Source organism: Streptomyces sp. NPDC002888, assembly GCF_042888465.1.
Lineage (GTDB): Bacteria > Actinomycetota > Actinomycetes > Streptomycetales > Streptomycetaceae > Streptomyces.
In genome coordinates this window covers 1-112744 of the sequence record NZ_JBIAPU010000029.1, presented here as the reverse complement: position 1 = coordinate 112744, position 112744 = coordinate 1, and the positions used below count along the sequence as shown (strand labels likewise).

The window sequence follows — 112744 nt, the reverse complement described above, 5'->3', positions numbered from 1 at the left end:
GCGGCCGTGCGCCGGTTGCGCTCGTACAACTCCGCAGCCGAGATCACCGGCGCGTCCCTCGACATCGATGCGCCGGCCACCCTGCGCACGCTCGCGGCGGACTTCGACGTGGTGTTGCTCGCCGCGGACACGCCACGGGAGATCCGGTCGTGGACGAACCGGGTCTGCCGGGAGACAGGCACTCCATGGGTGCACGGCGGCTACCACGGGCCCCTGGTCAGCGTAGGGCTGTACCGACCTGGGGACGGGCCCTGTGCCGACTGCGGTCCGGCGGAGGAACGAGCCCGTCTCGCTGCTTTGCCCGAACGGACCGAGTGGCCGCCCGGAGTCGATACGACCGTCCCGCAGGCGGCCGGCGCGGTCGGCGCGGGCTGCGCGGGAAATCTCGCGGCGCACGCGGTGATCAGCCTGATCACCGGAGTCCCCGCCCTGCCCGCCAACCGTCAGTTCGGCCTCAACCTGCTGACGCTGGAGGAGGTCTCTGTCCCCGTGCCGGCCGCGCCCAGCCCATGGTGCGTGTCATGCGGACCGGGGGCGTGAGGTGCCCCGTCGTCCGTACCCGACCCCGGCGAAACGTCCGTACCCGCCCGTTCGCGGACGGCGTCGGCCCGGGGGTCGCCGAGTTCGGCGAGGATCGTCGCCGCCTCCCGGAGGCACCGCGAGGCACTGGCTCTCGCTCCCGTCCGGGCGTGGGAGAGCGCCGCGGTTTCCAGGGCATGAGCCAGATAGCGCTCGGTCGCGACCGCGGCTCTTAACAGCACGATGGCGCGCTCCGCGAACTCGACGGCGGAACGGTCGTCTCCCAGGGCCTGATATGCCACCGCCATGTCGTGCAACGCGTAGCCCTCACCCGCCACGTCGCCGCTGCCGCGGCGCAGCTCCAGTTCGCGCCGCGCGTGTTCAAGTGCCTCGTGGTAGCGGCCGAGCCCGACGGCGATCTGACTCAGGTTGCACTCGACGACGGCCTCCACATGCTCGCTGCCCCGCACCAACGGCAAGGCCCGGAGATAGTGGTCCCAGGCTTCGTGGAGCCGATTCTGCAGCTTTCGGCTGCGTCCCAGTCCACTCAATGCCATGCCCAGCAGGAGCCGGTCGCCACTCTCGGCCGCCCGGGCGGCGTGCTCCTCCAGGTCGGCGTCGGACTCCTCCCAACGCCCCAACATCTGGTACGTGTCGGCCCGCCTGCGCAGGAAGGTCATCTCGGCCCCCGAGTCGTGGTCCGCGCGGGCCGCGAGCAGGCCGAGGGACTCCGCATCCAGGCGGATCGGCCACAGGGCGCGCGGCTGAAACGCCAGGTAACGCATCGAGCCTGCTATCGCGACGACGACCTTGTGCAGGTCGCGGTCGACCGCCAGCTTCAGAGCGGCCAGGAGTGTGATGCGCTCCGTGTCGAGCCACGCCCATGCCTGGGACCGATCGGCCACGGGAAGCTCACTGCCCGGGTGGCCCACTTCGACCGTCAGGGACGGGTGTCCGGGGAAGAGCAGACGGTCAGCGGCGAGCGCGGCCCGCGCATACCAGGTGAGCCCGTCACACAGCGCCGCGGCTCGGCCGTCCGCCGGCTCGTCCGTCTCGGCGCGCCGGGCGGCGTACGCGTGCAGCAGGTCGTGCAGGCGATAACGGCGGTGGCCGACGGGTTCGACGAGATTCGCGTCGACCAGCTCCTCGACCTGTCGGTACGCGCCGGTCATGTCGAGGCCGCCGAACGAGGCCGCCGCGTGCAGACCGAACTCGGGAGTCGGGTGCAGGCCGAGTCGGCGGAACAGCCGGGTCAGCTCCTCGGGCAACTGTGTGTAGGACCAGTCGAAGACGGTGGACACGGCACTGCGATCATCACTCGCGCTGCTCAGAGCCAGCAGCTGAGCACGGTCCCGTCCCATCTCGTCGACCAGTTCGGCGATGCTCCTTCGGCGGCGAGCGGCCAGGCGACTCGCGGCGACCCGAAGCGCCAGAGGCAGGCGCGCACACCGATCGATGAGGTGCGCCACAGCCTCCGGTTCCCCTCCGACTCGATCCTCGCCGACCACATCACGTATCAACTGTTCCGCTTCGTGGGGGGTGAACAGATCCAGTGGCACCGAGCGAGCGGCGTCGGTGACGGCGAGTCCGGTCAAGCTCCGCCGACTGGTCACGAGCACGAAACACCCCTCGGAGCCGGGCAGTAACGGCCGGACCTGCTCCGCGCTTCCGGCGTTGTCCAGCACCATCAACACCCGCCGCCCGGCGAGCACCGACCGCAACATGCCCGCCTGGGCGTCGAGTCCGATGGGGATGCGCTCCTCAAGGACTCCGAACGCCTGGAGGAACGACGTGAGCGCCAGCGACGGGGCCAACGGTTGTTCGCGGTCGAAGCCGCGCAGGTTCACGAACAACGTTCCGCCGGGGAAGCGGCGTTGCACACGGTGCGCCCACCACAGTGCGAGCGTCGTCTTCCCCGCACCAGCCGTGCCTTCCACCACACAGGTGGTCGCCGCGTTCTCCGGTGCGGTGGCGAGCAGCGAGTCCAGCGTCACCACGTAGTCCGCACGCCCGACGAAATCCCGGGGCGCTCCTGGCAGTTGCCTCGGCACGGGGAGGGCCTCACCGGTCTGCTCCCGCAGGACCACCTGGTGGATGGTCCTTGCCTGTACCACGTTCCCCGTGATCGCCGACGAGATCTCGTTGTGGGTACTCGGTTCGTCCGCCACAGGGGCGAGTATCCCCGTCGGATCGCCGCCTCGGGACCCCATGAAGTCGAGTAGCCGAGGCGGCGAGGTCACATCACGCGACGGCGGTCCCCTCCAGCTCGACCATCTGGCCGGGGATCGCCAGTCGCGTCACCCCGAGCATCGTGGTGGTCGGCGCCACCCCGGCGGCGCCCAACCGCGCCGCCAGCACGCCGTAGTGCTGGAAAAGCAGATCGACGTCGGTCGTGTAGACGTTGAGCCGGACGAGGTTCGCGACAGTCATGCCGGCCTCGCCGAGCACGGCCTCCAGGTTGTCGATGCTCAGCGTCAACTGCGCCGCCATGTCACCGCCATGCTGGGGCGTGCCGTCGTCGCTCATCGCGGTCTGCCCGGAGATGTACAGGGTCCGTGTGTGCCCGGAGACGACCTCACCCTGGTTGAATCCCATCTCCACCGACCACGTCACCGGGTTGACCGCCGTTCGTTCCACTGCCACATCAAGCTCCATTCATTCATCGCGAGTACGTACGTCCATCGGCTCGGTAACCGCCGGCTTTGACGTCGCGTCGACGAGCCTCCCAACAAATCACGACACCCTCAGTCATGTATTCCGTTAACGTTCTCGCATGCGCGCCGACCGGTTGGTCTCACTGGTGCTACTGCTGCGCCAGCGCGGTCGGCTGACAGCGGACACGCTGGCCCGCGAGCTGGAGGTATCCACCCGCACCGTGCTGCGCGACATCGAGGCGCTGTCCGCGGCCGGTGTCCCGGTCTACGCCGAACGCGGCCGGCACGGCGGGTTCGCGCTGTTGCCCGGTTTCCGGACCGAGCTCACCGGACTGAACCACGACGAGGCCCTTGCCCTGCTGACCGCCGGATCGGGGCGCGGCGAGCAGGTATTCGGCCTCGGCTCGGCGCTCGCATCGGCCATGCGGAAGGTGGTCGACGCGCTGCCCGAAAGCCACCGGGCCACCGCGAGCGACGCGGCCCAGCGATTTCTCGTCGACCCGGAGACCGACCTGCTCTCACGCCGCCTGGTCACTGATGAGGTACCCGGCACCACCATGATCGAGGTCCGGCGCGCGGTGCTCGCCGGACACAAGCTGCGCATCCACTACGCGGCCCCGGGCCAGACACCACAGTGGCGCACGGTGGACCCGATCGGCCTGGTCACCGTACGCGACCGGAGCTATCTGCTGGCCACGAGATCCGGCGCGGACCGCACCTACCGGCTGTCGCGGGTGTCGGCCGCCGAGGAACTCCCCGAAACGGCACAGCGGCCGAACCGGGTCGATCTGGACCGGATCTGGCGGGAACGCTCCGCGCAGTTTCTCTCCGGCGGCGACCACATCACCGTGCGGGTACGGGTGAACCCGGCGCGGCGGGAGGACCTGCTGGACACCGCGCTGGCCGTCCGCGCAGAAGAACCCGACGCAGACGGCTGGCTGCGGCTGGAAGTGACCTTCCAAGATTCACGACACGCCGAATGGGCGCTGTGGCAGCTCAACACGGACGCGGAAGCCCTGACCCCGCAGTCGTTGCGCACCGCCCTGCGCAATCGCGCCGCCGCGATTGCCACCCGCTACGGAGACTCATCCTGAGCGGCTGGTGCCGGGCGAGTTGTGGAAGCTGTTCCAGCCGGTCCCACCTGCGGCGAGCGCTTACGTAACTCCCCAGAGGTCGGCTCATGCATGGGGACCAGCCGGGGGCTGTCCGGGCCAGGTCTGCTGGGCGGTCGAGGTAAAGGTGTCGCGTGTTGTTACGCGTGTCGCGATACTGCGTCGGTGACCGGTTCCGCGCTGCCTCAACTGCTTCGACCTCGTGCCCTGAGGCCCGGAGATCTCGTCGTTATCGCATCGCTGTCCGGGCCGCTCCCCGCCAAGCGTCGTATGTGTGGAACTATCTGCAGGTACTGCGGCACGCCGGCATCCTCGATCGAATCGCCGGCATGGTCGTGGGCATCCCGACCGCGATCGACGGACTCGACTCGCCCGACGCGTCCCCGACCCTGCAAGAGATCGTCCTCGACGTCCTCGGCGACCGTGCGTCGAGTTCGGACATGCCGGCCCGAATCTGCCGATGCCGGTCGGTATCCGTGTCGGTCTGGATGCGCGGCAGCGGACATTGTCGCTGCTCGAACCGGCGGTACGGCCGCACGCGATGACGGGACCGGTCGGCTGAGCAACGCGGATCAGTGAGCCGACGGCCTCAGCAGTAGCGCAAGTAAGGGGCGATCAGGTTCTGTCGTGTCTCGGCGTCGTTGGGCCCTCAGTGTGTCGGGGAGTCTGGCGATGTCGACTTGCTTGTCGATGCGGGTGATGCCGTCGCCGATCCAGAGGCGGTGACGGAGGCAGATGTTGCGATCATGGGTGGTCCAGCAGGTCACGGGCGATGCGATGCCTGCGGCATGGGTTCAGCGGCAGGCGGGACGCTGGACAGCGGGGTGCTTCGGGGGCGGCCGATGGTGCCGGCACTGCCTGGGGCGTCTGGATCGAGGAATTCGGGGCCGGTCTCGTTGTGAAACGGGAATCGGCGCGGGGAAGCGGTTGCCGCCGGGGCATCAGGCGCCGAGTTCTCGCGAAGGACCGAAAGCGGGACGCGCTCAGAGGCGCTCGCGATCGGCCGCATCGCGGCAACGGTATGACCACCACAGACAGAAGCCCGAACGACTCGGTCCGCTGAGCGACGACTCGATTGAGTGAGGCGGGACAAGTGCTGTCCTGTCTCAACGAAGTGAGTCGTCCGCGTGACGCTGACCTGCGTGGACTGAGTTGGATGAGACGGGTCGACTCGGTTCGTTGAGACGAAAGGCCGGTGTCCCGTCTCAAGTGATCTGGTCCGAAGCCGCCACTGTCACCTGGGGCGACCAGAACGGTTGAGACACCTGGGTGGGCGAAAATTTCAGTTGATCTGGACCCTGGCGTATGAATACTGGCTGTCGTCTCAGTTGATCTGGTCTGCTTCCGGCGTTTCGAATTGGACTAGTGGAAGGGCCTGCGAGAATGACTATGCACGATGACCAGGTGGACCTGACCACCGACATCGTTGCGACCTTGATCCAAGAACAGTTCCCTCAGTGGAGCGGCAAGCCGATCCGACCCCTGTCGTCGACCGGGACGGTCCACGCCATCTTCCGCATCGGGAACGACCTCTCCGCGCGTTTCCCACTGCGTCTGGTCGATGCCGCCGAGGCGCTGGCTGTTCTGGAGCAGGAAGCCCAGGCGAGCGCGGAGCTGGCACAGGTGTCCCGGTTCCCCGCCCCGGAACCCGTCGCCTTGGGAAAGCCCGGAGCGGGTTACCCCATGCCGTGGTCGGTCCAGACATGGCTGCCGGGAACGGTCGCCTTTGATGCCGACCCGAGTGGGTCGGACGCTTTTGCCGAGGACCTTGCAGCCTTCATCGCCGCCCTGCGGGACGCCGAGACGCGGGGGCGGCTTTTCAGCGGCGAAAATCGTGGCGGCGTTCTCACCGACCACGACGATTGGATGGCGAAGTGCTTCGAGGAGAGTGAGGGGCTGCTCGACGTGCCCCGGCTGCGCCAGGTGTGGAGCCACTTTCGGGTGTTGCCGCGCACGGGTGCCGACGTGATGAGCCATGGTGACTTGATTCCCGGCAATGTACTGGTCGCGGGAGACCGGCTCAGCGGCGTACTCGACACCGGCGGCTTCGGCCCGGCCGACCCCGCGCTGGATCTGGTCAGTGCCTGGCACCTGTTGCAGCCAGGCCCGCGGGAAGTGCTCCGACGGACACTGGCCTGTGACGATCTGGAGTGGGAGCGCGGCAAGGCATGGGCGTTCGAACAGGCGATGGGTGTTATCTGGTACTACGCCGAGAGCAATCCGACGATGAGCAGCATGGGGCGCCGGACACTCGACCGCATTCTGGAGTCGATGGAGTGATGTCGCCCCGGTCGTAGGCCGTGACAGAGACGATCGCTTGCCGCCCTCACCGACAGCAGCACCAACGGGAACAGATCATCTGAGACGACGAGCGAATCGGGCCAGATCATTTGAGACGGGGATCAGATCGGCTGAGACGGAACAGCCGGCGCTGGCCCGGTGGGGCTCAGTAGAGCAGGTAGGGGGCAACAAGGCTCCGTCGTGTCTCGGGATCGGTGTCCCGGGGAGCGCGTGGTCGAGGGATGGTCTCGCGCGGGAAGAACGCGTCATCGATTCGTTTGCTGCGGTGGAAAGCAATGAACTTGTGGAGGGAGAAGTACTGCTCAACCCACTGGATCAGGGGGTCTGAGCGCTCTTTGGGGACGTAGCCGAGGAGGATGTTCCGGGCTGTGATCTGCTCGACAAGCCAGATGACGTGGCCGGTGGAGACGGCGTGACGTTCCCACTGCTGGCCCGCCAGAAGTCCGGTGAGTGCCACGACTTGGGGGTGAAAGACCATGGAGAAGGTCAGCTCGCTGGAAGGTGGTTGCCCTGCGCCATCGGGGAGGATGCGGCGGGCTGTGTCGAGCAACTCGAATGGATCGGCGGTCTCCTGCATCCAGCTGAAGTAGATCTTGCGTGCATTGTGGTAGGCGTTGCGGACCCGGCGACGGCCATGACGGGTAATCAAGTTCCGATGGCGCCGTTGGGCCTTCAACGTGTCGGGGAGCCTGGAGATGTCGACTTGCTCGTCGATGCGGGTGACGCCGTCGCCGATCCAGAGGCGATGACGAACACAGACGTTGCGGTCGTGGGTGGTCCAGCAGGTCACGGGTGAAGTGATGCCCGCGGCGCTGGTGCAGCGGCGGCAGGCGGGACGCTGGATGGCAGTATGCAAGGTGCTTCGCGGGCGGCCGATGGTGCCGGAACTGTCCGTGGCGTCTGGATCGAGGAATTCGGGGAGAGCCAGTTTCAAGGTCCTGCTGGGGACGCCGACCGCACTGGCGAGGGCCTCCAGGAGCGTGCTGACGGGCGTCTTCTTGGTGCGGCGGATTTCCAGGAGAGGCAGCAGCTGGTCGGCGGGAAGATGGTTTGCGCTGGCGAGTCGGCTGAGGAAGGAAGCCACGGTCTCGTCGTGGAACGGTGAGACGGCCCGGGGAAGCGGCTGCTGCCGAGGCATCAGGCCCCGTGTTCTTGTGAAGGACCGGAAGCCGGACACGTTCTGAGGCGTTCGCGATCGGCGACAGCGCGGCAGAAGTGCGAGCACCACACCGGCGTGTTCTCACCCTCGCGAGCCGGGTCTGCCTTTTGCTGCTGCCCGCACTGCCCGCACTGCCCGCACTGGTTCCTCGACCAGCGCTCCGCAAAGGAGGCCTGCCTGCAAGGTTCGGAGCACCAGCGGAAGGGGCGGTTGCGTCCGACAACAGTGCCGCACTGGGCGCAGGGCGCGGTACGCAGTGTGTGCCGGAGGACGCCCGCTCGAACGACTCGGTCGCTGAGAAAACGACTCGATTGAGTGAGACAGGACAAAGTGCGCATATTTCCGGTGCTTGTCACGCGAGCTATTCCGATATATCGTTGAGGTATCGCGACAGATCAACGATGGAATGGAGTGATGGCGATGCGCAGCCACGGATTCGAGCGTGGACACGGAGAGGGTGGCCCCTCCCGGCGCGGCCGGGGCGGCTTCGACGGGCGCCGTGCCGCTTTCGGGCCCTTCGGGCCGGGCGGTCCCGGGCCCTTCGGTCCTGGAGGGCCGGGCTTCGGCCCGGGCGGACCCTGGGGCGGGCGAGGGCGCGGCGGGCCCAGGGGAAGGGCGCGGCGTGGAGATGTGCGGGCGTCGATCCTGGCCCTGTTGAGGGACCGGCCGATGCACGGTTACGAGATGATCCAGGAGATCGCCGAGCGCAGCGGCGGGGCGTGGAAGCCCAGTCCCGGCTCGGTGTACCCCACCCTCCAACTGCTGGAGGACGAGGGGCTGATCACCAGTGAGAGTGAGGGCGGCAAGAAGCTGTTCTCCCTCACCGAGGCGGGCCGCGCCGCGGCCGACGAGGGTCCCGACGCGCCCTGGGAAGAGGCCGGGCGCGGGGTCGACTGGGAGGCCCTCGGTGAGATCCGGCAGGCCGGGTTCGGTCTGATGGAGGCCTTCGGTCAGGTCTGGAAGACCGGCAGCAAGGAGCAGCGCGAGAAGGCGCTGGCCGTGATCAACGAAGCCCGCAAGAAGCTGTACCTGATCCTCGCCGACGAGGACTGACCACCCGGTGGTCGTGGCAGGCGCCCCGCGGAGACCTCCGCGGGGCGCCTTCATGCGCCCGGCCTTCGGGCCGCCGGGCCGCCCAGGTTCTCAGGCCACCAGCCCGCCCAGCTTGCGCAGCGACTCGTTGAGCGCCGCCGTTGCCGAGTCCTTCAGTTTGCCCGCCATGAGCGACACGGCCGCGCCCGTGAACTCGCCGTCGATACGCACCGTCGTGGCGTCGCCGTCGGGGGTCAGCGTGTAGCGCGTCGCGACGGTCACCGCCATCGGGCCCTTGCCCCGGATGGCGAGCACCCGGGCCGGCTCCAGCTCCTCGACGGTCCAGTCGACCTCGGCCGGGAAGCCCATCAGCTTCATGTTCTCCTGGAAGGTCGCGCCCAGTTCGAGGGCCTCGGGACCTCCCTGGGGGAAGCTCGTGTGCGTCGCGTTCCACTCCCCGTACGCCGGCCAGTCCGTGAGCTGCGTCCAGACCTTCTCGGCCGGTGCCCCGATGCGTGCCTCCGCGCTGACTTCGGCCATGCGACCACCTCTTCGTGACGGGCTACGGTGTCGCGGAACGTAGCCGCAGACCCCGCAACATTCAATACTGATGAACCGTCAGAACATCCTGATCTCCTCCGTAAGGAGGAGATGCCGCCGGGCGTTGTCCACTTCCCGTCGGACGGGAAAATGCTTCCCACCGGGGATGCCCCGCACCTGCCGGGACTGATGAGGTGGGGGGTGTGCAACCCCGTATCCCCCGGCAGTCGGCCCACGACCACGGCCTTCGCCCCCAGGGCCCCGGTGACCAGGGCCCCGATGACCTGGGCCCCGGTGACCAGGGCCCTCGCGGCGCGGACTTCGGTACCGGGCTCGGTGATGAGCTGGCGGCGGTGCTCGGTGCCGCCCGCCGACGTGCCGTCCGGGACGGGGACCGGCAGATCGACACCGCTCATCTGCTCCACTCGCTCCTGGAGTACGACCCCGAGACGCGCGCCGTCATCGACGACGACGGTGCGCAGATCGCCCGGCTCCTCGGTTACCTCGTGCAGCGCAGCATCGGCTACGGCCTGCGCTGGCAGGGCAGCGTCGAGGACTCCGGCGGCGTACCCGTCGTGACCGAGGTCGAAGGCTTCTCGCCGCTGGCCGCCGCCGCGCTGGCGGACGCCCGCACCCGCGCCGCGCACCGCGGTGACGCGCCCGTGGGTGGCCTCGACCTGCTCGCGGCCCTCGTCGCGGATCCGCAGGCACGGGCCGTCGAGGTGCTGGCGCGAGCCGGAGTCGACGCCCGCCGGCTGTCCGCCCGCATCGAGCGCCGGCCCCAGGAGTACGCCGCGGGCGGCGAATCGGGGCACTGAGGTGCCGTCCACCCGGTGAGACAGGTGTCATTGAGGGTGACGCTCATGTCGTCGGCTGTCATCATGCGTACCGTGCATACGTCTGGGAGCAGTCAGGCCGGCCGCGGCAAGGGTGTCGGACTCGGTCTCGCGGTCGCATCGGCTTTCGCCTTCGGGGGATCCGGTATCGCGGCCAAGCCGCTGATCGAGGCGGGACTCGACCCGCTGCACGTGGTGTGGCTGCGGGTGACGGGCGCCGCCCTGGTGATGCTGCCGGTCGCTGTGCGGCACCGCGCGCTCGTGCGCCGTCGGCCCGCGCTGCTGCTGGCGTTCGGGATCGCCGCGGCCAGTGTCCAGGCCTGCTACTTCGCCGCGATCTCCCGCATTCCCGTCGGTGTCGCGCTGCTCGTCGAGTACCTCGGGCCCGCCCTCGTTCTGCTCTGGGTGCGATTCGTGCAGCGCAGGCCGGTGACGCGGGCCGCGGCGCTCGGTGTGGTCCTCGCCGTCGGCGGGCTCGCCTGCGTCGTCGAGGTCTGGTCGGGGCTGCGCTTCGACGCCTTCGGACTCCTCCTCGCGCTCGGCGCCGCCGGCTGCCAGGCCGGCTACTTCATCCTGTCCGACCAGGGCAGCGACTTGGGCGAAGACACCCCCGACCCCCTTGGCATCGTCGCCTACGGGCTGCTCGTCGGCGCCGTCCTGCTGACCGTCACCGTGCGCCCCTGGGCCATGGACGGGTCCGTACTCGCGCACTCCGCGGACGTGAGCGGCGTCTCGGTCCCCGCCTGGCTGCTCCTCGCCTGGGTCGTGCTCGTCGCCACGGTCATCGCCTTCGTCACCGGCGTGGTCGCCGTCCGCCGGCTCTCCCCGCAGGTCGCGGGCGTCGTCGCCTTCCTGGAGGCGGTCGTCGCGACCGTCCTGGCCTGGATCCTCCTCGGCGAACACCTCTCGGCCCCCCAGGTCGCGGGCGGGGTGCTGGTCCTGGCCGGAGCGTTCATCGCCCAGTCGTCGACGCCCGCGAAGGCATCCGCGGACCCGGTGGCGACGGGCGGCCCGGAACGGGAGGCGTCCGCCCGGGAGACGGCCTCATAGAGATCCGCTCGGGAGAGTGGTATCAGAAGGTTCGTTCAGGAGGCGCCCTCATGGAGATCCGCCCGGGAGGGTGGTCTCAGGAGGTTCGCTCGGGAGGCGGCCTCATGGAGATCCGCCCGGGCAACGGCCTCATGGACACCGGGGATAATCCGCTCCCGGACCCGCGTCACGGGGCCGTCAGGTAGGCGGGCACCTCCGTCCCCGGTGCCAGTTCGGGGTCGGCCACCGGGGTGCCGTAGCCCTTGTTCAGCGGGACCACGCCGGCCCAGTGGGGGAGGGCGAGGTCCTCGGGCTCGTCGTTCACCCCGCCCGTGCGCATCTTGGCGGAGACCTCGTTCAGGTCGAGGCGGATCACCGCGGTCGCAGCCAGCTCCTTCTTGTTGGCGGGCCGGGAGTCCGCGGCACGCCCCGGTACGACGTGGTCGACCAGGGCGTCCAGCGCCGCCCGCTTCTCCTCGGGGTCCGTCACGTCGTAAGCCGTGCCGTGTACCACGACCGAGCGGTAGTTCATCGAGTGGTGGAAGGCGGAGCGGGCCAGGATCAGCGCGTCGACATGGGTGACGGTGAGGCACACCGGAAGGCCGGGGTCGGCCTGGCCGGTCATGCGCAGCGGGCGTGAACCCGTCGAGCCGTGCACGTACAGCCGCTCGCCGACCCGGCCGTACAGCGTCGGCAGCACGACCGGCGCGCCGTCGCGGACGAAGCCGAGGTGGCAGACGTGGCCCTCGTCGAGGATCGCGTGCACCAACTCCTTGTCGTACGACGCCCGGTCGGGGGAGCGGGTGGGGACGGTGCGGTCGGACGGGGTGTAGGCGGCGGGTGTCGTCGTCTCCGGCTCTGCCTCCGGGGTCCCCTGCATGGCGCTCTCCATTGCACTAGTGCATAATTGGCTTTGTGCTAGGAGACTATCCGATCAAAGGTCGGCGCGCAGCAGAGATTTCCGCGAGCATCGAGAGCGCGGTGGGGGCGGGTGAGCTGAATCCCGGCCAACTGCTGCCACCCATGCGTGAGTTGGCTGACCGGCTCGGGGTGAATCCCAACACCGTCGCGGCCGCGTATCGCACGTTGCGGGAGCGCGGGGTCATCGAGACCGCCGGGCGGCGAGGCAGCCGGGTGCGGTCTGCGCCGGCCACGACGAGCCGTGAGTTCATCCGGCTGGACGTGCCGGAGGGCGTGCGTGACGTGGCGAGCGGCAACCCGGATCCGGCGCTGCTGCCGCCGCTGGCCCCGGCGTTCGCCGCGGCCGCCGCACAGAGCGACCGGCGGCCGGTCCTCTACGGAGACGCCCCCGTGGAGCCCGAGCTGGCCCGCGCCGCCCGGGCCGAGCTGGACGCCGACGGGGTGCCGGCGGGGCCGGTGGCCGTCACCTCCGGCGCGCTGGACGCCGTCGAGCGGGTCCTCACCGCACACCTCAGGCCCGGGGACACCGTCGCCGTCGAGGACCCCGGATGGGGCAGCCTGGTGGACCTCGTGCCGGCGCTCGGGCTGCGCACGGTCCCCGTCGGCCTCGACGACGACGGACCGCTTCCCGAGGACGTGCGCCGCGCCCTGGCGGACGGAGCGCGCGCCCTGATCGTCACCGACCGGGCGCAGAACCCCACCGGCGCCGCGGTGAGCGCCCCACGCGCGCGTGCCCTGCGTTCCGTGCTCGAGCAGTACCCCGCGACCCTGCTGGTCGAGGACGACCACGGCCACGGAATCGTCGACCTGCCGCTGCATCCCCTCGCGGGTGTCACGCACCACTGGGCCTTCGTGCGTTCGGTCGCCAAGGCGTACGGGCCCGACCTGCGGCTCGCCGTCCTCACCGGAGACGCCGTCACGCTCGACCGCGTCGGTGGACGCCAGCGGCTCGGGCCGGGCTGGTTGAGCTGGATCACCCAGCGAGCGGTGCTGCGATTGTGGGCCGACGGGGCGGTGGACGCGCGGGCCGTGGCGCGCTCGTACGGCCGGCGCCGTGACGGGCTCATCGAGGCGCTGGCCCGGCGGGGGATCGTGGCGCACGGGCGCAGCGGCATGAACGTCTGGGTGCCCGTCCGGGACGAGACCGGCGCCGTCGCCCGCCTGCTGCACGCCGGCTGGGCGGTCGCCCCCGGCGCCCGCTTCCGGATGAGCGCACCGCCCGGCGTCCGGATCACCGTCTCGACCCTGACCGCGGACGAGATCGAGCTCCTGGCGGACACGGTCGCCGCGGCGGTGGGCCCGGCGCCGGTGCGCCGATATGTCTGAGCGTCCAGGCCGGTACTACGTCTGGGCCGCTCAGCGCCGGGCGCGGGCCTGCGTCAGCGCCGCGCCCGCCAGCACGATCACCGCGCCGACCGGCGTCGACCAGCTCAGCGACTCGCCGAGGATCGCGACGCCCGCGGCCGTGGCGATGACCGGGGTGAAGTACGTGACCATCTGGGCCGTGGTCGGTCCGACCTCGGAGACCAGGCCGTACTGGAGGAGGACGGCGAGGCCGGTGCCGAGCGCGCCCAGTGCCGCGACCGCCAGCAGGGGGACGACGGGGAAACTCGTGGGCAGGGTGGTGAACAGCGGCGTGACCACCGCCAGTTGGAGTGCGGCCAGCAGCAACTGCGCGCCCGTCAAGGACAGGTGCGACTCGCGGGACCCGGCAAGCGTGCGGCGGACGTAGATCCAGCCGATCGGGTAGCTGAGCGAGGCCAGCAGGGCCATCGCGGTGCCCGTGACGTCCAGACCGTTGAAGCCCTGCCAGGCACCGAGCACCGTCAGCACGCCGAGGAACCCGAGGCCGAGCCCGGCGACCCGCAGGCGCGTGGGCCGGTCCTCGGAGAGGGCCACCAGGGACAGGGCCATGCCCCACAGCGGTGAGGTCGCGTTGCAGATGCCCGCGAGCGTGGACGGGATCGTCAGCTCCGCGTACGCGAACAGGGAGAACGGCAGCGCGTTGAGCAGGAGGGCGGCGACCGTCAGATGCGCCCAGGTCCGCGCACCGCGCGGAAGCCGCTCCCGCTTCGCCACCAGCACGGCCGCCAGCACCGCCGTGCCGAACACGAGACGGCCGAGGGTGACCTGGAAGGGCGCGTAGGCCTGGGTGCCGACCTTGATCAGGAGGAAGCTGAAGCCCCAGATCAGCGACAGGGCTCCGAAGCGCAGGCGCCAGTCGAGGGTGCGGCGGGGAGGGACGGTGGTGGTACGGGCCCGGGCGGTGGGAGTGGTGGCGGTGGTCATGCAGCCAACGATGCTGGAGCGGATCGCGTAGCACAATCGAGATTTCGCACGCTGTATCTCGTAGCAATGCTTACGTGTTGCGTAGCATCGGGACCATGCTGAACCTCGAACGTCTGCGCACCCTCGACGCCCTCGCCCGGCACGGCTCCGTCAGTGGTGCGGCCGCGGGGCTGCACATCACGACGTCGGCCGTGTCGCAGCAGTTGGCCAAGCTGGAGCGGGAGGTCGGGCAGCAGCTCCTCGCCAAGCACGGACGAGGCGTGCGGCTGACGGACGCGGGCCGGCTGCTCGCGGAGCACGCGGGGCGCATCCTGTCGCAGGTGCAGCTCGCCCAGTCCGACCTGGAGGAACAGCGCGGCCAGGTCGTCGGCGAGCTCAGACTCTCGGCGTTCCCGACCGCCGCACGCGGACTGTTCCCCGCCGCGCTGGCCGGGCTGCGCGTGGATCACCCCGCATTGCGGGTGCGTTCCTGCGAGCTGGAGCCGGAGGACGGCATCGCCGCCGTCGTCCGCGGTGACCTGGACCTGGCCGTCGTCCTCGACTGGTACAACAAGCCGATGGCGCTGCCCGACGGCCTGGTGAAGGCGTCCCTCCTGGACGACCCCGCCGACGTGGCGATGCCGGCCGGGCATCCGCTCGCCGACCGCGACGAGGTGGACCTCGCGGAGTTCGCCGAGGACGAGTGGATCACCTGGGGCGAGGGCGAGTTCTGCCACGAGTGGCTGATGTTCACCCTGCGCTCCCGGGGCGTCGAGCCGATCATCGGCCACCGCGCGGGCGAGACGCACACCCAGTTGCAGCTGGTGGCCGCCGGGCTCGGTGTGTGCATCGCCCCGCTGCTCGGCCGCCATCCGACGCCCCCCGGAGTGGTCACCGTCCCGCTCCGCCAGCACGTGCGCCGCCATGTGTACGTCGTCTGGCGGGCCGAAGCCGACCGCCGCCCCTCGATCCGCGCGGCGGTCGAGTCCCTTCAGACGGCGGCACGACAGGTCGGCTGAGTGGCCGTTACGCCCCGACCGGCTACGCCCCGCCCAGCTTGCGGAAGTCCCACGAGACGACCTTCTCCGGCGTCAGCCGTATCCACGCGTGCCGGCCGTCGTGCGGCATCTCCTCCAGGTTGAAGTTCTTGCGCGCGAACAGCGTCTCCGGAACGTCGAGTTCCGCGCACAGCTCCCCGATACGCGGGTGCTCGCCCACGAAGTCCACGGTCCCTGACAGCTCGACGCCCTGAAGTTCGTCGTACTCCTCGCCCGTGTCGACCACGATCGCGACTCTGGGGTCGCGGCGCAGGTCGGTCCAGCGCTTGCTGCGCACCACCGAGTACAGCCACAGCGAGACGCCGTCCCACGCGTACCACAAGGTGCTCACGTGCGGGGCACCGTCGGCCGAGACGGTGGCCACCCGGCAGGTGCGCTGGGTGGTCAGGAAATCGTCCAGCTCACCCGGTGTCATCATGATCTTGCGGCCCCGGCGCTGAGTGGCGGTCATGCGGCCCCCTCTTCCTTCTCCCACGTCGTGCCAGAGGAGATCCTCTGACATCACGTCAGAAAAGGATGGGTCGTCTTCCCTCAACATGCAATGGTGACTACGCTCACCCGCCCCACACCGCAGGCGACCAGGGGGAATCATGCCCTCGTACGAACAGCTCGGTGAACTCCTCGACCAGGCGACCACGGCCCTGCTCACCGTCGAGTGCCAGCAGGGCGTCGTCGGCCCCGACAGCGCCCTGCCCGAACTGGCCCGCGAGGCGCGTGCGTCGGGTGCCCTCACCAATGTCGCCCGACTGGTGGCGGCCGCGCACGACAGCGGGATCCAGGTGATCCACGCCATCGCCGAACGCCGTCCCGACGGCCGCGGCGCCGGCCGCAACGCACGGCTCTTCCGCGCGGCGGAACGGCTGCCCGTCCAGCAGCTGGCCGGAACCACGGCGGTACGCGTGGCGGCCCCGATCGAGGTCGCCGAGGAGGACTTCGTCGTACGAAGGCTGCACGGCCTGTCGCCCCTCGCGGGCACCGACGTCGACGCGCTGCTGCGCAATGTGGGCTGCCGTACGCTGATCGTCACCGGCGTCTCCGCCAACGTGGCGATCCCCAATGCCGTCTTCGACGCGGTGAACCGCGGATACACCGCCGTCGTGCCCGCGGACGCCATCGCGGGGGTGCCCTCCGAGTACACCCCCGCGATGATCCGCCACACCCTCGCGTTGGTCGCCACGGTCGCGACCACGGACGAGGTGCTGGCCTGCTTCGAGCGGCAGCGCGGTGGTGTCAGGCGAGGGTGATCTGGTCCCCGCTCACGGTGATCTGGACGGGGGGCAGCGGCTTCTTCGCGGGGCCGCTCTTCACGCTGCCGTCGGTGACGGAGAAGTTGGTGTTGTGGCAGGGGCAGTTGATCACTCCGTCGGCGATGCTCTTCACCGCACAGCCCTGGTGGGTGCAGACGGCCGAGAACGCCTTGAACTCGCCGGCCGTGGGCTGCACGACGACCACCTTCTGGTCCGCGAAGACCTTGCCGCCACCCTCGGGGATCTCGGCGGTCGTCGTGAGCGCCGTTCCGCCGCCCGCGCCGCTCGATGCCGCAGCGCTCGGGCTGCTGCCCGCGTCGGTGCCGCCGGTCGAGCCGGTCGAACCCGCCGAACCGGCGGAGGAGGACGTGTCGGTCGAGCTGGAGGAGCTGTCGTCAGAGCTTCCGCACGCGGTCAGCGCTGCGGTGAGTCCCGCGGCTCCGGCCGCCGCCACCACGGTTCGACGGGCAGGTCCCGATGCGGGCTTGAACGATGCGCTGGTCATTGCAGACGTTCCCTTCCGGGGAGGTTCATGATCTGTGCACAGGTACGGGCCGACGGCCCGGGCTGTTCAGACTGTGTCGAGATCTAAACCTGTTCGACGTGTGCTGTGGGTAAATCACAGCTGTCGGTGTGCTGTCACCCGGCCCCACCACCCAGCCGGGACTCGGTATGCGTCGTGTCCACCTCCAGGTCGTAGAACACCCCCTGGCGCTTCCCGCACGGCACGAAACCGGCCGGCTAACGGGGTTGGAGATGTACGGGAAGGGTCTGGTGGCCGTTGCTGATGAGGGAGGGCACTGGGCGCAGCTCTGAGTCGGGCACGGCGAGCCGGATGTGGGGGAAGCGGTCGAAGAGGCCCTCCAGGGCGGTGGCGACTTCGAGGCGGGCCAGGGGTGCGCCGAGGCAGTAGTGGACGCCGTGGCCGAAGGCCAGGTGCTCCTTGAGGGAGCGAGCGGCGTCGAAGGTGTCGGCGTTGTCGCCGTGCCAGTCGGGGTGGCGGTTGGCGGCCGCGTAGGAGGCGAGGAGGGCTTCGCCGCGGGCGATCGTCTGCCCGTCGGGCAGAGGGATGTCGTTGACGGCGTAGCGCAGGGGGAGATGCTTGACGGCCGGCTCGTGGCGCAGGGTCTCTTCGACGACGTCGTTCCAGCCGATTGCCCCGGTGCGTACCAGGTCCAGCTGGTCGGGGCGCGTGAGCAGGGTGTAGATGCTCTGGTCGATGACGTTGACGGTGGTCTCGTATCCGGCACTGACCATGAGCAGCAGCGTGTCGCGCAGCTCCGAGTGCGTCATGCCGGTGCCGTCGGTCTCGTCGTCCCGTGCGGCGATCAGCAGGGACGTCATGTCGTCGCCGGGGTCGCGGCGCTTGGCGTCGATGAGCTGGTCCAGCTGCTCGTACAGGGCGGCGGCGTTGGCCTGGGTCTCGGTGGGGGTGAGCGTGGTGTCGAAGACGCCGTCGACGACCCGTCGGAACCCGTCGCGCCGGCTCTCGGGTACGCCCATCATGTGGCCGATCACCGCGATGGGCAGCGGGTAGGCCAGGTGCTCGCGCAGGTCCACCGGTTCCTGTCCGGGCAGCGCGGCCAGTCGGTCAAGGAGGGTGGTCACCACGCGGTCGACGGCGTCCTTCAGGGTGGCGATGCGCCGGGCGCTGAAGGCGGGGGCGACCATGCGGCGCAGGCGCCGGTGGTCGGGACCGTAGGCGGTGAACATGCTCTCCACCGCGATCCAGAGCGCGAGCGGCCAGCGGCCGACCGTCTCGGCGAAGGCGGGCCAGTGGGCGCGGCCGTCCTTGGACACGTCGGGGCTGGTCAGCAGGTGCTTGAGGAGGGCCGGGTCGGTGACGGCCCACGCCTGGACGCCGAGGATGTCGACCCGTGCCGCCGAGCCTTGGGCGCGTAAGGCCTTGTGTTCGCCGTGGCGGTCGAATCCGGTGGGGTCGAGGACGAGTATCTGCTGCTCGGGCACGAGTATGGGCTCCTCGAGGTGGGGGCAGGAAGAGGGCCGGAAGGGCTTCCACGACGCGGTGGAAGGGGCCGGGCCGCCAGCCCAGGTCAGCGGCGGGAAGATCGTCGAGGAGGCAGCTGATCTGCTCGTATGGAGTCATTTCCGGTAGCCGAGGACGGTCATCATGCCGGACTCGGAGTGGTACTGGTTGTGGCAGTGGAGCATCCACAGGCCCGGGTTGTCGGCGTAGAAGTCGACGACGAGTTTGCGGTGCGGCAGTACCAGGGCGGTGTCCTTGCGGGCTCCGGCCGCGTCGATGCCGGTGAGCGCGAAGGTGTGGCCGTGCAGATGCATGGGGTGCCACATGTCGGTGGCGTTGATGAGGGTCAGGCGGACCCTTTCCCCCTCTCGGACAGGGTGGCGCTGTTCGATGGAGTAGGGCCTGCGGTCGAAGCTCCAGTTGAATTTCCTCATGCTGCCGGTCAGCTTGAAGCGCAGCTCGCGGTCGGGGTCGTCCTCTCCCAGGGCCACGGATTCGTCCGGAACGAGCCGTCTGGCCGGCACGATCCGGCCATCGAGCTCCTCAGGATGCACGGAGCGTCCGGGGAGGCTTCCGCTGCTGGTGCGCAGTACTGCCAGGGCCCTGGCGTTCTTGCCCTCGGCGAGCGCGACCAGCGGGAACATCCCGTCCTTGGCGGTGATCAGCACGTCGTAGCGTTCGGCCATGCCCAGCAGCAGTGCGTCCGTCTGCTTGTGCTCGACCGGGTAGCCGTCCGTGTGCGTCACCGTCATCTTGTGGCCGCCCAGTGCCACCCGGAAGGCCGTGTCGCCCCCGGCGTTGATGATCCGCAGCCGGATCCGGTCCCCAGGGCGGGCCCGGAACACGGAAGGGGTGTCCGGCAGGCGGCCGTTGACCAGGTAGTACGGGTAGTCGACATGGCCGCCCTCGCTGTGCAGCACGCGGCTGTGCGAGTTCCGCAGGACGCGAGAGGGGTCGCGCTTGCCCGAGGCCGATGCGTGCGCGCGGGTGGACATGTCGTGGCTGGAACCGTCGTGTGCGGTGCCCTCACCCATGTCCATCGGCACGCCGCCCTTGCCGTGGCGCAACTGCGCGAGCACGGCGTCCGGGGTGGAGCCGTCCACGCCGTCCACCCAGTCGTCCAGGACGACGACCCACTCCTTGTCGTAGGACAACGGCTCCTTGGGGTCCTCGACGATCAGCGGGGCGTACAGACCGCGGTCGAGCTGCATTCCCGAGTGTGAATGCAGCCAGTACGTGCCCGGGTGCGACACGGCGAAGCGGTAGATGAAGTCCGCGCCCGGCTTGATGGAATTCTGGGTCAGGCCCGGTACGCCGTCCATGTCGCAGCGCAGACGGACACCGTGCGAATGCAGCGTCGTCGCGACGGGCAGGTGGTTGGCGAGCGTGAGATGGAGAATGTCACCCGCGGTGACCCGGACCTCCTTGCCGGGCAGCGTGTCACCGTACGCCCATGACCTGACGGTCCGCCCGCCCAGGTCGAGGGACGTCTCGGTGGCGGTCAACGTGAACCTGCGGAGAGGGCCGGACCCGCGTTCTCTCTCGGTGGCGTCGACCTTGGTGTCGGACGGGTTCACGTATCCCGTGGGGCCCTTGGGTACGAAACTGCTGCCGCTGCGGCCCCCGGCTGCCGGGTGAGTGCCGGTTCCGGAGTGCGAACCGGACGCGGAGCGGGGGCCGGGCCCGGAGTGCGAGCCGGACCCGGAACAGGCGGCCAGGACTCCCGAGCCGGCGACCGCGATCGAGGCACCGAGCAAGGTGCGCCGCGTACGTGTGTGCATGACCAAATAACACATGTCTTATGGCCATATTTGCGAGAACTGAGGCGGCGCGTCTCGTGAATCGCGTGCAGAAGCGGGTCACGATGGCTCCCGTACCGCACGCTCCGGCCTCCCCGACGGCGCGCTGCGCCAGCGGCGGCGCACCGCACCGGCGTGTCCGTCCGAAACGGCCCGGTCCGAGCCGAGTCCAGTCACCGGCCTCCCGCTTCGGCGGGCGCGGGCACCGCGGCCTTACGGCCCAGCAGGCCGCGGCAGGCGAAGGCGACGAGGGCGGCGACCAGCGCCATGCCGAAGGCGGCGGCGAAGACGCCGCGCGGACCGGCCGGTTCCATGAGCAGGCCGCCCGCCTGCTGACCGAGCGCGTCGCCCACGACGGTGGCCACGGACGCCCAGGTGAACGCCTCGGTCAGGGACCGGCCGTCCGCCACCGTACTGACCAGGGTCATCTCGCTCGCGGCCATGAGCGCGATGGGCACGCTGCCCACCGCCAGCGCGAGCCCCAGTGCCAGAGGGGTCGTCGCGAGCAGCGGCAGGGCCGTGCCGAGGGCGAAGGCGAGCACCAGGCGCGGGAAGCGCAGATGCACGGCGACCTGCGACTGGGAGTGGCCCAGCCACAGGGCGCCCACGGCACTGCCCACGCCCCAGCAGGCATACACCAGGCCGGTGCTGCCCCGCGAACCGTGTGCGTCGACGAAGGCGGGAATGGCCAGCGTCATCAGCCCGATGGGAACGGCGCCGAGCACCATGACGCCGGCCAGCGCGAGCATCGGCTGCGACCGCAGTGGGCCCAGCAGGCTGCCCCGGCTGGTCTCGTCATCCGCATCGCCGGCTGCCTCGGCTCCTGCCGCGCCGTCCGTGTCCTCGTCCTCCGGCACCCGGACGAAGGCCAGCCCGATCGCGCCGACACCGCCGATCGCCGCGACCATGGTCAGCGCCCTCCCGGCGGAGCCCGTCAGCATCAGCGCCGCCAGCATCAATGGCGCCCCGATCACCAGCACTTCGGTGAGCAGCGCTTCCCACAGGTAGGCGGTGTCCCGCTCGTCGTCCCGGAGCCGCAGGCGTGCCCACAACGACCGCATGCAGGCGTTCGCCGGGGGCAGCACGACACCGGCGAGCACAGCCAGCAGTGGCTGCGCCCAGTCGCCCGGTCCGGTCGTCCACACCAGTGCGGCCAGTGCCGTCGGGTAGAGGACACCGGTCGCCAGCAGCACGGTCCGTTGCCCCCGCCGGTCGGCCCAGCGCGCGATGAGCGGGCTGCCCAGCGCCATGCCTACGGTGTAGAGCCCCGAGACCAGACCGGCCTGCGCGTAACTGCCGCCCTGCTCACGCACGACGAGCACCATGGCGAGGGACATCAGATAGACCGGCAGCCGGGAGACCACGCTCCACCAGGCGGGGCCCGCGACGTGACGGCGCGTGAGCAGGGCGGCGAGACGACGGGCCAGCCCGTTCGACTTGGCTTCCATATTTCCTGTTCCGTGGTGGCCCGGTGCGGGCCTGCGAGTGCTGACGCGGGGCATGCCCCGTGGCAGGGCCCGCGCGGGGGCAGGACGGGCCAGAGGGCGGGCGGTTCGGCCCGGGACTGTTCCGGTCGCCGGGGCCGGGTCGCCGACGCGATCGGTCGTGCGGGCACCGAGTACGCCGCGCAGGTGGTTCTCCGCTCGGCAACTGATCCTCCGGTCAGTGAACGTAGCCCGACGCACGGTGCCGGGCGCGGCGCGTGGCCACGGCGTCCTCGGCGCGGCCCCCAGACCGCTGTGCGCGACGCGTGGAAGGCGCGGCAATGCCTCCCGGGAGGTGACCTGCCGTACGCATACCCGTGGTGGGCGGTGAACGTGCATACGGGGGACCGGTACCGCCGTGTACGGTGATCAAAAGTGGCCGCACGCGTTGCCGCGCGATTTTAACCCGCGAGACCGCGATCTCCAGCCGGGACACGGGTATCTGCGCCTGGAACTCATGAGAGCGAGAAACGCCGCCTATGGGGCATGTGGAAGTAGCACACCTTGAGTACTACCTGTCCGACGGGCGAATACTCTTCGGGGACGCTTCGTTCAAGGTTGCCGAGGGTGCCGTCGTCGCGCTCGTCGGTGCCAACGGCGCCGGTAAGACCACTCTGCAACGGTTGATCGCCGGGGAGTTGAAGCCCCACGGGGGCACTGTGACCGTCAGCGGTGGTCTCGGGGTGATGCCGCAGTTCATCGGGAGTGTCTCGGACGAGCACACCGTTCGGGACCTGCTCCTGTCGGTGTCGCAGGCACGCTTACGGGAGGCCGCCGCGGCCGTGGACGCGGCGGAGCTCCGGCTGATGGAGCGGGACGACGAGTCGGCACAGCTCAGTTACGCGCAGGCGCTGAGCGACTGGGCCGAAGCCCGCGGCTACGAGGCGGAGAACCTGTGGGACATGTGCACCACCGCGGCGCTCGGTGTCCCCTATGAACGAGCGCGCTGGCGTGAGGTGCGCACCCTGTCGGGCGGTGAGCAGAAGCGTCTGTGTCTTGAGGCTCTGTTGCGTGGACCCGAGGAAGTGCTGCTGCTCGACGAGCCCGACAACTTCCTGGACGTGCCGGGCAAGCGCTGGCTGGAGGAGCGGTTGCGGGAGACCCGCAAGACGGTGCTGTTCGTCAGCCACGACCGGGAGTTGCTGGCACGCTCCGCGGAGAAGATCGTCAGTGTGGAGCCGGCTCCCGGGGGAAGCGACGTCTGGGTGCACGGCGGCGGATTCGCGACGTATCACGAAGCGCGTGAGCAGCGCTTCGAACGGTTCGAAGAGCTGCGCCGGCGCTGGCACGAGAAGCACGCGCAGCTGAAGCGGCTGGTGCTGGACATGCAGCAGTACGCCGCGCGCAGCGACGTGATGGCGTCGCGTTACCACGCGGCGCAGACCCGGCTGAGGAAGTTCGAGGAGGCCGGGCCGCCGATGCAACCCCCGCGGCCGCAGAAGATCACGATGCGGCTGGGTGGCGGACGTACCGGCGTCCGTGCCATCACCTGCCGGAACCTGTTGCTGACCGACCTGATGAAACCCTTCGACCTGGAGATCTTCTACAGCGAGCGAGTTGCCGTACTGGGCGCCAATGGCTCCGGGAAGTCCCATTTCCTGCGGCTGCTCGCAGGGGAGGGCGTCGAGCACTCCGGGGAGTGGAAGCTGGGCGCGCGTGTCGTGCCCGGACACTTCGCACAAACGCACGCCCACCCGGAACTGATGGGCCGTAAGCTGCTCGACATCCTCTGGAAGGAACACGCGCTCGACCGCGGCGCCGCAACCTCCGCGCTGCGCCGCTACGAGCTCAGCGGGCAGGGCGAGCAGCCTTTCGACCGGCTGTCCGGCGGGCAGCAGGCGCGCTTCCAGATTCTGCTCCTCGAACTCCAGGGCACCACGGCGCTGTTCCTCGACGAGCCCACGGACAACCTGGACCTCGAAAGTGCGGAGGCGCTGCAGGCAGGGCTGAGTGCCTACGAGGGCACCGTCCTGGCGGTCACGCACGACCGGTGGTTCGCGAGGAGTTTCGACCGCTATCTGCTCTTCAGCGCGGACGGACACGTCCGCGAGACGGCGGAACCGGTATGGGACGAGGGCCGGGTGGCCCGCCGCCGGTGAGCGCGGGAGTGCGGGGCCCGCTTGCGCGGCGGGCCCCCGAGGGTCTACGCCGTCACAGCGGTTTCCGTACATCCGCCGGGGACGCGGAGTTGCCCGGGCCGGACAGCAGGCCGGTCATGCCGATGAGATAGGCGAGTTGGGGCCGACTGCGGCTGCCCAGTGCGTCCGCGGTCTTCTTGATGTGCGTGGCCACCGTACGGACGCTCATGCCCAGTCGTTTGGCGATGGCCTCATCCGTGAAACCGTCCACCATGAGCCGGAGGACCGCTGTGCGTGTCTCGTTGCTGATGCGTGGCGACCGCTGGGACACGGCCTTGGGGTCGACGGGCCGGCCCCGAGCCCACATGTACTCGAACATGGTGGCCAGGTAGTTCACCAGGCCCGGGTGCTGCACCGTGAGCGCCGAGGTGCTGCGGTCGCCCTCGCCCGGAACGAACGCGATCCGCCGGTCGCAGATGATGACACGGTCGAACACCTCGTCCAGCGTCCTGACCTGTCCGCCTGCCTCGGTCACACGCTCTATGTACGCCATCGTGGGGCCATGATTCCGTGCGGTGTGCCCGTACAGCGTTCGCTGCGAGACGCCCCGTTCGTTCAGCTCCTGGTCCCGCCGCAGCGCCTGCTCGAGCATCTGGGGTGACCGTCCGCCGCCGGGCTGGGCGGTGAGCAGCTCCTCCCGGCAGGACTGGACCTCCTGCTCCAGGACGGAGGCGATCACGGCCGGGTCGTCCAGGGGCTCCACCGGTGCCAGGCGTTGTCGATGCGCCTTGTCGTAGATGGGGCGTATCCCGTCAATAGCGAGCAGGGCATCCGCTAAAGCTTCTTGATGATTCTTTATCCTGCGTTCGATGGGGCGCGCCGTCTTGGCGTAGGCGACGTCCGGAGAGACGGCAAGAAAATTTTCGGCTGATTCGGGGGCGGGGCGGAGCAGGTCCAGCTCCAGTAAGCACCGGGGAATGTCCCCGGAGATACTCCCCTCGTAGATCGCGGATTCGTAGGCCTTCAGTCCCCGGTCACAGAGTTCGACCATGCCCGCCTTGTCCATTTCGTGTATATTCTTACACATTTTTTCTCCCTTCATGTTCTGTCCTGCAAGGTCATGCTCGCATGATCCCCTTGTCCATGACACGTGTCAGGGGATGTTCTGATCACTCCGCGAACGCCGGCAGAAATGGACCGAGGTGTTCAGGCATATGTCGCATGTCTTTCTCGCTGCCCCATACACACAGTGGATGGACTGGTCTACCGGAGAGCTGAATCCCGGCCGTAAGAACTACCTTCAGACACTTCGACAGGCATTCATCGACCGAGGGCACGCGGTATTCAACGCGCATCAGAACGAACAGTGGGGCAGGGGCTGGCTCGCGCCCGAAGTCTGCACACCCGCGGACTTCCTCGCCGTGTCGAACGCGGATGTGCTGTGCGTCATTGTCAGCGAGCCGCCGTCCCCCGGCGTGATGGTCGAGGTCGGCTGGGCGTCGGCACTGGGGGTTCCGATCGTTCTGCTCCAGGAAGGCGAGTCCGTTCCGGCCCTGGTGGCCGGTATCGGCGAAGTCACCAGTACGACGCGCTGCCGTCTCCCGCAGGAGCTGACCGAGGACAATCTCGCCGACATTCTGACGGCCGTGGAGAAGGCGGCTTCGGCCCAGCGGACTCCACGGGTGACCGAGCCGGTCGCCGGCTATCCGAAGACCTTGCTCCCGTACGGCTACGAGGCAGCCCAGCAGCCCATCGACCATGTCTGACCAGCAGGCGCGCGCAGGCTCGCGTCCGCTGCGGATCCTCGCTTCGGGAGTGAACTTCGGGTGGGGGAGCGCCGGCAAACTCTCCAGCGTGCTCCGGGCGCTCAGCTCCCGAGCGGACCTGGAGGTCACCGGAATCGGCACCGAGCTGGGGCGGCCCGTCCTGGCCGGCCTCGGCATCACACGCTGGCGGACCGTCGACGCCTCGGACGCGGCTACGGTGGACGCGCTGGTCTCCGAACTGGCGCCGGACCTGGCGCTGGTGATCCTGGACCCGGAACTGGCCACAGCATTGCAAGGCGCCGGCTGCCCTGTGGTCTACGTCGACAGCCTCCCGTTCCTGTGGACCGAGCACGACCCCTTGCCCGTCGACGTCGAGCTGTACTGCGCCCAGCGCACGCTGCCCCTGCCGCCCGCCGCCAAGACCGCCATGGGCCGGGTGAGGAACCTGACGTGGGTCCCGCCCATCGTCCCCGACTCCGCCGGTCTGGCACGGGCGGCGCTACGGGCCGAGAGCGGCGCGGTCGGCCGGGACGCCGGCCTCGCCGTCCTCAACCTCGGCGGGCTGCACTCCCCGTTCACCGGCAGCACCGACGACTCGTATCAGCGGCTGGTCCTGAAGCCCGCACTCGACGCCGTGTCGAGGGTGGGAGTCGAACGGGTGGTGATCACCGGGAACCTGCCGCCGGATACCGAGCTGCCCTCGCCCGGCGCGATGACCGTGGAAGCCCGCAGGTGCGCCCACGACGACTTCGTCGACCTTCTGCTGAGAGCCGGATGGATCGTGACGTCACCGGGGCTGACCACCCTGCTGGAGATCGCGGCGGTCGACAGGAACGCGGTGCTGCTGCCGCCGCAGAACCTCAGCCAGGTGCTCAACGCAGACCTGGTCGAGCACGCCTGCTCCGCGCGGCTGCGTACCTCCTGGCCGGACCGGGTGCTCACGCGCGCGAGCATCGACGCCTGGCACCGCCAGGGCGAGGAGTACGCCGTCGAGCGCATGCGCGCGCGCATCGCCGCCGCCCGCGCCGGGCACCTGCGCCACGTCGTGACGCGCGAGCTGACCACCGGCATCGACAAGGGGCTCGACCTGCTGGCGAACGGTGCCCCGTCCTTCGCTCGCATCGCCCAGGACTTCGGCGGCGCCGAGCGAGTCGCGGCAGAGATCCTGTCCCGCGTGCCCGCGACCGCTGCTGCTTGAAATGTGGGGACCCATGACGAACACCCGGAACAAGTACCTGTTCATTCGCATCCTTGAAGCGTGCAATGCCGACTGCTTCATGTGCGAGTACGCCCTGTCCCGTGACACGTACCGGTTCTCGCCCGAGGATTTCGCCGAGTTGCTTCCGGAAGCGGTCTCGGCCGGAGTGGGATACGTGCGGTTCACCGGCGGTGAGCCACTGATGCACCGCGAGATCGTCGAACTCGTGCGCATGGGCGCCGAGCACGGGATGAAGATGTCCCTCATCACCAACGGCATGTTCCTGCCGCGCTTCGTGGACCGGCTCGCCGAGTCCGGGCTCGCCCAGGTGATCGTGAGCATCGACGGATCCTCGGGAGAAACCCACGACGTGTACCGCCGTTCCCCAGGAATGTTCGCAGCCGGCTTGGAGGGCCTGCGGCGGGCCGGCGCACTGGGAATCGTCCCCCGGGTCAACACCGTCGTCGGCCCGCACAATTACGGGCAGATGCACGAGCTGCAGGGCGTGCTCACCGAGGCGGGCGTCCAGCAGTGGGAGCTGTCGGCCATCAAACTCGGCCGGGACATCCGCTACCCGGATCCCGCCGACGTCCTGGCGGCGTGCGAGCCCCTCTACCGAGCCGACCCGGAGACAACGCTGGTCCCGCTGGGAAAGCGGTTCTACGGTGACACCCCCGAGGAACAGAGGCTCTACTTCGAGGAATCGATCACGCCCCGGCCCTCCGGGCCGCTGTGCCTGGTGACCGACGACGTCATCTACCTCGACGGCAAGAACGGCCGCGCCTTCTCCTGCAGTTGCCTCCCGCACGCGGAAGACGACTTGGGCCCCGGGGGCGCCCCGCTGCACAACGCCTCCGGCAAGGTGGAACTGGCCGGTCCCGTCTTCCGCGAGCACGCCGACGCCTTCAAGACGAACGGCCCCACCATGTGCAACGGCTGCTCCGCCACTGCCGCCGGGTACAGCGACGACCTCGCCCGGCTCGGCGCCGTCCCGGAATGGAGCTACTGACCCATGGGGACACGGCTCAGCTCCGTACAGACGGGCCTGACGGTCCTGGCGGCCGCCTTGCCGGACGATCCCGAATCGCAGACCGTACTCGGCTGGATCTGCGCTCATCTGACCGAAGTCGAGCTGGTGCCCGGCCAGGCGCCAGGCAGCCCCGGCGCCGAGTCGCCGGGCGCACCGGCCCGTGTCGCGGTCATCTGCGACGACACCCACCTCGCGGAGCACACCGAACGGGCCAGCACTCCGGTGGTCTTCGTGTCCAGTACCGGGGTTCCGCCCGCGAAGGGCTGGCCCGCCGCCCGCATCCGCAGCCTGCACCGGCCCGGCTGGCTGCCAGGCGCACGGCACCCGGGCGTCCACCAGGCCGGGACGGTCGCGCCGCCCCGTGCGGTCCGGGCCGGGAGCGGCCGCGGGGCCCTGATCCGCCTTGCCGTGCCGGAGGCCGGGGGCACGGCGGACAGCTCCCGTCTCCTGCGCACGGCAGCGGACGCGCTGGCGGAAGCCGCCGACTTCCCGGTCTTCGCCGTGCACCTGTGCGGCCCGGGGAGCGCGCAGGCCACCGAAGAGGTCACCGCGCTGGTGCCGGGGGCCACCGTGTACCAGGACCAAGATCCGGCGGCCGAACGGGCACTCTCCGATGCCTCCCTGCTGGTCTCCTCGCCGGCCCTGACGAGTGTGACACTGGCCCAGACGGCGCGGATTCCGCTCGCCCTGCTGCCCCCGCTCGGCGCCCACCAGCAGCAGGCCGCGGCCGTGCTCGACTCCGCGGGCGCTCCCTTGACCATGCTCAGCGGCGACCGCGCCCGCCGGACGGACGAGGCCGAAGCACTGCGCCGCGCCCTCGACGCGCCGGACGAACTGGCGCACTGGGCCGACACCGGTCAACAGGCCGTCGGCGACGACCGGCGCGGGGCACAGCGCATCGCCCGCAAAGTCCGTCAGCTGCTGCTCGCCCCCATGTGACCCGGATCAGCCGACGTGCCGCGGCAACGCGGCGCCCCGCACCGATTGTTGGAGCCACCATGCTGCGCAGACTGCCTTACGGAGCGAACTACCTGCAGTGGGAGGAGATGCCGGAGCTTCGCGGCGCCGTCGAGGACAAGGCGCTCTTCAGGTACATCTCTTCCGACATCAGCGTCTCCAGCCGGTTGGAGCAACTGGTCCAGGAGCGGCTGGGCGCCACCAGGGCACTGGCCGTGCACAACGGAACCGAGGCACTGCGCCTCGCCCTCATGGGCACCCGCCCCTCCGCAGGGGATCCCGTGTACATACCGGCGGTCACCTTCGTCGCCGTCGCCGGCGCCGTGCTCTCCTGCGGCCTCGTGCCGGTGCCGGTGGACGTGGACGAGCGGTGCGCCCTGGACCCGACGCTGCTGCCCGCGGACGCGCAGCGTGTGATCGTCGCCCACATGGAAGGCATGGTCGGGCCCCTCCCGCAAGGCATTCCCTACCTGATCGAGGACACCGCCCAGGCCATGGGCGGTCGGCACGCCGACGGCCGGCACGCCGGAACGGCCGGATACGCGGGAACCTTCAGTTTCCACCACGCGAAGGTGCTCACCTCGGGCGAGGGCGGACTCGTCGTCGTCCGGGACCCGGACGACTGGGAACTGCTGCGCTCGTACCACGACCACGGATCCGACCGGGAGCACGGCAAGTACCCGGTCTGGCGCGAAGGCGCCTTCTACGGTGAGAACTTCTGCGCCAACGAGGCAGTGGCCGCGGTCCAGCTCCAGCAGTTCCGGCACCTCGACGAAATCCTGGCGAGCCTGGAGCGGCATCACCGGATGCTTTCCACGGAGCTGCCCGACCGTCCGGACATCCGCCAGGTGTCCCGTACCGACGGGGACGTGAAGGTGAGCGTCCGGATCGAGCTGGAGTCCCGCGAGCTGCGGGACCGCGCGCTGACCGCGCTGACCGACCGTGGCCTGCCGTGCTGGACGCTGGACAAGTACTTCCTGCCCGAGCATCCCGTGGTGCGGGACCGTGCGTCCGTCTACGCCGACGGGTTCCCGTGGAACCTCGACGACGGCTCGGACCGCTACCGGCCCCGCAGCCGTGACGGCTTCCGGGCCACCAGCCACCGGCTCGGGCGCACGCTCTGTCTGCCCCTGGCCCCGGAGCTGGACGGGACCGGCCAGGCCCAGGCGGCCAAGGAAGTGGCAGCCACGCTGGCCGCGCTGTAGCCCGACCGCACCCCTGCCGCATCCCGCCCCTCGAAGGAAGAGACGTGTCCTCTGGCGTTTCCCGGTTCACCGATCTGCTGCGCCACCGCCTCGTGCAGGGGCCTGTGCTCTGGGGCCTGATCGGCCGGCTGCCGCTGTATCTCGTGAGTCTGGCGCTGACTCTTCACCTGCTGGACGAGGGTCTGAGCTATGCGTCGGCCGGACTCGTGCTCGCCGCCTACACCGTGGGCACGGCCACGCTCGGTCCCGTGATCGCCCGCCGTATCGACCGGCACGGCCAGCCGCCGATGCTCGTCCTGACAGCCGTCGTACATCCCGTGGCACTCGCGGGAGCGGTGTACGCGGCGTCCGGCCCGAGACTCGTGCTGCTGGCGCTGGCCTTCGTGGCCGGCGGCACGATCCCCCCGGTCAGCCAGGTGATCCGGGCGCTGTGGAGCACCCTTCCACTGAGCAGGGACGAACGCTCCACCGCGTACTCACTGGAGTCCGTCTTCGCCGAACTCTTCGTCATCGGCGGCCCGTTGCTGCTCAGCGTGCTGATGGCGCTGGGCGACTCCGGCACTGCCGCCGTGGTGGGCGGAGTCCTGTCCGGCTTCGGCGGCCTCGGTCTGGCCACCACGCGAGCCTCCCGCCAGTGGGTGCCCGAGCCCATGGCGCGACGCGATCTGCTGGGCGCCCTGCGCTCACGTCCCCTGCTGATCCTGCTGGTGCTGCTCGCCCTGTCCGCCCTGTGTCTCGGGGTGCTCAACCTGGCGCTCGCGGCCTTCGTCGAGGACAACGGCTCGGCGGGCGACGTGGGGCTCCTGTTCGGCGCCTCGGGCGTCGGCGGGGCAATCGGCGGTCTGTGGTACGGCAGTCGGCCCGGCACGACCCCGAAAGGCCGTCAACTGCCCGTTGCTTGCGCCGCCTTCACCCTGGCCGGCGCGGCACCCTTGGCGGCCTGGGACTTCTGGTCGATGGCGGTGGCCATGGCGATCCAGGGCTCCTCGATCGCCCCGTTGACCGCCATCCTCTACGACCTGGTCGGCTCGGCCGCTCTGCCAGGCACCGTCTCCGAAGCCTTCACCTGGGTGCTGACCGCCACCACCACAGGCGGAGCGGTGGGATCGCAGCTGGCCGGGGCGTTGATCGGCCGCTTCGGCTGGTCCGCCGGATTCGTGCTGGGAGTGCTCAGCGGCTGCTGCGCGACGTTCCTGGCCTTCGCCGTGAGCCGTCGCATGGTGGCCCTGACCGAGGCGAGCCTGTCCGGCGCCGCGCACACGGATCCGTCCGCCCTGGAACTCGACACGTGAGGAGAAGCAACGGAAACGACGACGCGTTCCTCCGCGGGGCATCCACGCGTCAGCCACCCCACCGGTCCACTATCACTGGAGTTCCCTCATGACGACCCACATGACGACCCCGGCCCCCGGGGCATCCGCCCTCCCGGTAGTTCTGCTGGTGGACGGCAGGCCGTCCACCTTCGTGCGCAACGCGCTGAGCAGGGACGACGTGCACATCGTGCTGCTGCGGTTCGCCTCGGCCATCAAGGACCTCCCCCAGGACTACCTGGACCTCACGGCCCACCTGCCCGTGTTCCTCGCCCAGGACGAGAATCTCGCCGAGGAGGCGGAGCGCTACCTGAAGTGGACCGGGACGCTGGAACACGTGCCCACCTACTTCTGCAATCCGCAGGAGCCGCTACAGGAAGTGGCCCAGCCCTTCGCCGAGTTGGTGGGGCTGCCGCATCTCACGCGGGAGCAGGTCACGTGGGTCCGGCACAAGACGGCGATGAAGGACAGGTTCGCGGAGATCGGGCTGCGGTGTGCTGCCTACCGGGAGATCGAATCGCTCGACGACGTGGCCCGGTTCGCCGACGAGCAGGGCTGGCCGGTCGTCCTCAAGCCCATCGACTCCTTCGCCTGCATCGGGACCTACCGGATCGAAGGGCCGGACGACCTGGCGAAGGTCCCGGAGCCGGATCCGGGACGCCGCTGGATGGTGGAGGAGTACATCCAGGGTACGGAGTACCAACTGTGCGCGCTCGTCTCGGGCGGCAAGGTCGTGGACTCCTACCTGTCATTGAACCCGGCGCCGATCCTGGAGGTCCTGGACGGGGCGATCAACGCCAACATCACCTTTGCCCCCGGCGAGGAACTGCCGCTGGACGTACAGTCGGTCACCCAGGAACTGGTCGACGGTCTCGGCCTCGACCACGGCTACTTCCATGCGGAGTGCTTCCTGATGCGCGACGGGACGCTGTGCGTGGGCGAGGCCGCCGCCCGGATCACCGGCTGCGAGGTGCCGGCGAACCACGGTCTCTCCCGTGGCTTCGACATCCACCGGGCCACGCTCGACACCTATCTCGGACGCACACCCGCTCTCGCATACTCGGAGGACCGGGCCGTCGGCGATCTGCTGTTGCCGGTGAAACCGGGGAAGGTCGTGCGCATCAGCACCGAGGAGGAACTGCTCCGGCTGCCCGGCGTCCTCGCCGTACATCTGAAGCTGGCCGTCGGGGACGTCGCCGAGCCGCCGCGTGCCTCCCACGCCTCGTCGGGATACGCCCACGTCACAGGGCGTACGGCCGCCGAGGCCGAGGAAAGGATGCGGGGCGTACTGGAACACTTCGTGCTGCAGACGGAGTCCGTGGAGCCATGACCTGGGCCGCGACCCCCGGCGGGGTCGCGACACTGCCTCAGGATGTGAGGGTGCGCTCGGTGATCCGGCGCGCGTGAGGAAGGGCGTCACGGAAGCCGGACCGGCCTCCGTGACGCCCTTCCTCAGGGACTTCAGGTCGTCATGGCGTCACGCCGAGGGCCCGGCGGCGGGGAGGACGCCGAAGTCCCAGCGTGCCACCGAGAGCCCGAGGTCCTGAACGGCGAAGGCCGTGAGGTAGTACGCCTGCGGGTACGCCCCGGCATCGACGACGAGGGAGAACTCCACCTCGTGCCACTGCCCGCCGACCGCACGGATCTTGCGCTGCTGCGGAGTCACGGTGCACTCCGAGCGCAAGTGACGGGGCACGAACACCCCGAGCCGCACGGGCCCCCGCCGTTCGGCGCGCACCCGCACGCGTGCGTTCAGGTGCGCGCCCGCGGACACCTCCTCCGCGGCCTCGACGTGCAGTTCGGGCGAGTCGGCGAGCCGGTACGCCATGTCACCGCACCGGACGCAGACGGTGCAGACCGTGTCCAGTGCCGTGGGCACCAGAGCCCGTTTCACGAACTGCCGGGCAGGCCGGCCACAGTGACACAGCACGTCGGCGACGGATTCGGGGTCGACGGTGCTGCGCTGCCCGAAATAGGCGTGGCAGTCGGCGAATTCGGTTTCCGGGTTCCCCACGATCTCCGCGGTGATCGCGTGATCGAGCGACTGGAGATCGTCGGACAGCCCCCGCAGGATCGCCGACTCGCCCTCCGCGGCCGTGGCCTGGCGGGTCACCCAGCGCTCGGCCTTGCCCGCGAGCCTGGTGAGCCGTGGACGCAACGGATGCCTCGCCGGAAGCAGGCCGCCGGCGAGGTAAGCGGTCAGCCGGGAGGACGTGGACAGCACCAGCGGGTCGGGAACCTGGGGCGTGGGATCGGGGCGGGCTCCCCGGTCGTCGGCCATGCCGAAGTGCCAGTAGGCGGGGTCCGGCTGTGCGGTGGTGATCGTGGCGTTGAGGCTCGTCGCGGAGGGGGCTTCGGCCTCCACCGCTCGCATCCAGATTGCGTTCTCGGGGCGGGCCGAGTCGTGCACGGTCGGTGCGGCCACGACGTCCCTGGCCGCACCGTCGATGGCGTTGAGCAGCAGCTGGTACCTGGGGTCGTAGGCGACGGCATCGGCGAACGGACCGTTGTTGCACGAGCTGAGCACGACTTCGACGGCCTGAACCTGGTTCAGGGGGATCAGCTTCTCCCGAGGCTTGTAGCAGTCGGGTCCGTAGGCGCAGCGCGGACCCAGCAGCTCCGGACGGCGGGGCGCCGCGGGGTTGAGCCCACAGATGGTGAAGTCCGCGAGGTTGACCGAGTCGTCACGACCGTGCCCCTGCAGGAGCAGCCGTCGCCAACGCCCCTCGAGGAGCCGGGCGCCGATGTCCTGGCGCTCCAGAGCGCGGTCGTCGTAGACCTGCACCTTCCCCAGGGCATCCGGGCGGTCGGTGGACGTGAACAGGCCCGACGCGTCGACCGCGGGATCCGGCAGGCAGAACTGCTTGGCGGTGAACCACGCCATCGACGCGACGTCCCGGCCGGTCAGGAACCCCACCTGCTGGCCACCGCCCCGATGGGCCTGCCGCACGAGCTCCAGGACCGGGTCCGAGGTCAGGCGCGGGTACACGGCGACGACCAGCAGGGACCGCGCGCCGGGCGGGCCTTCGTCGAGGAGCCGGCTGCTCAGTTCCTTCTCGTCCAGCCATTGACGAGCAAGCGGCCCGATCAACGACCGCAAACCCGCCGGGAGTTCGTCGCCCCCCAGGAGCACGCCCCGCGCGTACGGCGCCGGCCGCGCGATGCCGCAGTAGAGCCCGGCCGCCAGTTGCATGGCGGACAGCAGATCGGCGCGGCCGTCCACCCACACCGGGACGGATTCCGGGCGGGGGGACGCGAGGAAACGCGCGACAGCTTCGGCGTATTCGGCATCCCCGTCGATCGGGGTGAACAAAGTCGTGGAAACCTCGGTCAGAGAACTTGACATGGTTGGTCGGTTCCTCGTGGAGTCGGGCGCCTCCCGGGACGGGCGAGTGCGGTGAGCGCGGCGGACCGGTCACGCACATGGATGCGGCGAGGGCGCCTGCTCACCGCCCCCGCCGCGCATGTCATGACGTCGATCCGTGGCAGAACGGGCTCGCGTCCGGCCCGGCCGTCAGTCGGTCACCGGGGCCGGGAAAAACGCCGTGATGTCGCTTTCCGGCACCCAGATCGGCCGCTCTTTGGCGATGATCAGGTACCGCTGGAGGTTCTTCTCGTCGTCCCAGGAAACGGCGAGTACGCGGTACTTCGCCTTGCCCCCGATGTTGACCTCGACGTCGCCGGCTACGCCGGTGAAGTGGAGCGGCATGACTTTCTCCTTCGGGGTCAGTGACGGTTGGTGAAGCACTGGAGGTAGGCCATGCCGGACGGCTTGCCCTCCAGATAGCTGGTGGTCGAGTAGCTGCCGTAGGAGTGACGCTCGATCAGAACCTCGTCGAAGTACGGCTCCCAGCGGGGTTCGATCTTCGGTTCGGTCACGAAGAAGGACATGAAGCGGCCTCCGGGGGCGAGGACGCGCGTGATCTGCTCGCGCATCAGCGTGTCCCACCAGTCCGCGTCGTCTCGCATGTCCTTCGGGAGCCACGGGTCCAGCATGATGCCGTCGATGCTCCCCGTGGGAACCGACTCGATGTACTCGAAGAAGTCGGCCCGGACGATCTCGAGATGGGCCGGGAGGTCGGGGGTCGACTTCTTGAAGTCCTTGACCACCTCGTCGTAGACCTCGACGACGGTGTGCTTCTTCACGTTCGGCTGTTGGGCGATGGCCACGGCGGAGAGCCCGAAGCCGAGCCCGCACTCCAGGAATTCGCCCCCGTTGCGGCACAGGATCTCGGCCGAGCGGCGCATCAGAGGCGCTTCCCACTGCTGCATGGCCTGTGACCCGTCGATGTACAGGGTCTTCTCTCCGGACTCGGAATTCCTGACTGCGATATCCGGCGCAGTGGGCTGTGCAGGATGCTTCACGATGTTTCCTTACCTGTCGGGAATCACTGGTTGAATGACGCAGAAATACGGCGTGCATTCACGTGAACGAATCGCACATGAGGCCGCGTTGTGAGTCCGGGCGCCGCTTGGCCGGTTGTTTCGTTCACCGTAGCCAGGTGCCTGGACGAGCGGTGGGAACGGCAGGGTCGGGCATCTGCAGTGCGGGAACATGCAGCATGCCCAAAGGTGGGCAAAGACGTTTGAACCACCCGGATCGTCGGGCCCGGTGACCGTACGGGTCAGCCGACCGCCGCGGAACGGCGCAGCCGCTCACTGACTGCGGAAACGGCCTCCAGGGACCGGGTGAGGAAAGCGGGTTCCACACCCGTCGGGACACGGATGTGGCGGGAGCCCGCGGGATGGTAGTGGGCGCTCGTGGTGACGACGAGCCGGTGCTCCGCCATCAACGCGTCCGCCAACGCCTCCGTGTCCGGCACCCCGGGTTCCACCCACACATGCGTACCGCCCTGCGGAGGGGAGAATCGCATACCGTTCGCCCGTGCCCAGTCGAGCACCAGTCGATGGCCTGCCCGCACCCGCTCCGCCAGCGGCTCGTTGCCCAGTTTGCACAGCTGGGCGGCCTGGCTCTGGGCCCGCGTCGACACGGCGATGCGTTCCCACTCCATGCGTGCGGTGAGCCGGTCGACCTCCCGCGGGTCGGCGGTGATCCAGCCGACCCGCAGTCCAGGGGCGCCGTAGTTCTTGGAGAAACTGTTCAGCCCGTAGACGCCGCGCCAGTCCTCGACCAGCGCCAGCGGCGCGGCGAGGGCCGCGGGGTCGTGGACGAAGGCGTCGTAGACCAGGTCGAGGACCAGCGTGAAGCCGAGGCGGCGCTGGGCGGCGAACAGGTCGCGTGCCGTCGCCTTGTCCAGGCAGGAACCGGTCGGGTTGTGCGGGGAGTTGAGGAAGAGCAGGTCGCCCGGCCCGAGCGCGCTGAAGGAGCGCTCCTCGACGAGGTCCGGCCAGTCCAGCACCTGCAGGCCGAGCCCTACGTCCCGCAGCAGATCGGCGACGCTCAGCAGCACGGGCCCGCCGCACACCGCGCGCCGCACTCCCTTTCCGGCGAGATGACGGGCGATCAGCCCGAGCCCGTCGAAGGCACCGTTGGTCACGAGCAGCGACTCGGCGCCCACGTCGACGCCCTGCTCCCGCTGCCTCAGCCGCAGCGCCTCCAGCAGCTCCTCCGTGCCCTGGCTCGGGGCGTACTGCGCGTCCAGATCCCAGCCGACCGCCTGCAGCCTGGGTGGTTCGGGCCAGACAGGCACGTTCTCGGCCAGGATCTCCCACGGCTCCTCCGGCGAGGCCGCGACCCTTGAGAGGCGCTGTCCCAGTGGGGTCAGGCTCACTGTGCCGCACCTTCCTGCCGGGTCAGCAGGTATCCGACCTCCAGGCCGGTGGAGTCGACGCGCGGGTCGGCCACCCGCCGGGCCACCACCTGAGCGCCGGCCTCCCGGAACAGCTCCCGCCAGAACGCGTCGCTCTCCAGCCGCTGCTCGGTGAGGACGTGCAGGAGGTAATACGGGTTGTAGTAGGCCAGACCGAGGCCGTGCCGCATGACGTGCGGGTCGGCCGGGCGGTGGTCCACCTCGACGACGGCGAGGTGGCCGGAGCGGCGGAGGGCCGCGCGGACCAGTTCCACCACCGCGCCCCGTCCCTCCTGCTCCAGTACCTCCTGGAGCAGGAACGCGGCGAGACAGAGCTGGGAGGAGTCCGGCCCCGATTCCGGTGCGGCCGCCTCCCGGAGGTAGTCGGTGGCGCCGGAGCGGACGAAGCGCAGTCCTTCAGTCGCTGACTCCTGCGGGGCGTACGGGTCGATTCCGATGCCGGTGACCTTGCCCGAGCCGCCGACCAGGCCGGCGAGGAAGGTGCCGTCACCGCAGCCGAGATCCACGACGGAAGTCGGCGCGGCCGGCAGGTCGGACATCAGCTCGCGGACGAGCGGCAGCGCGTCGTACGCGCTCATTCCGCAGCTGCCGATACCCACGAGCCGGCCGTCGCGGGTCGCGTAGCCCTTGCCGTGCAGGACATTCGTGATCTGTTGGAAGGTTTCCGCGTAGCCGCCGACGAGCAGCTCGTACCAGGGCCGGTACGGGCCGAGGGCGCGCCCCTTTTCGGTGAGGGCCACCGTGTCGCCGCTCAGCGACACATAGTTCTCGTTGGCGAGGTAACGCAGGAATCCGCTGGTTCGTGACGCGTCGAGCCCCAGAGACGCGGACATGCTGGGGATCTCCCGCGGACCGTCCGTCATGCGTTCGTACAGGCCGCTGTTGAACAGGTGGTAGATGCCCTGCGCCAGCGCGAAACCACGGACGGGCTGAAGTGCCTCGATGAGCCGCAGCTCGAATCCCTCATCCATTGTACTGTCCCTCATCCGGTGAACTGCCGGCCATGGGTTGGAAGTCGATACGGACGATTTCGAGATCGCAGGTGTGCTGCAGTAGTTTTCGGAAGCGGTCGGCACGCTGCTCGGATCGTGTGCTGACGCGGATGAACGGGCGACTTCGGCCCTTCCAGTCGAGAACGCGGGAATCCGCCGCCGTAACGAAAACACAATCCTCGCGGAACTCTTCTTCCGTCAGGAGTGCGCGAATCCGTTTCTCCAGCGAGTCGCGTACTTCGCGGTGCATGCCGAAGAACTCTATCGTCGGCATTACTGCCTCATCGCCCCGTGCCCGGGGTAACTCATTGCGCTGGCGGACATCCGTCCCCAGGCGGAGTCGTTCGAGTGGTTTGACAGGTCGTCAAACATTGTCACCTGGATTCCGGCTGCCGAGAAAAGGTTACCCATGAGATCCCGCATTTCTGCATCTCGCCTCTTGTGACGCGTTGAAGCTATCAAGGCCGGGTCTCTGATGGTCGGTGAGGAAATGGGCAGGACCTGCATTGCCGAATCATGAAGAGGTGGCAAGAGATAATTTTTTGGGTGTAGGTGGAACAAATCAGGCAGGGTGGAGAGTCTCGACCGTGTCCGCCCTCCCCGCTCGGAAATCTCCTGCTCACGGCCAAGGCGCGACGCTAGGGTCTCGTGTCATGCAACTGACGGTTCTCGGTGGCTGCGGTGCGTGGCCCACAGCAGTCCAGGCATGCAGCGGCTACCTCGTCGAGTACGACGGATTCCGCCTGCTCATCGACCCCGGATATGCCACATTCCCGCGCCTGCTCCAGCACAGTACCGTCGACGCGGTCGACGCCGTGCTCGTCACCCATGGGCACCCCGACCACTGCGCCGACCTCAACCCTCTACTACGGGCCCGGGGGTTGAGCGATGACCCGCCGCCCGCTCTGCCCGTCTACGCCCCGCACGGCGCGGTCGATGCCGTTCTGGCGCTCGACAAACCGAGCATGCTCGCCAAGGCGTACCACCTTCACGGGTTCAACCCCGGCGACCGGTTCGCTATCGGTCCCTTCACCACCGACACCTGGCTCCTGCCGCACTTCGTACCCAACGCCGGCATTCGGCTCACCACACCCGAGGCCGTCCTGGCCTACACCGGCGACACCGGCCCCAGCTCCGACATCCCGCGCCTTGCGCAAGGCGTCGACCTGTTCTTGTCGGAAGCCACGTACATTCACCGAGTACCAAACGCCGACGCACCATACCTGCTGACCGCACGATTGGCCGGCCAGTACGCCCACCAGGCAGGCGCCGCCCGACTCATGCTCACCCACCTTTGGCCGGGCACGGATCCGGCCATCGCCGAAGAAGTAGCCGCGGAAGCCTTCGAGCGCCCCATTGGCGTCTCTGCCCCCGGTCTCGTCACCCACCTTCGCGAGGAGGGGCGGACGTTCGACAGCGCGATTCGGTAACGCCGTGGCGGTGAACACGTGGAACACGTCCACGTGGAAGGCCTGCTGCCCGCTGTCACGCTTGGTTACTATGCTCACTTCATGCCGGAGGCCGGCAGCAAGGGCGCAACGCCATTGCAAAACAACATGGATAGATGGCCTGGGAAAATGCTGACTGAAGTCACCGCGACCCGCTACATCACGCCCCTGCGTGAAGGGGGTTCGCTGCCGGGGCTCGTCGAGGCCGACGATCTCGGAACCTACGTCATCAAGTTCACCGGTGCGGGACAGGGGCGCAAGACGCTCGTCGCCGAGGTCGTCTGTGGTGAACTCGCCCGCCGGCTGGGCCTGAGGATGCCCCGCCTGGTCGTCGTGGGCCTCGACCCCGTGCTCGGACTCGGCGAGCCCGACCCGCAGGTGCAGGAACTGCTCAGGTCCAGCGGCGGCACCAACCTCGGCATGGACTTCCTCTCCGGCGCCCTCGGCTTCGACCCGCTCGCCTTCCCGGTGAGCCCCGAGGAGGCCGGGCGGATCGTCTGGTTCGACGCGCTGGTGAACAACGTGGACCGCTCCTGGCGCAACCCCAACCTGCTGATGTGGCGGGGCGAGCCGTGGCTCATCGACCACGGCGCCACCATGATCTGGCACCACAACTGGCCCGGCGCCGAGGCCTCCGCCGCCCGCCCCTACGACGCCTCCGAGCACGCGCTCGCGCCCTTCCGGCCCGATGCGGCGGCCGCCGCGGCGGAGCTGGCCCCGCTCGTCACCGAGGAACTCCTCGCCGAGGTCACCGCGGAGATCCCGGACGTCTGGCTGACGGACGAGCCCGGCTTCGATTCGCCCGACGACCTGAGGCGTGCCTACGCCCGCCCGCTGCTCGCGCGGGCCGCGACCATCCACGAGCGCATCCACGGCATCGAGGGGACGAAGTGACCGACCGCTACATCACCAGGGCCGGCCAGGGCGGCGACCGGGACGTCTTCGAGTACGCCCTCCTGCGCATCGTCCCGCGCGTCGAGCGCGGCGAGTGCATCAACGCCGGGGTGCTCGTGTACTGCCGCGCCCAGGCGTACGTCGGCGCGCGCACGCACCTCGACGAGACGAGGCTGCTGGCCCTCGACGCGGACGTGGACGTGGCCGGCGTACGGGCGGCGCTGAGGGCCGTGGAGGGCGTGTGCACCGGGGGTGCCGCGGCCGGGCAGGCGGCGCAGGACGACGCCGGACGGCGCTTCCGCTGGCTCATCGCGCCCCGCTCGACCGTCGTCCAGCCGGGCCCCGTGCACACCGGCCTCACCACCGATCCGGCGGCCGAGACCGAGCGGTTGCTGGACCTCCTCGTCAGGTAATGGATCACACGCGCGCCGTGTGCCGTTGACACCGCGTGCCAGGGCTTCTAGCGTCACGTCTGCTGAAGGTACTAAGCGGTCGCTCACCACATGGGCGCACTCCCTCTAGGGCGAGGAGAACCAGGAATGTCCACCACTGAGCAGCGGGTCGCCGTGGTCACCGGCGCGGCGCGCGGCATCGGCGCCGCCACCGCCGTACGACTGGCCGCCGAGGGCCGAGCGGTCGCCGTTATCGACCTCGACGAGGCCGCCTGCAAGGACACCGTGGAGCAGATCACCGCGGCGGGCGGCAAGGCCATCGCGGTCGGCGCCGACGTATCGGACGAGGCCCAGGTCGAGGCCGCGATCGCGCGGGTCGTAGCGGAGCTCGGCGCGCCGACGATCCTCGTCAACAACGCGGGCGTGCTCCGCGACAACCTGCTGTTCAAGATGAGCGCCTCCGACTGGGACACCGTCCTGAACGTGCACCTGCGCGGCTCGTTCCTGATGACCAAGGCCGTCCAGAAGCACATGGTGGACGCGGGCTTCGGCCGCGTCGTCAACCTGTCCTCGTCCTCCGCGCTCGGCAACCGGGGCCAGGCCAACTACTCCGCCGCCAAGGCCGGCCTCCAGGGCTTCACCAAGACCCTCGCCATCGAGCTCGGCAAGTTCGGCGTCACCGCCAACGCCGTCGCCCCCGGCTTCATCGCCACCGAGATGACCAAGACCACCGCCGACCGCGTCGGCATGGGCTTCGAGGAGTTCAAGGCCGCGGCCGCCACGCAGATCCCCGTGCAGCGGGTCGGCGAGCCCGAGGACATCGCCAACGCCATCGCCTTCTTCACCGCCGACGCGGCCGGATTCGTCTCCGGCCAGGTGCTGTACGTCGCCGGCGGACCGCTCGACTAGGGATCACGGACATGACTGAACTGCCCGCACTCTCCGGCAAGGTCGCCCTCGTCACCGGCGCGAGCCGCGGCATCGGCTACGGTGTCGCCGAGGCGCTCGTCGCGCGCGGCGACCGCGTCTGCATCACCGGCCGCAACGAGGAGGCGCTCAAGGAGGCCGTCGAGAAGCTCGGCTCCGACCGCGCCATCGGCGTCGCCGGCAAGGCACACGACGAGGCTCACCAGGCCGAGGCCGTCGAACGCACCATGGAGGCGTTCGGCCGCGTCGACTTCCTCGTCAACAACGCCGGTACGAACCCGGTGTTCGGCCCGATCGCCGACCTCGACCTCCAGGTGGCGCGCAAGGTCTTCGAGACCAACGTGATCTCGGCGCTCGGCTTCGCCCAGCGCACCTGGCACGCCTGGCAGAAGGACAACGGCGGCGCGATCGTCAACATCGCCTCCGTCGCCGGCCTCTCCGCCTCGCCGTTCATCGGTGCCTACGGCGTCAGCAAGGCCGCGATGATCAACCTGACCCAGCAGCTGGCGCACGAGTTCGCGCCCAAGGTGCGGGTCAACGCGATCGCCCCGGCCGTCGTGAAGACCAAGTTCGCGCAGGCCCTGTACGAGGGCCGGGAGGCGGAGGCCGCCGCGGCCTACCCGCTGGCCCGCCTCGGTGTGCCCTCCGACATCGGCGGCACCGCCGCGTTCCTCACCTCGACGCAGTCCGACTGGATCACCGGCCAGACCCTCGTCGTGGACGGCGGCATCTTCCTCAACGCCGGCGTCGCCTGACGCGCCCCCGGTCCGTTCGTCGGCAGGGGCGCTGTTTCCCCTCAGGGAACGGCGCCCCTCTCGACGTAGATGTACAAGAGTGAGCGGCGCAAGAGGCGCACAGGGCGATGACAACGTCGTCACACAGAAGGTGATCAAGACCCCTTCGCGGACCCGGTTCGTCCGGCGTGGCACTGCGGTATGGTCTGCCGACCCTTGGTATGGCAGATCGAGGAGCGTGCGCGTGTTCAACCGGAACCGATGCCTGCGGCAGATGGCGGCTGTCGTGTCCATATCCCTCGCGACCGGATGTGGTGTTTTCGGGGACGAGGGGTCCGACGAGGCGGGGCCGATCGTCGTGGGCACGACCAGCTCTCCCAGCACGCTGGACCCCGCCGCCTCCTGGGACGGCTCCTGGGAGCTGTTCCGCAACGTCTACCAGACGCTCCTCGCCTACCCGGTCGGGGCGGCGGCTCCCGAGCCGGACGCGGCCAGGAGCTGCGAGTTCACCGACGACTCCAACCGCACCTACCGGTGCGAGCTGCGCGAGGGCATGACCTTCTCCGACGGCCACAAGCTCGACGCGCAGGCCGTCAAGTACTCCATCGACCGGATCCGGAAGATCAACGTCTCCGGCGGCCCCGCCGGACTCCTCGGCAGCCTCGATCGCGTCCAGGTGCGTGGCGACCGCGAGGTGACCTTCCACCTCAACCAGACCGACGCGACCTTCCCGTTCGTCCTCGCCACGCCGGCCATGTCCATCGTCGACCCCGAGGACTACCCGGCCGACCGACTGCGCCAGGACGGCGACATCAGCGGCTCCGGGCCCTACCGGCTCGCCTCGTACGACGAGGGCAAGAAGGCCGAACTCGTCGGCAACGACAAGTACAAGGGCTTCGCGGAGCGCAAGAACGACGCGGTGACCATCCGCTACTTCCAGGACTCCGGCGCCATGGTCAAGGCGCTGCGGTCCAAGCAGATCGACGTGACCTATCGCGGTCTCGGCGCCGACGACATCGTCGCTCTGGAGAAGAAGGGCCCGGACGCCGATGGCCTCGACCTGGTCGAGGGCTCGGGCACCGACATCAACTACCTGGTGTTCAACCCCAAGGACCCGTGGGCGAGAAAGAAGGCCGTCCGCAAGGCCGTCGCCCAGATCGTCGACCGCCCGGCGATCACGCACAAGATCTACAAGGACACCGTGGACCCGCTCTACTCCATGGTGCCGAAGGGCCTCACCGGCCACACCACCGCCTTCTTCGACGACTACGGCGACCCGGACACCGGCAAGGCCCGCAAGCTCCTCACCGACGCCGGCATCACCGAGCCGGTCCCGCTCACCCTCTGGTACACCACCGACCGCTACGGCTCCGAGACCGCCACGGAGTTCAAGGAGCTCAAGCGGCAGCTGGACGCCTCCGGTTTGTTCAGGATCACTCTCAAGAGCCGCCCCTGGAAGACCTACGTGGCGGGCTACCAGAAGGGCGAGTACCCGGTGTTCGGGCGCGGCTGGTTCCCCGACTTCCCGGACGCCGACAACTTCATCGCGCCGTTCGTCGGCGAGCAGAACGCGCTCGGTACGCCCTACGAGTCGCCCCAGATCACCAAGGTGCTGCTGCCCCGCTCCCGGCAGCAGAGCGACCGCGCCGAGGTGGAGGAGGACTTCGACGAGGCCCAGCAGATCCTCGTGAACGACGCGCGGCTGATCCCGCTGTGGCAGGGCAAGCAGTTCCTGGCCGTGAACGAGGACGTCTCCGGTGCCGAGCGCGCGCTGGACCCGTCGACCATCATGATGGTGTGGGAGCTGTCCCGGAAGACGAGCTGGTAGGACGCCGGGCGACGGTCCGGGCGGCCGGTTGTCAGTGGCCGCCTGTAGGTTCTGTGGCCTGGAACCGACCGTACGACTGAAGGACGTTGACGTGACCGACACCTCCATGCTGCCCGAGTCCTGGCGCGGGGTCCTGGGCGAGGAGCTCCAGCAGCCCTACTTCAAGGAGCTGACGGAGTTCGTCGAGGAGGAGCGGGGCAGGGGGCCCGTCTACCCTCCGCGCGAGGAGGTGTTCGCCGCGCTCGACGCGACGCCGTACGAGCAGGTCAAGGTCCTGGTCCTCGGTCAGGACCCCTACCACGGCGAGGGCCAGGGCCACGGCCTGTGCTTCTCGGTGCGCCCCGGCGTGAAGATCCCTCCGTCGCTGCGCAACATCTACAAGGAGATGCACGCGGAGCTGGGCACGCCGATCCCGGACAACGGCTATCTGATGCCGTGGGCCCAGCAGGGCGTGCTGCTGCTCAACGCGGTGCTCACCGTCCGCTCCGCCGAGGCGAACTCCCACAAGGGCAAGGGCTGGGAGAAGTTCACCGACGCGGTCATCCGCGCGGTGGCCGACCGGCCCGACCCGGCGGTGTTCGTCCTGTGGGGCAACTACGCCCAGAAGAAGCTCCCGCTCATCGACGAGTCCCGTCACGTGGTGGTCAAGGGCGCGCACCCCTCCCCCCTCTCGGCGAAGAAGTTCTTCGGCTCCCGTCCGTTCACCCAGATCAACGAGGCGGTGGCGCAGCAGGGCCACACCCCGATCGAATGGACGATCCCGAACCTGGCCTGACGCCTGGGGGCGGGGGCGTCCTCGGGTGGATGGCTCCCGGGCCGGTGCCGCCTGATCGGGTTCGGCGGCGGGTGCCGTTAGCGTCGTCGCAGAACAGTCGACGTGGGCGCGGAGGGCGCGGTGGCGGAGCGGCAGGGGCAGACGGCGCCGGACGCGGTGTTGACGCGGATCGGGCAGGTCGTGATGTTGCATCACGGAGGGGACCGCGAGGAGGCCCGGCGCCGCTTTCTGGAGCTGTGGGCGGAGATCGGCGAACACGGCGCCCCACTGCACCGCTGCACCCTGGCGCACTACCTTGCCGACACCCAGGACGACCCCGCGGACGAACTCGCCTGGGATCTCAGGGCGCTGACGGCCGCCGAGGAACTCACCGACGGCCGGCTCACGGGGGAGAAGCACGAGCCCGAGGGTGCCTCGGCGGTACGGGCGCTCTACCCGTCGCTGCACCTGAACCTCGCCGCCGACTACGTGAAACTCGGCCGCCGCGAAGCCGCCCGCGTCCACGTACGCCGGGCCCGCGGCGCGGCCGGCGCCCTGGGCGAGGACCGCTACGGCGACGGCGTGCGGGCGGCGATCAGCCGACTGGAGTCACGGTTGGAGTCACGGCCGGACCCACGGCCAGGGGAGGAGGACGGCTCCGGCGGCGACCCTGGCGACGGTCCCGGCGGGGGCCCCGGTGGGAGCGGCGGCGGGAGTTGGGGGCCGCCGCGTCAGCGACCGTAGAAGCAGCGCGTCAACGGCCGTACGTCTGGTCGCAGATCGTCGCCTCCTGGCTGCCCTGTCGCCAGCCGCCGTACTTCCTGCCGAGGGAGCAGACGTCGGAGTCCTTGGGGGCCGGCTTGGAGACGTCGGGGATCTCGGTGCGTGGCCGGGGGTGCCGGTGCTGCTCCGGGTGATGGGGGCCTCGGGGCTGTGGGTGGGGATGCGGGTGCTGGTCGTGGTGCTGCTTCGGGTGGGGGTGTGCGCGGTGGGACGGGGGGTGGTGCGGTGCGGCGGGTGCCTCGGCCGGGTCGGGAGGGGTGGGCTCGGTCCGCCGGGGCGGACCGACCATCTCCAGCGCCTCGCGTGCGGGCGCCTGCACGATCTGCGGCTGCGACTCGGGTGCAGGCGGCGGCACCACGGGCTGCGGGGGCACGGACGGCCTGGCCGGTGCCGACGGCTGCACGGGCGCGGGCGGCTGCTGGATCGTCACGCAGCCGGCGAGGGCCGAGACGGCCACGGTGACCAGGAGCGTTGCGGTGGTCGTCGTTCGATGCACCCGCGTCACTCTGGTGGGTCAGGCATCCCGAGGCCCAGCGGACGAGCGGACAATGCCCCACACGGGTGATCCGTACCCCCGTACGAGGGATGCGGGCCCGCCGTGCTGACGTCAGTGGCCGGTCGCGCCGTCGATGCGTTCGCGGATCAGATCGGCGTGCCCGTTGTGACGCGCGTACTCCTGGATCATGTGCGTGTAGATCCAGCGCAGGCTGAAGGGCTCGTCGGTGAACCTGCTCGGACCCTTGGAGAGATCGTCCAGTCCGAAGCCGGCCGCGTACCGCCGGGCGACCTCGATCTCGGCCTGCCAGGTGGCGTGGGCCTCCTGCCAGGTGTCCGCCTCGGTGAGACGGAAGTCGCCGTCCTGGTCCTCGGCGCGGGGGTAGATCGGCCCCTGGTCGTCGCCCACGAGCACCTTGCGGAACCAGGCGCGCTCCACCTCGGCCATGTGCCGCACCAGGCCCATCAAGGACAACGCGGACGGCTCGACCGAGGCGGTCCTGAGCTGGGCGTCGGTCAGTCCTGCGCACTTCGACGCCAGGGTCTGCCGGTGGTGGTCCAGCCAGCCCTCCAGCATGGTCCGTTCGTCGGCGTTCAGGGCGGGTCGACTGCGCTGCGTCGTCATGTCCGCATCGTGGCCCAACTCGACTGAACCGACCACGCGTTTCCACGCCCGCCCGCCCGGGCGACCAGCGACAGCACCTGCCCTGCGGCGGCCACCGCGGCCGCCGTATGCTGCCGTGGAAGCAGGCGCGGACCAGCAGTGAGCCAGCAGTGAGCAAGCAGTGAGGGAGCCCCCGTGAAGGTCGGCTGCATCGGACTCGGTGACATCGCGCAGAAGGCGTACCTGCCGGTGCTCGGCGTGCAGCCCGGGATCGCACTGCACCTGCAGACCCGGACGCCGGCGACCCTCACCCGGGTCGCCGACAGCCTGCACCTGCCCGACGCGCAGCGGCACCCGGACCTCGACTCCCTGCTCGCCCAGGACCTCGACGCCGCCTTCGTGCACGCGCCGACCGCGGCCCACCCCGAGATCGTGAGCCGGCTGCTGGAGGCGGGCGTACCGACATACGTCGACAAGCCGCTGGCGTACGAACTGGCTGAATCCGAGCGGTTGGCGGCGCTCGCCGAGGAGCGCGGTGTCTCCCTCGCCGTCGGGTTCAACCGGCGCCACGCCCCGGCCTACGCGCAGTGCGCCGACCACCCGCGCGAGCTGATCCTGATGCAGAAGAACCGCGTCGGGCTGCCCGAGGAACCGCGCACGATGATCCTCGACGACTTCATCCACGTCGTCGACACGCTGCGCTTCCTGGTGCCCGGGCAGGTCGACGACGTGACCGTGCGCGCCCGTGTCGAGGGCGGGCTGCTGCACCACGTCGTGCTCCAGCTCTCCGGGGAGGGGTTCACCGCGCTCGGGGTGATGAACCGGCTCAGCGGCTCGGCCGAGGAGATCCTGGAGGTCTCCGGGCAGGACACCAAGCGTCAGGTGCTCAACCTCGCCGAGGTGATCGACCACAAGGGCCAGCCGACCGTGCGGCGGCGGGGCGACTGGGTGCCGGTCGCCCGCCAGCGCGGTATCGAGCAGGCGGTCCTCGCGTTCCTGGACGCCGTGCGCGCGGGCAGGCTGCTCAGCGCCCGGGACGCACTGGCGACCCACGAACTGTGCGAACGGGTGGTACGTGCGGTGCGGGAGCGCGCCGGCGCAGCCTGACCGCCCGTCCGCCCTCCAGCAGCGCCACGGCGGCGAGCACCAGCAGGGCCACGTGCGCCGGCCAGTCACCGAAGCGGACGTACGGGGTGACACCGTCGGCCAGCGGTACGTCGTAGACGGCGGTCGTGCTCGTGTCCGTCCCCAGCCAGGATCCGATGCGTTCCCCGCTGGGGCCGTAGACGGCGGATACGCCCGTCAGCGTCGCGTGCACCATCGGACGGCCGGTCTCCGCGGCGCGCAGCGCGGCGAGCGAGGCGTGCTGCTCGGGGGCCCAGCTGTGCTGGAACGTCGACGTGGACGACTGCCCGACCAGCACGTCGGCGCCGTCCTTGGCGAGGTGCCGGGTCATGTCGGGGAACGCGGTCTCGAAGCAGACCATCGGGCCGATGCGCAGCCCGCGCCCGGCGTCCATCACCACCTGCTCGGTTCCGCGCCGGCGGTCCTCTCCGGCCGCCTTCCCGACGGAGGACGCCCAGCCGAGCAGTGAGCGGGCCGGGATGTACTCGCCGAAGGGGACGAGCCGCATCTTGTCGTAGCGGTCGCCGGTGAGGCCGTCGGGGCCGACCAGGATGGAGCTCTTGTAGATGCCGGGCCGGTCGGAGCGGCGGGCGTCCACGTTGACGAGGATCTCCGCGCCGGTCTCGCGGGACAGGGCCGCGATGCGACGGGCCAGGGCGGGCCGGTCCTCGAGGTCGTAGCCGACACTGCTCTCGCCCCAGACGATCAGGTCGACGCCCCGCCCGGCGAGTTCCCGGGTCAGCCGCTCCTCGCGGTCGAACCGGCGGTCGGCGCCGTCGAGGACGCCGGCCTGGACGACGGCTATCCGGGCCCGGCCGTCGGTGTCGGGGCGCGGCGACCACACCCAGGCAGCCGAGGTCGCGGCGGCCGTGGCGACCAGACCGGCCACGGCCGGCACCCGGGATTCGCGCACCGCGATGAGAATCACGACCGCGACGTTGACGGCCACCACCAGGAAGCTCAGCAGCCACACCCCGCCGACCGAGGCCAGCCGCAGCGCGGGCTCCACCGTCCACTGACTGGAGCCGAGCATCCCCCAGGGGCCGCCGAGCCCCTGCCAGGAGCGGACGAGTTCGATCGCGAGCCAGCCCGACGGCAGCACGACCAGGGCGGCCGCCGTCCGCCCCCGTGAGGCGCCACCGCCCAGAAAGCGGCGTACGAGGACGCCCCACGGCGCCCACAGCACGCCGAGCAGCACCGCGATGACCAGGGTGAACACATGCAGGAACGGCATCAGCCAGTGGTGCATGGCCAGCATGAAGCCGACCCCGCCCCACCAGCCGTCGTATGCCGCCCGCCGCCAGGCCGGCGCGGTGCGCGTGAGCAGGATCCAGGGGACCAGGGCTATGGGCGCGAACCACCAGAGGGACGGGGCGGGGAACGCGAGGACGGGCAGGGTGCCGGACAGCGCGGCGACGGCCGAGCGCCGCCACGGGGAGGTGAGCCAGTGGTCGAACGTCTTCATATGGCGTCTCTTCTACCCAGCGGGTGGCTCCAGTGTGCGCCTCGGAGACGATCTACGACACTTGGCCCTCCGGATCCGGCCACTGATGGGAGGGCCTGACCGCCCGGTCGCCCACCGGTGCCGCGGGCCGGCCGGGCAGGCGGCGCCACTTCTCCTGGACGACCACCTCGCTCAGCCGCCACCCGTCGTCCGTGCGCCGCAGCCCGAAGGCGTAGCGGCCGCCGCACACGAAGTCGGGGGCCGCGCCGTCGCCGTCGCCGTCGGAGGCGAACCGCATCGGATTGACGTAGTCGGCCCGGACCAGGGCGGTGTCCCCGGTGTCCCGTTCCAGTACCCCGAACCGCACCCTGCGGTTCACGATCAGATGCTGGCGCATCGGAAACATCCGCATGCTCTCCGCCAGCCACGCGGCGACCTTCCCCGAATCTCCCTCGATGCCGCCGGCCGAGCGGTAGTCCGCCCGGCCGTCCGGGGTGAACAGCCCCCGGTACGCCTCCCAGTCCCCGTCGTCGACAGCCACCGCGTAGTCGGTGATCAGCCCGTCCACGGCCAGCCGGTCCATCACGGTAGCGAGTTCCACACGCTGCGTCATGGGCTGAGTGTTGGCCATACGCCCCGTCGAGCCAAGAGGCATGCGTCTGTTTCGGTGACCCCCGCCATGTCCCCCGGGGGTCAGCGACTCGTCGCGCCGAGCGGGCGCCCGTCCTCGACCAGGTCCGTCTGCCGGCCGCGCACCCACGGCACGAGCTGGACCACGCCGAGCGCCACTTCGACGCCGAAGAACAGCCACACGATCCGCGACGCACCGTGCGCCAGCGCGTACGCCTGCCACGTCGCGAACAGCACGCGCGCGACGCCGTCGAACAAGCCGTGCGCCGCCACCGGTCTCACGACGCGCAGAACGGCCCAGACGACCACCACGGAGCCCATCAGATTCGCGTACAGGGTCTGCCACGGGTCGAGTTCGGGCAGCGTGCCCAGCCCGAGCGCGCCGCCCCACGACGACAGCGCGTCGTGCACCAGCGCGTAGGTCCACGGCGTCGCGAATCCCGCCGTGACGACGAGGTCGTACCAGGCGCTCGCGCGTACGACGCGGAGGTAGGCGGACTGTGAGGGGGCGAGAAGACGGTTCACGGAGAGGCTCCTGACGGTCTCGTGGTGGCGACGCCTCACGCTAAACAGTGGAGTACGCTCCAAGGTCAAGCCCAAGAACCGACGGAGGGTCATGCGCATCGGTGAGCTTGCCGCGCAGGCCGGCATGACCAGGGACACGATCCGGTTCTACGAGAAGGTCGGCCTCGTCGAGGGGCGACGACTGGCCAACGGGTATCGCGACTTCCCGCCCGAGACGGTGGCCTGGCTGCACTACGTCCGCACCGCGCAGGCGTTGGGCTTCTCCTTGGCCGAGATCGCACGGCACGGCGAGGAGCTGCGCGGCGCGCCGGACACCGCGGACGCGTTGTCGGCCCTGTTCGAGGAGAAGATCCAGGTCATCGACGCCCGGATGGCCGAACTCGCTACACTGCGAGCAGAATTGGCCACGCGCGTCGGTGCGGGCTGCCCCCTGCGGCCCAGCTGAGCCGTGGGCTTCCGCGGCCTCACCGGCGTGGCAGCGTCTGCTGGAGCTGCCGTCCCGGGGAAGCCGGAGGTTCGCATGACCCGTCCCGTCACGGTCGTCACCGGTGGCAGCCGGGGGATCGGCGCCGCGACCTGCCTGCGTCTCGCGGCGGACGGGCACGACGTGGCGGTGGGGTACGTCCGGGACAGCGCGGCCGCCGAGGTGGTGGCGGACGGGGTGCGCGGGGCCGGCGGACGCTGTGTCACCGTGCGGGTCGACACGTCGGTCGAGGCGGACGTGGAGCGGCTCTTCGCCACGGCGGAGCGGGAGTTGGGGGCGGTGACCGGGCTGGTGAACAACGCCGGGGTGACCGGGCCGCTGGGACGCCTCGCCGACGCCGACCCCGCCGATCTGCGCCGGGTCGTCGACGTCAACCTCCTCGGCACGCTGCTGTGCGCCCGGCGCGCGGCCCAGCTCATGACGCTCCGCGGTGACGGCGTGATCGTCAATGTCTCCTCGGCGGCCGCCACGCTCGGCAGTCCCGGCGACTACGTCCACTACGCGGCGACCAAGGCGGCCGTCGACGCCCTCACCCTGGGCCTGTCCAAGGAGCTCGGCCCGCACGGCATCCGCGTCAACGCGGTCGCACCCGGCATGATCGACACCGAGATGCACGCGGCGATGGGCGACCCGGACCGCGCGCAGCGGGCCTCCGCCGCGATTCCGTTGCGCCGCCCCGGGCAGGCCGAGGAAATCGCCGCCGCCGTGGCCTGGCTGATGTCCCCGGACGCTTCCTACACGACGGGCGCGGTGCTGCGGGTGGCCGGCGGGCGCTGAGCGTCAGGCCGCCGCGCGCAGCTTCTCGAACGCCGTCGGGGTGGGGCGGTCGGGCAGGAAGTCCCTGATGCGGCGGGCGCAGGCGAGCGGGTCCAGGCGGCTCGTGTCGCACTCGACGTCGTAGACGCCATGGGAGTGGACCTGCTCCAGTTGCCGCGCCGCGAGCCCGCTCGGCCGGTCGCCGCGGGCCTGCTCCCGCCGCTCCAGCTCCTCCAACGGGCAGCGCACGCCGACGAGAACCACGTCCTGCGGCACGAACAACGACAGACAGTCCCGCAGCCGCCACTCGGCGCTCAGCACATGGTCCACGACGACGTTGTTGCCGGCGGCGGCCATCCCGGCGACCGCGCGGTGGAAGCCCTGCCAGGTCCGGTGCAGGACGGCGCCGAGCCGGTCGGGCGCGACGGGACGGCTCGAACGCATCGCGTGGAACGCGTCGACGGCCATGTGGAAGTACGGCTCGTCGAGTTCCCGCAGCAGCTCGGCGGCGATGCTCGACTTGCCCGAACTGGATGTGCCGTTGAGGAAGATGATCAGGCCGCGGCGCGGCGGGACGCTGTCCAGGTGTTCCACGAAGCTCAGGCCGCCGTGATGATCTCGCCGCGGATCGCCGCCGCCCACTCCACCACCAACAGCTCGTACTCCGCGCGCTCCTGGGCCGAGAGGGATCCGCCCGCGCGCTGCCAGAGCGCGCGGATCTGCTCGTTCACTTCTTCGGCAGACCGCACGGAACCAAGGGCAAGGGATTGGGGGGCCATGCGGACAAGCGTAGGGGCAAGCACTGACCGTGCGCTACCGGGCCGCTACGCAATCCGTATGGGCTTGGTCACGGGCGCTCAGCCCGCCGACTCCGCCGCGTGCGGGCTCAGTGCGCCCGTCGCCACCAGGACGATGATCAGGATGCCGAGCGCGATGCGGTACCAGACGAACGGCATGAAGCTCTTGTTCGAGATGAACTTCATGAACCAGGCGATGACGGCATATCCGGTCACGAAGGCGATCACCGTCGCGAAGATCGTCGGCCCCCACGACACGTGGTTGCCCTCCATCGCGTCCTTGAGCTCGAAGGCCCCGGAGGCCAGCACCGCGGGGATGGCGAGCAGGAAGGAGTAGCGGGCCGCGGATTCGCGACGGTAGCCCATGAAGAGGCCGCCGCTGATCGTGGCGCCGGAGCGGGAGACGCCCGGGATGAGTGCGCAGGCCTGGCAGAGGCCGAAGATCAGGCCGTCCTTGACGCTCAGGTCCTCCAGGGATTTGCGCTGCTTGGGTGCGCGGTGCTTGCCGCCCGCCTCGTCGCGCGCGGCCAGCCGGTCGGCGATGCCGATGATGACGCCGACGACGATCAGCATCGTCGCGGTGATCCGCAGATCGCGGAACGGGCCCTCGATCTGGTCCTTCAGCGTCACACCGAGCACGCCGATCGGAATCGAGCCGACGATCACCAGCCAGCCCATCTGGGCGTCGTGGTCGCTGCGCATCGTCTTGTCGAACAGCGAGCGGGTCCACGCCGAGATGATCCGGCCGATGTCCTTGCGGAAGTAGATCAGCACCGCGGCCTCCGTGCCGATCTGGGTGATCGCCGTGAAGGCGGCACCCGGGTCCTTCCAGCCCGAGAAGGCGGCGGTCAGCCGCAGGTGCGCGCTGGAGGAGACCGGCAGGAACTCGGTCAACCCCTGGACGAGTCCGAGGATGAGGGATTCAAACCAAGACATGAAGTTACTGAGTCCAAGTGCCGATCGTGGAAAAGGAGATGGACACACCGGGCCGCCGCGTGCGGTGATCGCGGGGTGTCGAAGGGCAGCGTAGCGGTCCGATGTGACAGGCGGGGAACAGGGGTTCCCCGGACGGCCGGGCCACGACGGGCTCTCGCCGGCCTCGGACCTATGTCATCGACGGTCCCGCCACCGTCCAGCCCGCGGCCTGGGGGTGGGCGGTCAGGTCGTCGTGGTGGACGGGGCTGCCGCAGGACTCGCAGGTCACGACCGGGACCAGTTCGTTGCCGCAGGTGTGCTCGATCACCATGGGGCGGTCGTCGTCCTTTTGGAGGTGGCGGTCGCCCCACGCCATGAGGGTCATCAGGACCGGCTCCAGTTCGAGGCCCGCCTGTGTGGGCCGGTACTCGAAGCGCTGCGGGCGCTCGCTGTAGGCCCGCTTCGTCAGGATCCCGGCGTCGACGAGGCGGCGCAGCCGGGTGGCCAGGATGTCGCGCGGGGCACCGATGTTGCGCACCAGCTGGTCGAAACGGCCGTTGCCCAGGCACACCTCGCGCAGGACGAGCAGGGAGTACTTCTCGCCGACGAGCGCCAGGGCGTCGGCGATGGAACAGGGGCGCGGGTCCTTGGGGGCGGCCATGCGGCCCAGTCTAGGGGAGGGTTTGGTTCTCCAACTTATGGGTTTGATTTCCCAACCCGCAGGGCTATGGTGAGTTTGGATTTCCTACTCACCAGTAGTCGCGGAGGCCCGCACATGCGTGACGCAGTCATCGTCGAAGCCGTACGCACTCCCATCGGCAAGGGCAAGCCGAACGGCTCCCTCGCGCACGTCCACCCCGTCGAACTCCTCGCCCACACCCTGCGCACCCTTGTCGAACGCTCCGGCGTCGACCCGGCGCTCATCGACGACGTCATAGGCGGCACCGTCGACCAGGTCGGCGAACAGGCCATGAACACCACCCGCTACGCCGTCCTGTCGGCGGGCTTCCCCGAGACGGTCCCCGCCACCACGGTGGACCGCCAGTGCGGGTCCTCCCAGCAGGCCGTGCACTTCGCCGCCCAGGGAGTCATCTCCGGCGCGTACGACATCGTCGTCGCCTGCGGGGTCGAGTCCATGAGCCGCGTGCCGATGTGGTCGAACGTGCCGCCCGGCAAGGACCCCTTCGGCCCCGGAGTCGCCGAGCGCTACCGGGAGGGCCTCGTCCCGCAGGGCATCAGCGCCGAGCTCATCTCCGCCAAGTGGTCCCTCACCCGCGAGCGGATGGACACCTTCGCCGTCTCCTCGCACCACAAGGCGGCCGCCGCCTGGGCCGCGGGCCTCTTCGACGCCGAGGTCGCGCCCCTGGAGGGCGTCACCCGCGACGAGTGCGTACGCCCGGGCAGCACCCCCGAGACCCTCGCCGGCCTCAAGCCCGCCTACCACGACCCCGGTTTCGCCGAACGCTTCCCGCAGATCGAGTGGAACGTCACCGCGGGTAACGCCAGCCCGATCAACGACGGCGCCTCCGCGGTCCTCATCACCTCCAGCGACACCGCGGCCCGCCTCGGGCTGCGCCCGCTGGCCCGCCTGCACAGCTTCGCCGTCACCGGTTCCGACCCCCTCCTCATGCTCACCGGCGTGATCCCCGCGACCGAGCAGGTGCTGCGCCGGGCGCGCCTGACCCTCGACGACATCGACCTGTTCGAGGTCAACGAGGCGTTCTCCAGCGTGGTCCTGGCCTGGCAGCAGGAGACGGGCGCCGACCTCGCCAAGGTCAACGTGAACGGCGGCGCGATCGCCCTCGGCCACCCGCTCGGCGCGAGCGGCACCCGCCTGACGACGACGCTCGTCCACGCCATGCGGGAACGCGGCGCCCGCTACGCCCTGCAGACGATGTGCGAAGCGGGAGGACTCGCCAACGCGATGATCCTGGAAGCCGTATAAGCCACGTAAGTCGTGTAAGCCACGTAAGTCGTGTAAGCCGTGTGACGGGCGGTCAGCGCAGGCGCAGCTGATGACGCTTGCGCCACGCCACCACCGCGCCCACCAGCGCCGGTGCGGCGATGCAGGCCATCGCGATCAGGAAGGCCGGCGACGTCGGCGTGGCCGCACGGGCGCCGGCGACGACGTATGCGGCGGTGTTCGGGATCGACCCGAGCGCCGTCGCGAGCAGGAACGCCGGCCAGCTCATCCGGGAGACCGCGGCGCAGTAGTTCGCGGCCCAGAACGGCACCCCGGGGAAGAGCCGCGCAACCAGCATCGACCGGAAGCCGTGCCTGCTGAGCTGCCCGTCCGCGGCCTTCAGCCACCGGCCCCGCAGCAGCGGCCGCAGCGCGTCCTGCCCGAGGATCCGGCCCAGACCGAAGGCCAGCCCCGCCCCGAGCACCGTGCCCGTGAGCGCGGCGCCCAGCCCGAACTGCGAGCCGAACAGCGCGCCCCCGGCGAGGTTCAGCAGCGGCCGCGGCACGAACGCCACGGTGCACAACCCGTACGCCGCCGCGAACACCAGGGCCGCCGCGGTGCCGCCCCACTGCGGTGGCCAGCCGTCCGACAGCACTCTCTGCGGTTCGAAGAGCAGCACGGTCGAGGCGGCCCCGGCCAGCAGCGCGACGAGCAGCGAGAAGCGGGCCCACGGCGACATCAGGACTCTCGTGCCGCGCGCGGCGAGGCCGACGGGTGCCGGTGGTGCGGCGACGGGCACGGGATCGGCGACGGCCCGGGGGGTGGCCGTAGCGGTGCCGCCAGAGCGGGTGGTGGCATCGAACATCCGGCGACCCTAACCGACATATGTGTGTGATCGCCGTATGGAACGTCTCACCCCCGTCACTGAACGCCCGTCCCGCGCCCCCGAAAACCATTCGACGCGGCGTGCGCCGTCGGCGATGATCGGCGTCATGTTCCGGTACGCCTTCCTCCTCGCAGCATCCGCGGTCGCGGATGCTCCGAAGGCTGCCGTTCCCTTTCTCGTGGCCGCTGTCGACGGCGCCCGAAGCTGACCCTCCCCGGATCGTCCGGCGGACCCCGCAGGGGGAGGGTCGGCAAGTCCTTGGGGGTCCCCGTTCCGGCCGCGTCCCAACGCGCCGGGGCCATCACTCAGCACCACTGAGAGGCTTCGAGGTACCGCCATGTCGAAAACGGCGTACGTACGCACCAAACCGCACCTGAACATCGGCACGATGGGCCATGTCGACCACGGCAAGACCACCCTGACCGCCGCCATCACCAAGGTCCTCGCCGAGCGGGGCTCCTCCGCCTTCGTGCCGTTCGAGCGCATCGACCGCGCGCCCGAGGAAGCGGCGCGCGGCATCACCATCAACATCGCGCATGTCGAGTACGAGACCGACACCCGGCACTACGCGCACGTAGACATGCCGGGCCACGCCGACTACGTCAAGAACATGGTCACCGGTGCCGCACAGCTCGACGGGGCGATCCTCGTCGTCTCCGCGCTCGACGGGATCATGCCGCAGACCGCCGAACACGTCCTGCTCGCCCGGCAGGTGGGCGTCGACCACATCGTCGTCGCCATCAACAAGGCAGACGCGGGCGACGAGGAGCTCACCGACCTCGTCGAGCTGGAGGTCCGTGACCTGCTCACCGCGCACGGCTACGGCGGCGACTCCGCGCCCGTCGTACGGGTCTCGGGGCTGAAGGCCCTGGAGGGGGACCCGCGGTGGACGGCGTCGATCGACGCGCTGCTCGACGCGGTGGACACCTATGTGCCGATGCCCGAGCGGTATCTCGACGCGCCCTTCCTGTTGCCGGTGGAGAACGTGCTGACCATCACCGGGCGGGGGACCGTGGTGACCGGTGCGGTCGAGCGGGGGACGGTACGGGTGGGTGACCGGGTCGAGGTGCTCGGCGCGGGCGTGGAGAGTGTCGTGACCGGGCTCGAGACCTTCGGCAAGCCGATGGAGGAGGCGCAGGCCGGGGACAACGTGGCGTTGCTGCTGCGGGGAGTGGCGCGGGACGCGGTGCGGCGGGGGCATGTGGTCACGGCGCCGGGGAGCGTCAGTCCGAGTCGTCGGTTCTCGGCGCAGGTGTATGTGCTGTCGGCGCGTGAGGGGGGTCGTACGACGCCTGTCTTCACCGGGTACCGGCCGCAGTTCTACATCCGGACCGCGGATGTGGTCGGTTCCGTGGATCTGGGGGAGGTGGCGGTCGCGCGGCCCGGGGAACGGGTTGTCATGGCCGTGGAGCTGGGGCGGGACGTTCCGTTGGAGCCGGGCCTGGGCTTTGCGATCCGTGAAGGCGGTCGCACGGTGGGCGCGGGGACCGTGACGTCCGTTCTGTGAGGATGGCTGGTGCGCGTGGGGGACTGCGGGGCCGTTGTGGCTGGTCGCGCAGTTCCTCGCGCCCCTTCAGGGCGCTGCAGCACAGGCACAATGAAGAAGTGAACGACGAGCCCATTCCCGTCTCCCGTGCCGTCGATTTCGGCACCGCCAAGCTCATGCCCGACGTCGATCGGGAGCGGGCTTGGCTGTTGACCGTCGACGGGGCGCCGCAGTCGTATGTCGACCTCGACGAGCCGGCGCATCTGGAGTTCGAGTACGCGCGTCGGCTCGGGCACGCGCTGGATGTCGTGGCGGAGCCGGGGGCGCCGCTGGACGTGCTGCACTTGGGCGGCGGTGGGCTCACCCTGCCCCGGTATGTCGCCGTGACCCGGCCCGGGTCGCGGCAGGACGTCGTGGAGGCCGACCGGGGGCTGCTGGAGCTGGTCGCCGAGCATCTGCCACTTCCGGGGGGCGCGGATGTGACGGTGCACGCGGCGGACGCCAGGGCCTGGCTCGAAGCAGCGCCGGACGACTCCGCCGACGTCCTCGTCGCCGACGTCTTCGGCGGGTCACGGGTTCCGGCGCATCTGACGTCGGTCGCCTACGCCCGGGAGGCCGTACGGGTACTGCGCGACGCCGGCGTCTACCTGGCGAACCTCCCCGACGCGGCGCCCTTCGCGTTTCTGCGGTCCCAACTGGCCACGCTCGGCACGGTGTTCGCCGAGCTCGCGCTCATCGCCGAACCCGGTGTGCTGCGCGGGCGCCGCTTCGGCAACGCGGTGCTCGTCGCGTCGCACCATCCCGTCGACACGGCCGCCCTGGTCCGGCGCACCGCCTCCGACGCCTTCCCGGCCCGGGTCGAGTACGGGCCCGGGCTGCGGGAGTTCATCGGCGGGGCACGGCCGGTGCGGGACGAGGACGCCGTACCGTCACCCGAGCCCCCCGACGGGGCGTTCGGCATCGGCTGACCCGTTCTCGGTGCCGGACGCGGCCCGGGCCACGTGCTTGGTGCGCAGGGTCAGGTTCCGTACGTCCGGCACGCACAGGGCCGCCGCCGTGACCACCACGACCAGGGCCGCGCAGCCCCACAGGGCCGCCGTCCGCCCGAACGCCAGCTCCGCCGGGCCCGCCATCGCGGTCGCCAGCGGCACCAGGGCGACGGAGCCGAACCAGTCGTAGGCGGAGACCCGGGAGAGCTTGTCCTCCGGGATCTCCTGGTGGAGGGCGGTCATCCAGGACACCCCGAACACCTCCAGCGTCACGCCGGTGAGGAACATCACCGCGCACAGGACGCCGACGGGCACCGGCACGGCGAGCGCGGCGGACGGCAGGGCCAGCGGGAAGACGCAGAGGGTACCTGCGAGCAGCAGGCGGCGCGGCTTCCAACGGGTCATCAGCAGTGCGCCCGCGACCGTGCCCGCTCCGAAGCACCCCAGGGCCAGGCCCCAGGGGCCCGCCCCGCCCAGGTGGTCGCGGGCGATGAGGGGGCCGTAGACCGCTTCGGCGGCGCCGACGACCGCGTTGGCGACCGAGAACTGCACGACGATGCCCCACAGCCACGGCCGGCCCGCGAACTCCCGCCAGCCCTCCCGGAGGTCGGAGAGCAGCCCGCCCCCCGGCTCTCGGGGCGGGATGTGGCTCACGTCGAGGAACGAGCGCAGCGCGCCGGCGACGGCGAACGCTGCCGCGTCCGCCGCGAGAACCCAGCCGGGGCCGAACGCGGCGACCATCACACCGCCCAGGGCCGCGCCGCCGAGGGCAGCTCCCTGCATCGCCATCCGGAACACGGCGAACGCGCGGCCCGCCTGCTCCCCGTCGACCGTGGACATCAGCATGCCCTCGGCGGCCGGGCTGAAGAACGCCTGGCCGGTGCCGCCGAGCGCGGTCAGCAGCATCATCTGCCACAGCTGCGGCTCGCCCGCCAGGACGAGCGTCGCGAAGGCCGCCTGCGAGAGGCAGTTGAGGGCGTTGGCCGCGACCATCACGCGGTGGCGGGGCAGGCGGTCCGCGACCGCGCCGCCGATCAGCAGGAACAGCACCAGCGGCAGGGTGCGGGCGGCGGCCACCAGGCCCACGTCGCCGCCGTCGCCGCCGGCGTCCAGCACGGCGAACGCGGCGGCGATCAGCGAGCCGTGGCTGCCGAGGTTGGTGACGACCGCCGCGGCGGTCAGCAGACTGTAGTTGCGCCCCGCCCAGGCGGGTCTGCGCGGGCGGCGGGGGGAGTCGGCGGCTGAGGTCACCGGCCGACTATCCCTGCCCGGGCAGGGAAGTGCCAAACGGTTTGCGCGCTCAGCGGTTCACCCGGTTCGCGCGGATCACTCCGTCGGCTCTCCGGACAGCCGGACCGTGCTGAGGATCTTCATGATCGTCTCGTTGGAGAGCTCGTCCTTCACTCCCTTGGCGCCGTACAGGTTCCACGAGACGAAGTCACCGGCGGAGTTCTTGAAGCCGAACGTGATGGCCTTGCCGTCACTGTCGCACTTGCCGTTCTGGGGCGTGTTGTTCGACTGGCCCCAGGCGTAGCTGCCCTTGATGCCCGAGGTGGTCGTGTAGGGCGTGGCCTTCTCGGGGAAGGTGATGCTCTTCTTGTCCGGCTGGGTGTAGCCGCCGTAGACCCACACGGGCGCGGTGTTGATCGCGATCTCGTCGGTGTTCTTGGCGCCGGAGGCGCCCTTGCTGCCCACCATGGCCAGCGGGGTGTTGTCGGTCCTGCCGTCCTTGTCGTCGTCGGACGTGCACCACTTGGACTTGAGTTCGGCGGTGGCCGACATGATGATCGCGTCGTCCTTCACGCCCTCCAGGTCGAAGCCCTGGCTGAGGCCGACCTTCTGGACCTCCCAGTCGGCGGGCACGTCGAAGGCGACGCCCCGCTTGGGGTTCACGACGACCTTCCAGCCCGCGATGGTCGCCTTCTCGGCCTCGCCGCCCCGCGGGTTGTCGTCCGTTCCCGAACCCGTGGCCGTGTCACTCGGTGACGCGGCTACGGACGGGCTCGCGCTCTCGTCGGCCTTGGCGGGGGTGTCCTCGTCACCGCCCAGGACCAGGAAGCCGGTGACACCGGCGGCCACGACGACGGCCGCGGCCGCCACGATCGCGACGAGCTTCGTCCGGTTGCCGCCACCGCCGCCCTGCGGCGGCTGGGGCCCGCCCCCATGCGTCGGCGCGCCCCACTGCGGTTGCTGCGGTTGCTGCTGCGCATAGGGGTTGGGCTGCTGGAAGCCGGGCTGCTGGTACGGATTCGGCTGCTGGTATCCCGGCTGCTGGTACGGGTTGTTCTGCCCTTGCGGGTTCTGCTCGCCCCCGGGCGGCTGCTGTCCTGGCCACATGCGGAGAAACCATAGTGCCGTCCGGGACACGGATCGGTCACCGGCCCTTGTCAGGGACGTATCGAAGGATGTCCCGAACTACGAGCGGGTCTTGGGGAACTCCCGCACCGTGCTGAGGATTTTCTTCACCGTGGCGTCCGGAACCTCCTCCTCCACTCCCTCGGCGCCGTAGAACGACCAGGACGAGAAGCTGCCGTACTTGTTCTTGAAGGCGAACGTCGTCGCCTTGCCCGCGGTGTCGCACTTGTCCCGCACCTTCACGAGGATCGCGTGCGAGGTGGCGACGGTGCCCTTGAGGCCGGAGGCGGTGGTGAAGGAGGTCACCGAGTCCGTCTTGACGTTCTTGTGCTCCGGCTGGGCGTAGGCGCCGTAGGCCCAGTTCGCCGAGTCCTGCCTGGCGATCTGCTCCGTGCTCTTCGCGCCGTTGTTGCCGCGGGTGCCCGCATTGGCCAGCGCCGTGTACTCGACCTTGCCGTCCTTGTTCGCGTCCTGCATGCACCACTTGGACTTCAGGACGGCCGGGGCCCGCATGCCGACCAGCGGCTTCTCCTTCGGGTCGTCGTCCTCCGAGACGTACGTGACGTAATCCTTGGCCTGCGGCACCCAGTCGGCCGGCACGTCGAAGGCGACACCGAGGCCCGGGTTCACCACGACCTTCCAGCCGGCGACCGTGGGCTTCAGGGGGTCGCGGGACGTGGACGCGGAGGCGGACGGTGAGGCCTTCGACGTGGTCGGGCCCGGCGAGGCCTTCTTGTCGTCCCCCCCGCCCAGGAACATGACCCCGGTCACGGCCGCGGCCGCGACGACGACCACGGCCGCTGTGATCGCGATCACCTTCGTACGGCGGCTCCCGCCGTCGGAGGACTCGTAGTCGTAGTCCGGGGACTCCCACGGGGCGGGCGGCCGCTGGACGTACGGGGGCTGCTGGTAGCCGGGCTGCTGGGCGTCCGACCCGGGCTGCGGGTAGCCGTAACCGTAGCCGGGCTGCTGGGCCTCCGGGCCGGGCTGCTGCGGGTAGCCGTAGCCGTAGGCGGGCTGTTGGGCGTCCGGGCCAGGCTGCTGGGAACCGGGCTGCTGGTACGGATTCGGCTGCTGGGCCGGCTGATTCGGGTCGCCGGCCGGTGGTTGCTGTCCTGGCCACATGGGCGGAAATCATACGGCGGATCATCACACCGCCCTGGCCAGTCAACGCTACCCGTGGGTAACATCGCCGCCATGAGCGCAGACCAGATGTCCATCGGCGAGATGCTCGCCGCCACGGTGCCCATGGCCCGGACCCTGAACCTCGAGTTCCTGGAGACCTCGCCCGAGCGGGCCGTGGTCGCCCTGCCGGACCAGAGCGAGTACCACAACCACGTGGGCGGGCCGCACGCCGGTGCGATGTTCACGCTCGGCGAGTCCGCGAGCGGGGCGATCGTGCTCGCCGCGTTCGGCGACCAGCTCGCCCGCGCGGTGCCGCTCGCGGTCGGCGCGGAGATCACCTACAAGAAGCTCGCGATGGGCGCCGTCACGGCCACCGCCACCCTCGGCCGCCCCGCCACCGAGGTCGTCGCCCAGCTCGACGCGGGCGAACGCCCCGAGTTCCCGGTCACGATCGAGATCCGACGCGGTGACGGGGCCGTGACCGGCGAGATGACGGTGGTGTGGACGCTGCGTCCCAACGGCTGAGGGGCTCTGTCTGCCTCACTGCACGTCAGGGCCTCACTGCACATCACGGCCTCACCGCACATCAGGCCGCAAGCCGCTCGCGGTCTTCGTGGCCGCCGCCCTCCAGGCCCGCCACGAACTCCTTGAGCCAGGCGATGAACTCGGGTCCCAGATCCGGGCGTTCGCAGGCGAGGCGAACCACGGTGCGGAGGTAGTCGGCCTTGTCGCCGGTGTCGTAGCGCAGGCCGGTGAAGACGACGCCGTGGACGGTGTCGCCCGCGGCGAGTTCCTGGAGGGCGTCGGTGAGTTGGATCTCGCCGCCGCGGCCCGGCGGGGTGCGGTCGAGGACGCCGAAGACGGCCGGGTCGAGGACGTAGCGGCCGATGACCGCGTAGGCGCTCGGCGCGTTCTCTCGGGAGGGCTTCTCCACGAGCCCGGTGACCCGGACGACGCCCTCCTCCGCGGTCGGCTCCACGGCGGCGCACCCGTAGAGGTGGATCTGCTCCGGCGGGACCTCCATCAGGGCGACGACGCTGCCGGCGTACCGCTCGCGGACCTCCAGCATCCGGCTCAGCAGCGTCTCGCGCGGGTCGATGAGGTCGTCGCCGAGAAGGACTGCGAACGGCTGGTCGCCCACATGCTGGCGAGCGCACAGCACCGCGTGGCCGAGGCCCAACGGGTCGCCCTGCCGGATGTGGTGGATGTCGGCGAGCCGGGCCGGGTCGCGCACCGCGTCCAGCCGTACGGTGTCGCCCTTGGCCGCGAGCGCCTGCTCCAGCTCGAAGGCGTGGTCGAAGTGGTCCTCGATGGCCCGCTTGTGCCGGCCGGTGACCATCAGGATGTCGTCCAGGCCGGCCGCGGCGGCCTCCTCGACGACGTACTGGATGGCCGGCTTGTCGACGACCGGCAGCATCTCCTTCGGCGTCGCCTTCGTGGCGGGCAGGAAGCGTGTACCGAGCCCGGCGGCCGGGACGACGGCCTTGCGGACCGAAGAGAGCGAAGAGGCCGAAGAGGCCGAAGAGGCCGACGGCGGCGTGGATGAGGAGTGGGGGGTGATCATGCGGAGCATGCTGACCCACGGGGATGAGAGTGCGCCGAGAGTTGCATGGGAGTCCGCTGTGCGGCGGGCGCAAGTTGGAGATTTCGTGTGCCATCCGGCTTTTGGCGCACACGAGTTGGGCGCGACACCGGCGGCACATTTCGAATGAGGGCACGGATACCGCCGGTAACATATCTGAATTTCCCGCGTTTTGAACGTGGGTCACTCGAACTCCTTGTTTCTTGTGAGGCGCATGTGCGAAGGTGAGCCTCCCTTCGGGAAGGTCCAGGTCAGGCCAATAGGTACACACCAAGTGGGCCCCTGCTTTCCGAGGACGTGCCTTCCGTGCTCCGTCCTTCAGCTGGGAAGGAAATGGTTCAGTGCAGTCCCCCAACCCCCCACGACCGCCGTACCCGCCCCGCCCCGGCTGGACCCCCGGCGACTCCGACCGCAACCTCCTCGCCCAACTGGGCGCGAGTGGTGCGGGAAGCGGCCCGGGCGCCTGCGCGGTCGCGCTGCTGCTGGCGCGGCACTGGCGGGCGACGCTCGACTACGCCGTCGTCTGCCTCGCCTCGGCCGAGGACTCCGCCCGGATGGTGGCCACCGCCGCGTTCAACCGCGTCCTCGGCCGGGCGACGGGCGGAAAGGCCGGCGGTGCCCTGCGTCCCCAACTCCTCGTCGCCGTACGGGAGACGGTCCGGGAGTGGGCCGGGGACGAAGCGATTTCGACGGTCCTGCCGGAACTGCGCAAAACCGTGGGCGGCCGCGGACTGCGGGCGTCCGGGCGCGCGACGCTCGAAAAGCTGCAGATCGCCGAGAGGGCTTTCCGGTCCCTTCCCGGAGCCTCGCAATGCCTGTTGTGGCACACGGAGGTCGAGGCCGAACCCATATCCGTACCGGCCGGTCTGCTGGGCGTCGACATCGTCACCGCCTCGGCCGCCCGGGAACAGGCACGGGAACAATTCCGTTCGGGCTGCGTACGCGCCCACCGGGAACTCGCGCCGACCCCGGAATGCCGCTTCTACAACCGTCTCCTCGACGTTCCCATGCGCCGCGGCGGGGATCTGCTGCCGGATGTGCGCAAGCATCTGACGGAGTGCCGGTACTGCCGCCGGGCCGCCGAACAGCTCTCCCGTTTCGACGGCGGCCTGGAGGTGCTGCTCGCCGAGACGGTGCTCGGCTGGGGTGCCCGCCGCTATCTCGACTCGCGCCCCGGACGCGCCACCGAGCAGGACGGACCCGTGGGCGGCGCGACCACGCGCCCCGGCGGCGGTCGCCACCGCAGCGCTCACGCCCGCGTCCTCGACACACCACGCCGACACCCGAAGGCCGTCGCCGTGGGGGTCGGTCTGAGCACCCTCGCCCTCCTCGCGACCGTGCTCGTCGCCAAGGGCTGGTCCGAAGACAGCGGAACCCCCGGGCCCGGCATGACCTGGGGCGCGCCGGTCGGCAGCTCCGGCCGCGCGAGCACCACCGGCGAGCCGCCCCCGACCGGGTCCCCGACGGCCGCCTCCGCCGGGCAGTCCGGGGAGGTCGCACGCGGGCGGCTGCGCAGCCTCACCGACGGCCTGTGCCTCGACGCGCGCGGCGGCCGGGCCGAGGCCGGCGTGGGCACCGTGCTGGTCGAGTGCTCCTCCGCCGGATCACAGCAGTGGTCGTACCAGGACGACGGACTGCTCCGCAGCGCCGCCGACCCCACCCTCTGCCTCGACTCCGACACCGACCACAGGACGGTGACCCTCGCGGGCTGCCTGGTCCACTCCGGGGACGTCTCCTACGACCTCACCGTCCGCGGTGAACTCCTGCTCCGCAGCGCCAAGGGACTGCTCGTCGCTCCCCGACGTGCCGGGTCGCCCACGGGGGTCGTCGTCACGGCACGCGACGGGTCCCCGGAGCAGCGGTGGCAGCTGGAGCCGGGCACGGGCGCGGGCGCGGACGGAGGGCAGGACGCGGGCCCGAGACCACGGCAGCAGGACGAGCCGCGGGACCGACCGCAGGCGACCCCCTCCGCGGAGCCGCCGCGCTCCGTCGCACCGCCCGCCGACGAGCCCCCCGCACCCGCGCGACCGGCTCCGCCGCAGCCGGGCTACGAGCCGCGCGTCGCCCAAGTGGCCTGCTGCGACACACCCGGTCCGGCCGAACCTCCGGCCGCGCCGCCGGTCACTCTTCCGGTCACGCCTCGGGCTGCCGTGGGCGCCGTGGGCCAACTCCCCGCCGCCGTCGATGTACCCGGCCACGTGACCACGCTGCTCCGTTCGGTCCCGGGACGCTCGGACGACCGGTGAGGTGGCGGCCGACGTCCGGGCGATCCATGGGGCCCCGGAGCGTCCCGGTGACCGGGTAGGCTTCCCGGCGTGCGCCCACTCGGGCGCGCGCCGGGAATGCAGGGACGCTAAATCGGGAGGAACCGGCGGTGCACGTCCAGGAGTGGCTCGACACGGTGCCCGCGGCCGCCGTCTACGCCGTGGTGGGGCTGGTCATCGGTCTGGAGAGCCTGGGCATCCCGCTGCCGGGCGAGATCATCCTGGTCTCGGCTGCGCTCCTGTCCTCCCAGCACGCGGGCATCAACCCCGTGGTCCTGGGCGCGTGCGCCAGCTTCGGCGCCATCGTCGGCGACTCCATCGGCTACGCCATCGGCCGCAAGGGCGGGCGCCCCCTACTGGCCTGGCTCGGCAAGAAGTTCCCCAAGCACTTCAGCGAGGGGCACATCGCCACCGCCGAGCGGTCCTTCGAGAAGTGGGGCATGTGGGCCGTCTTCTTCGGCCGCTTCGTCGCCCTGCTCCGCATCTTCGCCGGCCCCCTGGCGGGCGTCCTGCGCATGCCGTACTGGAAGTTCCTCATCGCCAACGTCCTCGGCGGCATCCTCTGGGCGGGCGGCACGACCGCCGTCATCTACTACGTCGGCGTCGTCGCCGAGTCCTGGCTGAAGCGCTTCTCGTGGGTGGGGCTGGTACTGGCGGTGGCGATCGGTCTGACGTCGATGCTGGTCCTGAAGCGCAAGGCGAAGAAGGCCCAGGCCACGCAGCAGGAGCCGGAACCGGTCCCTGCCGGTGACTGAACGCGCCCCTTCAGGGGCGCGGGGCTGTGACATGTGCGGCTCCGCCGCGTGGGCGCGACCAGCCACACACAACCCGCAGACCGCGTACGACCATTACCCCCCGTGCACTTCCCGGTGCGCCCGAGCCAACTCCGCATACGACGTCCCGTTCAGCGTGACCCCCTGCCGCTCCTCCTCCGTCAACTCTCGCCGCACCTTCGCCGGCACCCCCGCGACCAGCGACCCCGGCGGTACCCGCATCCCCTGCGGCACCAACGCCTGCGCGGCGACGAGGGACCCCGCCCCGATCACCGCGCCGTTCAGCACCGTCGCTCCCATGCCGATCAGGCAGTCGTCCTCGACGGTCGCTCCATGCACCACCGCGTTGTGCCCGATGGACACCCGCTCGCCGACGGTCACCGGGAAGCCGGGGTCCGCGTGCAGTGTGCAGTTGTCCTGGGCGTTGCTGCTCGCGCCGACGGAGATCCGCTCGACGTCGCCGCGCAGCACCGCCCCGTACCAGACACTGGCGCCGGCGTGCAGCGTCACATCCCCGATCAGCGTGGACGTGGGTGCCACGAACGCCTCCGGATCCACCTTCGGGTCCTTGCCGCCGATGCCCATGATCAGCGCCTTCTGCGTCATCTCGCCTCCTGGTCGGTGATACACGGCACCGTACGCCACCAGTGGGGTGAAGATCACAGGGCTCCGGTCCCGTGGGCGGGGGACGCCCTGAGTACGGTGAGCGGGTGCCCAAGGACAAGAACACGTTCTCATCATGGCGGCGCCGCCTAGCGCAGCGCGCCGTCCACGCGGGCTGGGCCTGGGTGCAGCGCACGGGCTCGGTGACCGCCGAGCGCCCCGGACGCCTCCGGTTCGGCTCCCTCGGCACGGGTACGCGGCTCGCCTTCCCGCTCGGCACGGTCTTCGGTGAACCCTGGATCCACCTCGGCGCCCACTGCATCGTCGGGGAACAGGTCACCCTCACCGCCGGTCTGATGCCCGACCTCGACCTCGGCCCGGACCCGATCCTGAGCATCGGTGACGGTGTCGTCCTGGGCCGCGGGAGTCACGTCATCGCGGACACGACGGTCACCATCGGCAGCGACTGCTACTTCGGCCCGTACGTCTACGTCACCTCGACCAACCACTCCTACGACGACCCGCACGAGCCCATCGGCAAGCAGTGGCCCCGGATGGAGCCCGTGGAGATCGGCTCCGGGTGCTGGATCGGCACCGGGGCGGTGATCCTGCCCGGCGCGCGCATCGGGCGGAACGTGGTGGTGGCGGCCGGGGCGGTGGTCCGGGGCACGGTGCCCGACCACGCCGTGGTGGCCGGGGCGCCCGCCCGGGTCGTACGACGCTGGACGCCCGCCGAGGGCTGGCAGCCGCCGCTGCGGACCCCGGCACCGGTGCCGATCCCCGACGGGATCACCTCCGAGCAGTTGGTGGCCCTGTCCGAACTGGACGAGGAGACAGCCGCGAAACTGGCCGCCCTCGACGCCCGGGCCGAGGCAGGACTGCGCGGCCAGGGCCTCGAAGCCTGACACCCCCTGGGCCGGTCGTCGGTAGCCGACTCAGGGCTCCGGGCCTGTCGGCTCAGCCAGTTGCCAGGAGGAGTGTGCCCATCAGGGCCAGGCCCGCGCCCGCGGCCTGGACGGCCCGCAGCCGTTCGCTGAGGAAGCCGCGTGCGGCCAGGGCGGTCACCACGGGGTAGAGGGAGGCGAGCACGGCGGCCACGGTGACCGGGCCGTGCTGGGCGGCGATCGCGTACGTGCCGTTGGCGGCGACATCGGCGAGGCCGACGAAGGCGAGCGCCGGCAGTGAGCCCCAGCGGAAGCCGCCCACCGGGAGGGCGGGCGCGCCGCGCTGCACGGAGACGTAGAGGGCGGCGCCGCCCGCGGCCACGTTCGTCACGCGCTGCACGAAGAGGGCGAGGAAGAGGCCGGTGACGGTGGTCGACGCCTCGGCGATCAGCACGATCACCGTGCCGAAGCCGAGAGCCGAGACCAGCGTGAGGAGGATCGCCCGCCGCTGCACGGGTGCGCCTTTGAGCTGCGGCCCGCCGGCCAGGACGACCCCCGTGACGGCGACCGCGATGCCCGCGACCTGGAGCAGTCCCGGCCGCTCACCGAGCAGCAGCCCGATGGAGACCGGGACGGCCACACTCAGGGTCGCGAGCGGGGAGACGACGCCCATCGGGCCGAGCGCCAGCGCCTTGTAGAAGGAGAAGAGAGCGATCGGCCCCACCAGACCCGCCGCGAACGCGAACCACAGGAGCGGCCCGGCCTCGCTCCAGCCGCCCGTCGCCACCACGATCGCGCCGAGGACGGCCGCCGCGATGCCCTGCGAGACGACGACCACCGTCAGGGCGGGCGTTCGTCTGGCCAGCAGCCCGCCGCCGAAGTCGGCCAGGCCCCACAGGAGGCTGGTGGCCAGGGCGAAGAACGCGGTCACGGGCAGCCTCGCAGTACAGTTCGGTGGACGATCGGGTGCACCCCACCGTAGTGCATCATAATGAACTTCGTCATCAAATATATTGGACGGAACGAGTGGTGGACCCAACGTGTCGGACCTAGACCTGCTGACCCAGTCCCTGTCGCGCAACGTCAAGCACTGGCGTGCCGTGCGCGGCTTCACCCTGGATGTGCTCGCCGCCCGGGCCGGAGTCAGCCGGGGCATGGTGATCCAGATCGAGCAGGCCCGCACCAACCCGAGCATCGGGACCATCGTCAAGATCGGCGACGCGCTGGGCGTCAGCATCACCACCCTGCTCGACTACGAACGGGGCCCCAAGGTCCGGATCGTCCCCGCCGAGCGGGCCGTGAGGCTGTGGCACACCGAGGCGGGCAGCTACAACCGGTTGCTCGCGGGCGCCGAGGCACCCGGTCCGCTGGAGATGTGGGACTGGTGTCTGATGCCGGGCGAGAACAGCCCGTCGGAACCGCACCCCACGGGCACGGTCGAACTGGTCCACGTCACGGCGGGTGAGCTGACGCTGACCGTCGACGGCGTGGAGTACCTCGTCCCGACGGGCGCGAGCGCCACCTTCGAGGCCAATACTCCGCACACGTACGGCAATCAGGGCACCGTCCCGATGCTTTTGGTCATGGCCGTCTCGGTCCCGCCCGTGCAGTGAGCGGCTGTTAGCGTGCGGCCATGCGCGCACCCATCGGAGACTTCGACCAGGCCACGCCCGCCCCGGACTGCCTCGACGAGCTGACCGCCCCGGTCGCCGACGCCGTACGCCACTGGCGCGGCAGCGTTCTCGCCGAGGAGATCCTCTACGTCGACACCGACCCGCGGTGGGCCGACACCGCGGTCTTCGTGGAGCACTACGGGCGCGACCTGCTGGAGAGGTCGGCCAACTGCGTGGTCGTGGCGGGCAGGCGGGGCGGTGAGACCACGCTCGCCGCGTGTCTCGTCCCGTCCACCACCCGTGTCGATGTGAACGGTGTGGTGCGCCGCCGACTCGGCGCCCGCAAGGCCTCGTTCGCCCCGATGGACACGGCGACGGGGGAGGCCGGCATGGAGTACGGCGGCATCACCCCGCTGGGGCTGCCCGCCGACTGGCCGGTGCTGGTGGACTCGACCGTCGTCGACCTGCCGTACGTCCTGGTCGGCAGCGGGCGTCGGCGCGGCAAGCTCCTGGTACCGGGGAAGGCGTTCGCGGAGCTGCCCGGGGCGGTGGTCCTGGAAGGGCTGGGTGTGGCCTGACCTCGGGCGTCCGCGCGGGCGAGCAGGCCCGGTTCAGGCCGCCGTGTGGTGGGCGAGGGCCAGGTGCGGGTCCGCCTCGCCCGGGACCGGTGCAGGGTCGGCATGCACCAGGGCGGCGGTGAGCCGGGGCACCGCGTGCAGCAGGGCGTGTTCGGCGTCCACGGCGATCGCGTGGGCCTGCCGTACCGTCACCTCGCCGTCCACCACGACCGCCACCTCGGCGCGCAGCCGGTGCCCGATCCAGCGCAGCCGCAGCTCGCCCACCTCCCGCACGCCCGGGACCTCCCGAAGCGCCCGCTCGGCCCGGTCCACCAGGGCCGGGTCGACGGCGTCCAGCACCCGCCGGAACACCTCGCGCGCCGCGTCCCGCAGCACCAGCACGATCGCGGCCGTGATCGCCAACCCCACGATCGGGTCGGCGAGTTGCCAGCCGAGGGCCGAGCCCCCCGCGCCCAGGAGCACGGCGAGTGAGGTGAAGCCGTCCGTACGGGCGTGGAGTCCGTCCGCGACCAGCGCGGCCGAGCCGATGGCGCGGCCGACGCGGATGCGGTAGCGGGCCACCCACTCGTTGCCCGCGAAGCCGACCAGGGCGGCCACCGCGACCGCCGGGACATGTGCCACGGGACGCGGATCGAGGAGCCGGTCGAGCGCGGCCCACCCGGCGAAGGCCGCCGACGCGGCGATCGTCAGGACGATCACCAGACCGGCCAGATCCTCCGCGCGCCCGTATCCGTAGGTGAAGCGACGCGTCGCCGCCCGCCTGCCGAGCACGAACGCGATCCCGAGCGGTACGGCGGTCAGCGCGTCCGCCGCGTTGTGCACCGTGTCCCCGAGCAGCGCCACCGACCCGGACACGGCCACCACGACCGCCTGCGCCAGCGCGGTCACGCCGAGCACCGTCAGCGAGACCCAGAGCGCGCGCATACCGCGGGCCGAGGACTCCAGGGCGGGATCGAGTTTGTCGGCGGTCTCGTGGGAGTGGGGGGTGAGGAGATGGGCGAGGCGGCGGGTGACGCGGTCACGGTGCCGGAGGGGGGAGGGGGCGTGGTCGTGCGGGGGGTGTCCGTGCTCGTGGCCATGTCCCTGCGTGTGCTCGTGCCCGTGCGTGTGCTCGTGCCGGTCGCTCACGTGGATCCCCTTCCGGTGCGCGGAGGTGGACGCGCTGACGCCCACGACGCCATTATGTGCGTATGAGCGCACGCATGCACCTATCAGCTGCACATCATGCGCACCCGCGCAGCCCCGGCGAGGAACAGTTCGCGCTCGCCGCCGAACTCCTCGCCCTGCTCGGCGACCGCACCCGCCTCGCCCTGCTGCACGCCCTCACGGCCGGGGAGGCCGACGTCACCACCCTCACGGAGGCGTGCGGCGCGGCTCGGCCGGCCGTCAGCCAGCATCTGGCGCGGCTGCGGCTCGCGGGCCTGGTGAACACGCGCAAGGAGGGTCGCCGGGTGATCTACTCCCTGCGCGACGGCCATCTGCGCCGACTGGTCGACGAGGCGCTGAACGTGGCGGACCACCGGCTCGGCGACCAGCCGCTGCACGACTGACGGGTGCGAGTGTCAGTACCGCTCGGCCGTGCCCAGGTACTGCTCCGCGAAGGCGGCCGCGGCGGCGGGCGAGGTGAACAGGCGACGCAGCCGGGCGAGGGTGGTCCCGGCGCGGAACGGATCGCCCGCGGAGCTCCCGTGGTACAGCTCGGAGAGCCACTGCGAGAACTCCTGGTAGTCCCACACACGCCGCAGGGACGCCTCCGAGTAGCCGTCGAGCCCGCTGCCGTCACCCGAGGTGAGCCGGGTGACCAGGGAGTCCCCGAGCAGGAACGCGTCGTGCAGGGCGAGATTCATGCCCTTCGCGGCGATCGGTGCGACCAGGTGCGCCGCGTCACCGGCGAGGAACAGCCGCCCGAACGCCATCGGCTCGACGACGTAGTCGTGCATGTCGAGCACACGCTTCTCGATCAGCCGTCCCTCCGTGAGCGGCGCGGCGCCGGCCGCTCCCAGCCGCTCCCGCAACTCGGTCCAGACGCGGTCGTGCGGCCAGTTCTCCGGGTCGTCGCCAGGCGGGCACTGGAGGTAGTAGCGGGTCACCTCGGGGCTGCGGGCCATGTGCCCGGCGAATCCGCGCGGATGCGCCCCGAACAGCACGCAGTCGGAGGAGGGCGGCGCCTCCGCGAGCAGCGCGAGCCAGCCGATGCCGTAGTCGTGCCGGGCGACACGGACCCGCCCCGGCGGCAGTGCGGCCCGCGACACCCCGCGCGCCCCGTCGCATCCCGCGACGAAGTCGCAGTGGACCACCTGCCGTTGACCGGACTCCGGGCAGGTGTACGACACCGACGGCCGGTCGGTGTCCAGGTCGTGCAGCCGTACGTCCCGCACCGAGAACCGGATGTCGCCGCCCCGCACGTCCGCGTACTCGCGCACCAGGTCCGTGACCAGCAACGGCTGCGGGTAGACGAAGTGGTGACGGCCCGTCAACTCTGTGTAGGCGAAGCGATGGCGCTCCCCGCCGAAGCGGAACTCGCACGCGCTGTGCGGCTGCGCCCGCTCAAGGAGGTTCTCCGCGAGACCCCGCCGCCCGAGCTCCCGCACGGCCCATTCCTCGACGACCCCGGCCCGGGGCCGCCGTTCGATGAACTCCCTGCTCTCGGTCTCCAGCACCACACAGTCCACGGAGGCGGCCCGCAGGATGTTGCCGAGCGTGAGCCCCGCGGGCCCCGCGCCCACGACGACCACCGGACTGCGATGCGAGGAGGGGGAGTCGGGAGGGCCGGAGTCGAAGGTCACCAGGTCATTATGGCGACGGTGTCGGTGCGGGCGTCCGGACCGGGCACCCGCGGCGGCCGCCGCCCTATCGCAGCCGGGGGATCTCGATCGCCGGGCAACGGTCCATGACCATGTCCAGGCCGGCCGCCCGCGTGCGGTCGTACGCGGCGCCGTCGATCACTCCCAGCTGGAACCAGACCGCCTTGGCGCCCTTCGCCACCGCCTCGTCGGCGACGGCTCCGGCGAGGTCGCTGTTGACGAAGACGTCCACGACGTCCACCTCGAAGGGGATGTCCGCGAGGGAGGCGTAGCCCGGCTCACCGTGCACCGTCTCCGCCTTGGGGTGGACGGGCACGATGCGCTTGCCGAAGCGCTGGAGGACGTCCGCGACGCCGTGGGCCGCACGCCGCTGGTTCGACGACAGACCGACGATCGCCCAGGTGTCGCCGAGCTCGGTGAGGATCTTGCGGACCGTCGCCTCGTCGCCGTACATCGTCGGCCTCCTGTGGCCTCGGGGAAGGATGTCGTCACGGACAACAGCGGAGGGCGCGCGGTGATTCCGGGCGCCGCCCGCGCCACGATGCGCGCCGCATACCTGCGCTCGCCCGCCCGGGCGCCTACGCTCGCTTCGTGCTCCGCATCATCGACGCCCGAACCGGCGAACCCGTCGACGCCGCCCCGGCCCGCCGGGGCCTGACCCGTGTCGAGGCCCACACGTCGTCCCACGACATCGGCACGCTCCGGGTGCTGCTCGTCGCCGACCTGCTCGTACGTGCCCTGGAGCTCGGCGGTACGCCGGTCCGGGCGCTGCTCACCGGCGAACACAACCGGGCGGAGCTGCGGGCCGGCGCCACGGCGCTCGGCATCCGGCCCTTCGAGGACACCAGGGACGCCGGCCTGCGGGAAGCGCAGATCCTCCACGTGGTGGGCGAGAGCGGCGCGGCCCCCGATGGCGTACGCATCGCCGTCGCCCCCGTCGAGGCGCCCCACCCCGGGCACCCACCGGCGCCCGACCCCGCCGGCCTGCTGCCCGGCGCACCGGGCAGCCTCGGGTCCCTGCCGGACAACGACCCCGCCGTCCTGCGTCTGGCCCTGCTCTCCCGGCCCCGGAGCGCCCCCGTGCGGCTGGACGTTCAGGCGCTGGAGGAGGCCCACGTCACGCTCCTGCGCTGGCGCCGTGCCGTCGCCGAGTGGGCGCGACGGCCTTCGCGGCCGGTGCCGGAGGAGGTGCGGGAGCGGCTTCGTACCGCCTGGGAGGACGATCTGGACCTGCCCGGGGTCCTGGAGGTCCTGCGGTGGGTGGAGGAGGCCGGGCCGGACCTGCCGGAGGGCGCCCGGTTCGAGACGTACGCGTACGCCGACCGGCTGCTCGGCCTCGAGCTCACCCGCGACCTGGGATCCTGGGCATGACCGCGCGCGCCGGAACGGGACCGCTGCGCCGTCTGGCCGTGCTGCGGCACGCGAAGTCCGCCTGGCCGGAGGGCGTCCCCGACCACGAACGGCCACTGGCCCCGCGCGGTCGCCGGGACGCCCCGGCCGCCGGACGCGCGCTCGCCGAGATCGACTGCCTGCCCGATCTCGCCCTGTGCTCGACCGCCACGCGCGCGCGTGAGACCTGGGAACTCGCCTCCGCCCAGTGGGGCACCCCGCCGCCGGTGCGGCACGATCCCCGGCTGTACGCGGCCGACGTGCCTGAGCTGCTGAGGGTCGTGCGGGAGGCGCCCGCCGAGGCCGCGACACTGCTGCTGATCGGGCACAACCCGGGCCTGGAGGAACTGGTCCTCGAACTGGCCGGGGACGCCCTCGACGACCTGCTGGACGAGGTCCGGCTGAAGTTCCCGACCTCGGCGATCGCGGTCCTCGCCTGGCGCGGCACCACCTGGCGCGACCTCGCCCCCGACACGGCCCTGCTGACCTGGACGGCCGTGCCCCGGGGGAGGAAGGGCGGCTGATCCGGAGCATTAGGCTGGCCGGATGCAGGACGAGTACCGCACCGTCGCCCGCGCGGGTGTGCACGAAACCGACGTCAACCGCTCCCGCTTCCTGTGCGCGCTCGCCCCGGCGGCCACCGAACAGGAGGCCCAGAGCTTCGTCGCGGCCGTCCGCAAGGAGCACGCCGACGCCACCCACAACTGCTGGGCCTACGTCATCGGCGCCGACGCGGCCGTCCAGAAGGCGAGCGACGACGGCGAGCCCGGCGGCACGGCCGGCGTCCCCATGCTCCAGATGCTGCTGCGCCGCGACATGCGGTACGTCGCCGCCGTCGTCACCCGCTACTACGGCGGGGTCAAGCTCGGCGCGGGCGGCCTCATCCGCGCCTACGGCGGCGCCGTCGGCGAGGCCCTCGACGAGCTCGGCACGATCACCCGGCGCCGCTTCCGGCTCGCCACGGTGACCGTCGACCACCAGCGCGCGGGCAAGGTGCACAACGACCTCCGCTCGACCGGCCGCGACATACGCGACGTGCGCTACGCCGAGGCCGTCACCATCGAGATCGGGCTCCCGGACGCCGACGTGGACGCCTTCCGCGCGTGGCTCGCGGACGCGACCGCGGGCACGGCGGGGTTCGAACTCGGTGGAGAGGCGTACGGAGACGCCTGAAACAGACATAAGTGGTGTTTCCGTGAGCTCTGATGACGGGGCGATACGGGAGTAACCGCCCGTGGTGTCGGACCCGGCCGTTAGTCTCGAGGATCATGAGATTGCTGCACAAATTTTCGGTGCGCTGCTTACCATAAGTGTGCATGATGCGGCAAAGGTGCAGGTCAGGGCGTTGTTGTTCGCTCCATGAGAGGCCCATTGGCGGTGCCGGTGCTGGTTGGGTGCTGACCTGTGGGCACCCCTCGTCACCCCTGGTGACCTGTCCCGTGCTGGTTCCGTGCTGGGCAGGGAGAGCTTTGAGTTGCAGGCGATGGAGCGAGGTCGGGCAGCCGCCCTATTCGCAGTCGCCGAACTGATGGGTTTGGTGAGGCGGCTTCTGACGGACCGGTTTTCATTTGCCTGCGCTCGTATGCCGCGCGCCAGTGCTGAACAGGTCACAGCAGGCCTGGATACGTCAGACGGAGCGTTCGTGTCGGGACGACAGTCGGAGAAGTCACTTTCCGCGTATGGCAGCTCTGTGGCAGATCGTCCGCTTCAATTCCGCAGCGGCCCGAATCCGGGAAATGTGGGGCACACTCTGCGAGCTCTTCCGAGGTGCGCACGCTGTGACCGCAGGCGGTAGGTGTCGGGCTGTCAGCAGATTCTTCGTCTGCTGGTGGTACACGCTCACCGTCGCCATTGACCTGTGGCAAAGGATGGAATCGTCTGCTGCTGAGCCGAGTTGGTCCGCACCTGGTCCGGATCTTGGTCCGTGATCTGTGGTGTTGGCGTGCGAGTCCTTCGAGTACGCGGAGCAAGGAGGCGGTGACGACACGTGTGCTACGGCCGACGCGTAGCACGCGGCACGGGAACTCCCCACGACGAACCAGGTCGTTAGCTCTTCGCCCGCCAGAACCCGAACGCCCTGGAAGCCTCCTCCACGCTCCCCGTTCCCTGCCAAGTCGCGCGGATGTGCGTAGGGCTGTACTGGGCGCCCTCCAGTTCGTTGGTCTGCCCCTGCATATCGGATTCTCCAGTTCTATAAGACGGCGCTGCTTATGCGCAGTCGGTGGTGTTTGAAACTGCCGCGAACGTGTGGCTCTGATGCGTGTGGCGGGTCGGTGAGCTGCGGCGGCGGCCCGGACGTTGGTCAGAACAGCAAGTGACGTGAGTGAGGTCACCCCGCATCGCGCGCTGAGGTCGATGTCGATGTGCAGGCCAGCGATGGAGGGTTAGCCCCGCGGTCCCGCGCATGTCCCGCCACTTGGAAATTTCCTACTGATCTGCCTCGTTTGAAGTGTCCCGGGGATCCCTGGGACCAGGCTGCGGAATAGCCGGAAATAAATTCGACAGCCCCTGTTGTTGACCGTCGGCCACACTGGCTGCACGGGAGGGGTAGTGCCGGACCTGAAGCTCTACAACACGAAAGGCGGCGTGACGGAGGTCATGCCGCGCCTTGCTGATGCCGAGGCGGATGTGCAGAGTCTCGTCGAGGCCAACATGGAGGCACTGCTCGGCGTCCGCTTCCTGGCGACCGAGTACAGCACCGGTCCGGTCCACGGCGGCCGGATCGACTCGCTGGGGATCGACGAGAACGGGGCACCGGTGATCGTTGAGTACAAGCGCGGCACCGACGCAGGGGTGATCCATCAGGGGCTCTACTACCTGAGCTGGCTGATGGACCACCGGAGCGAGTACCAGCACCTGGTACGCGACCGGCTCGGGGGCACGGCTGCGGCCCAGGTGCTGTGGAGCGCGCCCAGGCTGATCTGCGTGGCCGGCGACTTCACCCGCTACGACGTGCATGCCGTACGCGAGCACCGGCGCAGCATCGACCTGGTCCGCTACCGCTTCTTCGGCACTGAGTACTTTGGCCTTGAGACCGTGGCCTCCGTCATCGGACATGCGGCTGCCCCCAGGACGGCCCGTCGACGGGCGTCCGCGGTACCGAGTGCCCGAAGGCGAGACGGCGCGTTGACGGACATGGCCGCGGCGGTCGACGAGATCCTGCTCGGCCTCGGGGACGGCATCACCCGGGTCCCGCGCCAGACCTACTGTGCCTACCAGCGGCTGCGGAACTTCGCCTGCGTCTGTCCGCCGCAGAAGACCAAGCTGCTTGTCTATCTCAAGGCGGATCCGAAGGAGGTCGACCTCGTTCCCGGGTTCACCCGCGACGTGACGGGGCTCGGCCACCACGGCACGGGCGACCTTGAGGTGCAGCTTCGTACGGAGCGGGACCTGGAGCGCGCTCAGGACCTGTTCCGCCTCAGCTACGTCGCGGCGTAGCGGCTTCTCCTCCGGGTGGTTGGGCCGGTGGAATGTGTGGTTGTGGCTGTCGTCGTGGCGCTGCCTCTCGACGTGGTGGTCAGGACGTGGCGGTGGACTATCAATGATGCGGACGATCCCCTGTTTGGCTAACCGGGGATCGGGTGCTATACGCGGGTCGTCGACGCCGCTTACCCGCGAGGTGGACCGGCGTCGACGACCTCCATCGACAGTTCTAGCGGGTCGAAGTGGATCAGAGACTCCAGCCGCCAGGTCGCCCTCACCTGGGACGTCAACGGCGTCCTCACCAACTACCTGCGCCACTTCCCCGACACCCAGGTCTCCACCGGCCAGCTGCCCATGATCGTCCCCGTCGCCAAGGGCGGCTACGGCTACGACCGCACCCCCGGCTGGAACGCCGCGTGGAAGGCGGTGCCCGCCTGGGACTCGGCGTACTTCGTCATCCCGAGGGAGCTGTACACCTACTACGGCAACAGCAGCCTGTTCGCCGAGTTGTACGACCACCAGGACACACTCCTGAAGTACTACGAGACCCTGTTCACCGCAGAGAACGCCTACACCTTCGAAGCCTCGCTCGGCGCCTACTCCGGAGCGGAGGCCCCCGGCAGCAACGCCGTCATCAGCCTCGCCTTCTACATCCACTTCTGCGACTACATGGACGAGGTGGGACGGCGACTCGGCCGCACCCAACGCGCCGCCCACTACGCGCAGTTGGCGCGCACGCTCCGCAAGGCGTTCATCGCGAACCACTGGGACGCCGCCAAGGGCTGCTTCACCCAGGGCAGCATCTCCAGCGAGAACGCCATGGCCATCGCCTTCGACCTGGTCCCCGGCTCGGACCTGAGCCCCGACGACCCCCGCCACCTGGCGGGCACGAAGACGGTCGAGGAGAACAAGAAGGCCCTCGCGAAGCTGCTCGCCGACCGGATCGTGGCGGCGGACCAGCACATCCAGAACGACATGTACGGCTCGCGCTACGAGTTCAACATCCTCAGCGAGTACGGCTACACGGACATCGCGTTGAAGGCGGTCACGCAGACCGGTCTGCCCGGCTACGTGTACCAGATCGCCAAGGGCGCCACCTCGCTGTGGGAGCAGTGGACCGACCGGTTGTCGGTCAACCATCACTACCGCTCGAATGTGGCCACCTGGTTCTACCAGAGCCTGGCCGGCATCAGACCGACGGCGACGGCGTACGAATCCTTGCGCATCCGCCCGTACATCCCCTCGGCCGCGGTCAACAGCCGGGTGCCGAAGGGCGTCGAGGACACCGACCTCTCGCCCGCGACGCTGGACCACGTCAGCGCCTCGATCGACACGGCGCGGGGTCGGGTGTCCTCGGAGTGGCGCCGCCGCGCGGACGGACGGATCGACCTCGCGGTCACCATCCCGTACAACACAGAGGCCGAGATCTGGGTCCCCACCCAGAGCCAGGACAAGTCCGTCACCGCGCTCTGGGGTGTCGCCTTCCTCCGTGACGACACCTCAGGCGGCGCGCCCTACAAGGTCCACCGGGCCCGGGCGGGGTCGTACCGCTTCAACGCCGGATGACCTGAACACGCAGACAGCCGCACCGTGCCGAGTCGTCGCCCTCGGCATGGCGCGGCTTCGGCCGGCTAGAAGCCGGGGAAGACCCGTCGCAGGTCGTCGAGGGTGAGGGAGGTGCTCGCCAGAGACACCTCGCTCGGGGTGTGCGCGGGCGCGTGGCGGCCGGTGGTGAGGCGCAGCCACCACTCGGCCGGTGCGTTCAGGACGGCGTCGGGGTGCTCCGGCTCATCGGTGAGCGTGACTGCGTTCCCCACCTCCACTCCGAAGGTGCGCTCGGGTGCGGTGGTGTGGACGGCTATGCGGACCGGGCGGGCGTCCAGGACATCGGCCTTGCCGAGGAAGTTCAGGAATGCACCGGCCTGGTCGAGGAGCAGTCCGGTCACAGCGGGGAGCAGGGGCGCCTGGTGATCGAAGGCGACCCCCACGTCCCAGGTGTGGTGGGCGAACTCAGTGAGCCGCACGCCGGCCACCGTGGCGACATCGGCCGCCACGGGCAGGAAACCGAGGTCGACCTTCAGTTCCTTGCGCGTCTGCGCGTCGAGGCCCTCATAGCGGCTGACCAGCGCGTCGTTGGCCACCACGAAGCCCTCGGCCCGCTGGGAGGGTGACATGTCGTCCCAGCGCGCCCACACGGACTTGTTGAAGTCCCCGTCGGGCGTGCCGGTGGCGTTCAACGCGCCCTCCAGGACCGCCAGGCTTATCTCGGCGCCACTGCCCAGATGGCTGAGCACCTGTGACACGTCCCACCCCGACGCCCCGGAGGGCCGGGTGAGGTCAGCGGAGGCGAGGCCGTGCACCACGGCTGTCAGATAGTCGTGTCCGCTGCGCAGGGCATCGATGGTCTGGTCGGCACGGTCGGTCATATGCGTTGCTCCGTAGGGGTATGAGAAAGGGAGATACAAAGGAAAGGAAGCGTGAACGTGACGGGGGGATGACTGCATCCGCGGGTTCGCCCGCGGTCTCGGTCAGGGGATCAGGACGATCTTGCCGCGGGTGTGCCGCTGCTCCAGCTCTGCGAAGGCGTCGGCGACGCGGTCGAGCGGGTACGTGGCGGCGATCGGGATCTCGACGGCACCCGAGGCGACCAGATCGACCAGCTCCAGCAGGATCTCGCGTGCGGTCGCGTTGTGGCGGCCGTCGGTGTGGGCGCCGATCTCCGCGGCGCGTTCCATGGCGACGGTCGTCTGGATGCGGTCCGGCTTGATGCCGAGATCGACCGCGAGGTCGAGGTACTCGGGCCCGTGGAGGTCGATGAACGCGTCGATGCCGTCCGCTCCTGCCGCCTGTTCGAGCCGTTCGCGAAGGCCGTCTCCGTACGGCACCGGGATGACGCCGTGCCTGTCCAGCCACTCGGCATTGGCCGACGAGGAGATGCCGAGCACGCGCACGCCTCGACCGGTGAGCAGCTGTACGAGGAACGAGCCGACCCCGCCCGCGGCGGCGGACACCGCGACCGTCTCCCCGGGTTGGGCGGCGACGGCGCGCAGGGCCGCGTAGGCCGTGGCACCGACCATGTGCAGGGAGCCCGCCGCCTCCCAGCTGACCTGAGGCGGCTTGGCCACCAACTGGGCCGCCCGGACAGCCGCGTGCGTCGCCTGCGTGCCGGCTTTCGGCGTCCAGCCCAGCACCTCGTCGCCGACGGCGAGCCCGTCCACACCGGGGCCGACCGCGGTGACGACCCCGGCGAGGTCGCTGCCCTGGCCGGAGGGGAAGTCCACGGGGAACAGATCCCGGATCACCCCGGACCGGATCATCGCGTCGAAAGGATTGATGGCGGCGGCACGCACTTCGACGACGACCTCTCCTGACCCCGGCTCGGGCGTCGGGACGTCGGTGACGTACAGCACGTCACGATCGCCGTACCGGTCAAAACGCACTGCCTGTGGTGTTCGGTTCATGTCTTCTCCGCAGCTCTTCGGTCGGTCAGGGGACGATGACGGTCTTGCCGGTGGCGTGGCCGGCGCGGGCCTTGGCGACGATGGCCGGGGCGTCGGCGAGCGGGACTTCCGCGTCGATGCGGACGCGCAGTTCCCCGATGGCGGCGAGTTCAGCGAGTGTCGCCAGCGTCTCGGAGGTGGGACTGTTGCCGAGGTTGACGCCGAGGATGTCGCGGGCGGCCAGCGCGTCGGGATCGGTGGCGTAGTTGGTGCTGACCAGGGTGGAGCCGGCGCGGAGCAGACCGGCCATGGGGCTGATGTCGCCGCCGGTCGGGGTGACGAGGTCGACGACGGCGTGGATGCCCTCGGGGTAAGCGGCGGCCACCTGCTCATGGGTGGGGGCCACGGTGAAGTCGATGACGCTGTGGGCGCCGAGACCGCGCAGGTGGTCGGTCAGATCGGACGTTCCGGTGGCAAGGACGCGGACTCCGGCCCGGGCGGCGAACTGGATGGCCGACTGGCCCACGCCGCCGCTGGCGCCGTTGATCAGAAGCGTGTGGCCGCCGGCGAGACGCGCGGCCTGGACGGCCTGGTAGGCGGTCACGCTCGCGGTGGGAAGGGCGGCGGCGAGCGTGTAGGAGAGGGTCTGGGGGATGTGGGCGATCTTGCCGTCCTGTTCGGCGAGGGTGTACTCGGTGTAGGAGCCCTGGCCCTGGGGCAGGCGCATGAACTGTCCGTAGACGCGGTCGCCGGGGCGGAAGCGGGTGACGCCCGTGCCCGTCTTCTCGATCACGCCCGCTCCGTCGGAACCCATGACGAGGGGAAAGGCGTGCTGGACGGAGTCTTTGAGGGCGCCGTCGGTGACTTTCCAGTCGAAGGGGTTTACTCCGGCGGCGTGGATGCGTACCAGGATTTCGCCGGGGCCGGGCTCGGGCGTGGGCAGGTCGACGAGCTCGGGCTGGGCACCGAAATTGGTGACGACGACGGCTTTCATGGTGCTGCCTTTCTGGGCTGGTGGGGGGATTGCGGCGGGCGTCAGCCGACCAGGGCCGGCATCGACGTGAGGGCGATGGTGTGGTGGGTGTGCTCGACCTTGGCGTGGAGGTAGCGCAGGTTGCTGGGGGTGGTGTGGACGCCGGTGGGGACGGTGCGGGCGACCGAGACGCCGAGGCCACGCAGCTGCTGTGCCTTGTCGGGGTTGTTGGTGAGCAGGTTCAGGTCGGTGATGCCGAGGGCGGTGAGCATCTGGGCGGCGGCCGTGTAGTCGCGGGCGTCCTCGGGCAGGCCGAGGGCGGTGTTGGCCTGGTAGGTGTCGAGGCCGGCGTCCTGGAGGGCGTAGGCGTCGAGCTTGTTGTAGAGGCCGATGCCGCGGCCTTCCTGGCGGAGGTAGAGCAGGACGCCTCCGGTGGTGGCGATGCGCTCGACGGCCTCGCGCAGCTGGGGTCCGCAGTCGCAGCGTGCGGAGCCGAAGACGTCACCGGTGAGGCATTCGGAGTGCAGACGCACCAGCGGGGTGGTCGCGGCGGCGGGGTCCCCCAGGACCAGGGCGATGTGCTCGGCGCCGTCGGCCAGGCCGTTGAACGTGATCACCTCGGCGGTCACCTGGTAGCCGTCCGGGAAGCTGAGCGGGATACGGACCCGGGTGCGGACGGTGGCTGCTGCGGTGCTGGTGGTCATGATGTCTCCCGTGGCGTCGGTGATTCAAATTTGAACGCGCCACTTACGATAGACTGTGTGTTCCAATTTGAACAACTTGGATGGGGTGTGACGTGGCTCATACGCGATGGCTGAATGACGAGGAGAAGCGTGCCTGGACGGCCTTCACCACCGCGCATGCGCTGCTGTACCGGCGTCTGGAGCAGCGGCTCAAGCGCGAGTTCGGCTTGTCCGGCCTGCAGTACGAGATCATGGCCCGGCTCAGCGGGGCGGCGGACCGGGAGATGCGGATGGCCGAGCTGGCGTCCGCTCTGGTCAACTCCAAGAGCGGGCTGACGTATCAGATCGGGCAGATGGAGAAGTCCGGGCTGGTGCGCCGGCGCTCCTGTCCCAGTGACGACCGGGCGGTCTTCGCCGTCCTCACCGACGACGGCGTGGCCCTGCTGGAGCGGGCGGCGCCCGGTCATGTGGAGACGGTGCGTGAGCTCCTCTTCGACGTGCTCACCCCCGACCAGGTGCGGGCGCTCGCCGACGGCCTCGGCGAAGCGACCCGCCGGATGGCCGACGGTCCCGGCGAAGCCCGCGCCGCGGCTGAGGAGACCACGTGCTCGGGTGCTGACACCGAGGCTGCCGCCGGAATCCACGCGTGAGGGGGCGGTCGGGTCAGTGGCCGGCGAGTTGGACCGGCGGCCGGGGACCAGGAGAGCCGGCGACGACCTGCGCACGGTCGTCGCCCAGGCCGTAGGGCCCTGTCGGCAGCAGGTGGGAGCAACTGCGGGCCCACACGTGGCAGATGGTCGAGGGTGGGAATGCGGAGGGCCCGTGAGCGCGGGATCCCGAGCCGTGGATGATGTGCCCATGGATGCGGAAGAGCTGTACCCGGCCGGTGCGAACGGCGCGCTCGCGGCGCAGGGTTCCGGGGGTGGGGACGTGCGGCAGCCGGCCCGGTTCAGCCGGCGGCCGGGCGACCCGCGTGACCTGCCGGTGCGCGGCCTTCCGGAGGGTGGGCGCTCCCTCGACGTTGTGAGGATCCGATCGGGGGTGCCCGAGGACGAGACCGGCTGTCGGTCGGAGCTGCGCGAGGGCTTCCACTCGCTGTTCTGGCTCCGGTCTGGCACCGGTGTGCAGTTCATCGACGGGAAGCCGGTAAAAGTGGACTCTCCGACGCTGACGCTGGTCGGCCAAGGGCAGGTGTACCGCTACGAGGACATGGGCAACATCGACGGCGCGGTCGTCAGCTTCGGTGACGACCTGCTGTACGAGGGGTCCGCGGTGCAGGTGAACCCGGTATGGCTCGTCGGCCGCTACGGGGCGCAGTCGGTGCGCGTGCCGACGGAGGACGCGCCGCGCATCGACCTGTTGGTCGACGTCCTGGCGGCCGAGGCACAGCGCTCGCAGGACGCGTCGAGCGGGGAGGTCCAGCGGCACCTGCTGCTCACGCTGCTGTTGTTGGCCCAGCGCTACTACGACGATGCCCGCGCGGACGCGGAGACGGGCGACGACGGCGACGCGCGGCTGCACCGCCGCTTCGTGGCCCTGCTGGAGCGGGACTACGCCCGCCACCACGACGTGGACCACTACGCGAACGCGCTGGGCGTGCCGCCACCGCTGCTGGCCCGTGCCATGTCCAACAGCACTGGCCGTCCGACGAAGGCACTGATCACGGACCGGGTCATGCTGGAGGCGTCGCGACTGCTGCGGTTCACCGATCTGCAGATCGGTGAGATCGCCTCCCGGGTCGGCCTGCGCAACCAGTTCTATTTCTCACGCGCCTTCAAGCAGCGCTACGGCGAGTCACCGCAGGCCTACCGCACCCGCGTACGCGACGGCGCCCGGTCGCCGGATGCCGAATTACGCCCTGCGCTGCCGGGTCTCCAGGAAAGGTGCATGGATTCAGCGAGTTCCGTCATGGCTTGATCCGTCCCGGCTGGCGAAGCTACGTGTGTGATCGTGCAGGGCGTGAAGTCCCGGGCGAGCACTCCGACTTGGCTTTGCGAATGAACCGGAGAAGGACATGGAATCGTTGAACCGGCGGACTCTGCTGGGTGCCGCGGCGGCCGCTGTGCCGCTGGCCGTGGCCCCCGGACTGACGTCGCCCGCCTCGGCGTCACCCCGGCAGCCGACGGCGTCCGGAAAGTATCCTCAGAAGGCCGTTCTTCCCAACGTGCTGGAGACCAGCCACGCCAGCCGGGAGGCGGCGGCCCTGTTTCACGCCTACTACACCGCCAAGTCCCGCTATGACATCGATGCCTTCATCGATTTCTTCAACCCGGGGCAGATGGCCTACTTCGACTCGCCGTTGCACATCGGCGGGGTGTTTCCCACAAGGGACGCCTTCCGCGACCAGGTCATGGGCCCGACGCTGGAAGGCTGGTCGAAGGCGGGCGGGAAGTCGTACCCGATCCGCATCCTCGGCGACACCACCAGCGCCATCGTCTTCTTCCGCAACACCCCGGAGCTGTTCGGCAACGAAGTCCGCATCATCTCCTCCATGACCCTGGAGCACGGCAAGGTCGTCCGAGTGGTCGACTACTGGGACGGGCGGCGCAACGACGAAGCCCTCAAGAACCGCCCCCCGAACACCCAGAACCCCCGAAACCTCGGCGTGGAGGTCGTGAAGGAGAGCGCCGACCCACTCATCAAGACCATTGCCCACCAACTGGGCTCGGCTCTGGCGGCTGGCGACATCTCCAGCGCCCAGGAGCTGTTCTCGGACGACGCCCTCTACGAGGACATGACCACCCGGACCGTCATCACCGGACGACCGGCGATCGGCCGCTACCTGCAGCGTGCGCTGTCGAAGCTTCCCTACGGGCCGGGTTCCGAGGTGCTCCACGTCCTCGGCAGTAAGCAGGGCGGTGGCTACGAGTGGGTCACCAACAGCGAAGCCGTTCCCAATGGGGTCACCGCACTGCAACTCGACTGGGTCAGCGATTACAAGCAGCCCGACGTCCTGAAGCCCAAGATCACCAGGCTGACCACCGTCTGGGACGCTTCCCTGCTGGACGACTCCGTGGTCCGCTCCCTGGCGGCCTTGTCGATCGAGGAGTAGCACTCCGCTCGGGGATTGGGGTGCATCCCCTCCCAGCATCCTCTGGAAATGGTGCTCCAGCCTGCCGATGTGTTGAGCGGCCGTCGGCAGGCTGGTCCACGGGGCTCGTTCACGCCGGAGGAGTCGGCCTGACCGGTCTCGGAGATCTCCAGGCGCACCGGGCTGCACGTGGCGACCGCGTCGCGGCTGGCGTCCGAACTCTTCTCGTACGGGTTTCTGACCCGCGACGCCGACCGCTGGCTCCGCATTGGCATGCGCCTGTAGGGGCCAGCCACCCGGGCCTTACCCCCGCGAAGGTCGCCCCGGCCGCGGCGACTCCGTGGCCGTCACGGCTGAGGCGGCGTCGGCGACCTCGCCGAGCCGCTGGTACCCGAAGACCTTGGCGATCTGGGTGTTGGCGTGCATCCTGTCGAGGACATCGCGGTGCTCGCGCAACGGGCCGAGCAGGGACTGGTCGAGGAACCGCCGGGCCAGGGCGGCGTGCCGGTCCCTGCCGGTGACGTTGGAGAGGTCCACCAGAGCCTCGCACGTCCCACCGAACTCCGTGCGGGGCATGGCTTCGTGGTGTCGCCGTCCATCCCCGCCGCCGACCGGTCCCACCAGTCGGTCGGCCGTCGGACGGCGGTCAGCGCCAGGTCCGTGCCAGCGCGCCGATAGGCGTCCAGCAGGCCGGCGAAGAGCTTGTGTAGTGGTACCACGGCACCCACGCCCCACCGAGCTGGAAGTGCCCCGCGGCCACCCGCTCCCACGGTCGCGCTCGGCCGGGATGCCTCCGACGTAGCCGGTGCCGGGGGCGTCCTGGCACTCGACGACGCCCTGAACCAGACGCTCGACCTCGACGGTGTGGCCGTCGAGACCCAGGCTCTCCCGGTTGCCGTAGGACTCGGCAACCGGTGGCGGGTCGGCCTCGATGCGGACGGTCCGGCTCGTGGAGTGTGCCGCTCAGCCGGTGGGTCGTGTTCGGCGTGGCCCCCGTGTCACTGGTCAGGCCCTTCGAGTGGGAGGATGGGGGCCTCGAGGGTTTCGTCGCGGTCACACATGAGGGTGTCTCCGCTTACTCGTAGGCGGGCGACCTGGATCGAGCTGCGGCGGCTGTTGTGGTCGTTGGGATGTTCAGGGCCGTCGTCGGGTCGCCCGGGGTGCGCGAAGTAGAAGACGAACGCGCCGAGTTCGCTCGTGACGACATCGGCGTGGTAGCCGTACCCCCCGTCGTCCGGGCCCTGCCCGGGACGATCGAGGATGAGTCCTCGCGGTTCCCATGTCTCCAGGTCCCGAGAGTGGAGGACCCGCTGCCCGTGCCACTCGTCGATGATCATCCAGTAGCCGCCGCCGAGCTCGAAGACGTTCGGGCCTTCGTGCGTCGAGAACTCGACGACGGGCCCCCGGACGGTCCACCGCTCCAGATCGTCGCTGTCCGCCGCGTAGGTGTGCGAGTGATCGGCCTCGTCCTTGTACCACATGCGGTAGCTGCCCGTGGGGAGCCGCAGGACGCAGGCGTCGATCACTCTCTCGGACGAGAGCGACAAGGTGGAACGGTAGGTCCAGGTGAAGAGGTCGTGGCTCGTGTAGTGGCGGATCACGCGTGGGTGGCCCTCCCACTGGGTGGGAACACCGCGGATCACGCTGACGTACATGTGGTAGTCGGTTCCGTCGTCGATGATCTCGGGAGCCCAGTAGGTGTGCCGCCCGGGCTCGATGTTGAGCCCTTCGGCGATTCCCCGGTACAGCCAGGTGGCGCCGCCGTCCGCGGAGGACGCGATCCCGATGTCGGTCCCGTGCACCCAGCTCACGTCGTTCATGGGGGGCGCGTCGGTGCGGCGGTTGGTGTAGAACATCCACCACTCGCGGGCGTGCCGGTTCCAGATGAGGGTGGGGTCGGCCGCGCCGTCGTGGATGGGGTCGCGGAACAGGGGTCGGGCAACGGTGGTCATCGGTTCTTCCCAGGCGTGAGCGTGATGGTGGCCTTGGCCTTGTCCGTGGTCGTGGTCGGCAGGCCCATGAGCCGGTGTCCGCGACGTGGACGACTGCGGTGGCAGCGGCCCATGGGCAGTTGGTACGTCGCAGTGGTCAGTCCTGATTCTGCGTCAGCCGGATCATGTTCCAGGAGAGCGGTTCGAGTTCGGCGTGGAGGACGCCGTCGGTGACGGTGGTGCCGGTGGCGGGGTGCGGGGTGACACGGTCAGGCCGGTCCGCGGTGTTGGTGGCCTCCGGGTCGCTGTCGGCCAGGACCAGGTGCTCCGCCAGGGTGTGGGCGTCGACGCCGCGCAGGTCGATGTTCAGTGGCAGGGTGTCCGTCTGGCTGCGGTTGACTGCGAAGACGGTGATGTCGCCGGTCTCGCCGTCGATGACGGCGGTGGCGTGCAGCAGCGGTACGTCACCGAAGCGGGCGGTGGGGTAGGTGGGGCTGTCCACGTCGACGCGCAGCACGCGGCCGCGCCCGTAGGCCGACGCCTGGGCGAAGGGGAAGAAGGTGGTCTGCCGCCAGGCCGGGCCACCCGGCTCGGTCATGATCGGCGCGATGACGTTGACCAGCTGGGCCAGGGAGGCCGCGGTGACCCGGTCGGCGTGCCGCAGCAGGGCGATGAGCAGCGAGCCGAAGACCACTGCGTCGGTGACGGTGTAGACGTCCTCCAGCAGGCGCGGGGCCTGCTGCCAGTCCTCCACGGCGTGCGGGTTGGGGCGCCTCTGGTACCAGACGTTCCACTCGTCAAAAGAGAGGTTGATGCGCTTGGTCGCCTTGAGGCGGGCGCGGACGTGGTCGCAGGTGGCGACGACCGACTCGATGAAGTGCTCCATGTCGACGGCGGACGCGAGGAAGGAGTCCCGGTCGCCGTCGACCTCCTCGTAGTAGGCGTGCAGCGAGACGTGGTCGACCTCGTCGTACGCGGCCTCCAGGACCGTGGCCTCCCACGCGGCGAACGTCGGCATCGACGACGCCGAACTGCCGCACGCGACCAGCTCCAGGTCAGGCTGGATCATCTTCATGGCGCGGGCGGTCTCGGCGGCGAGCCGCCCGTACTCCTCGGCCGTCTTGTGGCCGATCTGCCAGGGGCCGTCCATCTCGTTGCCCAGGCACCACATCTTGATGCCGTACGGCTCCTTGCCGCCGTGGGCGATGCGGCGGTCGGACAGTTCGGTGCCGCCCGGGTGGTTGCTGTACTCCAGCAGCCGCAGGGCGTCCTCCACCCCGCGGGTGCCGAGGTTGACGGCCATCATGGGTTCCATGCCGGTCTTGGCGCAGAAGTCCATGAACTCGCCGAGGCCGAACTCGTTGGTCTCGGTGCTCTTCCAGGCGAGGTCCAGCCGGGTCGGCCGCTCCTCGCGCGGGCCGACGGAGTCCTCCCACCGGTAGCCGGAGACGAAGTTGCCGCCCGGGTAGCGCACGGTGGTGACGCCCAGCTCCCGGACCAGCTCGAGGACGTCCTGGCGCAGGCCCTCGGCGTCGGCCTGCGGGTGGCCCGGTTCATAGATGCCGGTGTAGACGCAGCGGCCCAGGTGCTCGACGAATGAACCGTAGAGCCGGGGATGGACGGCGCCGATGCCGAACGCCGAGTCGAGGGTGAAGCGTGCGGGGGTGGTCGGGCGGGACATGACTGCCTTTCGTTGGCTTTTCAGGCTGTCCGGCGTTTGCGGACGAGTCTGTTCAGGCTGCAAGGGTCTGAGGGCGCAGCCCTTGGGCGGAGGCTGGGGCGGGAGGACTGGAGAGGCAGGGGTGGCGGGGGCGGGAGAGCTACGAAAACTGCGGTGTCAGAGGACGAGCGCGCAGACCACCGACGGAACGAACATCGCCGGGCCCGCCTGCCGCAGCGACCCGTCGCCCGGGACGCGCAAGGCGACGAGCGTCCCGCTGTGCTGGTTTGGCAACCAGCAGATGATCGTCCGTTCAGGTCGGGGCCGCGCGGCCAAGTACCGCCGGCGGATCGGTGATCGACCGGTTCCATTGCGGTGCCTATGACCCGCAACGCGGCCACCGTGTCCGCGCCCCGATTGGTCACCCACACGAAACGACCGCAGGGCGAGGCGACGATGCCGCCCGGCTGGTTGGTGACGTCCAGGACCGCCGTGGCGGGCACTGAGGAGAGGCCCGTCAGGGTGCCCGTACCGGCGTCGTACCAGTGGCAGGTGACGGTCGAGGACGGTTCGTCCGCGCCGAACACCAGCTCATCGCCGAGGGCGAAGGCGAGGTGGCGAGGACCGGACCCCGAAGCCGCGTGGTGCTGAGCAGGCAGAACAGCGCCACGCGGCACGGATCAGCCTCGCCCTGCGAGGATCCCACCCCGCTCCTCGAGCGGCTCGGCGGTCGGTCACCGGAGGGCGAAGCGGATCGCGACGGGTAGCGCAGCACCGAGGCCGCCGGATGTGACGTGGACGCCCTCAGGGGCGGCTTCCGCCTCGACGGGATGACCGTCCAGGCGTTCCGCTGTGGCTGGATCCAGCAGGCCCAGCCGCGTCTTCAGGACGACACGTCCGCCGGCCGCGTCAGGGACGTCGGCCACGAAGGCGTAGGCATGGTGCTCGTCGCGGGTCCAACGGACCCACGGAGCGTCGTCGTGCGGCTCGACGTCACCGGGTTCCAGCGGCCGTGTCGCGTGCACAGCACCGGCATGGCATGCCATCCAGGACGCCATGCCCTCCAGAACGGCGCGTTGCTCCGGCGGGAGTGTGCCGTCGGCCTTCGGGCCGACGTTGAGCAGAAGGTTCCCGCCGCGTGAGACGACGTCGACCAGCAGCCGGACTGCGCCCGCCGGATCCAGCAGGTGCTCGGGGCCTTCGGTTTGGTTGTAGCCGAAGGAGAATCCGATGCCCCGGCAGTTCTCCCAGCAGGCGGCGGCCCGCTCGTTGGCCCGGCCCGCCTCGTACTCGGTGGTCAGGTAGTCGGAGTGAGCGCTGTCCCAGCGGTCGTTCACCACGCCTTCCGCCACGGCGGCGTAGTAGTGGGAGAAGAGCTCCGGCAGGTCGGGGAGGCCCGCCCGGGGCCAGCCCATGTCGTTCCACAGCACGTCCGGGCGATGGCGGTCGACCAGGTCGAGGACCTGCCGGTGCGCGTAGGCGGCGTAAGCGGCCTCGTGAGGCCGCCCCTCGTCCATCCGGTCGGAGTGGAGAACGGGGTCCCGCCGGCCGGCATACCAGTCGAAGCCGCCGGAGTAGTACACGCCGAACCGCAGGTCGCGGGCCCGGACGGCGGCGGCGAGGTCGGCGATCAGGTCGCGGCGTGGACCACGGTGGACGGTGTTGCGGGTGCCGGTGCCCGGCGCGTCCCACAGGGCTATTCCGTCGTGGTGCTTGGTCGTGGGAACGACGTAGCGCGCACCCGCCCGGGCGAACAGGTCCACCCAGTCCGCGGGATCGAAGAGCTCGGCCTTCCACGCGTCGAGGAACTCGTCGTAGGGGCGTCCGCCGTGCACGGTGCGATGGTGTTCCTGGGCGGGGCTGCCCTCGATCTGGATGGTGTTCCAGTACCACTCGGCGTACGGGTTGTGCTTGAACCACACATTGGGGTCGACGACGCCGAGCTCGCCGGTGGGCTCGGCCCACGCAGGCACCGAGTACGCGCCCCAGTGGATGAAGATGCCGAACTTGGCGTCGGTGAACCACGTGGGGACCGGTCGGCCACTCTGAGGGGTATCGCTCACGTACAGGCTCCCGATACATCGGATTGATTCCGCGAGAGAACCGTAGATGTTCGGGAAGAAAAGCGCCAGATGCGACAACCTCCCTTGATAGATCGGAGGTCTAGTCGTTTGCGAACCTCTTGGCCTCGCCCGTCCGGCCGACGGCCCTGATGGTGCGGTGAGAAACCGCATACCCGGCTGTTGCTGGGGATTCTGACCTGCCCGGCAGGGCCCGGTCGGCGCGGTAAGAGACTTGTCGTACACATTCCTGGTATGCCGACCCAACTCCCACCACCAGGAAGTTTCGTTTGTCCGAGATCACCTATGCTGCCCCTGGACAACAGCACAACTGTCGTGGAGGCCTGGCGTCGTGGGTCTGGATCTGAACCTGCTGGTGCCGTTGGACGCCCTGTTGCAGGAGCGCAGTGTGACACGGGCGGCCCTGCGGCTGGGTCTGAGCCAACCCACCGTGAGTGCCGCGCTGGCTCGGCTGCGGCGCCACTTCGGCGACGAACTCCTGACCCGAGCGGGGAACACCTACGAGCTCACCCCGCTGGCCGAGCGCCTGGCCGAGCACACCGCGCAGGCGCTCGGCTCGGCGGACCGGGTCTTCCAGACCCGCCCCGACTTCGACCCCGCCCGGGCGCGACGCGAGTTCACCCTGGTGGTGACCGACATGCATCTCGCCACCTTCGGGCGGACGTTGGCCGACCTGGTGCGCGACGCGGCGCCGGGGGTGCGGCTGCGGTTCCAGCACAACACTCCGCACATCGTGCGCCACGCCAAGGAGCAACTGCGCACCGTCGACGGCATGCTGCTGCCGCAGGGACTGCTGGCAAACGTCCCGGGCATCGATCTGTACGAGGACCGCTGGGTGTGCGTCGTCTCCTCCGACACGGCCATGCCCGCGCCGCCGACCCTCGAGCAACTCGCGGCTCGCCCCTGGGTGTTGCCCTACCACGAACCGGCGATGGGCTTCTCGCCTCTGCACGGGCTGCACGCCCGGGGCATCGAACCGCAGGTCGAGCTGGCCGTGGAGAACTTCCTCACCATGCCGTATCTGGTCGCCGGGACCGACCGGGTGGGTGTGGTCCCCGAACGCGCCACCCGTCTGTTCCCCGCGGACAGCGGCACGGTCGTCGTCGACCTGCCCTTCGGTCTGGGACACCTGCTGGAGTCCCTGTGGTGGCATCCCGTGCATGATCGCGACCCCGCCCACATCTGGCTGCGCAGGACCGCGGCCGAGGCCGGGCAACTGGTCGCCGCGGAGGCTCCCGTCCAACGGTATTGATCTCGTCTATGCCCGGCATCGGTGATCTCACGTTCCCAAAAGCCCAGGCCAGCGACCAGAGTTGGGCTCGCGGGCACGCCAGGCAGGGATGAAGAGCGTTTGTGGCCCTCATGGGCCGTGCCGAGAACTGCCCTGCGGCCTTCTCAAGAACAACTGAGCTTGTTCTCCCCGTTGTTCTCACCCCCCCCACATTTCGGTTTCTTGGAGTTGACAGTGATGCGCAGCGCTCCGCAGGCGCTACGGGCAGGCCATGTCTTCGACGGCCTGGACGTCAGAGGACCAGGCATGGTTCTCGTCGAGGACGGCGTCATCCGCGACGTGGACTTCACGGGGGCCGCGGCGCCCGAGTACGCGACGGTGACGGATTTCGGACCGGACGAGTGGCTGCTTCCCGGCCTGATCGACGCGCACGTGCATCTGTGCTGGGACGGCACCAAGGACGCGGTGGCGCATGTGGCGTCCGACGACCGCGAGACCGTGCTGGAGACCGCGCGTGCCTCGGCGGCGACCACGCTTCAAGGCGGCGTCACCACCGTCCGGGACCTCGGTGATCGCGACTATCTCAGTCTCGCGCTGCGCGAGCAGGTGCCGTCGACGGAAATCCCCGAGATCGTCGCCGCCGGCCCGCCGATCACCGCCCGCGGCGGCCACTGCCACTTCCTCGGCGGCGAGGCCGAGGGGGCCGACGCGCTCCGGGCCGCGGTACGGGAGCGCTTGGAGCAAGGCTGTGACGTGGTGAAGGTGATGGCCAGCGGCGGCAATGTGACCCCCGGCTCCAACTCCCTCGACCAGCAGTACGATCGGTCCGACCTGCGGCTGATCGTCGACGAGGCATACCGGCTCGGGCTCCGCACGGCCGCCCACGCGCACGCCGTCCAGGCGATCGCGGACGCGGTCGACGCCGGCTTCGACACCATCGAGCACTTCTCCTTCTTCACCCCCGACGGCGTCGACCTGCGCCAGGAGGTGCTGGACAAGGTCGTGAGGGGAGGAACGTTCGTCAGCCTCACGGTGGGCATGATGCCCGGAAAGGCACCGACTCTGCCGGCCGTGGTCGCCCGCTTTGCCGCCATGACGGAGCTCGTGGCCAAGGTCATCGCCTCGGGTGCCCGGGTCGTTCCCGGAACCGACGCCGGCGCCACCTCCGGCAAACGGCACGGCGTCTACCCGTACGCGCTGATCCAGCTGGCCGAGCTCGGGATGCCGACCCGTGACGTGCTGCGAGCCGCGACCACCGAAGCCGCCGAAGCGGTGGGCCGGGGTGGACACAAGGGGGTGCTGCGCCCCGGCGCGGACGCCGACCTCCTCGTACTCGGAAGCTCCCCGGTCGACGACGTCTCGGCGGTCACCGACATCCGCGCGGTGTACCGAGCGGGCCACCGGGTCCGTTGAACCACTCTCCTTCTTCCACCGGTGCCCGGTCTCCAGATCCTCACCCGACGGATGCACCCACTCCCCACATGAACGAAGAAAGAGCACACGTAACCGATGAGCACACCTCAGCGGCTCAACCGCGTACGCCGCGTCGCGCCGGCCAGAGCCATCCCTCCGCTGGCCGCCGCGTTGACGGCCGTACTGGGCGCGCCCGGTGCGGCGGTCGCCGACTCGCCGAGCAGCGGCAAGGACACCACGTACTACATCTCGATCGGTGACTCGCTGGCTGCCGGCTACCAGCCGGACGTCAACAAGGACACCCACGTCGCCTACACCGACCAGCTCTACGCACAGCTGAAGCAGCGTCAGCCCGGCCTGCGGCACATCCGCCTCGGCTGCGACGGGGAGACCACCGCATCGCTCGTCAAGGGCGGTACGTGCCACTACCCGAACGCCAGGTCCCAGCTGGACGCCGCCGTGAAGGCCTTGGCCAAGCACCGCGGCCACGTCAGCTACGTGACCATCGACATCGGCGCCAACGACATCCTGGCCTGCGCCGACGACAAGACCGGTGCCCTCGACCAGAACTGTGTGAAACGCGCCGGTCAGGCCATACCGAAGAACCTGGCCCGGACAACGCAGGCGTTGCGCCAGGCGGGTACGCCAGGCATCCAGTACGCGGGCGCGACGTACTACAACCCGTTCCTGGCGCAGTGGCTGCGCGGCGCTGCCGAGCAGCAGGCCGCCGAGCGCTCGGTGGGCCTGGTCAAGTCCGCGAACGCGGCCATCTCGCAGCTGTACGCCGCCGCCGGATTCAAGGTGGCCGACGTAGCCGGAGCCTTCGCCTCGGACGACATCAACCCCGACAGCCTGCCCGGCTACGGCGAGGTACCGGCGAACGTGGCCACGATCTGCCGGCTGACCTGGGCCTGCACCATGCAGGACCCGCACGCGAACCCTCTCGGTCACAAGGTGATGGCCTGCGCCTTCGCGGCGGTCTTGCCGCAGGGTGCGCGGGACGCCTGCGTCAACCGCCCGAAGACACGCGGCAGTCTGGCGAAGGCCGGGTCATAGAGCAGGAGCGCAAGGTGCCCGCCGCCGCGCGCGTACCTTGCCCTGCCTCCCGGATGCCGTAGGCAGCCGACCGAAGCGACGCGCACACCACCGTCGGCGAGGGGGACGCCCGCGCGTCTCGCACAGCTATGCCGCACAACACGTTGGCCCTGACCTCGCGGACTTGCCCCCCACACGAGAAGGCGCAAACCTTGCCCCACCACCGAACCGGCAGCCGCCGCCTCCGCCGCGCGACTGTCTCCCTGCTGGCCCCGGCGCTCGCCGGCGGCCTGATCCTGACCTCGGGCCCTGCCGCGCCGGCCCAACCGGCAGACCCCGCCCGGGAGGCGTACACCGCCGGCACCTACATCGTCCAGCTCCAGGACAGGCCCGTCGCCACCTACTCCAGGACGGCGCCCGCCCCCGGCGAGCGGCTGAACACGCGGACCGAAGCCGTCCGCGACTACATCGGCCGGCTGAAGCGGGAGCGTGACAAGGTGCTGGACGCGGTGGACGGCGTCCGGCCCTTCTACAGTTACCAGCTCCTTGTGAACGGATTCGCCGCGAAGTTGACGGCTCGTCAGGCCACTGAACTGGCCCGCACTCCCGGCGTCGTCTCCCTCGTCCGCAACGAGATGCGCCGACTGGCCGACTCGGCCACGCACGAGGCCGCGACGACCGCAGGCGCCACGACCGAAACCGCGGCCAGGAACGGTAGGAGTGCGGCGAAGGCCGCGTCCACCGCCGGCGTCCTGCCGCCGGCCGACACCGCCGCGTTCCTCGGCCTGAAGGAGCCGGGCGGCCTGTACTCCAAGTTCCCCGGCGGTCAACGGAACGCGGGCGAGGGCACCATCATCGGTGTCCTCGACACCGGAATCGACCCCGCCAACCCGTCGCTCAAGGCCCTCCCGGAACCCCGCCCCGACGACGCGATCATCGCCAAGAAGTGGAAGGGCGGCTGCGACCCCGGCGACGACCCTGCGCACCGGGTCACCTGCAACAACAAGCTGATCGGCGCCCAGTACTTCAACAAGGGTCTCGCCGACCCCGGCGAGGCCGACTGGGCTTCCCCGATGGACACCGAGGCCCACGGCACGCACACCGCGACCACCGCGGCGGGCAACTACGACGTGCCCGCCACCGTGCCCGACACCGCCATATCCGGCCGGATATCCGGGATCGCCCCGGCAGCCCGCGTCGCGGCGTACAAGATCTGCTTCAGTGAGGGCTGCGGCACGGTGGACATCGTCGCGGCCATGGAGAAGGCCGTGTCCGACGGCGTGGACGTCATCAACTACTCGCTCGGTTCCGGCAACGGCGAGGACACCACCTCCCCCGAGTACACGGCCATGTTCAACGCGGCCAAGGTGGGCGTCTTCATCGCCGCCTCCTCCGGCAACGACGGCCGCGGCACCACCTCCAACACCGTCCCGTGGGTGACCACCGTGGCCGCCTCCACCCACGACCTCGGCTACCGCACGACCCTCACCCTCGGCAACGGCGCCTCCTACACCGGCGTCGGCGCCAACCCCTCCGCCGTACCGTCCGCGCCGCTCGTCGACGGGGCGCAGGCCGCCAAGAGCGGCGTCGATCGGGGGGACGCCGCTCTGTGTCTGGCGGACAGCCTCGACCCGGCCAAGGTCAGGGGCGCGATCGTGATCTGCGCGCGCGGCGGCAACGGCCGCGTCGACAAGAGCGACGCGGTGAAGGCGGCGGGCGGCGCCGGCACGGTCCTGTACAACACCAGCGCCTCCGACGACCTGGTCGTCGACGCGCACACCATCCCGACCGCCTACCTCACTCCCGCCGAAGGCCAGACCGTCAAGGCGTACGCCGCCAGCGCGGGCGGCAGTGCCACCGCCACGATCGGCGCGGCGTTCACCGAGCGCCAGGAGGCCCCGAGGGTGGCCGGGTTCTCCTCCGGCGGCCCGGACCTCACCAGCGGCGGCGACCTGCTCAAGCCCGACCTCACGGCCCCGGGCGTGGACATCACCGCAGGCACCGCTCCGGGCGGCTCCGATGGCCTGTTCAAGGGCTCGGAGGGCGTCATGTCCGGCACGTCCATGTCCGCGCCGCACGTGGCCGGGCTGGCCCTGCTGCTGCGGTCGCTGCACCCGGACTGGTCTCCCCTGGAGATCAAGTCCGCGCTGATGACCACCGCGACCACCAAGGACGACAAGGGCAGGCCGATCGGCCGCTCCAACGCCGACGGACCGGCCACCCCGCTCGACTACGGCGCCGGGCACGTGGTCCCGAACGCCGCCGACGACCCGGGTCTGGTCTACAACTCCACGTCCGCCGACTGGACGTCCTTCATGTGCGCCGTCGGCGGTCACCCGGTCACCGACGACGGCGCGGACGCCTGCGCCACCGCCAGGAAGACCGACCCGAGCGACCTGAACACCCCGACCATCTCGGTGGGCGACCTCGCCGGCAAGCAGACCGTCACCCGCACGGTCACCGACATCACCGGCAGGACCGGCGTCTACACCGCCACGCTTCAGACGCCCCCTGGATACCGGGCCGAGATCTCACCGAAGAAGCTGGTCGTGCCCGCCGGCGGATCGGCCACCTACAAGGTCACCTTCACCCGCACCGACGCCGCCTACGGCGACTGGTCGTTCGGCTCGGTCACCTGGAGCGACAAGACCCACAAGGTCCGCAGCGCCGTCGCCCTGCGCGCCACCCGCCTGTCAGCGCCGACCGAGATCACCGGAACGGGCGCCACCGGCTCTGCCGTCCTCACCGCGCGGGCCGAGTGGGACGGCACGCTCACCACCTCCGTGAACGGTCTGTACGCGGGCACGGTGAAGACCGGCACCCTGACCGGCACCGCCCCCGACTTCGACCCCTCGCAGTCGCCGCTGCCGACCGCCGTAGCCAGGTCCGAGGTCACCGTTCCCGAGGGCACCGACCTCGCCCGCATCGCCATCCTGCCCTCCGACTTCCGCGCGGACAGCGACGTGGACCTGTGGGTGCTCGACAAGGACGGCAACCTCCTCTCCAACCCGACCGGAGGCAACGACGAGCACTTCGACCTCACCGAGCCCGGCACCTACGAGGTGTACGTCGTCCAGTACGCACTGCCGCAGGGCGTCACCAGCCAGCCGTACACCCTGCACACCTGGGTGATCGGCAAGGACACCGAGCCGGACCGGCCGGCCACCATGACCCCGGCCGAGCAGCGGGTGAGCGCGGGCGGCCCCGTCAACTCCACCGTCTCCTGGCGCGACCTCCCGGCCGGCCAGACCTACCTCGGCCTGGTCGAGTACGGCGACGGCAGCAGGACCGTGGGCAGCACGCCCTTGACGGTCACCCCGTAGGCCCCGCGCGGTCGAGCAGACCCGACAGCAACGGTTCCGGTCCCACCGGCCACCCGGTGGGACCGGAACCGGGATCGATGACTGATGACCGAGCAGGCGCGAAACCGCCGTAACCGCATCGCACTCCTGCACGGCGGACAACTGGTTCGGCGTGCCGCCTCCGGCGTCGGCGCCCGACACCCGTTCCCGTCCCGCGCGGCGCAACAGCCCCGTGTCCCGTGCCCAAGAGCGCCTCAGCTTCCGACGGTTACTGCCTGACTCCGGGCACGCGCAGCGAGCGGCGTGCGTGCCCGGCCCGCACCGCCCGTGGGGACGGGGCCGGTGCGGTGAACGACCCGGCCGCGGACTCCCTGTCGCCACAGGAGACCGCGGCCGGGTCTTCTCTCCGGCCCATCGCCTTCACCTCCTCTCCACTCCCCGCACACGGAGCTCACCATGGCCGCTGTACTCATAGCCGACCCCCAGGCACTCCAGCGGCTCGGCCTACCTGTGTCGTTGGAATCCCACCCGGCCCTGATCGCGGCCGGACAGGCGAAGGCCGGCCTCGAGTCGCTCTGCACAACCGTCGAACTACGGCCCGGTGTCGTTCTCATGAGCCTTCGCCTGCCCGGTACCGACGGCATCGAGATCACCCGCTGGATCGTGGCCTCCAGCAGGCGTCACCTGTGCCGCTCCTGACGGCCTAGGGGGGCCTGGGGCTGGGCCGGGCCGAGGCAGGACACCGCGGCCTGTCCGGCGTGCGGGGCGAGCATGCCCTGGAGTTCCTCCGCGGCGTCCTCGGTCCCGCTCCCACCACCTGACCCGTGGACCGCACCACTGATCACAGGGCCGCGGCCACCGCTGAGAGAAGGCGCCACAGGCGAGTGTGGGGCGTCGGGTCGGGGATGGCCCGGTTGGTGAGGAAGGCGAACGCGATGCCGGACTCCGGGTGGGCGAAGGCCAGATGACCGCCGAGGCCGTCGTGGCCGAAGGAGCCGGGGCCGAGCATGGGCTGACGTGGGGACGACAGCCCGAAGACGGTGCCGAACCGGGTGGGCTGGTCTACCAGGACCTCGTCGGGTCCGTGGACCTGCTGCTGGCGGACCCGGTCCACAGTGGTGGGGGAGATGGCACGCAGCGGGCCGTCGACCACGCTGGAGTAGAGCCGGGCCAGCGACCTGGCGTCGAAGACGCCGTTGGCGGCGGGGATCTCCGGCCGCCACAGCGCGGGGTCGTTGAACAGATCGGCAGCGATGACGGGGTTGTTGAAGGTGGCGTGGGTCAGCGTGCCCACGGCCTCGGCGGCCCTGGCCAGAGGGGCGCCGATTCCCGGTGTGGGAGAGGCGTCCTCGTACTTGACGACGCGGCTGTTGTGCTCGACGGGCAGACCTATCCATGCCTGCAGATCGCCGTCCTGGGCGAAGCGCTCGCTCAACAGAGCGCCGACGCTCTTGCCGCTCGCACGCCGCATGACCTCGCCCACCAGGTAGCCGAGGGTCAGGGCGTGGTAGCCGTGCCGGATGCCCGGGTACCACGCCGGCTCCTGTCGGGCCAGGCGTCGCACGCAGCCGTCCCAGTCGGCGAGGTCGGCTATGGTCACCGGCTCGTCGAAGGCGGGCAAGCCGGCTCGGTGCGAGGCCAGTTCACGGACCACGACGCCGTCCTTGCCGGCCGCGCCGAATTCCGGCCAGTAGGCCGACACGGGCGCGTCGAGATCCACCTCGCCCGTGTCGACCAGGCTCGCGAGCACCAGGCCCATGACGCCCTTGGTCACGGAGTACCCCACGTGCAGGGCGTCCTCGGGGTACGGCGTCCCGCTGGTGTCCCGGGCACCGCCCCACAGGTCCACGACCAGCTCGCCGTGGTGGTAGACGGCGACGGAGGCGCCGATGTCGTCGCCGTTGCGGAGGTTGCTCTCGAAGGCGTCGTGGACGCCTGAAAAGCGGGGCGACGTGTAGCCGGACGCCGACGCCACCGGCCTGTGCATTGTGCTCATGCCTGCTTGCGCTCCAGTTCCTCCATCACCGTGCCGCCGGCCATGAGGTCGATGACCTCGGCCGCCTCCATCTCGCCGCGCGCGAACGAGGCGACGAGCCGGCCGTGGGCGATGACGGCGAAGTGGTCGCCTACCCGCAGGGCCTGGTGGGCCTGATGGGTGATCAGGACGACGGCTACACCGCGGTCCCGTGCGGACTCGACGGCCTGCAGGACGATCTCGGCCTCGCGGACGCCGAGCGCCGAGGTCGGTTCGTCCAGGATCAGCACCCGGGCACCGAAGTGCAGGGCGCGGGCGATGACGAGGGCCTGGCGCTCACCGCCGGACATGGTGCCCACCAGCTGGTCGGCGTCGCGGATGCGGCGGATGCCCAGTTGCTGGATCTCCTGCAAGGCGATGCGGCCCGCCGTCGCGGCGTCGAAGCGGCGGAACAGACCCCGGCCCTTGGTGGGTTCGGAGCCGAGGAAGAAGTTGCGGGCCACGCTCATCAGCGGGACGGTGCCCGCACTCTGGTGGACGGTGGCGATGCCGCGGTCCAGGGCGTCGCGCGGGCCGCCGAGCGTCACGGGCTCGCCGTCGATGGACAGGGTGCCCTCGGTCGGCGTGTACACCCCGGAGAGGATCTTGATGAGGGTGGACTTGCCGGCGCCGTTGTGGCCGAGGAGGCAGAGCACCTGGCCGGGACGGACGGTGACCGAGACGTCGGCGACGGCGGTCACACCGGTGAACTTCTTGGTGACGCCTTGGAGTTCGATCAGGGGATGGTCGGTCGTGGGGGTCGGCATGACGGTCACCTGCCACTCAGTGCGAGCTTGCGGAAGTAGTTGTTCGCCATCACTGCCACCAGCAGCAGCGCGCCGAGGAACAGCTGGGCGTAGTCGGTGTTCCAGCCGGTGTAGAAGATGCCGATGCTGACGATGCCGTAGGTCGCCGTGCCCAGCATGACGCCGAGCGTGGAGCCGTATCCGCCCTGAAGGAGCACTCCGCCGATCACGGCGGCGATCACGCCGTCGAAGATGAAGCTGGAACCGCGGGTCACGTCACCCCCGCTGTAGGCGATGGTCTGCAGGACGCCGACGAGCGCGGCACCGGCGGACGTGGCCATGAACAGTCCGACCTTGACCCGGGCGGTCGGCACACCGGCGTCCCGGGCCACGTCGGGGGCACCACCGGTGGCGTAGATCCAGCTGCCGGTGCGGGTGCGGGTCAGCACCCACCAGGCGACGACGGTGATCGCCAGCCACCACGCGATGGAGACCTGGAACTGCCCTGCCTTGGAGCCGAACACGGCCTGCACGCTCGGCTCCGGTGTCAGCGTCACCGCGGTACTTCCCGACAGGGCGCGGCTGAGACCCAGGGCGCCACCGCCCACGACCAGCGAACTTCCCAGGGTGACGATGAAGGAAGGCAGCTTGGTGCGGGTGGCGACGAGGCCGTTGATGAGCCCCACCAGCAGACCGAAGCCGATGGCCAACGGGATCGACGCCCATTGGGGCATGGTGTAGGTGGCGCTGCCGATGGCCACGATCACCGACGTGGCGCCGACGACGGAGCCGATCGACAGGTCGAACTCCCCGGCGATGAGGAGCAGCGCGACCGGCGTCGCGACCACCCCCAGTTCAGCGGCGGTGTTCAGCCAGCTCGCGGTGCCGTCCACGCTGGTGAAGCCCGCGCCGGACGCGGTCACCAGGAAGAATACGTACACCGCTACAGCGCCGATCAGCGCGCCGAACTCCGGGCGCCGTGCCGTGCGTGCGATCAGTGAAGTGCTGAGGGGTTCGCTCTGCTCGTCCGGCACGGTGGGTGCCGGAGCCGCTTGGTCGATGGTCATGAGTGCGCTCTCCTGAAACTGGAAGTCTGCTGTGGCGTCTCAGGCGGCACCGCGGATGCCCTGGTACGTCTCGTTGATCTTCAGCACGGCGGCCGCGCTGTCCTTGTCGATGACCAGAGGACCGGTGAGCACATTGCCGGAGGGGGAGATCTGGTACTGCACGTACTGCTTGGCGATCAGGACGCCGTAGTACGTCTGCAGATAGGGCTGCTGGTCCATGGCGTACTGAATGTTGCCCGCCTGGATGTCCTTGAGGACCTTGGTGGACGGGTCGCCGCTGCCGATGGTCAGCTTGCGTCCGATGTCCTTCGCCGCGGTCAGCGCGGACTCGGCGACTATGGAGCCCGTCGTGAAGACGCCGTCGATGTCCTTGTCCGCCTTGAGCGCGCCTGCGATGGCCTGGGTGACCTTGGTCGGGTTGGTCGCGTCCTTGTACGGGATGCGCAGCGAACTCGCCGTGGCGCCGCTCTTCTTGAGCGTGTCGGTGTAGCCCTGGCAGAGCTGCTCCAGGGCGGGGTTGCCCGGGACCGTGTTGACGCACAGTCCCTTCTTCACGCCGAGCTTGGCCGACTGCTCGCCCGACCTGGTGCCGGCGACCACCGGCTCGATGCCGACGAAGGCGAGGGCGCCGAGCTGCTTCCAGTTCGACTGGCCGGAGTTGATGACGACCACCGGTATGCCGGCCTTGACCGCGGCCTTGATCTCGGGGTCCTGGGCCGCGGGGAAGAAGTTGCCCACGACGATCGCGTCCGGCTTCTTCGCCACGGCCGCCTGCATGAGCTTGGCGAGCGTCGGGCCGGAGGCGTCGGTCGACGTCGGGCTGAGGTACTCGGTGGAGACGTTGAGCTCCTTGCCGGCGTTGTCGGCGCCGGTCTTCATGGCGCCGAAGAACGGATCGCTCAGAGGGCCGGATACGACGATCACGGACAGCTTGCGGCCGGAGGAGCCGCCGGAGTTGTCCGAGCCGTTGGCGTCGGTGCGCTTGGTACACGCGGCGGTGACGGCGGTGGTGGCGACGACGGTCGCGATCAGGGCGATACGGGATCTGCGGAGACGGGGCACGGAGGACTCCTTGAGCGTGACGAGTGATCAGCGGTTGCGGTGTGGGGCACAGGGCGATGGGGGGTTCTGGTGAGGTGGGGGGTGGGGGGGGGGGGGGGGGGGGGGGGGGGGGGGGGGGGGGCCGCGCGCGGGCCCCCCCGGCGGGGGGGGGGGCCCCCGCCGGGGGGGCCCTGGGCGCGCGGGGGGGGGGGGGGTTCCGCCACGTCCGGATGCGTGGCGGAACCCCGTGGCAGCGCCCGCGGTGTCAGGGAGGCGGGCGCTGGTCTGGATCACCTGGTGGGCGCGGGCTCCGGCGAGTCGGCCGGTCGGGGTGCGTCGAGCTCGTTCCACACGGCCCGGACGAGCTTGTTGTCCTTGCCGCCGCGCAGCAGCGTCAGGCTGACCACGGTGGACACGGCCGCCACGGCGATGGGGTAGGCCACACCGGCGAGCTGGTTACCGGTCGACGTGGTGAGCGAGAGCGCGATGAGCGGCATGAACCCGCCGAAGACGCCGGCGCCCAGGTGGTACGCCACGGACAGGCCGGTGTAGCGGATCCGGGGCGGGAACAGCTCGGTCAGATAGGCGGCCGTCGGCGCGTACACCATGGCGCTGAACACGATCTGCAGCGTCACCGCCACGACGACCTGCGCCCATGACTGGTTCGTGGCGGCTTCGCGTATCCAGGCGTACAGGGGCAGGAAGCTCACGGCCGACAGGGCCAGGCCCGCGACGATGATGCGCTGTCTGCCGTACTGGTCGGACAGCCGGCCGAACAGAAGGTAGGAGGGCGTGCCCAGCACCAGCGCGACCGCCATGCAGATGTTGGTGGTGAGGAAGTCCACCTTCAGTACGCTCTGCAGGAAGTACAGGGCGTAGAACTGGCTGGTGTACCAGACCGCTCCCAGTCCGGCGGTGAGGCCGAACAGGGTGGTCAGGACGAGGCGGAGGGACCGGCGGTTGCCGAGGGTCTCGCGGATGGGCGCCTTGGAGAGGGTGCCCTCTGCCTGCATGCGGGTGAACACGGGCGACTCGTGGAGCTTCAGCCGCATCCTCAGGGAGAGGACGACGAGGACGGCGGAGAGCAGGAACGGAAGACGCCAGCCCCACGAGGTGAACGCGTCCTCGCCCAGCAGGAGCCGGCAGGCGACGACGACGCCGATGGACAGCAGCAGCCCGAGCGTGGCCGTGGTCTGCAGGAAGCTGGTGAAGAAGCCCTTGCGGTCTGCGGGGGAGTGCTCGGCGACGTAGGTGGCGGCGCCGCCGTACTCGCCGCCCACCGCGAAGCCCTGGAGGAGGCGCAGCAGCACCAGCAGCACGGGGGCCGCCGCGCCGATGGTCTCGTACTTCGGGAGACAGCCGATGAGGGTGGTGGCCGCGCCCATGACGATGAGCGTGGAGAGGAAGGTCTTCTTGCGGCCGACCCGGTCGCCGAGCCTGCCGAAGAACAGGGCCCCGAGGGGACGGACGACGAACCCGGTGCCGAACGCCGCCACGCTCACCAGCAGCGCGAGGCTCGATTCGCCGGTGGGGAAGAAGAAGCCGGAGAAGACGACGGCGAGGCTGCCGTAGACGAAGAAGTCGTACCACTCGATGAGCGTGCCGGTGCTGGATGCGGTGATGATGCGGCGCAGTTCTCTCGGAGAGGTCTGCGGGGGCAGGGGACTGGACATGGAGATCCCTCCCGACGCCGGTGCGGCGGTGTCGCATGAGTGCGGGAACGAGCGGATGTGCCGAAGCCGGATCGGTCCGGTCTTCAGCCGGGTGCGGAACCGAGCACCTTCTGAGCCGTGCGGGGATCGGTCGCCGAGCGGCGACCGCTTCCACTCGCCGAACGAGCGGAAGAACTCAGGGCGAGCAGTGGGACGTTGAGTCCGATCGCGTCGCGCGCAGTGCTAAGACGCAGGGGTGCGCGGTATGCCCATGCTCACGCTCAGGAGACAGGCCCGGAGTTCGGGCTGCTGGGCCAATGGCGTGGGGATATGACGTTCCGGTCATCAGCGGGACCTCTTGGACAGCGCTGGCTCAGCCGCTGACCGCGGCGGTCTGCGGAGCCCACCGGCCGAGACGGGCGGCGGCGTCCTGCGCCATCCGGCGCACCACCTCCCCGGCGGGCAGGATCTTCTGGACCAGGCCCACGCCCTCGCCGACGATCATGTTCGCGATGTCGAAGTCCTGCTGGGAGACGGCGTCCTTGAACTCCTCGGCGGCCTCGGCGAGATGCGCGGCGAGTTCCGCCTCCCGCCCGTGCCACCGGTCGATGAACCGGTTGCGCAACACACGACCGTTGTACTCGGCGGGCCAGTCGTACCGGCGCACGATGTCGTAGACGCTGGTGCGGATGGTCTCGTCACCGCCGGCGGCCACCGCTCGGGCGTGGGCGCGAGCCGAGACCACGGCTTCCTCGGTCGCCCAGAAGCGAGTGCCGACGAGGACACCGTCCGCGCCGAGGGCGAGCGCGCCGGCGAGCCCACGACCGTCCGCCACCCCGCCCGCGCCCAGCAGGAGAGTGTCCGGGGAGCGGCCGGCGATCAGGTCCGCGATATCGGGTACGAGGGTGAAGGTCGACCGCGTGCCGACTCCGTGCCCGCCGGCCTCCCCGCCCTGCGCCACGATGACGTCGGCTCCGGCGTCGAGGGCCTGACGGGCCTGGTCGAGCGTGTGGACCTGACACAACAGCGGTACGGCCGCGGCGCGGATCCGGTCGGCGAAGGGCGTCGGGTCGCCGAAGGACAGCATGACCGCGGCCGGCTGGTGCTCCAGGGCGACGTCGAGCAGTTCGGGGTGGCGGGCCAGGCTCCAGGTGATGAAACCGCACCCCACCCGGGTGCCGGTCGCGGCGGCGAACTCCCGCTTCAGCCACTCTGCGTCGCCGTAGCCTCCGCCGATCATGCCCAGTCCGCCCGCGGTGGTCACCGCGGTGGCGAGCCGGGCCCCGGAGACGAGGTCCATGGGGGCGAGCACGACGGGGTGCTCGATTCCGAAGGCGTGGGTAAGGCGCGTTGTCAGCAAGGCGAAGTCCTCTTCGTCCAGGCATCCGCCCGTTGGTGCGGTGGGCGGTGCGGCGTTAAGGGGACAGTAGGTTCGCCGAGATTTCAGATCCAACGATTGCTTGTGATGGCTGCCATCACCAGTAGAGAACTTTTCGATGGCCAACGAGCGTCAGGCCGGTGAACTAGGCCATTTCGGCAAGGTCATCGGATCGTTGGTCTGGGCGGGTCGTTGGCGGACGCGCAGTGGGCGCGGATCGGGCCGTTGCTCCCGGACCGGACGGCAACTGGCGGGGCGTCTGCGACCGGCTGCGGATGTGGGCCGTCGACGGCCCCTGGGAGCGCGTGTTCACCGCGTTGATGGCCCAGGCCGAGGCCGACGAGGACCTCGACTGGGCCGTGTCGGTGGACTCCACCAATCGTGCGCACCATCAGCACGCGGTCGGGGCTCGTAAAAAGGGACCCGGCAGGCGAGCCCGACGACCATGCCATCGGCCGGTGCTGCGGCGGACTGACTACGAAGATCCTGTGTAGACGAGCCATCACTCGCCGGTCTGGCGGTTCCAGACGGCGACAGGGGCGGCGGCCCCGTCGTACACAGGGTCACGGAAAAGCGGGGCGCCGGTTACGGGGCACCGGGGTCTCCTCATGTTTGTGGAGGGGGCTCGGGCGGCTCTGCAGCCGTCACGACAGTTGGCACACCGGGCTCCGAAGGACAGCGGTGATATGAGTAGTGCAGGATCCCCTGACCAGTCGCACGGCCAGTTTCCCAGCGCGCGTCGCTCGGTCGGGCGAGTTCAGCCGCCCGTCGACTCCCGGATCACGAGCGAGAAGTCGCCCACGGACTCCGCGTGACCGGCCGGGGGCTTGGTCTGCTCGATGCGTCTGATGAGCAGGTCGACGGCGCGCTCGGCCATGCCGTCGTGGTCCGGATCGACGGTGGAGAGCGACGGGATGAGGAATCTGCTCTCCTTGACGTTGTCGAAGCCGATCACCTTGACCTGGTCGGGCACTCGTATCCGGGCGTCGGCCAGGCCTCGCAGCACGCCCATGGCCAGGGAGTCGTTCACGCAGAACACGCCGTCGAAGTCGAGCCCGCTCCCCACCATCTCCCGGACGCGTTCAGCACCCTCGGGCATGTCGAGCCTTGCGACGTGCTGGATCAGGGCGGGGTCGGACGGCAGGCCGGCGTCGTGCAGTGCCTGCTGGTAGCCGGTGAGCCGGAGGCTGGAGGTGTCGACTTCGTCCACCGCCCCGCACAGGATCGCGATGCGGCGGCAGCCGCGCTCGATCAGGTGGCGGGTGGCCGCTCGGGAGGCGTCGAGGTTGGGCATGGCGACGTGGTCCACGGGTCCGTCGAAGATGCGGTCGCCGAGAATGACGACCGGGTGGTCCACCCGGAGCCGCTCGGCGTCGGTCTGTCCGAGGCCCGCGGCGCTGAGGATGAGCCCGTCGTAGAGCCGGTTGCGCGAGAGGGACAGCGCGTCCAGTTCGTTCTCCCGGGTGTCGGTCTGCTCGATGCTCACCTTGAGCTTGCGGCGCTCGGCCGCGGTGATGATGGCGGACGCCAGCCGCCCGTAGTAGGGGCTGTTCACATCGGGAACGGCCAGCCCGATGGTTCCGGTGCGGCCCTTGGCCAGATTGCGGGCCGCGACGTTGACGCGGTAGTCGAGCCGGGCCATGGCCTCCAGGACCTTCTCCCGCGTCGAGCTTCGCACATGGGGATGGTTGTTGATGACGTTCGAGACGGTCATCGGTGAGACCCCCGCTGCCTTCGCGACATCCTGAAGCGTTGCCATGTGCGCCCCCTTTCTGTGAGTCCCGTGACGGCTTCCCCCGAGTATGTCGTTCGGCGTTGCGAGGAGGGGGCGGAGTGGGTGGATGCCGGTGGTCAGACCATCGCGGCCTGGAGGGTGAGGAAGGAGTGGGGTGGCAGCGTCAGGCTCAGGCCCCGGTCGGTGACGGTCACGGCGTCGAACGGGCGCGGGGCAACCGCCACAGGGTCCTGGGCAGTGTTGTGGGCCTGCAGCTTGTCGGCGGTAAGCAGGCGGGCGACCGGCTCGCCGATGGTGCCGCCGCGCAGGTCGAGCGTCACCTCGGCCGGTTCCTCGGCGTCCAGGTTGGACAGGGAGACCAGGACCGTGCCGTCCTTGACGCTGGCCGAGACGGACAGCGTGTCCAGGTCGGTGTCTCCCACGTGCCGACGGGCGCCGTCCGCGTTCAGGTGCACGGCGAGCGAGGCGGCGTCCTGGTGGCCCTTGTTCATCTCGAACACATGGTAGGTCGGGGTCAGGACCAGCGCGTCGCCGTCGGTGAGGACCATCGCCTGAAGCACATTCACGGTCTGGGCGATGTTCGCCATGTACAGGCGCCCCGCATGCTTGTGGAAGATGTCGAAGTGCGTGCTGGCCACGAGCGCGTCGCGCAGGCTGTTCTGCTGGAACAGGAAGCCGGGGTTGGTGCCCGGTTCGACGTCCCACCAGGTGCCCCACTCGTCCAGGACGAGGCCGACCGTCCGGCCGGGGTCGTAGATGTCCATGACGGTGGAGTGGCCGGTGAGGATGCGGTCGACCCTGCGGGCCTGGACCATCGTCCGGTAGTAGTCGTCGGTGTCGAAGACGGTGGCGCTGCCCTTCGCCTCCCATGGGCCGGCCAGCGTGTAGTAGTGGAAGGACAGGCCCTGGAAGAAGTTCTTCGGGGTGGCCTCGCAGCCGAAGCAGCTGATCTGCTGCATCAGCGTCTCGGTCCACTTGTAGTCGTCGTCGCGGGCGCCCGAGGCGATGCGGTAGAGCTTGTTGTCGCCGTGGTCCCGGCAGTACGTGGCGTACTGGCGGGCCAGGTCGGCGGAGTACTCGGCGCGCATGTTGCCGCCGCAGCCCCAGGTCTCGTTGCCGATGCCCCAGAACTTTACGTGCCACGGCTCGTCGCGCCCGTTGGCCTTGCGCAGCCGCACCATGGGGCTGTCGCCGTCGCGGGTGAGGTACTCGACCCACTCGCTCATCTCCTGAACGGTGCCGGAGCCGACGTTGCCGCTGATGTAGGGCTCAGCACCGAGCAGCTCGCACAGGGCCATGAACTCGTGGGTGCCGAAGTGGTTGTTCTCCTCGACGTTGCCCCAGTGGGTGTTGACCATGCTGGGTCGCTGGTCGCGGGGGCCGATGCCGTCCTTCCAGTGGTACTCGTCGGCGAAACAGCCGCCCGGCCAGCGGAGGTTGGGGATGTTCAGGGCGCGCAGTGCCTGCACGATGTCGAGGCGGATGCCGCCCTTGTTGGGGATCGGTGAGTCCTCGCCGACCCAGAAGCCGCCGTAGACGCAGCGGCCGAGGTGTTCGGCGAAGTGGCCGTAGAGATGGCGGCTGATCGTCGGGCCCTCGATGTCGAGGTTGATCACCGCGGTCGCGTTGGGCACGGACGTACTCCTGCGTATCGGGCTGATGGCGTGAGAGATGCGTTCGGGGCGTTGGCGGGCAGCGACGGGACAGGGGGTTCCGGGGTTCGCAAGCAGGGTGGTGCGGCGTTACCGGCTCATGGTCGCCTCGTTTGAGGCGTTTCGGTACCGTTCCAAGCGGTTCCTTGTAGCGCTACAAGAAACTGCCATCGTGGTGCCGGAGGTGTCAAGAGTGTTACGCCACGTAGTCCGACCGCGGTACCGCGGGCATTCTGCGGCGGCACCTCCGGACCCATTGACACCGCTTGGCGGACCGACTTACGGTTCGCCGCAGTTTTCCGCATCCGGTTTGCACGGGTGGGGCGTCGCGGGGCGTGGCGCCACACCGTCGAAGAGCCGGTGCACAGGCCGTCCGCACTAGTCAGTGCATGCCGACGGCATCCGCTGACGAGTGAGCTGCGCGGTGAAGCGCTGCGGGAGATCCCTGCGGTCGCCACTGGTGGTGTCGCCGCCTGCCTTCCTCTGACGGATCTGAGCGCACGAGCATCAGGGGGCGGCGGCGACCACCTCCGAAGCCGGATCGGCCACCGGGCTCGTCGGCCAGTCGGGAGCCGGCCCGCCTCGCTATGCGGCCGTGCGCCACGGCTGACTGCGGAACTGCGTTTCCTCCCGCTTCTCTCTGTGCGTCTTCTGGCGCGGTGGCACCCGCCTTCCGCGTATCCCACATCCACGTCACACCACACGAATGGGGCACAACTATGTCTAATTCACCCACGGGGTCGCTCGACAGACGCCGTTTCCTTGCCGTCTCCGCCGGTACCGCGCTGGCCGTAGCGGCCCTGCCCGGATGCGCCGCCTCGGTGGACGACGGAAGCGGCTCCAGCGGCAACGAGAAGACGACGCTCACCATCATGTCGACGGAAGGCGAGATCGACGTCAAGGCCGCCCAGAAGGCGCTCGGGATGAAGATCAACCTCATCATCAAGGACGACACCAAGCTCAACGCCATGCTGGCCGGCAAGAACCCGCCGGACGTGGTGCGCGGCGTCGGTGCGTTGGAGACGCCGTACTTCGCGGCGCGCGACTTGATGACCGAGCTCGACCCCTACTTCGCCAAGAGCACGGTGCTCAAGCCGTCCGACCTCGACCCGGTCAACGACCTCTGGCGTTTCGACGGCAAGAAGCAGGGCGCGGGCCCCCGCTATGGCATGGCCAAGGACTACTCCCAGGACGGGATGTTCTGGTACCGCACCGACATGTTCGACGCCGCCAAGCTGGACTACCCCAGTGAGACCGAGCCGCTGTCCTACGACGAGTGGTTGGACATGGGGAAGCGGTTGACGCAGCGCAGGCTCGGCAAGGTCAAGGTGTACGGGCTCAGTGCCACCGGTCTGGGCAACTTCGCCTCGCTGATGAACATGACCGCGTCGGCCGGTGGCAGTCTGTTCGCCGAGGACCTTGCGTCGGTCGACTTCTCGTCGCCCGAGGCGCTCAAGGCACTGAACTGGTACATGGAGTACGCGCGGGACAACGTCGGTCCGAGCGTGAGCAACCCCAATCCGGACGGGTGGGACTGGCCCACGTACCAGGCCGACCGAATGGCGATGGCCAGTGACGGCTACTGGTTCGGCGGAGTCATTGGCGGCGACGCCAAGACGGCCAAGGTGTCGCGTTTCGCTCCGGCGCCCCAGATGGGAGGCGGCAAGCGCATCAGTCCGTGCTTCGGCGCCGCCGGGTACTGGATTCCCAAGGAGGCCAAGAACAAGGACGCCGCCTGGAAGTTCTTCGAGTGGTTCTTCGGCGGCAAGCCCGCCCAGGACCGGGCCACCGGCGGCGTGGGCATCCCCACCCTGAAGTCGTTGCGCCCGAAGATGCCGCAGGCCACAACCTTGCAGAAGCAGGCCTTCAAAGTGCAGCAGCAGGAACTTCCGTACTTCTCGGTGCTGACCTTCACCCCGTACGTCCAGCAGGCCGCTCTGGAGGGGGTGATCAACAAGGTGCTGCCCGGCGCCATCAAGTCCGGCACCTCCGCCGGCAAGGTCGCCGACCAGCTGAACTCGCAGATGAACGCCCAGATCGCCCAGGGCAAGGAGCACGTGGGGTGAGCACCGGTCAGCTCGCCGGCCAGACCAGCCGGCAGTCGCGCGTGTCGTCCCCGGCATCGGGGACGACACGCCGGGGCCCCCCCCAACCGCGCCGGCGGCGGGCCCCCCCGGGCCCCGCCCTCAACGACGTTTTTTGGCCCGGGGGACAGGGGGTGCAGGGGCACAACC

107 protein-coding genes and 1 pseudogene (1 of these 108 cut by a window edge) are annotated in these 112744 nt (G+C 70.1%); 54 read left to right on the top strand and 54 right to left on the bottom strand.

All coding sequences use genetic code 11. The annotated features are described in order from the left end of the window. Window positions 1–540, top strand: partial view of a HesA/MoeB/ThiF family protein gene (locus ACFYWX_RS36510; protein WP_389429148.1) — the final stretch only. It extends 561 nt beyond the left edge of the window; the window shows 540 of its 1101 coding nt (coding positions 562–1101); the start codon falls outside the window, past its left edge; its stop codon occupies window positions 538–540. Here ACFYWX_RS36510 and ACFYWX_RS36505 read toward each other — a convergent pair. Further along, window positions 444–2687 (bottom strand): tetratricopeptide repeat protein, encoded by a 2244-nt coding sequence (locus ACFYWX_RS36505; RefSeq protein ID WP_389429147.1) that lies wholly within the window; start codon window positions 2685–2687, stop codon window positions 444–446. The genes ACFYWX_RS36510 and ACFYWX_RS36505 overlap by 97 nt on opposite strands. A 73-nt stretch (window positions 2688–2760) precedes the next feature. After that, window positions 2761–3156, bottom strand: a complete 396-nt coding sequence (locus ACFYWX_RS36500) for a RidA family protein (protein ID WP_389429189.1) — start codon at window positions 3154–3156, stop codon at window positions 2761–2763. Between the two features lie 136 nt (window positions 3157–3292). Between ACFYWX_RS36500 and ACFYWX_RS36495 the strand changes: the two genes are divergently transcribed. Together ACFYWX_RS36495 and ACFYWX_RS36490 are read left to right on the top strand one after the other, a co-directional pair. Continuing rightward, complete coding sequence (locus ACFYWX_RS36495; protein WP_389429146.1) at window positions 3293–4267, top strand: helix-turn-helix transcriptional regulator; 975 nt, start codon at window positions 3293–3295, stop codon at window positions 4265–4267. Window positions 4268–5668: 1401 nt separating this feature from the next. Continuing rightward, window positions 5669–6565, top strand: coding sequence for an aminoglycoside phosphotransferase family protein (locus tag ACFYWX_RS36490; protein ID WP_389429145.1), 897 nt, complete (start codon window positions 5669–5671; stop codon window positions 6563–6565). 166 nt (window positions 6566–6731) lie between these two features. On the opposite strand, the gene ACFYWX_RS36485 is transcribed toward ACFYWX_RS36490, so the two are convergent. Beyond that, the gene (locus ACFYWX_RS36485) at window positions 6732–7724 is read right to left on the bottom strand and encodes a TniQ family protein (protein WP_389429144.1); all 993 of its coding nucleotides are present in this window, start codon (window positions 7722–7724) and stop codon (window positions 6732–6734) included. 441 nt (window positions 7725–8165) lie between these two features. Between ACFYWX_RS36485 and ACFYWX_RS36480 the strand changes: the two genes are divergently transcribed. Next, window positions 8166–8798, top strand: a complete 633-nt coding sequence (locus ACFYWX_RS36480; protein WP_389429143.1) for a PadR family transcriptional regulator — start codon at window positions 8166–8168, stop codon at window positions 8796–8798. 90 nt (window positions 8799–8888) lie between these two features. Here ACFYWX_RS36480 and ACFYWX_RS36475 read toward each other — a convergent pair whose 3' ends face one another. Beyond that, a complete protein-coding gene (locus ACFYWX_RS36475) occupies window positions 8889–9317 on the bottom strand; it encodes an SRPBCC family protein (RefSeq protein WP_389429142.1) in 429 nt (142 codons plus the stop codon). Between the two features lie 203 nt (window positions 9318–9520). Between ACFYWX_RS36475 and ACFYWX_RS36470 the strand changes: the two genes are divergently transcribed. After that, the gene (locus ACFYWX_RS36470; protein WP_389429141.1) at window positions 9521–10135 is read left to right on the top strand and encodes a Clp protease N-terminal domain-containing protein; all 615 of its coding nucleotides are present in this window, start codon (window positions 9521–9523) and stop codon (window positions 10133–10135) included. Between the two features lie 63 nt (window positions 10136–10198). Continuing rightward, on the top strand, window positions 10199–11203 hold the full coding sequence (locus tag ACFYWX_RS36465) for a DMT family transporter (RefSeq protein WP_389429140.1): 1005 nt from the start codon (window positions 10199–10201) through the stop codon (window positions 11201–11203). A gap of 166 nt (window positions 11204–11369) precedes the next feature. On the opposite strand, the gene ACFYWX_RS36460 is transcribed toward ACFYWX_RS36465, so the two are convergent. After that, window positions 11370–12062 (bottom strand): pyridoxamine 5'-phosphate oxidase family protein, encoded by a 693-nt coding sequence (locus tag ACFYWX_RS36460; RefSeq protein WP_389429139.1) that lies wholly within the window; start codon window positions 12060–12062, stop codon window positions 11370–11372. Between the two features lie 35 nt (window positions 12063–12097). Here ACFYWX_RS36460 and ACFYWX_RS36455 point away from each other — a divergent pair, with 35 nt between their 5' ends. Next, window positions 12098–13429, top strand: coding sequence for an aminotransferase class I/II-fold pyridoxal phosphate-dependent enzyme (locus ACFYWX_RS36455; protein ID WP_389429138.1), 1332 nt, complete (start codon window positions 12098–12100; stop codon window positions 13427–13429). A 30-nt stretch (window positions 13430–13459) separates the two neighbouring features. Here ACFYWX_RS36455 and ACFYWX_RS36450 read toward each other — a convergent pair whose 3' ends face one another. Beyond that, a complete protein-coding gene (locus ACFYWX_RS36450) occupies window positions 13460–14392 on the bottom strand; it encodes a DMT family transporter (RefSeq protein WP_389429137.1) in 933 nt (310 codons plus the stop codon). Window positions 14393–14487: 95 nt separating this feature from the next. On the opposite strand from ACFYWX_RS36450, the gene ACFYWX_RS36445 reads away from it, so the two are divergent. Then, entirely contained in the window at window positions 14488–15390 is a 903-nt protein-coding gene (locus tag ACFYWX_RS36445) for a LysR family transcriptional regulator (protein WP_389429136.1), read from the top strand. Between the two features lie 22 nt (window positions 15391–15412). On the opposite strand, the gene ACFYWX_RS36440 is transcribed toward ACFYWX_RS36445, so the two are convergent. Further along, window positions 15413–15880: a pyridoxamine 5'-phosphate oxidase family protein gene (locus tag ACFYWX_RS36440; protein ID WP_389429135.1), complete on the bottom strand. Its 468-nt coding sequence runs from the start codon at window positions 15878–15880 to the stop codon at window positions 15413–15415. Window positions 15881–16019: 139 nt separating this feature from the next. Between ACFYWX_RS36440 and ACFYWX_RS36435 the strand changes: the two genes are divergently transcribed. Continuing rightward, window positions 16020–16673: a cysteine hydrolase gene (locus ACFYWX_RS36435; protein WP_389429134.1), complete on the top strand. Its 654-nt coding sequence runs from the start codon at window positions 16020–16022 to the stop codon at window positions 16671–16673. Here the strand turns inward: ACFYWX_RS36435 and ACFYWX_RS36430 are convergent. From ACFYWX_RS36430 to ACFYWX_RS36415, 4 genes are all read right to left on the bottom strand, one after another. Continuing rightward, entirely contained in the window at window positions 16660–17181 is a 522-nt protein-coding gene (locus ACFYWX_RS36430) for a Rieske (2Fe-2S) protein (RefSeq protein WP_389429133.1), read from the bottom strand. The genes ACFYWX_RS36435 and ACFYWX_RS36430 overlap by 14 nt on opposite strands. A 236-nt stretch (window positions 17182–17417) precedes the next feature. Continuing rightward, window positions 17418–18644 carry a cytochrome P450 gene (locus ACFYWX_RS36425; protein WP_389429132.1) on the bottom strand — a complete coding sequence of 409 codons (1227 nt, stop codon included), beginning with the start codon at window positions 18642–18644 and terminating at the stop codon, window positions 17418–17420. Between the two features lie 135 nt (window positions 18645–18779). Beyond that, a complete protein-coding gene (locus ACFYWX_RS36420) occupies window positions 18780–20444 on the bottom strand; it encodes a multicopper oxidase family protein (protein WP_389429131.1) in 1665 nt (554 codons plus the stop codon). A 191-nt stretch (window positions 20445–20635) separates the two neighbouring features. After that, window positions 20636–21910, bottom strand: a complete 1275-nt coding sequence (locus ACFYWX_RS36415) for an MFS transporter (RefSeq protein WP_389429130.1) — start codon at window positions 21908–21910, stop codon at window positions 20636–20638. Window positions 21911–22425: 515 nt separating this feature from the next. Here ACFYWX_RS36415 and ACFYWX_RS36410 point away from each other — a divergent pair. After that, the gene (locus ACFYWX_RS36410; RefSeq protein ID WP_389429129.1) at window positions 22426–24045 is read left to right on the top strand and encodes an ABC-F family ATP-binding cassette domain-containing protein; all 1620 of its coding nucleotides are present in this window, start codon (window positions 22426–22428) and stop codon (window positions 24043–24045) included. 52 nt (window positions 24046–24097) lie between these two features. Here ACFYWX_RS36410 and ACFYWX_RS36405 read toward each other — a convergent pair whose 3' ends face one another. Next, window positions 24098–25075 carry a LuxR C-terminal-related transcriptional regulator gene (locus ACFYWX_RS36405; RefSeq protein ID WP_389429128.1) on the bottom strand — a complete coding sequence of 326 codons (978 nt, stop codon included), beginning with the start codon at window positions 25073–25075 and terminating at the stop codon, window positions 24098–24100. A gap of 163 nt (window positions 25076–25238) precedes the next feature. Between ACFYWX_RS36405 and ACFYWX_RS36400 the strand changes: the two genes are divergently transcribed. From ACFYWX_RS36400 to ACFYWX_RS36370, 7 genes are all read left to right on the top strand, one after another. Then, window positions 25239–25790 (top strand): hypothetical protein, encoded by a 552-nt coding sequence (locus ACFYWX_RS36400; protein WP_389429127.1) that lies wholly within the window; start codon window positions 25239–25241, stop codon window positions 25788–25790. Next, entirely contained in the window at window positions 25783–26988 is a 1206-nt protein-coding gene (locus tag ACFYWX_RS36395) for a hydroxymethylcytosylglucuronate/cytosylglucuronate synthase (protein WP_389429126.1), read from the top strand. The genes ACFYWX_RS36400 and ACFYWX_RS36395 overlap by 8 nt, the downstream gene beginning before the upstream one ends. 13 nt (window positions 26989–27001) lie before the next feature. Continuing rightward, on the top strand, window positions 27002–27997 hold the full coding sequence (gene blsE / locus ACFYWX_RS36390) for a cytosylglucuronate decarboxylase (RefSeq protein ID WP_389429125.1): 996 nt from the start codon (window positions 27002–27004) through the stop codon (window positions 27995–27997). Window positions 27998–28000: 3 nt separating this feature from the next. Next, window positions 28001–28957, top strand: coding sequence for a CGA synthase-related protein (gene blsF, locus ACFYWX_RS36385; protein WP_389429124.1), 957 nt, complete (start codon window positions 28001–28003; stop codon window positions 28955–28957). Window positions 28958–29016: 59 nt separating this feature from the next. Beyond that, a complete protein-coding gene (locus tag ACFYWX_RS36380; RefSeq protein WP_389429123.1) occupies window positions 29017–30180 on the top strand; it encodes a DegT/DnrJ/EryC1/StrS family aminotransferase in 1164 nt (387 codons plus the stop codon). Between the two features lie 44 nt (window positions 30181–30224). Beyond that, window positions 30225–31472 carry an MFS transporter gene (locus tag ACFYWX_RS36375; protein WP_389429122.1) on the top strand — a complete coding sequence of 416 codons (1248 nt, stop codon included), beginning with the start codon at window positions 30225–30227 and terminating at the stop codon, window positions 31470–31472. Window positions 31473–31560: 88 nt separating this feature from the next. Then, window positions 31561–32820, top strand: coding sequence for an ATP-grasp domain-containing protein (locus ACFYWX_RS36370; protein ID WP_389429121.1), 1260 nt, complete (start codon window positions 31561–31563; stop codon window positions 32818–32820). A 147-nt stretch (window positions 32821–32967) separates the two neighbouring features. Here the strand turns inward: ACFYWX_RS36370 and ACFYWX_RS36365 are convergent, their stop codons facing one another. The 6 genes from ACFYWX_RS36365 to ACFYWX_RS36340 all read right to left on the bottom strand — a co-directional run bounded on the left by ACFYWX_RS36365 (window position 32968) and on the right by ACFYWX_RS36340 (window position 38527). Then, window positions 32968–34836 (bottom strand): hypothetical protein, encoded by a 1869-nt coding sequence (locus tag ACFYWX_RS36365; RefSeq protein ID WP_389429120.1) that lies wholly within the window; start codon window positions 34834–34836, stop codon window positions 32968–32970. Window positions 34837–35004: 168 nt separating this feature from the next. Continuing rightward, a complete protein-coding gene (locus ACFYWX_RS36360) occupies window positions 35005–35199 on the bottom strand; it encodes a hypothetical protein (RefSeq protein WP_389429119.1) in 195 nt (64 codons plus the stop codon). A 17-nt stretch (window positions 35200–35216) separates the two neighbouring features. Beyond that, window positions 35217–35855 carry a class I SAM-dependent methyltransferase gene (locus ACFYWX_RS36355; protein WP_389429118.1) on the bottom strand — a complete coding sequence of 213 codons (639 nt, stop codon included), beginning with the start codon at window positions 35853–35855 and terminating at the stop codon, window positions 35217–35219. Between the two features lie 260 nt (window positions 35856–36115). After that, on the bottom strand, window positions 36116–37222 hold the full coding sequence (locus tag ACFYWX_RS36350) for a beta-methylarginine biosynthesis bifunctional aminotransferase (RefSeq protein ID WP_389429117.1): 1107 nt from the start codon (window positions 37220–37222) through the stop codon (window positions 36116–36118). Then, on the bottom strand, window positions 37219–38232 hold the full coding sequence (locus ACFYWX_RS36345; RefSeq protein ID WP_389429116.1) for a 2-ketoarginine methyltransferase: 1014 nt from the start codon (window positions 38230–38232) through the stop codon (window positions 37219–37221). The genes ACFYWX_RS36350 and ACFYWX_RS36345 overlap by 4 nt, the downstream gene beginning before the upstream one ends. Continuing rightward, window positions 38225–38527, bottom strand: a complete 303-nt coding sequence (locus ACFYWX_RS36340; RefSeq protein WP_389429115.1) for a hypothetical protein — start codon at window positions 38525–38527, stop codon at window positions 38225–38227. Before ACFYWX_RS36340 ends, ACFYWX_RS36345 begins: the two co-directional genes overlap by 8 nt. Before the next feature lie 379 nt (window positions 38528–38906). Between ACFYWX_RS36340 and ACFYWX_RS36335 the strand changes: the two genes are divergently transcribed. From ACFYWX_RS36335 to ACFYWX_RS36300, 8 genes are all read left to right on the top strand, one after another. Next, complete coding sequence (locus tag ACFYWX_RS36335) at window positions 38907–39683, top strand: MBL fold metallo-hydrolase (protein WP_389429114.1); 777 nt, start codon at window positions 38907–38909, stop codon at window positions 39681–39683. Window positions 39684–39830: 147 nt separating this feature from the next. Further along, entirely contained in the window at window positions 39831–40595 is a 765-nt protein-coding gene (locus ACFYWX_RS36330) for a HipA family kinase (RefSeq protein WP_389429113.1), read from the top strand. Beyond that, window positions 40592–41008 (top strand): DUF3037 domain-containing protein, encoded by a 417-nt coding sequence (locus ACFYWX_RS36325; RefSeq protein WP_389429112.1) that lies wholly within the window; start codon window positions 40592–40594, stop codon window positions 41006–41008. Before ACFYWX_RS36330 ends, ACFYWX_RS36325 begins: the two co-directional genes overlap by 4 nt. A gap of 126 nt (window positions 41009–41134) precedes the next feature. Continuing rightward, window positions 41135–41896, top strand: a complete 762-nt coding sequence (gene fabG / locus ACFYWX_RS36320; RefSeq protein WP_389429111.1) for a 3-oxoacyl-ACP reductase FabG — start codon at window positions 41135–41137, stop codon at window positions 41894–41896. Window positions 41897–41907: 11 nt separating this feature from the next. Next, a complete protein-coding gene (locus tag ACFYWX_RS36315; protein ID WP_389429110.1) occupies window positions 41908–42669 on the top strand; it encodes an SDR family oxidoreductase in 762 nt (253 codons plus the stop codon). A gap of 223 nt (window positions 42670–42892) precedes the next feature. Then, complete coding sequence (locus ACFYWX_RS36310) at window positions 42893–44476, top strand: ABC transporter substrate-binding protein (protein WP_389429109.1); 1584 nt, start codon at window positions 42893–42895, stop codon at window positions 44474–44476. 91 nt (window positions 44477–44567) lie between these two features. Beyond that, window positions 44568–45251, top strand: a complete 684-nt coding sequence (locus tag ACFYWX_RS36305; RefSeq protein WP_389429108.1) for a uracil-DNA glycosylase — start codon at window positions 44568–44570, stop codon at window positions 45249–45251. A gap of 120 nt (window positions 45252–45371) precedes the next feature. Then, window positions 45372–45974, top strand: coding sequence for a hypothetical protein (locus tag ACFYWX_RS36300; protein ID WP_389429188.1), 603 nt, complete (start codon window positions 45372–45374; stop codon window positions 45972–45974). Between the two features lie 10 nt (window positions 45975–45984). Here ACFYWX_RS36300 and ACFYWX_RS36295 read toward each other — a convergent pair whose 3' ends face one another. Continuing rightward, entirely contained in the window at window positions 45985–46509 is a 525-nt protein-coding gene (locus tag ACFYWX_RS36295; protein ID WP_389429107.1) for a hypothetical protein, read from the bottom strand. A 111-nt stretch (window positions 46510–46620) separates the two neighbouring features. After that, the gene (locus tag ACFYWX_RS36290; RefSeq protein WP_389429106.1) at window positions 46621–47133 is read right to left on the bottom strand and encodes a DinB family protein; all 513 of its coding nucleotides are present in this window, start codon (window positions 47131–47133) and stop codon (window positions 46621–46623) included. Between the two features lie 174 nt (window positions 47134–47307). Between ACFYWX_RS36290 and ACFYWX_RS36285 the strand changes: the two genes are divergently transcribed. Continuing rightward, window positions 47308–48219 (top strand): Gfo/Idh/MocA family protein, encoded by a 912-nt coding sequence (locus tag ACFYWX_RS36285; protein ID WP_389429105.1) that lies wholly within the window; start codon window positions 47308–47310, stop codon window positions 48217–48219. On the opposite strand, the gene lnt is transcribed toward ACFYWX_RS36285, so the two are convergent. The 3 genes from lnt to ACFYWX_RS36270 form a co-directional block, all read right to left on the bottom strand. After that, entirely contained in the window at window positions 48137–49702 is a 1566-nt protein-coding gene (gene lnt, locus ACFYWX_RS36280) for an apolipoprotein N-acyltransferase (protein WP_389429104.1), read from the bottom strand. The two genes, ACFYWX_RS36285 and lnt, sit on opposite strands and share 83 nt — an antisense overlap. A gap of 52 nt (window positions 49703–49754) precedes the next feature. After that, a complete protein-coding gene (locus ACFYWX_RS36275) occupies window positions 49755–50294 on the bottom strand; it encodes a nuclear transport factor 2 family protein (RefSeq protein WP_389429103.1) in 540 nt (179 codons plus the stop codon). Window positions 50295–50374: 80 nt separating this feature from the next. Then, the gene (locus tag ACFYWX_RS36270; RefSeq protein ID WP_389429102.1) at window positions 50375–50836 is read right to left on the bottom strand and encodes a hypothetical protein; all 462 of its coding nucleotides are present in this window, start codon (window positions 50834–50836) and stop codon (window positions 50375–50377) included. A gap of 91 nt (window positions 50837–50927) precedes the next feature. On the opposite strand from ACFYWX_RS36270, the gene ACFYWX_RS36265 reads away from it, so the two are divergent. Both ACFYWX_RS36265 and ACFYWX_RS36260 read left to right on the top strand, forming a co-directional pair. Then, the gene (locus ACFYWX_RS36265; protein WP_389429101.1) at window positions 50928–51281 is read left to right on the top strand and encodes a MerR family transcriptional regulator; all 354 of its coding nucleotides are present in this window, start codon (window positions 50928–50930) and stop codon (window positions 51279–51281) included. Window positions 51282–51356: 75 nt separating this feature from the next. Continuing rightward, complete coding sequence (locus tag ACFYWX_RS36260; protein ID WP_389429100.1) at window positions 51357–52097, top strand: SDR family NAD(P)-dependent oxidoreductase; 741 nt, start codon at window positions 51357–51359, stop codon at window positions 52095–52097. 3 nt (window positions 52098–52100) lie between these two features. Here the strand turns inward: ACFYWX_RS36260 and ACFYWX_RS36255 are convergent, their stop codons facing one another. The 4 genes from ACFYWX_RS36255 to ACFYWX_RS36240 all read right to left on the bottom strand — a co-directional run bounded on the left by ACFYWX_RS36255 (window position 52101) and on the right by ACFYWX_RS36240 (window position 54449). Beyond that, the gene (locus tag ACFYWX_RS36255; RefSeq protein WP_389429099.1) at window positions 52101–52670 is read right to left on the bottom strand and encodes a chloramphenicol phosphotransferase CPT family protein; all 570 of its coding nucleotides are present in this window, start codon (window positions 52668–52670) and stop codon (window positions 52101–52103) included. Between the two features lie 5 nt (window positions 52671–52675). Beyond that, window positions 52676–52855, bottom strand: a complete 180-nt coding sequence (locus ACFYWX_RS36250) for a hypothetical protein (protein WP_389429098.1) — start codon at window positions 52853–52855, stop codon at window positions 52676–52678. Window positions 52856–52933: 78 nt separating this feature from the next. Further along, complete coding sequence (locus ACFYWX_RS36245) at window positions 52934–53809, bottom strand: undecaprenyl-diphosphate phosphatase (protein ID WP_389429097.1); 876 nt, start codon at window positions 53807–53809, stop codon at window positions 52934–52936. A gap of 169 nt (window positions 53810–53978) precedes the next feature. Beyond that, the gene (locus ACFYWX_RS36240; protein ID WP_389429096.1) at window positions 53979–54449 is read right to left on the bottom strand and encodes a winged helix-turn-helix transcriptional regulator; all 471 of its coding nucleotides are present in this window, start codon (window positions 54447–54449) and stop codon (window positions 53979–53981) included. 114 nt (window positions 54450–54563) lie between these two features. On the opposite strand from ACFYWX_RS36240, the gene ACFYWX_RS36235 reads away from it, so the two are divergent. Then, the gene (locus ACFYWX_RS36235; RefSeq protein ID WP_389429095.1) at window positions 54564–55733 is read left to right on the top strand and encodes a thiolase family protein; all 1170 of its coding nucleotides are present in this window, start codon (window positions 54564–54566) and stop codon (window positions 55731–55733) included. Window positions 55734–55785: 52 nt separating this feature from the next. Here the strand turns inward: ACFYWX_RS36235 and ACFYWX_RS36230 are convergent, their stop codons facing one another. Then, entirely contained in the window at window positions 55786–56556 is a 771-nt protein-coding gene (locus ACFYWX_RS36230; RefSeq protein WP_389429094.1) for a TVP38/TMEM64 family protein, read from the bottom strand. Between the two features lie 37 nt (window positions 56557–56593). On the opposite strand from ACFYWX_RS36230, the gene ACFYWX_RS36225 reads away from it, so the two are divergent. From ACFYWX_RS36225 to ACFYWX_RS36215, 3 genes are all read left to right on the top strand, one after another. Further along, the gene (locus ACFYWX_RS36225; protein WP_389429192.1) at window positions 56594–56785 is read left to right on the top strand and encodes a hypothetical protein; all 192 of its coding nucleotides are present in this window, start codon (window positions 56594–56596) and stop codon (window positions 56783–56785) included. A gap of 129 nt (window positions 56786–56914) precedes the next feature. Beyond that, the gene (gene tuf / locus ACFYWX_RS36220) at window positions 56915–58084 is read left to right on the top strand and encodes an elongation factor Tu (protein WP_389429093.1); all 1170 of its coding nucleotides are present in this window, start codon (window positions 56915–56917) and stop codon (window positions 58082–58084) included. Window positions 58085–58239: 155 nt separating this feature from the next. Then, a complete protein-coding gene (locus ACFYWX_RS36215) occupies window positions 58240–59031 on the top strand; it encodes a spermidine synthase (RefSeq protein ID WP_389429187.1) in 792 nt (263 codons plus the stop codon). Here ACFYWX_RS36215 and ACFYWX_RS36210 read toward each other — a convergent pair. From ACFYWX_RS36210 to ACFYWX_RS36200, 3 genes are all read right to left on the bottom strand, one after another. After that, window positions 58993–60303, bottom strand: a complete 1311-nt coding sequence (locus tag ACFYWX_RS36210; protein WP_389429092.1) for an MFS transporter — start codon at window positions 60301–60303, stop codon at window positions 58993–58995. The genes ACFYWX_RS36215 and ACFYWX_RS36210 overlap by 39 nt on opposite strands. A gap of 75 nt (window positions 60304–60378) precedes the next feature. Continuing rightward, a complete protein-coding gene (locus ACFYWX_RS36205; protein ID WP_389429091.1) occupies window positions 60379–61389 on the bottom strand; it encodes a hypothetical protein in 1011 nt (336 codons plus the stop codon). Between the two features lie 78 nt (window positions 61390–61467). Continuing rightward, the gene (locus ACFYWX_RS36200; protein WP_389429090.1) at window positions 61468–62532 is read right to left on the bottom strand and encodes a hypothetical protein; all 1065 of its coding nucleotides are present in this window, start codon (window positions 62530–62532) and stop codon (window positions 61468–61470) included. A gap of 87 nt (window positions 62533–62619) precedes the next feature. Between ACFYWX_RS36200 and ACFYWX_RS36195 the strand changes: the two genes are divergently transcribed. Continuing rightward, window positions 62620–63057, top strand: coding sequence for a DUF4442 domain-containing protein (locus tag ACFYWX_RS36195; RefSeq protein ID WP_389429186.1), 438 nt, complete (start codon window positions 62620–62622; stop codon window positions 63055–63057). Between the two features lie 61 nt (window positions 63058–63118). On the opposite strand, the gene galU is transcribed toward ACFYWX_RS36195, so the two are convergent. Beyond that, window positions 63119–64096 (bottom strand): UTP--glucose-1-phosphate uridylyltransferase GalU, encoded by a 978-nt coding sequence (gene galU / locus ACFYWX_RS36190; protein WP_389429089.1) that lies wholly within the window; start codon window positions 64094–64096, stop codon window positions 63119–63121. 359 nt (window positions 64097–64455) lie between these two features. Here galU and ACFYWX_RS36185 point away from each other — a divergent pair, with 359 nt between their 5' ends. Both ACFYWX_RS36185 and ACFYWX_RS36180 read left to right on the top strand, forming a co-directional pair. Next, window positions 64456–66360: an RICIN domain-containing protein gene (locus tag ACFYWX_RS36185; protein WP_389429088.1), complete on the top strand. Its 1905-nt coding sequence runs from the start codon at window positions 64456–64458 to the stop codon at window positions 66358–66360. Between the two features lie 128 nt (window positions 66361–66488). Next, window positions 66489–67133, top strand: coding sequence for a DedA family protein (locus ACFYWX_RS36180; protein ID WP_389429087.1), 645 nt, complete (start codon window positions 66489–66491; stop codon window positions 67131–67133). A gap of 93 nt (window positions 67134–67226) precedes the next feature. On the opposite strand, the gene ACFYWX_RS36175 is transcribed toward ACFYWX_RS36180, so the two are convergent. Then, window positions 67227–67757 (bottom strand): gamma carbonic anhydrase family protein, encoded by a 531-nt coding sequence (locus ACFYWX_RS36175; RefSeq protein ID WP_389429086.1) that lies wholly within the window; start codon window positions 67755–67757, stop codon window positions 67227–67229. A gap of 104 nt (window positions 67758–67861) precedes the next feature. On the opposite strand from ACFYWX_RS36175, the gene ACFYWX_RS36170 reads away from it, so the two are divergent. Beyond that, a complete protein-coding gene (locus tag ACFYWX_RS36170) occupies window positions 67862–68659 on the top strand; it encodes an acyltransferase (RefSeq protein ID WP_389429085.1) in 798 nt (265 codons plus the stop codon). A gap of 52 nt (window positions 68660–68711) precedes the next feature. On the opposite strand, the gene ACFYWX_RS36165 is transcribed toward ACFYWX_RS36170, so the two are convergent. Then, window positions 68712–69569, bottom strand: coding sequence for a DMT family transporter (locus tag ACFYWX_RS36165; protein WP_389429084.1), 858 nt, complete (start codon window positions 69567–69569; stop codon window positions 68712–68714). A gap of 109 nt (window positions 69570–69678) precedes the next feature. Here ACFYWX_RS36165 and ACFYWX_RS36160 point away from each other — a divergent pair, with 109 nt between their 5' ends. Beyond that, entirely contained in the window at window positions 69679–70251 is a 573-nt protein-coding gene (locus ACFYWX_RS36160; RefSeq protein ID WP_389429083.1) for a helix-turn-helix domain-containing protein, read from the top strand. A 20-nt stretch (window positions 70252–70271) separates the two neighbouring features. Then, window positions 70272–70829: a YbaK/EbsC family protein gene (locus ACFYWX_RS36155; protein WP_389429082.1), complete on the top strand. Its 558-nt coding sequence runs from the start codon at window positions 70272–70274 to the stop codon at window positions 70827–70829. A gap of 33 nt (window positions 70830–70862) precedes the next feature. Here the strand turns inward: ACFYWX_RS36155 and ACFYWX_RS36150 are convergent, their stop codons facing one another. Next, window positions 70863–71957: a cation diffusion facilitator family transporter gene (locus tag ACFYWX_RS36150; RefSeq protein ID WP_389429081.1), complete on the bottom strand. Its 1095-nt coding sequence runs from the start codon at window positions 71955–71957 to the stop codon at window positions 70863–70865. A 62-nt stretch (window positions 71958–72019) separates the two neighbouring features. Here ACFYWX_RS36150 and ACFYWX_RS36145 point away from each other — a divergent pair, with 62 nt between their 5' ends. Then, window positions 72020–72379: an ArsR/SmtB family transcription factor gene (locus tag ACFYWX_RS36145; RefSeq protein ID WP_389429080.1), complete on the top strand. Its 360-nt coding sequence runs from the start codon at window positions 72020–72022 to the stop codon at window positions 72377–72379. A gap of 12 nt (window positions 72380–72391) precedes the next feature. Here ACFYWX_RS36145 and ACFYWX_RS36140 read toward each other — a convergent pair whose 3' ends face one another. Both ACFYWX_RS36140 and ACFYWX_RS36135 read right to left on the bottom strand, forming a co-directional pair. Next, on the bottom strand, window positions 72392–73615 hold the full coding sequence (locus ACFYWX_RS36140) for a 4-hydroxybenzoate 3-monooxygenase (RefSeq protein WP_389429079.1): 1224 nt from the start codon (window positions 73613–73615) through the stop codon (window positions 72392–72394). Window positions 73616–73679: 64 nt separating this feature from the next. Further along, window positions 73680–74087, bottom strand: a complete 408-nt coding sequence (locus tag ACFYWX_RS36135; protein WP_389429078.1) for a CoA-binding protein — start codon at window positions 74085–74087, stop codon at window positions 73680–73682. Window positions 74088–74224: 137 nt separating this feature from the next. On the opposite strand from ACFYWX_RS36135, the gene ACFYWX_RS36130 reads away from it, so the two are divergent. The 5 genes from ACFYWX_RS36130 to ACFYWX_RS36110 all read left to right on the top strand — a co-directional run bounded on the left by ACFYWX_RS36130 (window position 74225) and on the right by ACFYWX_RS36110 (window position 80011). Then, entirely contained in the window at window positions 74225–75004 is a 780-nt protein-coding gene (locus ACFYWX_RS36130; RefSeq protein WP_389429077.1) for a hypothetical protein, read from the top strand. Then, window positions 75001–75546: a SixA phosphatase family protein gene (locus ACFYWX_RS36125; RefSeq protein WP_389429076.1), complete on the top strand. Its 546-nt coding sequence runs from the start codon at window positions 75001–75003 to the stop codon at window positions 75544–75546. The genes ACFYWX_RS36130 and ACFYWX_RS36125 overlap by 4 nt, the downstream gene beginning before the upstream one ends. Window positions 75547–75568: 22 nt before the next feature. Then, a complete protein-coding gene (locus ACFYWX_RS36120) occupies window positions 75569–76195 on the top strand; it encodes a YigZ family protein (protein ID WP_389429075.1) in 627 nt (208 codons plus the stop codon). Window positions 76196–77572: 1377 nt separating this feature from the next. Beyond that, a complete protein-coding gene (locus ACFYWX_RS36115; RefSeq protein WP_389429074.1) occupies window positions 77573–78460 on the top strand; it encodes a DUF5655 domain-containing protein in 888 nt (295 codons plus the stop codon). Between the two features lie 138 nt (window positions 78461–78598). Beyond that, window positions 78599–80011 (top strand): alpha-L-rhamnosidase C-terminal domain-containing protein, encoded by a 1413-nt coding sequence (locus ACFYWX_RS36110; protein WP_389429185.1) that lies wholly within the window; start codon window positions 78599–78601, stop codon window positions 80009–80011. Window positions 80012–80076: 65 nt separating this feature from the next. On the opposite strand, the gene ACFYWX_RS36105 is transcribed toward ACFYWX_RS36110, so the two are convergent. The 4 genes from ACFYWX_RS36105 to ribA all read right to left on the bottom strand — a co-directional run bounded on the left by ACFYWX_RS36105 (window position 80077) and on the right by ribA (window position 83562). After that, window positions 80077–80871: a maleylpyruvate isomerase family mycothiol-dependent enzyme gene (locus ACFYWX_RS36105; RefSeq protein WP_389429073.1), complete on the bottom strand. Its 795-nt coding sequence runs from the start codon at window positions 80869–80871 to the stop codon at window positions 80077–80079. Window positions 80872–80973: 102 nt separating this feature from the next. Beyond that, the gene (locus ACFYWX_RS36100) at window positions 80974–81906 is read right to left on the bottom strand and encodes an NADP-dependent oxidoreductase (RefSeq protein WP_389429072.1); all 933 of its coding nucleotides are present in this window, start codon (window positions 81904–81906) and stop codon (window positions 80974–80976) included. A 25-nt stretch (window positions 81907–81931) separates the two neighbouring features. Then, window positions 81932–82879 carry an NADP-dependent oxidoreductase gene (locus ACFYWX_RS36095; protein WP_389429071.1) on the bottom strand — a complete coding sequence of 316 codons (948 nt, stop codon included), beginning with the start codon at window positions 82877–82879 and terminating at the stop codon, window positions 81932–81934. Window positions 82880–82920: 41 nt separating this feature from the next. Then, on the bottom strand, window positions 82921–83562 hold the full coding sequence (gene ribA / locus ACFYWX_RS36090) for a GTP cyclohydrolase II (RefSeq protein WP_389429070.1): 642 nt from the start codon (window positions 83560–83562) through the stop codon (window positions 82921–82923). Window positions 83563–83654: 92 nt separating this feature from the next. On the opposite strand from ribA, the gene ACFYWX_RS36085 reads away from it, so the two are divergent. From ACFYWX_RS36085 to ACFYWX_RS36070, 4 genes are all read left to right on the top strand, one after another. Further along, a complete protein-coding gene (locus tag ACFYWX_RS36085) occupies window positions 83655–84191 on the top strand; it encodes a MarR family winged helix-turn-helix transcriptional regulator (RefSeq protein WP_389429069.1) in 537 nt (178 codons plus the stop codon). Window positions 84192–84399: 208 nt separating this feature from the next. Further along, window positions 84400–85458 (top strand): helix-turn-helix transcriptional regulator, encoded by a 1059-nt coding sequence (locus ACFYWX_RS36080; RefSeq protein ID WP_389429068.1) that lies wholly within the window; start codon window positions 84400–84402, stop codon window positions 85456–85458. Between the two features lie 97 nt (window positions 85459–85555). Continuing rightward, complete coding sequence (locus ACFYWX_RS36075) at window positions 85556–86593, top strand: hypothetical protein (RefSeq protein ID WP_389429067.1); 1038 nt, start codon at window positions 85556–85558, stop codon at window positions 86591–86593. Window positions 86594–86737: 144 nt separating this feature from the next. Further along, entirely contained in the window at window positions 86738–86857 is a 120-nt protein-coding gene (locus ACFYWX_RS36070; protein WP_389429184.1) for a hypothetical protein, read from the top strand. Window positions 86858–86875: 18 nt separating this feature from the next. On the opposite strand, the gene ACFYWX_RS36065 is transcribed toward ACFYWX_RS36070, so the two are convergent. From ACFYWX_RS36065 to ACFYWX_RS36045, 5 genes and pseudogenes are all read right to left on the bottom strand, one after another. Further along, entirely contained in the window at window positions 86876–87148 is a 273-nt protein-coding gene (locus tag ACFYWX_RS36065; protein WP_389429066.1) for a beta-L-arabinofuranosidase domain-containing protein, read from the bottom strand. A gap of 422 nt (window positions 87149–87570) precedes the next feature. Continuing rightward, window positions 87571–88524: a glycosyl hydrolase gene (locus ACFYWX_RS36060; protein WP_389429065.1), complete on the bottom strand. Its 954-nt coding sequence runs from the start codon at window positions 88522–88524 to the stop codon at window positions 87571–87573. A 136-nt stretch (window positions 88525–88660) separates the two neighbouring features. Then, on the bottom strand, window positions 88661–90184 hold the full coding sequence (locus tag ACFYWX_RS36055) for an alpha-N-arabinofuranosidase (protein WP_389429064.1): 1524 nt from the start codon (window positions 90182–90184) through the stop codon (window positions 88661–88663). Window positions 90185–90537: 353 nt separating this feature from the next. Further along, a pseudogene (locus ACFYWX_RS36050) lies at window positions 90538–90840 on the bottom strand (beta-propeller fold lactonase family protein); the annotation flags it as partial. A gap of 57 nt (window positions 90841–90897) precedes the next feature. After that, window positions 90898–92226, bottom strand: coding sequence for an alpha-L-fucosidase (locus ACFYWX_RS36045; protein ID WP_389429063.1), 1329 nt, complete (start codon window positions 92224–92226; stop codon window positions 90898–90900). Window positions 92227–92575: 349 nt separating this feature from the next. Here ACFYWX_RS36045 and ACFYWX_RS36040 point away from each other — a divergent pair, with 349 nt between their 5' ends. The 5 genes from ACFYWX_RS36040 to ACFYWX_RS36020 all read left to right on the top strand — a co-directional run bounded on the left by ACFYWX_RS36040 (window position 92576) and on the right by ACFYWX_RS36020 (window position 99924). Further along, window positions 92576–93496: a LysR family transcriptional regulator gene (locus ACFYWX_RS36040; RefSeq protein ID WP_389429062.1), complete on the top strand. Its 921-nt coding sequence runs from the start codon at window positions 92576–92578 to the stop codon at window positions 93494–93496. A 285-nt stretch (window positions 93497–93781) separates the two neighbouring features. After that, window positions 93782–94888, top strand: coding sequence for an amidohydrolase family protein (locus tag ACFYWX_RS36035; protein ID WP_389429061.1), 1107 nt, complete (start codon window positions 93782–93784; stop codon window positions 94886–94888). 96 nt (window positions 94889–94984) lie between these two features. Then, window positions 94985–95944, top strand: coding sequence for an SGNH/GDSL hydrolase family protein (locus tag ACFYWX_RS36030; protein WP_389429060.1), 960 nt, complete (start codon window positions 94985–94987; stop codon window positions 95942–95944). A 191-nt stretch (window positions 95945–96135) separates the two neighbouring features. Beyond that, window positions 96136–99246, top strand: a complete 3111-nt coding sequence (locus ACFYWX_RS36025) for a S8 family serine peptidase (RefSeq protein WP_389429059.1) — start codon at window positions 96136–96138, stop codon at window positions 99244–99246. A gap of 435 nt (window positions 99247–99681) precedes the next feature. Next, window positions 99682–99924, top strand: coding sequence for a response regulator transcription factor (locus ACFYWX_RS36020; RefSeq protein WP_389429058.1), 243 nt, complete (start codon window positions 99682–99684; stop codon window positions 99922–99924). 142 nt (window positions 99925–100066) lie between these two features. Here the strand turns inward: ACFYWX_RS36020 and ACFYWX_RS36015 are convergent, their stop codons facing one another. The 8 genes from ACFYWX_RS36015 to ACFYWX_RS35980 all read right to left on the bottom strand — a co-directional run bounded on the left by ACFYWX_RS36015 (window position 100067) and on the right by ACFYWX_RS35980 (window position 110492). Then, complete coding sequence (locus ACFYWX_RS36015; protein WP_389429057.1) at window positions 100067–101221, bottom strand: serine hydrolase domain-containing protein; 1155 nt, start codon at window positions 101219–101221, stop codon at window positions 100067–100069. Continuing rightward, window positions 101218–102006 (bottom strand): ATP-binding cassette domain-containing protein, encoded by a 789-nt coding sequence (locus tag ACFYWX_RS36010; RefSeq protein ID WP_389429056.1) that lies wholly within the window; start codon window positions 102004–102006, stop codon window positions 101218–101220. Before ACFYWX_RS36010 ends, ACFYWX_RS36015 begins: the two co-directional genes overlap by 4 nt. A 5-nt stretch (window positions 102007–102011) precedes the next feature. Beyond that, window positions 102012–103052, bottom strand: a complete 1041-nt coding sequence (locus ACFYWX_RS36005; RefSeq protein WP_389429055.1) for an ABC transporter permease — start codon at window positions 103050–103052, stop codon at window positions 102012–102014. Between the two features lie 39 nt (window positions 103053–103091). Next, window positions 103092–104114: a sugar ABC transporter substrate-binding protein gene (locus ACFYWX_RS36000; RefSeq protein WP_389429054.1), complete on the bottom strand. Its 1023-nt coding sequence runs from the start codon at window positions 104112–104114 to the stop codon at window positions 103092–103094. Window positions 104115–104383: 269 nt separating this feature from the next. Then, entirely contained in the window at window positions 104384–105766 is a 1383-nt protein-coding gene (locus ACFYWX_RS35995) for an MFS transporter (RefSeq protein WP_389429053.1), read from the bottom strand. Between the two features lie 352 nt (window positions 105767–106118). Continuing rightward, window positions 106119–107105, bottom strand: a complete 987-nt coding sequence (locus tag ACFYWX_RS35990; RefSeq protein ID WP_389429052.1) for an NAD(P)H-dependent flavin oxidoreductase — start codon at window positions 107103–107105, stop codon at window positions 106119–106121. 775 nt (window positions 107106–107880) lie between these two features. Beyond that, window positions 107881–108882 carry a LacI family DNA-binding transcriptional regulator gene (locus ACFYWX_RS35985; RefSeq protein WP_389429051.1) on the bottom strand — a complete coding sequence of 334 codons (1002 nt, stop codon included), beginning with the start codon at window positions 108880–108882 and terminating at the stop codon, window positions 107881–107883. A 92-nt stretch (window positions 108883–108974) separates the two neighbouring features. Then, window positions 108975–110492: an alpha-N-arabinofuranosidase gene (locus ACFYWX_RS35980; protein ID WP_389429050.1), complete on the bottom strand. Its 1518-nt coding sequence runs from the start codon at window positions 110490–110492 to the stop codon at window positions 108975–108977. A gap of 737 nt (window positions 110493–111229) precedes the next feature. Between ACFYWX_RS35980 and ACFYWX_RS35975 the strand changes: the two genes are divergently transcribed. Beyond that, window positions 111230–112576 (top strand): extracellular solute-binding protein, encoded by a 1347-nt coding sequence (locus ACFYWX_RS35975; RefSeq protein WP_389429049.1) that lies wholly within the window; start codon window positions 111230–111232, stop codon window positions 112574–112576. The last annotated feature ends 168 nt before the right edge of the window (window positions 112577–112744 follow it).

Coding starts and splice junctions, on each gene's coding strand:
- ACFYWX_RS36035 (WP_389429061.1), top strand. CDS start 93,782: ATGGTTCTCGTCGAGGACGGCGTCATCCGCGACGTGGACTTCACGGGG.
- ACFYWX_RS36230 (WP_389429094.1), bottom strand. CDS start 56,556: ATGTTCGATGCCACCACCCGCTCTGGCGGCACCGCTACGGCCACCCCC.
- ACFYWX_RS36315 (WP_389429110.1), top strand. CDS start 41,908: ATGACTGAACTGCCCGCACTCTCCGGCAAGGTCGCCCTCGTCACCGGC.
- ACFYWX_RS36360 (WP_389429119.1), bottom strand. CDS start 35,199: ATGCCGCTCCACTTCACCGGCGTAGCCGGCGACGTCGAGGTCAACATC.
- ACFYWX_RS36370 (WP_389429121.1), top strand. CDS start 31,561: ATGACGACCCACATGACGACCCCGGCCCCCGGGGCATCCGCCCTCCCG.
- ACFYWX_RS36235 (WP_389429095.1), top strand. CDS start 54,564: ATGCGTGACGCAGTCATCGTCGAAGCCGTACGCACTCCCATCGGCAAG.
- ACFYWX_RS36015 (WP_389429057.1), bottom strand. CDS start 101,221: ATGAGCACAATGCACAGGCCGGTGGCGTCGGCGTCCGGCTACACGTCG.
- ACFYWX_RS36345 (WP_389429116.1), bottom strand. CDS start 38,232: ATGGATGAGGGATTCGAGCTGCGGCTCATCGAGGCACTTCAGCCCGTC.
- ACFYWX_RS36365 (WP_389429120.1), bottom strand. CDS start 34,836: ATGTCAAGTTCTCTGACCGAGGTTTCCACGACTTTGTTCACCCCGATC.
- ACFYWX_RS36030 (WP_389429060.1), top strand. CDS start 94,985: ATGAGCACACCTCAGCGGCTCAACCGCGTACGCCGCGTCGCGCCGGCC.
- ACFYWX_RS36205 (WP_389429091.1), bottom strand. CDS start 61,389: ATGTGGCCAGGACAGCAGCCGCCCGGGGGCGAGCAGAACCCGCAAGGG.
- ACFYWX_RS36405 (WP_389429128.1), bottom strand. CDS start 25,075: ATGGTCGAACTCTGTGACCGGGGACTGAAGGCCTACGAATCCGCGATC.
- ACFYWX_RS36290 (WP_389429106.1), bottom strand. CDS start 47,133: ATGACGACGCAGCGCAGTCGACCCGCCCTGAACGCCGACGAACGGACC.
- ACFYWX_RS36440 (WP_389429135.1), bottom strand. CDS start 15,880: ATGACCGCCACTCAGCGCCGGGGCCGCAAGATCATGATGACACCGGGT.
- ACFYWX_RS36380 (WP_389429123.1), top strand. CDS start 29,017: ATGCTGCGCAGACTGCCTTACGGAGCGAACTACCTGCAGTGGGAGGAG.
- ACFYWX_RS36395 (WP_389429126.1), top strand. CDS start 25,783: ATGTCTGACCAGCAGGCGCGCGCAGGCTCGCGTCCGCTGCGGATCCTC.
- ACFYWX_RS36495 (WP_389429146.1), top strand. CDS start 3,293: ATGCGCGCCGACCGGTTGGTCTCACTGGTGCTACTGCTGCGCCAGCGC.
- ACFYWX_RS36125 (WP_389429076.1), top strand. CDS start 75,001: ATGACCGCGCGCGCCGGAACGGGACCGCTGCGCCGTCTGGCCGTGCTG.
- ACFYWX_RS36245 (WP_389429097.1), bottom strand. CDS start 53,809: ATGTCTTGGTTTGAATCCCTCATCCTCGGACTCGTCCAGGGGTTGACC.
- ACFYWX_RS35975 (WP_389429049.1), top strand. CDS start 111,230: ATGTCTAATTCACCCACGGGGTCGCTCGACAGACGCCGTTTCCTTGCC.
- ACFYWX_RS36415 (WP_389429130.1), bottom strand. CDS start 21,910: ATGGAAGCCAAGTCGAACGGGCTGGCCCGTCGTCTCGCCGCCCTGCTC.
- galU (WP_389429089.1), bottom strand. CDS start 64,096: ATGATCACCCCCCACTCCTCATCCACGCCGCCGTCGGCCTCTTCGGCC.
- fabG (WP_389429111.1), top strand. CDS start 41,135: ATGTCCACCACTGAGCAGCGGGTCGCCGTGGTCACCGGCGCGGCGCGC.
- ACFYWX_RS36465 (WP_389429140.1), top strand. CDS start 10,199: ATGCGTACCGTGCATACGTCTGGGAGCAGTCAGGCCGGCCGCGGCAAG.
- blsE (WP_389429125.1), top strand. CDS start 27,002: ATGACGAACACCCGGAACAAGTACCTGTTCATTCGCATCCTTGAAGCG.
- ACFYWX_RS36240 (WP_389429096.1), bottom strand. CDS start 54,449: ATGGCCGCCCCCAAGGACCCGCGCCCCTGTTCCATCGCCGACGCCCTG.
- ACFYWX_RS36420 (WP_389429131.1), bottom strand. CDS start 20,444: ATGCACACACGTACGCGGCGCACCTTGCTCGGTGCCTCGATCGCGGTC.
- ACFYWX_RS36080 (WP_389429068.1), top strand. CDS start 84,400: ATGGATGCGGAAGAGCTGTACCCGGCCGGTGCGAACGGCGCGCTCGCG.
- ACFYWX_RS36460 (WP_389429139.1), bottom strand. CDS start 12,062: ATGCAGGGGACCCCGGAGGCAGAGCCGGAGACGACGACACCCGCCGCC.
- ACFYWX_RS36215 (WP_389429187.1), top strand. CDS start 58,240: ATGCCCGACGTCGATCGGGAGCGGGCTTGGCTGTTGACCGTCGACGGG.
- ACFYWX_RS36145 (WP_389429080.1), top strand. CDS start 72,020: ATGAGCGCACGCATGCACCTATCAGCTGCACATCATGCGCACCCGCGC.
- ACFYWX_RS36335 (WP_389429114.1), top strand. CDS start 38,907: ATGCAACTGACGGTTCTCGGTGGCTGCGGTGCGTGGCCCACAGCAGTC.
- ACFYWX_RS36095 (WP_389429071.1), bottom strand. CDS start 82,879: ATGAAAGCCGTCGTCGTCACCAATTTCGGTGCCCAGCCCGAGCTCGTC.
- ACFYWX_RS36005 (WP_389429055.1), bottom strand. CDS start 103,052: ATGACCATCGACCAAGCGGCTCCGGCACCCACCGTGCCGGACGAGCAG.
- ACFYWX_RS36105 (WP_389429073.1), bottom strand. CDS start 80,871: ATGACCGACCGTGCCGACCAGACCATCGATGCCCTGCGCAGCGGACAC.
- ACFYWX_RS36200 (WP_389429090.1), bottom strand. CDS start 62,532: ATGTGGCCAGGACAGCAACCACCGGCCGGCGACCCGAATCAGCCGGCC.
- ACFYWX_RS36330 (WP_389429113.1), top strand. CDS start 39,831: ATGCTGACTGAAGTCACCGCGACCCGCTACATCACGCCCCTGCGTGAA.
- ACFYWX_RS36065 (WP_389429066.1), bottom strand. CDS start 87,148: ATGCCCCGCACGGAGTTCGGTGGGACGTGCGAGGCTCTGGTGGACCTC.
- ACFYWX_RS36250 (WP_389429098.1), bottom strand. CDS start 52,855: ATGGCCCCCCAATCCCTTGCCCTTGGTTCCGTGCGGTCTGCCGAAGAA.
- ACFYWX_RS36100 (WP_389429072.1), bottom strand. CDS start 81,906: ATGAACCGAACACCACAGGCAGTGCGTTTTGACCGGTACGGCGATCGT.
- ACFYWX_RS36135 (WP_389429078.1), bottom strand. CDS start 74,087: ATGTACGGCGACGAGGCGACGGTCCGCAAGATCCTCACCGAGCTCGGC.
- ACFYWX_RS36055 (WP_389429064.1), bottom strand. CDS start 90,184: ATGTCCCGCCCGACCACCCCCGCACGCTTCACCCTCGACTCGGCGTTC.
- ACFYWX_RS36400 (WP_389429127.1), top strand. CDS start 25,239: ATGTCGCATGTCTTTCTCGCTGCCCCATACACACAGTGGATGGACTGG.
- ACFYWX_RS35995 (WP_389429053.1), bottom strand. CDS start 105,766: ATGTCCAGTCCCCTGCCCCCGCAGACCTCTCCGAGAGAACTGCGCCGC.
- ACFYWX_RS36410 (WP_389429129.1), top strand. CDS start 22,426: ATGGGGCATGTGGAAGTAGCACACCTTGAGTACTACCTGTCCGACGGG.
- blsF (WP_389429124.1), top strand. CDS start 28,001: ATGGGGACACGGCTCAGCTCCGTACAGACGGGCCTGACGGTCCTGGCG.
- ACFYWX_RS36175 (WP_389429086.1), bottom strand. CDS start 67,757: ATGACGCAGAAGGCGCTGATCATGGGCATCGGCGGCAAGGACCCGAAG.
- ACFYWX_RS36340 (WP_389429115.1), bottom strand. CDS start 38,527: ATGCCGACGATAGAGTTCTTCGGCATGCACCGCGAAGTACGCGACTCG.
- ACFYWX_RS36260 (WP_389429100.1), top strand. CDS start 51,357: ATGACCCGTCCCGTCACGGTCGTCACCGGTGGCAGCCGGGGGATCGGC.
- ACFYWX_RS36275 (WP_389429103.1), bottom strand. CDS start 50,294: ATGACGCAGCGTGTGGAACTCGCTACCGTGATGGACCGGCTGGCCGTG.
- ACFYWX_RS36485 (WP_389429144.1), bottom strand. CDS start 7,724: ATGCCTCGGCAGCAGCCGCTTCCCCGGGCCGTCTCACCGTTCCACGAC.
- ACFYWX_RS35985 (WP_389429051.1), bottom strand. CDS start 108,882: ATGGCAACGCTTCAGGATGTCGCGAAGGCAGCGGGGGTCTCACCGATG.
- lnt (WP_389429104.1), bottom strand. CDS start 49,702: ATGAAGACGTTCGACCACTGGCTCACCTCCCCGTGGCGGCGCTCGGCC.
- ACFYWX_RS36435 (WP_389429134.1), top strand. CDS start 16,020: ATGCCCTCGTACGAACAGCTCGGTGAACTCCTCGACCAGGCGACCACG.
- ACFYWX_RS36265 (WP_389429101.1), top strand. CDS start 50,928: ATGCGCATCGGTGAGCTTGCCGCGCAGGCCGGCATGACCAGGGACACG.
- ACFYWX_RS36020 (WP_389429058.1), top strand. CDS start 99,682: ATGGCCGCTGTACTCATAGCCGACCCCCAGGCACTCCAGCGGCTCGGC.
- ACFYWX_RS36010 (WP_389429056.1), bottom strand. CDS start 102,006: ATGCCGACCCCCACGACCGACCATCCCCTGATCGAACTCCAAGGCGTC.
- ribA (WP_389429070.1), bottom strand. CDS start 83,562: ATGACCACCAGCACCGCAGCAGCCACCGTCCGCACCCGGGTCCGTATC.
- ACFYWX_RS36155 (WP_389429082.1), top strand. CDS start 70,272: ATGCGCGCACCCATCGGAGACTTCGACCAGGCCACGCCCGCCCCGGAC.
- ACFYWX_RS36445 (WP_389429136.1), top strand. CDS start 14,488: ATGCTGAACCTCGAACGTCTGCGCACCCTCGACGCCCTCGCCCGGCAC.
- ACFYWX_RS36450 (WP_389429137.1), bottom strand. CDS start 14,392: ATGACCACCGCCACCACTCCCACCGCCCGGGCCCGTACCACCACCGTC.
- ACFYWX_RS36195 (WP_389429186.1), top strand. CDS start 62,620: ATGTCCATCGGCGAGATGCTCGCCGCCACGGTGCCCATGGCCCGGACC.
- ACFYWX_RS36490 (WP_389429145.1), top strand. CDS start 5,669: ATGACTATGCACGATGACCAGGTGGACCTGACCACCGACATCGTTGCG.
- tuf (WP_389429093.1), top strand. CDS start 56,915: ATGTCGAAAACGGCGTACGTACGCACCAAACCGCACCTGAACATCGGC.
- ACFYWX_RS36430 (WP_389429133.1), bottom strand. CDS start 17,181: ATGACCAGCGCATCGTTCAAGCCCGCATCGGGACCTGCCCGTCGAACC.
- ACFYWX_RS36480 (WP_389429143.1), top strand. CDS start 8,166: ATGCGCAGCCACGGATTCGAGCGTGGACACGGAGAGGGTGGCCCCTCC.
- ACFYWX_RS36120 (WP_389429075.1), top strand. CDS start 75,569: ATGCAGGACGAGTACCGCACCGTCGCCCGCGCGGGTGTGCACGAAACC.
- ACFYWX_RS36225 (WP_389429192.1), top strand. CDS start 56,594: ATGGAACGTCTCACCCCCGTCACTGAACGCCCGTCCCGCGCCCCCGAA.
- ACFYWX_RS36475 (WP_389429142.1), bottom strand. CDS start 9,317: ATGGCCGAAGTCAGCGCGGAGGCACGCATCGGGGCACCGGCCGAGAAG.
- ACFYWX_RS36075 (WP_389429067.1), top strand. CDS start 85,556: ATGGAATCGTTGAACCGGCGGACTCTGCTGGGTGCCGCGGCGGCCGCT.
- ACFYWX_RS36060 (WP_389429065.1), bottom strand. CDS start 88,524: ATGACCACCGTTGCCCGACCCCTGTTCCGCGACCCCATCCACGACGGC.